68 protein-coding genes, 2 tRNA genes, 1 other RNA gene and 1 riboswitch (2 of these 72 only partly in view) are annotated in these 115,343 nt (G+C 43.1%); of the genes, 7 read left to right on the top strand and 64 right to left on the bottom strand.

The annotated features are described in order from the left end of the window. The 6 genes from HXT47_RS05260 to HXT47_RS05285 form a co-directional block, all read right to left on the bottom strand. On the bottom strand, positions 1–337 hold the start of the coding sequence (locus HXT47_RS05260; protein ID WP_004107423.1) for an MraY family glycosyltransferase. The gene continues 767 nt to the left of window position 1, outside the view; the window shows 337 of its 1,104 coding nt (coding positions 1–337); the start codon lies at positions 335–337; its stop codon lies beyond the left edge, outside the window. A 128-nt stretch (positions 338–465) separates the two neighbouring features. Further along, positions 466–1,152, bottom strand: a complete 687-nt coding sequence (locus tag HXT47_RS05265; RefSeq protein ID WP_004118801.1) for an L-threonylcarbamoyladenylate synthase — start codon at positions 1,150–1,152, stop codon at positions 466–468. Next, positions 1,149–2,147 (bottom strand): peptide chain release factor N(5)-glutamine methyltransferase, encoded by a 999-nt coding sequence (gene prmC / locus HXT47_RS05270; protein WP_064340156.1) that lies wholly within the window; start codon positions 2,145–2,147, stop codon positions 1,149–1,151. Before prmC ends, HXT47_RS05265 begins: the two co-directional genes overlap by 4 nt. 33 nt (positions 2,148–2,180) lie before the next feature. After that, positions 2,181–3,278, bottom strand: a complete 1,098-nt coding sequence (gene prfA / locus HXT47_RS05275) for a peptide chain release factor 1 (RefSeq protein WP_004118799.1) — start codon at positions 3,276–3,278, stop codon at positions 2,181–2,183. A 146-nt stretch (positions 3,279–3,424) separates the two neighbouring features. Next, positions 3,425–3,637 carry a 50S ribosomal protein L31 gene (gene rpmE / locus HXT47_RS05280; RefSeq protein ID WP_004118797.1) on the bottom strand — a complete coding sequence of 71 codons (213 nt, stop codon included), beginning with the start codon at positions 3,635–3,637 and terminating at the stop codon, positions 3,425–3,427. Between the two features lie 157 nt (positions 3,638–3,794). Next, positions 3,795–13,253 (bottom strand): InlB B-repeat-containing protein, encoded by a 9,459-nt coding sequence (locus HXT47_RS05285; protein WP_421788970.1) that lies wholly within the window; start codon positions 13,251–13,253, stop codon positions 3,795–3,797. Positions 13,254–13,575: 322 nt separating this feature from the next. Here HXT47_RS05285 and ssrA point away from each other — a divergent pair. Beyond that, positions 13,576–13,972, top strand: a transfer-messenger RNA (tmRNA) gene (gene ssrA / locus HXT47_RS05290). A 68-nt stretch (positions 13,973–14,040) separates the two neighbouring features. Here the strand turns inward: ssrA and miaA are convergent. Further along, positions 14,041–15,054 (bottom strand): tRNA (adenosine(37)-N6)-dimethylallyltransferase MiaA, encoded by a 1,014-nt coding sequence (gene miaA, locus HXT47_RS05295; protein WP_032842568.1) that lies wholly within the window; start codon positions 15,052–15,054, stop codon positions 14,041–14,043. Between the two features lie 142 nt (positions 15,055–15,196). On the opposite strand from miaA, the gene HXT47_RS05300 reads away from it, so the two are divergent. Together HXT47_RS05300 and HXT47_RS05305 are read left to right on the top strand one after the other, a co-directional pair. Further along, positions 15,197–16,006: a GTP pyrophosphokinase gene (locus tag HXT47_RS05300; RefSeq protein WP_004107417.1), complete on the top strand. Its 810-nt coding sequence runs from the start codon at positions 15,197–15,199 to the stop codon at positions 16,004–16,006. Positions 16,007–16,168: 162 nt separating this feature from the next. Further along, a complete protein-coding gene (locus HXT47_RS05305; protein ID WP_004118787.1) occupies positions 16,169–16,915 on the top strand; it encodes a Bax inhibitor-1/YccA family protein in 747 nt (248 codons plus the stop codon). 448 nt (positions 16,916–17,363) lie between these two features. Here HXT47_RS05305 and tuf read toward each other — a convergent pair whose 3' ends face one another. The 23 genes from tuf to HXT47_RS05420 form a co-directional block, all read right to left on the bottom strand. After that, on the bottom strand, positions 17,364–18,563 hold the full coding sequence (tuf, locus tag HXT47_RS05310; protein ID WP_004118785.1) for an elongation factor Tu: 1,200 nt from the start codon (positions 18,561–18,563) through the stop codon (positions 17,364–17,366). Positions 18,564–18,731: 168 nt separating this feature from the next. Next, positions 18,732–20,861, bottom strand: a complete 2,130-nt coding sequence (gene fusA, locus HXT47_RS05315; protein ID WP_004107409.1) for an elongation factor G — start codon at positions 20,859–20,861, stop codon at positions 18,732–18,734. Between the two features lie 42 nt (positions 20,862–20,903). Further along, on the bottom strand, positions 20,904–21,374 hold the full coding sequence (gene rpsG, locus HXT47_RS05320; RefSeq protein WP_004107405.1) for a 30S ribosomal protein S7: 471 nt from the start codon (positions 21,372–21,374) through the stop codon (positions 20,904–20,906). 3 nt (positions 21,375–21,377) lie between these two features. Next, the gene (gene rpsL / locus HXT47_RS05325) at positions 21,378–21,749 is read right to left on the bottom strand and encodes a 30S ribosomal protein S12 (RefSeq protein ID WP_003813881.1); all 372 of its coding nucleotides are present in this window, start codon (positions 21,747–21,749) and stop codon (positions 21,378–21,380) included. A gap of 267 nt (positions 21,750–22,016) precedes the next feature. Continuing rightward, positions 22,017–23,267 carry a cell division protein FtsQ/DivIB gene (locus HXT47_RS05330; protein WP_421788972.1) on the bottom strand — a complete coding sequence of 417 codons (1,251 nt, stop codon included), beginning with the start codon at positions 23,265–23,267 and terminating at the stop codon, positions 22,017–22,019. Positions 23,268–23,319: 52 nt separating this feature from the next. After that, entirely contained in the window at positions 23,320–24,882 is a 1,563-nt protein-coding gene (murC, locus tag HXT47_RS05335) for a UDP-N-acetylmuramate--L-alanine ligase (RefSeq protein WP_174163721.1), read from the bottom strand. Then, entirely contained in the window at positions 24,882–26,081 is a 1,200-nt protein-coding gene (locus HXT47_RS05340) for a UDP-N-acetylglucosamine--N-acetylmuramyl-(pentapeptide) pyrophosphoryl-undecaprenol N-acetylglucosamine transferase (RefSeq protein WP_116442801.1), read from the bottom strand. The genes murC and HXT47_RS05340 overlap by 1 nt, the downstream gene beginning before the upstream one ends. Positions 26,082–26,132: 51 nt before the next feature. Then, positions 26,133–27,344 carry a peptidoglycan glycosyltransferase FtsW gene (locus HXT47_RS05345; protein WP_407645751.1) on the bottom strand — a complete coding sequence of 404 codons (1,212 nt, stop codon included), beginning with the start codon at positions 27,342–27,344 and terminating at the stop codon, positions 26,133–26,135. Between the two features lie 526 nt (positions 27,345–27,870). Continuing rightward, positions 27,871–29,472: a UDP-N-acetylmuramoyl-L-alanine--D-glutamate ligase gene (murD, locus tag HXT47_RS05350; protein WP_410299578.1), complete on the bottom strand. Its 1,602-nt coding sequence runs from the start codon at positions 29,470–29,472 to the stop codon at positions 27,871–27,873. A gap of 24 nt (positions 29,473–29,496) precedes the next feature. Next, on the bottom strand, positions 29,497–30,600 hold the full coding sequence (mraY, locus tag HXT47_RS05355; RefSeq protein ID WP_004107386.1) for a phospho-N-acetylmuramoyl-pentapeptide-transferase: 1,104 nt from the start codon (positions 30,598–30,600) through the stop codon (positions 29,497–29,499). A 78-nt stretch (positions 30,601–30,678) separates the two neighbouring features. Further along, entirely contained in the window at positions 30,679–32,268 is a 1,590-nt protein-coding gene (locus HXT47_RS05360) for a UDP-N-acetylmuramoyl-tripeptide--D-alanyl-D-alanine ligase (RefSeq protein WP_421788976.1), read from the bottom strand. Positions 32,269–32,367: 99 nt separating this feature from the next. Beyond that, positions 32,368–33,411: a UDP-N-acetylmuramyl peptide synthase gene (locus HXT47_RS05365; RefSeq protein WP_421788978.1), complete on the bottom strand. Its 1,044-nt coding sequence runs from the start codon at positions 33,409–33,411 to the stop codon at positions 32,368–32,370. 42 nt (positions 33,412–33,453) lie between these two features. Next, on the bottom strand, positions 33,454–35,295 hold the full coding sequence (locus tag HXT47_RS05370) for a peptidoglycan D,D-transpeptidase FtsI family protein (protein ID WP_004107378.1): 1,842 nt from the start codon (positions 35,293–35,295) through the stop codon (positions 33,454–33,456). Continuing rightward, on the bottom strand, positions 35,295–35,882 hold the full coding sequence (locus HXT47_RS05375) for a hypothetical protein (protein WP_004107375.1): 588 nt from the start codon (positions 35,880–35,882) through the stop codon (positions 35,295–35,297). The genes HXT47_RS05370 and HXT47_RS05375 overlap by 1 nt, the downstream gene beginning before the upstream one ends. A gap of 1 nt (position 35,883) precedes the next feature. After that, on the bottom strand, positions 35,884–36,909 hold the full coding sequence (gene rsmH / locus HXT47_RS05380) for a 16S rRNA (cytosine(1402)-N(4))-methyltransferase RsmH (protein WP_162861607.1): 1,026 nt from the start codon (positions 36,907–36,909) through the stop codon (positions 35,884–35,886). Positions 36,910–36,920: 11 nt separating this feature from the next. Then, the gene (gene mraZ, locus HXT47_RS05385) at positions 36,921–37,733 is read right to left on the bottom strand and encodes a division/cell wall cluster transcriptional repressor MraZ (RefSeq protein WP_410295803.1); all 813 of its coding nucleotides are present in this window, start codon (positions 37,731–37,733) and stop codon (positions 36,921–36,923) included. A 1,100-nt stretch (positions 37,734–38,833) separates the two neighbouring features. Beyond that, positions 38,834–40,171 (bottom strand): type I glutamate--ammonia ligase, encoded by a 1,338-nt coding sequence (gene glnA, locus HXT47_RS05390; protein ID WP_004107357.1) that lies wholly within the window; start codon positions 40,169–40,171, stop codon positions 38,834–38,836. 199 nt (positions 40,172–40,370) lie between these two features. Continuing rightward, complete coding sequence (locus HXT47_RS05395) at positions 40,371–41,075, bottom strand: hypothetical protein (protein WP_004107354.1); 705 nt, start codon at positions 41,073–41,075, stop codon at positions 40,371–40,373. A gap of 81 nt (positions 41,076–41,156) precedes the next feature. Then, positions 41,157–44,723 (bottom strand): DNA polymerase III subunit alpha, encoded by a 3,567-nt coding sequence (gene dnaE / locus HXT47_RS05400; RefSeq protein WP_004107352.1) that lies wholly within the window; start codon positions 44,721–44,723, stop codon positions 41,157–41,159. Positions 44,724–44,769: 46 nt separating this feature from the next. Further along, positions 44,770–45,708, bottom strand: coding sequence for an RluA family pseudouridine synthase (locus HXT47_RS05405; protein WP_032842548.1), 939 nt, complete (start codon positions 45,706–45,708; stop codon positions 44,770–44,772). Then, positions 45,701–46,195, bottom strand: a complete 495-nt coding sequence (locus tag HXT47_RS05410) for a signal peptidase II (RefSeq protein WP_004107349.1) — start codon at positions 46,193–46,195, stop codon at positions 45,701–45,703. Before HXT47_RS05410 ends, HXT47_RS05405 begins: the two co-directional genes overlap by 8 nt. Positions 46,196–46,291: 96 nt before the next feature. Further along, positions 46,292–47,620, bottom strand: coding sequence for a DivIVA domain-containing protein (locus HXT47_RS05415; protein ID WP_421788981.1), 1,329 nt, complete (start codon positions 47,618–47,620; stop codon positions 46,292–46,294). A gap of 152 nt (positions 47,621–47,772) precedes the next feature. After that, positions 47,773–48,051: a YggT family protein gene (locus tag HXT47_RS05420; RefSeq protein WP_004107345.1), complete on the bottom strand. Its 279-nt coding sequence runs from the start codon at positions 48,049–48,051 to the stop codon at positions 47,773–47,775. A gap of 173 nt (positions 48,052–48,224) precedes the next feature. Here HXT47_RS05420 and galE point away from each other — a divergent pair, with 173 nt between their 5' ends. Continuing rightward, positions 48,225–49,235: a UDP-glucose 4-epimerase GalE gene (gene galE / locus HXT47_RS05425; RefSeq protein WP_004107342.1), complete on the top strand. Its 1,011-nt coding sequence runs from the start codon at positions 48,225–48,227 to the stop codon at positions 49,233–49,235. 49 nt (positions 49,236–49,284) lie between these two features. Here galE and HXT47_RS05430 read toward each other — a convergent pair. From HXT47_RS05430 to nrdD, 6 genes are all read right to left on the bottom strand, one after another. Beyond that, positions 49,285–49,357, bottom strand: a tRNA-Phe gene (locus HXT47_RS05430). A gap of 43 nt (positions 49,358–49,400) precedes the next feature. Beyond that, a tRNA-Asp gene (locus HXT47_RS05435) sits at positions 49,401–49,474 on the bottom strand. A 102-nt stretch (positions 49,475–49,576) separates the two neighbouring features. Then, a complete protein-coding gene (locus HXT47_RS05440) occupies positions 49,577–51,628 on the bottom strand; it encodes an ABC transporter ATP-binding protein (protein ID WP_004107341.1) in 2,052 nt (683 codons plus the stop codon). Between the two features lie 2 nt (positions 51,629–51,630). Beyond that, entirely contained in the window at positions 51,631–53,481 is a 1,851-nt protein-coding gene (locus tag HXT47_RS05445) for an ABC transporter ATP-binding protein (RefSeq protein ID WP_004107339.1), read from the bottom strand. A gap of 859 nt (positions 53,482–54,340) precedes the next feature. Then, entirely contained in the window at positions 54,341–55,048 is a 708-nt protein-coding gene (gene nrdG / locus HXT47_RS05450) for an anaerobic ribonucleoside-triphosphate reductase activating protein (RefSeq protein WP_004107335.1), read from the bottom strand. A gap of 220 nt (positions 55,049–55,268) precedes the next feature. Then, positions 55,269–57,686, bottom strand: a complete 2,418-nt coding sequence (gene nrdD / locus HXT47_RS05455; RefSeq protein WP_004118729.1) for an anaerobic ribonucleoside-triphosphate reductase — start codon at positions 57,684–57,686, stop codon at positions 55,269–55,271. Positions 57,687–57,955: 269 nt separating this feature from the next. Between nrdD and HXT47_RS05460 the strand changes: the two genes are divergently transcribed. Further along, positions 57,956–58,378: a DUF3052 domain-containing protein gene (locus HXT47_RS05460; RefSeq protein ID WP_004107331.1), complete on the top strand. Its 423-nt coding sequence runs from the start codon at positions 57,956–57,958 to the stop codon at positions 58,376–58,378. 430 nt (positions 58,379–58,808) lie between these two features. Here the strand turns inward: HXT47_RS05460 and HXT47_RS05465 are convergent, their stop codons facing one another. From HXT47_RS05465 to HXT47_RS05520, 12 genes are all read right to left on the bottom strand, one after another. Then, positions 58,809–60,725, bottom strand: coding sequence for a DEAD/DEAH box helicase (locus HXT47_RS05465; RefSeq protein ID WP_421789411.1), 1,917 nt, complete (start codon positions 60,723–60,725; stop codon positions 58,809–58,811). 293 nt (positions 60,726–61,018) lie between these two features. Then, positions 61,019–62,695, bottom strand: a complete 1,677-nt coding sequence (gene ettA / locus HXT47_RS05470; RefSeq protein WP_004118724.1) for an energy-dependent translational throttle protein EttA — start codon at positions 62,693–62,695, stop codon at positions 61,019–61,021. A gap of 153 nt (positions 62,696–62,848) precedes the next feature. Then, a complete protein-coding gene (locus HXT47_RS05475; RefSeq protein WP_032835493.1) occupies positions 62,849–63,352 on the bottom strand; it encodes a DUF3180 domain-containing protein in 504 nt (167 codons plus the stop codon). Then, complete coding sequence (locus tag HXT47_RS05480; RefSeq protein ID WP_032842550.1) at positions 63,352–64,587, bottom strand: hypothetical protein; 1,236 nt, start codon at positions 64,585–64,587, stop codon at positions 63,352–63,354. The genes HXT47_RS05475 and HXT47_RS05480 overlap by 1 nt, the downstream gene beginning before the upstream one ends. 274 nt (positions 64,588–64,861) lie before the next feature. Continuing rightward, complete coding sequence (gene ftsH, locus HXT47_RS05485; protein WP_101886118.1) at positions 64,862–67,171, bottom strand: ATP-dependent zinc metalloprotease FtsH; 2,310 nt, start codon at positions 67,169–67,171, stop codon at positions 64,862–64,864. A 61-nt stretch (positions 67,172–67,232) separates the two neighbouring features. After that, positions 67,233–67,787, bottom strand: a complete 555-nt coding sequence (hpt, locus tag HXT47_RS05490) for a hypoxanthine phosphoribosyltransferase (protein ID WP_101886119.1) — start codon at positions 67,785–67,787, stop codon at positions 67,233–67,235. Then, on the bottom strand, positions 67,762–68,880 hold the full coding sequence (tilS, locus tag HXT47_RS05495; RefSeq protein WP_415688407.1) for a tRNA lysidine(34) synthetase TilS: 1,119 nt from the start codon (positions 68,878–68,880) through the stop codon (positions 67,762–67,764). Before tilS ends, hpt begins: the two co-directional genes overlap by 26 nt. A gap of 46 nt (positions 68,881–68,926) precedes the next feature. Then, on the bottom strand, positions 68,927–70,681 hold the full coding sequence (locus HXT47_RS05500; RefSeq protein ID WP_421788984.1) for a D-alanyl-D-alanine carboxypeptidase: 1,755 nt from the start codon (positions 70,679–70,681) through the stop codon (positions 68,927–68,929). Between the two features lie 74 nt (positions 70,682–70,755). Further along, positions 70,756–72,408: a hypothetical protein gene (locus HXT47_RS05505; protein ID WP_162861590.1), complete on the bottom strand. Its 1,653-nt coding sequence runs from the start codon at positions 72,406–72,408 to the stop codon at positions 70,756–70,758. 14 nt (positions 72,409–72,422) lie between these two features. Further along, positions 72,423–73,337 (bottom strand): ABC transporter ATP-binding protein, encoded by a 915-nt coding sequence (locus HXT47_RS05510; RefSeq protein ID WP_004107305.1) that lies wholly within the window; start codon positions 73,335–73,337, stop codon positions 72,423–72,425. 508 nt (positions 73,338–73,845) lie between these two features. Beyond that, positions 73,846–75,072 carry a glycosyltransferase family 2 protein gene (locus tag HXT47_RS05515; protein ID WP_112928790.1) on the bottom strand — a complete coding sequence of 409 codons (1,227 nt, stop codon included), beginning with the start codon at positions 75,070–75,072 and terminating at the stop codon, positions 73,846–73,848. Continuing rightward, positions 75,069–76,649, bottom strand: a complete 1,581-nt coding sequence (locus HXT47_RS05520; RefSeq protein ID WP_421788986.1) for an AI-2E family transporter — start codon at positions 76,647–76,649, stop codon at positions 75,069–75,071. The genes HXT47_RS05515 and HXT47_RS05520 overlap by 4 nt, the downstream gene beginning before the upstream one ends. 191 nt (positions 76,650–76,840) lie before the next feature. Between HXT47_RS05520 and glnA (HXT47_RS05525) the strand changes: the two genes are divergently transcribed. Continuing rightward, the gene (gene glnA / locus HXT47_RS05525) at positions 76,841–78,277 is read left to right on the top strand and encodes a type I glutamate--ammonia ligase (RefSeq protein WP_004107300.1); all 1,437 of its coding nucleotides are present in this window, start codon (positions 76,841–76,843) and stop codon (positions 78,275–78,277) included. Between the two features lie 229 nt (positions 78,278–78,506). On the opposite strand, the gene HXT47_RS05530 is transcribed toward glnA (HXT47_RS05525), so the two are convergent. From HXT47_RS05530 to HXT47_RS05595, 14 genes are all read right to left on the bottom strand, one after another. Further along, positions 78,507–79,148, bottom strand: coding sequence for an ABC transporter ATP-binding protein (locus HXT47_RS05530; protein WP_004107298.1), 642 nt, complete (start codon positions 79,146–79,148; stop codon positions 78,507–78,509). Between the two features lie 105 nt (positions 79,149–79,253). Continuing rightward, positions 79,254–80,576 carry an ABC transporter permease gene (locus HXT47_RS05535; protein ID WP_421788988.1) on the bottom strand — a complete coding sequence of 441 codons (1,323 nt, stop codon included), beginning with the start codon at positions 80,574–80,576 and terminating at the stop codon, positions 79,254–79,256. Between the two features lie 74 nt (positions 80,577–80,650). Further along, complete coding sequence (locus tag HXT47_RS05540; protein WP_004118695.1) at positions 80,651–82,021, bottom strand: ABC transporter permease; 1,371 nt, start codon at positions 82,019–82,021, stop codon at positions 80,651–80,653. Between the two features lie 229 nt (positions 82,022–82,250). Continuing rightward, on the bottom strand, positions 82,251–83,645 hold the full coding sequence (locus tag HXT47_RS05545) for a zinc ribbon domain-containing protein (RefSeq protein WP_112928791.1): 1,395 nt from the start codon (positions 83,643–83,645) through the stop codon (positions 82,251–82,253). Between the two features lie 75 nt (positions 83,646–83,720). Further along, positions 83,721–84,962 carry a hypothetical protein gene (locus HXT47_RS05550; RefSeq protein WP_421788991.1) on the bottom strand — a complete coding sequence of 414 codons (1,242 nt, stop codon included), beginning with the start codon at positions 84,960–84,962 and terminating at the stop codon, positions 83,721–83,723. Positions 84,963–85,226: 264 nt separating this feature from the next. Then, the gene (locus HXT47_RS05555) at positions 85,227–85,880 is read right to left on the bottom strand and encodes a peptide deformylase (protein WP_004107289.1); all 654 of its coding nucleotides are present in this window, start codon (positions 85,878–85,880) and stop codon (positions 85,227–85,229) included. Between the two features lie 176 nt (positions 85,881–86,056). Further along, on the bottom strand, positions 86,057–87,484 hold the full coding sequence (gene glmM, locus HXT47_RS05560) for a phosphoglucosamine mutase (protein ID WP_421788993.1): 1,428 nt from the start codon (positions 87,482–87,484) through the stop codon (positions 86,057–86,059). A 586-nt stretch (positions 87,485–88,070) separates the two neighbouring features. After that, positions 88,071–90,686 (bottom strand): aminopeptidase N, encoded by a 2,616-nt coding sequence (gene pepN, locus HXT47_RS05565; RefSeq protein ID WP_421788995.1) that lies wholly within the window; start codon positions 90,684–90,686, stop codon positions 88,071–88,073. 106 nt (positions 90,687–90,792) lie between these two features. Beyond that, entirely contained in the window at positions 90,793–92,820 is a 2,028-nt protein-coding gene (locus tag HXT47_RS05570; RefSeq protein ID WP_004118687.1) for a ribonuclease J, read from the bottom strand. A gap of 206 nt (positions 92,821–93,026) precedes the next feature. Further along, entirely contained in the window at positions 93,027–94,421 is a 1,395-nt protein-coding gene (locus HXT47_RS05575) for an MFS transporter (protein WP_421788997.1), read from the bottom strand. A gap of 60 nt (positions 94,422–94,481) precedes the next feature. Beyond that, on the bottom strand, positions 94,482–95,168 hold the full coding sequence (locus HXT47_RS05580; RefSeq protein WP_004107272.1) for a GNAT family N-acetyltransferase: 687 nt from the start codon (positions 95,166–95,168) through the stop codon (positions 94,482–94,484). Positions 95,169–95,349: 181 nt separating this feature from the next. Next, positions 95,350–99,555 (bottom strand): ATP-dependent DNA helicase, encoded by a 4,206-nt coding sequence (locus HXT47_RS05585; RefSeq protein WP_421788999.1) that lies wholly within the window; start codon positions 99,553–99,555, stop codon positions 95,350–95,352. Between the two features lie 2 nt (positions 99,556–99,557). Next, the gene (locus tag HXT47_RS05590) at positions 99,558–104,282 is read right to left on the bottom strand and encodes a PD-(D/E)XK nuclease family protein (protein WP_421789001.1); all 4,725 of its coding nucleotides are present in this window, start codon (positions 104,280–104,282) and stop codon (positions 99,558–99,560) included. Positions 104,283–104,325: 43 nt separating this feature from the next. After that, positions 104,326–105,141: a hypothetical protein gene (locus HXT47_RS05595; RefSeq protein ID WP_064621718.1), complete on the bottom strand. Its 816-nt coding sequence runs from the start codon at positions 105,139–105,141 to the stop codon at positions 104,326–104,328. Positions 105,142–105,336: 195 nt separating this feature from the next. Continuing rightward, a riboswitch (TPP riboswitch) is annotated at positions 105,337–105,447 on the top strand. Between HXT47_RS05595 and thiM the strand changes: the two genes are divergently transcribed. Then, the gene (thiM, locus tag HXT47_RS05600; RefSeq protein ID WP_410299560.1) at positions 105,437–107,014 is read left to right on the top strand and encodes a hydroxyethylthiazole kinase; all 1,578 of its coding nucleotides are present in this window, start codon (positions 105,437–105,439) and stop codon (positions 107,012–107,014) included. Its footprint overlaps the riboswitch before it by 11 nt. A 573-nt stretch (positions 107,015–107,587) precedes the next feature. Here the strand turns inward: thiM and thiD are convergent. Together thiD and HXT47_RS05610 are read right to left on the bottom strand one after the other, a co-directional pair. Then, positions 107,588–108,508, bottom strand: coding sequence for a bifunctional hydroxymethylpyrimidine kinase/phosphomethylpyrimidine kinase (thiD, locus tag HXT47_RS05605; protein ID WP_064621947.1), 921 nt, complete (start codon positions 108,506–108,508; stop codon positions 107,588–107,590). A 436-nt stretch (positions 108,509–108,944) separates the two neighbouring features. After that, on the bottom strand, positions 108,945–115,343 hold the 3' portion of the coding sequence (locus tag HXT47_RS05610; RefSeq protein ID WP_421789003.1) for a hypothetical protein. Its footprint extends 3,222 nt past the window's final position; 6,399 of the gene's 9,621 nt are visible here — the last part of the coding sequence; its start codon lies off the right edge, out of view; it ends in the stop codon at positions 108,945–108,947.

Genomic DNA, 115,343 nt, shown 5'->3' on the forward strand with positions numbered 1-115,343 from the left:
GCAGCTGACCGGCAAGCTTTAGCATCCAATCTAAATCCCAAATGTCGTCGCATACCCCAAGCAGGCATATCATAACGGCTCCTGCTAGTACAACCCACGGCTGGTGCGTTCCTGCAAAAAGCCCGGAAATAAATGGCATAGAACTAGCGAATGCCATCGCAACTGCAAAACCAAAAAGCATACCTACACCACCCATACGTGGCGTTGGAATAGTATGCACGTCGCGAGCGCGAACTTTGCCAACAGCACCCATACGGATCGCAAGGTGACGAACAAGCGGCATAATAAGCCACGTAGCACCGCCTGCAATTGCTGCAATAAACAGGTATACCCTCATAAATGCGTCCTTTGCTATGCGATTACTTCGTTGGTTTTAGCAGCGTTTGCTAAATTTTTCGCTTGCTTATTTTGATTGTAGCGATTTGTTAGTACCAGAAATTTAGTATCAGAAATAAGTTAATAAACTTACTCACTTAACGCATTACGAATTTCGCACTCCGAAATCACACCTTCGCGCAAAATCACAATACCGTCTTTATCGCTTGAATCCGCACCAACTACCGTGCTTGCCACGTGCGAGCGAGTTGGACCTGCGTTCAAATACAGCGGAATTTCGTTGCCGAAAGCCTCAAATGCTTCCTCGACGCTGTCTGCACTTTCGTTACCACTGCGATTCGCGCTAGAAGCAGCCAGCGGGCCCGTAACGCGCAAAATTTGCATTAATTCCGGGCAATCAGGCACGCGCACACCTTGAGTTGATTCGATTGCTTGAGTTGTTTCAGTTTCTTGAGTTTTCTCATCAGTCTCATTCGTTTTGCACAGCGTTGCAAGTTTGGACGCAACCGAGTCCTTCTTAGCGCGCGCAATCGGAGAATATCCACCCGGAAGGAACTTTTTGCCTAAAATATCCAGCGGAGACGGCAAATACAGCCCAAGTTTTTCTAAATCTTCCACTCCGCTCATTAAAATTTGCAACGCCTTCGTGCGCGGCCTGCGCTTAAGCTCGTAAATTTTTGCAACTGCAGCTTCATTAAATGGGTCACAAGCAACGCCATACACAGTGTCAGTTGGCACTACGATTACGCCGCCTTCGTTAATAATTTGCGCTGCCATTTGCAGTGATTCTCCGTTGATATTGCAAATTTTGCTCATTTTTGCCTCTTTTGTTGCTTTTGTTGTTTATTTTGCTTATTTTCTTCTATTTGATTCAAGTCATATATCTGATTCAAGTCATATTTTTGCGCAAAAGTGTATCGCGGTCTGCCTGTTAAGTCGTTTCCAACTCGAGTACACACAAAACCTAGGCTTTCCGCGTACTTTTTAAGCGCATCTCCTTGCGAAATATCATGCTCCATAACCATAGCTCCCCCGGGTTTAAGAAGCGCAAAAGCCGCGCGCATAATCTGCTCCGGAATAAGCAAGCCATCCACAGAGCCGCCGTACAACGCAAGCGGAGGATCATATTCTCGCACTTCAATCTGTTCCGGCACTTGATTTTCCGGCACGTAAGGCGGATTCGTTATTACTAAATCTACTTTGCCGCAAATTGCGTGAAGTTCAGGAGTTAAATCTGAAATATGCGCTTTTGTTGCATCTGCAAGAACAGCATGGTATCGACTGGAAATCTGCATATTTTCGTAATTCTTTGCAGTTTCTTCAGAATTTTTTCGCAAATATTGAAAAGCTTCAGGAGATTTTTCTACAGCCCACACTTGCGCGTCTGCAACTTCCGTTGCAATTGACAATCCGATTGCTCCCGAACCTGCGCATAAATCGACTACCGTAGGCTTGCTAATATGCGATTCGCACAACCAATCTAGGCCAGCATCAACAACAACTTCTGTTTCCGGACGCGGCACAAAAACGCCCTTGCCAACGCGCAAATCCAAGTAGCGGAAAGACGCGCGACCAATAATATGCTGCAACGGCTCGCGAGAAGCACGCCTAGATACAAAATCGCTATATTTGCTAGCATAATCGGGCGAAAAATTCTTGTAATCACCCATAAGCAGAGCTTTGTTTAGCTCAGCTAAGCTCACTCCGCAAGCGTGAGCCAGCAGCAAGCGCGCATCATATTCTGCTGACTCCACACCTGCAAACTCAAGCTTTTTAACAGCATCGCGCAAAACTCGCAAAAGTTCTTGCATTTTAAGAATTGTTTAGAAATTTTAATCGGCTACTTACTTGGCTTGCGCTAAGCGGTCAGCTTCATCCGCCTGAATATCACTGTCGATAACAGGCTGCAAATCGCCGTCAAGAACCTGGTCAAGATTGTAAGCCTTGTAATTCGTGCGATGATCCACAATACGATTTTCTGGGAAATTGTACGTGCGGATTCGCTCAGAGCGGTCGAGCGAACGCACCTGTGAGTGGCGCATATCCGCCGCTTCTGCTGCCTCCTGCTCGTGCTTCATAGCGAGCAAACGAGACTTTAGCACGCGAAGGGCTGCCGCACGGTTTTGAATCTGCGACTTTTCGTCTTGCATGCTAACAACAATTCCGGTTGGAATATGCGTCATGCGAACCGCGGAATAAGTAGTGTTCACGGACTGTCCACCAGGGCCGGAGCTCATGAAAATGTCGATCTTCAAATCTTTTGGATCGATTTCGATTTCGTCGTCATCTTCGTCCGCTTCTGGAAACACGATTACGCCGGCTGCGGAAGTCTGTATGCGCCCCTGCGATTCAGTAACTGGGATTCGTTGCACACGATGCACGCCACCCTCGTACTTCATGCTTGCCCACACGCCGTCTTCTGGAGCAGGAGTACCTTTTGCACGAATCGCAAGCTGCACGTCTTTTACGCCGCCAAGTTCCGTTGAATTTTCGCTTTGGATTACGGTAGTCCAGCCGCGCTTTTCGGCATAACGCATGTACATACGCAATAAATCGCCAGCAAACAGAGCCGCTTCTTCGCCGCCTGTGCCAGCTTTAATTTCCATAATCATATCGCGCGCATCATCCGGATCCCTAGGAATTAATGCCGTGCGAAGCTTTTCTTTTGCTGCTGGAAGCTGCTCTTCTAAGCGCTTAGCTTCTTCAGCAAAATCTGGGTCGTCGCTTGCCATTTCGTTTGCGGCTTCAAAATCGTCGCAAAGCTGCTTGTAATTTAGGTAAGCATTTACGATTGAGCCGAGTTCTGCGTGCCTGCGGCCGAGCTTGCGAATAGCGTCCGGGTTTGACGCAACTTCCGGACTTCCCATGCGACTTTCAATATCGCGATACTCTTCTAACGCGGTAACTGCTGCCGGGAATTGTTCCTCTACTGACTCAGCCATCATATTCCTTTGTAGTCGCGCTTAACGCGGATTGTAAATCAAAAATTTAAATGTTAAATGTAGAACACTAAACACACATGTTTAGCACATAAAACGCCAGCCCCGATTCCGCGAGTTACACGAAAACAGGGCTGGCGTCACAAAAGCTACTTAGTCTTCTTACCGTAGCGCTTCTCGAAGCGAGCCACGCGGCCGCCGGTGTCGAGAATCTTCTGCTTACCAGTATAGAATGGGTGGCACTTTGAGCACACGTCAACCGTCATGTGATCGCCATCAGCGGTGGAACGAGTTACGAAAGTGCTTCCGCAAGAGCAGGTAACCTGCACTGCGTGATAGTCGGGATGAATACCCTGCTTCATAATGTCTCCTATGGAATTCGGGCGACCCGGGTCGCAAAGCCCCAATAGCTAAGCGTGAACCGGAACCTTCGTTATTTTAGTCACCACCCTCGACGCGCTTATAATTCGTATAAAAATGGAGCGCATGAAAAATTCAAACGCTCCAAATTTAAATAAATTATTTATTATTGCGACGCTTGCGATGGTGCTTGCCAGTCTTTACTACCGCAAGACCAATTGCTGCGATTGCTGCCGACAAAATACCAGCAGATGCAGAAGAAACCGTGTCGCTACCAGTTTTAGCTAATTCCAGCTTTGCTTCAACAGTTTCTTTTAGATCCTTTTCTTGCTTCTTTTCATCCTCAATAGTTACGTCATATGAAATAGAAGAATCAGGAGAAGGAATAACTTGCTCAGGCGCTGGAGTTGGCTGCTCAGGCGCTGGTGCTGGACTTGGAATTGGTGCTGGAGTTGGAGAGTTTGGTTTGCTCTCAGAAATCACATCAATTTCAACAGCAATTTCCGCTTCGCGACCATACTTATCGGTAGTAGTAAACGTTAGCTCAACTTTTGGCTTTCCATTCACAATCTTAGGAGTGCCGGAAATCTTGCATACAGTACCAGCGCAGGTTGCGTTAATACCGTTTACAGAATTCGTAACCTCTGAGATTAACTCGTTAATGGTTACTTCCTTACCATCTACCGTAATCTTGTTAGTAGCATCGCCAGATCCTTCAGTCATGTTTTGCAAAGTAAAGTTCGTTAACATACCCTCGCGAGCAGAACCACTAAACTTAAACCTCATAGGAGCCATCTTCTCGAAGTTTGCAGTAATAGTGATTTCGTGTTTTGAGTGAGGCTTTGGCAGCGAAATCTCTGGATTTACTCCAGCATTGCGCAAAACCTGCTTCAAAGCTTCCAAACTAGACTTCTTGGAGCTGCGAATTATCTTTGCAACAAATGGCTTATCTGCTTCATCAGCAAGCTCAGCGAGCACTTCTCGCTGTTCATCAAGAACATAACTATCAATTGCGTTCTCAAGATTAGCAAATGTTAAGTCTATTCCTGCTTCTTGCATCAAATTCTTCAGCGCTTCTATTGAAGAATACATAGAATTGGAAATTTGCTTGGCAAGCCATGGTTTTCCAGCTTCTTTAGCAAGTTTTACAAGCAAAGTCTTTTCATGAACTTGCTCAATGATTTTGTCAACATCAATGCCATTTTGGACAAGCTTATCCTTAATCTTTTGTAAGGAATCATGAGACTGACGAATTTCAGAAGCTAGATCAGTCTTATGATTTCTTTCAGCAACCTGAGCTAATTCTTCACGCTTAGCATTGTAGACTTGCGCAGCATGTTGCTTTTGCGCTTCGTTCAGGAGATTTTGCAAAGCAGCAAGCGTAAATTTATCTGAGTTACGAATCAACTTTGCTACATATGGCATACCATCCATAATTGCCATTCGAGCCAAAGCTTCTCGTTCTTCTTCTGTGGCCTTGCGTTTATCTGCCAGAGCCGCTGGCTTTTCAGTCGTATCAGACGACCAATCCTTGAACATGTAGCCTTTATCGGCAAGCACATCTGGAACTGGCATAAGCAAATTAGTAGCGCCGTTTCGTACCCAATATACTGAAACTATCTTGTCGCCAGCACTCTCAAGAGGCGATTTTTGCAAACTTCCGCCCTTACCAGCTACATACGTCACCTTCGTGTAGTTCTTTTCTATGAACTTAGCCGCAGCAGTGCCCTTAGCCGGCAAATCGTTATCTGCAATCACGTTAGGCAAAACATACACATGCACAGGCAACTTAGTTGTAACAGTTTTTTGCTTTCCTGTAGTCTTATCAATTTCATCAGTAGGCTTAGTTACATTCACCATAATTGTTGAAATTCCAGGCTTTGAAACATCAACCTTAGCATTCTCATCTACAGATGCACTCACTTTAGGGTCAGCACTATGTACGAGCTTATTGACGTTTGGAATCTTATCTCCAACGCCAACAACTGTTTCTGGAATCTTCACACCATCAGCGCCATTTTGTTCAGCAACGAAAATGCGCGGCCTGCTGATATCCCAATTGTCGTGTAAGAGTATGTTTGACTTACGGCTCTTTGCATCATACATTTGCCACTTTGTAAAACCGGAAAGTTCTGCAGCAGTATCGTTTGCAACTTTTTGAGCAAACTTAATGTTATCTTCTTTATCTTTTCCGTGACGAATATACAGAAGTTTTGGCTTATACGAACCGTCAGCCCACGTTCTACCAAATCCTGGAAGGAATATGGTTGCAACGTAGCCATCTGGAATATCGTCTTGTTGAGAAGCGTCAATTACGTTTGGCACAAGCTTATAACGTGCTATAAAAGTGGTGTTCCCACTAAACTTCATACCAGCAATTTCAGCACTAGAATATAGCTTAATTTTTGGTGGATTCGACACAGTAGTAGGTGTTGGAGCCGCAGTAGCAACAAGTGTCACAACAGGGACTACTGATGCAGCAGTATTTGTACCATTCGTAATATTTGGCGTGTTGGTCGAATTTGCTACAGGTGCAGTAGCTGCCTGCATCTCCCAGCCTTGGAACTCGTAATGGTATCCTTTCGCATCGTAATCCTTGCCAATAACCTGCGGTGCACGAACGCCACTAGCAGATTGCTTATATGCGTAGTACAACTCGCGCGAACCTTCAGCAAATTCACCCTTGCCATTTGGTGACTTATTATCACTCTGAGCATTTATAAAGTTGACTGAAACATACTTAGTCTTATCAAAAACTAGTTTGCGTTCAGCATTAGCACCAGTTTGCGTAGTATCCTGCGTATTCTCCTTCGGCAAGCTTTCTGGGTACATCAACTGATAAAGCACTTTTAAGCGTCCTACAAGTCTATAAGTCTTGTAATCCACTGCATCCTTATACTTAACTGTAACTTTCAAAGGAACAGTGTACAAAGCAGGCTTCTTAAGCATTTTTTGTTTTAACTTATTTTGTTCAGCTTCAGTTGGTAAATCGTATTCGACTTTTATGTCTTCTATGCCATTATTCACAGCAGCATCTGCTTTGAGCTGAGACATATTAGTTATAAAATCGGTTAGCTTTGGAAGCGTGTCAGGGTCATCTTGCACAGCAACAAGGTAATCAGTCTGCACTGCTGGCTCTGTCCAAGGGGTTTGATCTGCCACGAACTCTTGGAATGGTTCATTGACTTTCCAGCCATCTTTCCAATCACCGGTCACGTCAGCAACATCTTTAACTTCAGTAACTTTCTTACCGTCATTAAGCATACTGCTTCGTTTCCAAGTGCCAGTAGCTCCAGTGAGACTGCCTTTCAGCATCTCAAGAACATTCACTTGCTTTCCATTAATGATCTTCGTAATTTGGGAAATATCAGTGCCCTTCTTTACGTAGAACACTTTAGGTCCACTCGTGCCGTCACTCCACAATCGTCCTGGAGCAGGCTTGAAGATTGCAACTACAGCATCTTTAGGAACTTCACCGCCGTCAGAGGAACTCGAGAAGTATTCAATCTTCTTGTAAACAGCGTTATAAGTTATGCCGGAATTATCGTTAACCTTAACATCTTTATAACGACCTTCAGAATCGATATCGTACTTCTGCTCTGGATTCGGATTCTCAGCAGTCGGCTTTACAACATTAGTTGCCCAGCCCTTAAACACGTAGTGGTAATTATCGGCACTATGATCCTTACCGAAAGCTTGCGGCACACGGATTCTAACATCCTTACCTTTATAAACGTACGCAGTAAGCGTAGTGTCTCCGTCATCAGGATGATTAGAATTATCTCCATCGTGACCAATAATAGTGCCTTCATCGTTCTTACCGGTAAAGGTAATCGGCACGTACTCGTCTTTATGCTTGCTACCGTAGTCAGTAGCCTTAAACTTCTCCCACTCGCTTCCGTACACCAAATCCGGCAGCGTGCGGTACAGCACTTCAGTTTCAGCAATGTTGCCATCAAGATGCACTTGCACTTTAATCTTGTGCAAGCCTGGAGTGTTGTCAAACTTTTCGTCTTTACCGAATGAGAACGTAGCATCACTTGGATACTCATCAGCATTCGTTATAAGAGCTTTAGCTGCAGTTGGATCAGCCGGATTCAAAGTATCTATTGGCTTCAAAACCTTAGTATCAATTGCAACAGGAGCTTTTATCTTGAAGTTAGCAGTGTAAATTACCTCAGGATTGTTCTGCTCTTCGGAGCGAATCGGCAAGCGATTTACACCATCGGAATACTGAAGCGTATGCGAGCCAACTTCAGACGAACCGACTTTCGAAGTCCAGCCTGCAAACTCAAATCCAGGCTTTGCTTTCACTGTTGGAAGTGGCATTTGATAAGCTTTTGTGCCCTTAATTGCGTCGTACACAAGAGCAGAGCCGTCAGCTACATCCTTGTTCTGCCAGTCAACAACGCTGCCCATAGAGTCTTGACCATCAGCCACTTTAAACACGTAACGCGTGTAGTGATCTGGGCGAGCTTGATAATCGTCCTTACGCTTAAGCACGCGTACGTCATCATATCTAAATGTGATAGTACGAATATCGTCAGCTTTTTGCTTGCCGTAAGGATCAGTAACGTATTCAATACGCTGCTGCGTATTTTCTGGCTTAAAGCCTTCAATAGGCTTGTAGAATACTACGTCATACTTCCTATTTACAGAGCTAACTTCGCTTTCTGGAAGAAGCTCCTTTTCTTTACCGTCCTTACCAATAGTTACATAGCGAACTTTGTACTTGCGCATATTATAAGTTTGGTAAATAAACTCGCCAGTATTCTCAGATTCAGTACTCGAAGCTTCAAAGCTCGTGAAATGCTTATCTGGGAAGTGCGTTTCGTCACTATAGACTGCTTCCGCATTGTAGCGCAAATGCTCGCGCAAGCCGGAAACCGTTTGCTCGGCGGTATGGTCTACCATCGCAGCTTTGGCTTCTTTCGTAGCAGCATCCTTATAGTCAGAAATCGTGTATCCAGGCTTTAAGAATATATGCTTAAAAGTGCCCTTGTAGCGAGTATCCTTCACCCACACTGCGTTAAGCGTTATATCTTCTACTACTTTGTTGCCAAAGGCGTACGGCAAAGTTTTGCCATTCTTGTTGATTTCCCAACCGTAGAAGTCGTAGCCTTTGCGAGTTGGAGTGCCTATTTCATCCTTTTCGTCAATAACATGGTAGCGAGCGAACTCCTTTTTCTTAACTACGTTTGTGCCAGCTACCTCATTACCGTTTCCATCGGTATTTGGCATATTGTAGTTAAACGTTACCGTGTGCTTAATATTAGTTGGCTTACCCCACGCAGCATAAAGCTTAATGCCATTAACTGGCATTGTAACATCTTTAGCTTTACTTTTATCTTTGCTTTCACCTTTAGCATCTTCACTCTCGCCATTTATAAGCTGACTACCAGCTTGATCAACAGCCCAGCCTTTAAACACGTAGTCTTTTGGCAAATTGTTAGGACGAGTGATGGAGTAAGTTTTGCCGTTAAGTGTGAATGTGTACTTGCCATCGAACTGAGTTGCGGTGTTATCACCACCCTCTTTAGTTACAGAATCATCGTAAGACTTAACGTTGCCGTATAGCTCTTTGTCTTCGCCCGTCAAATCTTTTTTGCCGCGCTTAGTCAAGCTATACTCGTACGGCAATCTCTCTTTAGCAGCGACATTGCCATCTGTTATAGCATTGCCATCCGCATTATAAAACTGCACGTCGTACGACTTGCGGTCGTACCTAAATTCAAGTGGTTTGTTATCATTAAATTCATCTTCATCACCTTTATAATTTTCTTGTTCATCTACTGGAACGCCCCTATACTTTCGAAATGCTAAATGATACTTTTTAGCAAAAGCTTTCTGCTCATCCTCACTTAAATCATCCCAATTCCCATGAGCATGAGATTCGTTATACCACACTTCCAGATTATCTTTAAAGTCGTCTGAATCTAACGCATCACCAACTTTTGTCTTATCATAACCATCAGCAGGATTAAAACCAGCAATAGATGGAGCTGGATAATCATAGCCAGTGTTGGGAGTATCATCTTTGCTATAAGAATCGGTAGAAAGCTCATAATCGTCATCGCTTGCTGTACCACCCTTTTTAGCGGATGCAATACTTTGCTTCCTAATAATCACCTGTATAGGCTGACTTTGATCACTGCTATCAGCAGTAAGCAGACGCTGATTATCTTTTAACTCATATTGTTTTGCATCAGGATTCGAAGGGTCATCACTAATTTTAGGCGCTTGGTTCTTACCCACTACACGCCAACTAGGGTCAGCAAATTCTTCTTTAGTAAAACGATACGGAGGAGTGTCACGATACTTTACATCCCCCGCAAATCCAAGCTGCCACCCTAAAGAGCCTTTTCCCTCTTCACTAAAATATAATTCATTTACATCAGGCCAAATATCAGTAAGCTTTTGACCGTAACGAACATTTACGCGGTAGCCTTTATGGTTAATTTTAGCGCCATTATCATCCTCATCTTTACCTTCATACTTCGTTGAGCAACCGCCACCGCCAGCATAGCAATAAATAGTTGTTTTGCCGTTTTCATCTTTTCTTTTTATAGCAACATTGTCACCGCTATTGACGCCAGCAGGCTTAGCAAAAATAAGCTCATAAGTATTGCGGTCGTAAACTAAGTTAAGAGTGTTGTTTAAGTCGTTTGCGCAAAGCTTCGCTTTACTACGTTTGCCTAAATCTGGGCGACCCTGCACAAGATTATGTTCCTCACTGTTAAGCTCTTTAGTCAGCTTCTTATTCACGTGGAAGTAGCGCGTGAATAAGTCCTTGCCCTTGTTGTTAGCATCACCAGGATGCTCAGTATCATACCCGTCTAAGCTTGTTACAGGCGTATCGTTCATCCAGTTGAACTTTGAAATTAAGCCATCTTTATGATTATTCGCATCTGTACCTTGCAACTCTTCTTTTGTTAAGCCAAGCTCCGGGTTCGTTACATAATCAGTTTCGCTTTTACCATTAAGCTCATCAGTATCTTTAGCAACACCAGCATCATCCATCTTATCGAGCACAACGTCGCTATCAGTTTGCACATTCGTGCGCTCAACAAGACCAACAAAGTCGTAGTTTACAAGCGAATCCGGATGCTCTTTGTCTACCAAATCCGCCTTCTGTACCCACACGTTCACGCGGTAGCTGGTAGTATTGTTAGCTTCCCAAACTGCGCGGAATCGCACATTGTGATCCGGCATCTTGTAGTTAGTAGAATTTCCTTTAATTAGTGGACTACCAGAAGTATTTGATTGATTAGTATCCCCTGGTTTTACTACCTGCCACCCAAGGAACTTATGACCACGATATGTAGGTTCTGGAACCGCAGGCACTTCCTGATCATAATACACTTTTTGAGCAGTAACATCCGTGCCGCCAGCAGAATCGTAAGTAACTTCATACGCCTTACGATAGTAACGAAGGTTCAAAACTAGCTTGTCTTTTTCATCTTCAGAATCAGAAAGTGGCGAGCTAATAAGATTATGCTCCGGCTCGTATCCTGGAATATACAGAGCTACAGCACTCACATCTGAACCAACAGTGCCAGTAACTTCAGTGACGTGGATACGTTCTTTTTTGCCATCTTTGTAAGTTACTTCAATAGTCTTGCCAACGCCAAGATTTGGAGCATCGTGAAACTCATCCTTATTATCGAGATCCTGCACCAAGTGACGCACATAGTACTTAGCTGTTTTAGGAGCGTAGTTGATATTCAACTCGCCGTAATACTGAATGCCGTCTTCTACTGCCGGTTGCGCAGATGATGAAGATTGCGAAGTTGTTTGAGATGACGAGGCTTGCGGGGCTTGAGCGCCGTTGTTAGCTCCAACAGCCGGCCTTTTCTTTACAGCATACTCAGTAATCAGCTTCTTACTCAAACGCAAGTAGCGCTTAGCATCCGCATCCGTACCGTCGTCAATAACAAACTTGCCTTCGTCATTTTTAATATAGTACTGATAATCCCCGGAATGGTATACAGATGGACGGTATCCAGCAGCCTTCGGAAGCTCAATGTATTCGTACTTACCATCTTTGTCGAGCTTATCGAAGTCTTCTTGGTCAATTGTAAGCTCATAAGGCTGTACAAGCTGCTTATTCGCAGCACCGCCAATCGTATAGCGAATTTGCAAATTGTACGTAGCTTTTGGCTTAGTGTCGGTTTGTACCTGTTCGTTGGCTTGCTCTGTACTCTTCGCCTCTGGATTATCCGTATTCGGCTTAATTACCTGGCTGTCTGGATCAGTTGCTGCGTTATTAGTTGTTGTGCCAGTGTTCGGTGTGCCAGCGTTCGGTGTGCCAGAGGTCGGTGTGCCAGAGGTCGGTGCAGGAGAAGGTGAAGGAGAAGGTGAAGGCGTTGGCTGATTGTTCGAAGCAGGCGTTGAGTGAGTTGTATCATTGTTCGGCGTAGAAGCAGATTGATTCTGGGAAGCAGAGTTTTGTGCAGTAGTTGAAGGCGTAGCGCTTTTATCTTTGCCTGTGGCACCTGTAGTTGCACCTTCTGCACTGCTTTGCGAACCTTGTGCATTGGTTCGTGCAATTGTATCTGTACCTGTGGTCGCTGCAGTTCCAGTGCCAGTGTTAGATTCTGCATTTGCAGGAGTTACAGGAGTAGACGATGCAGTTGTATTACCTGCAGGAGCCGCATCTGCAGCAGCTGGCTCTACGTTTGCAGGCTGCTGATTTTCAGCTGGATCAACGTCACCAGCATTTGCTTCCGGTTGCTTTGTTTCTGCTGGCTTCGCAGTTGGCGTTGATTCTGGCTTTACTTCTGCTGGCTTTGTAGCTGCAGTATTTGTAGTAGCCGGCTTATTATCAACATTCTGAACCGGTTTCGCAGTATCTGGCTTCGTCGTATCTGGATTAGTAGTATTTTGATGAGCTTGCCTATTAGCAGTCGCACTTTTTACAACAGAATTAGACACTGGCGCACTCACCGTAGCAGATTCAGCAGCACTTACTGTATTTTCAGTAACATTTGACTTTGAGCCTAAAGTTGCATTTTTAATCTCAGAAGTCTTTGTAGGCGTAGCAGACTGAACGTCATGAAGAGCTTTATCAGAATTTACAGACTTCACAGCACCTACAGAAGGCATAATAGGCATGGGAGAAGAAATTGCAACTGGGGTATTTTTCACACTAGTCAGCGGCTCAGAAGGAGACGCAGCCAATGCAGATGGAGATGCATTCGTTTCCAGCACAGATGCACCAGAAGTAGTTTCACTAGGTTTCTTATCTTCTTGCTCTTTGCGAGATCCCTCAGCCTCGCGCAACTGTTGCATTTGTGCATCATGACGCGCAAGCTCTACAAACTTTTGAGTTTGAGCACTCTTATTGAGCACGCCAGCACCCCAACGCTGCATGTTCAATTCGTCTACATCAGGCTTACCTTTGCCCATTTTTTGCGTCATATTAGACGCATCGATAATATCTTTTTGAGTAGGCTGAAGCGCGGAAGCTACAACAGATGGCAGCATCATTGCCAAAGTTGAAGCAACAGCAACTCCAGCAACTCCCTTACGCAAAGCACGAGAACGCTTCACCGCATGAGCCTTACGAAGTGTTCTTCTTGGTACCACATCACCGTGTAAATCTTTACGCTCTGCCATTATTTCTCCTCACTCCAACCAATTTCAAGTAGACCACGCATACTTATAAATCTTCATATGTATCATACATGAATACAATATATGGACATAAAATAAACATTTGTTATAATCTTTTATTCATTACAAATCAACTACAACTCATATTTACGCTTGGCAAATAAAATCACCTAACTAATAGTATACTAATCAATACCCCCCCCCAAAAAAAATCATCCGAACGACTATGCCGTGAGGAATAAGTGCTCAAGCAGTTCGTCGCGTTAAAATATGATACAATGTAGAAATGTGTGCTCTAGAGCAACAATTGTTTGAAAAATCAAAAGGGGTCGATCGGTTTCGACGGCGATCTGTTCGCCGCGGGGAAGCGTGCCGAGAATGCGGAAGTCCACTCGTAAACGTCCTTTCGCAAAAGAATAAGTGCTAAATCTAATCGCACTGAGTTCGCTCTCGCTGCCTGAGCTTCGCGCCAGGATTAACCAGTGAGCAGCTGCTCCGTTCACCCACTCACGTCTTCGGAGTGGTGCTGAACGTCATAAGAAGACTTGCTTGAATTGCCGAGCTGCAGGGCAATTCAGGGACTTTGACTGTAGATATGCTCGCCATGAATTGTCTGCGATAATATGGGGGCAGAAAAACTGCCGCACGGCCAGCAGACTACGCACGTAGAAGACCGAGGGTACGGTCACCGGACCGGGGTTCAATTCCCCGCGACTCCACAAACGCAATAACGCCACTGCTCAAACAGTGGCGTTTTTTGTAGCAAATCCCAATGTTTTCAATGCTTAAATTAAACGTTAAAAGCATCTCCGAGATGGTGCTGAGTAGCGTGCTCAGTAGCGTCAGAACTATTGCAATCAAACTCCCCCGCATCCGCAGCATCAACAATCGCGAGCGCAGCTTCCGCAAGATCCGGTCGCAACGCGTCCAACCAGTAAATGCGTGCATCCCTACCAAACCAACCCATTTGTTTGCGTGCAAGTCGTCGAGTTTTTTGCGCAATATCCGCAAAAGCCTCATCCTCACTCCAAACGCCATCCAAATAATCCATAATCTGCTGGTAGCCAAGAGCACGAGCTGCAGTCACACCCAATCGCCCTCGAATTGCGCGCACCTCATCCACAAAACCCTGCTCACGCATAATTTGCGTACGTAAATCCACGCGCTTATCTAAATCTTCACGACGCAAATCTAAGCCAATTTGCACGCAATCAATCACATACTTATACTTCGGAAGCGTTGCGGAATAAGGCTTTCCTGTAAGCTCAATCACTTCAAGCGCGCGAATTGTACGTCGCGGATTGCGCGCATCCATATGAGCCGCAGCAACCGGATCCTTCTGCTTCAACTCATCAAACAGCGCACTCGCTCCCTCTTTGCGCTCGCGCTCCTCCAAAGCTGCACGAATAGACTCATCCGTGCCTGGGAATGTAATATCATCCACAGCAGCACGAGCATACAATCCCGATCCTCCAACTAAAATCGGCCTCACACCACGCGATTGCAACTCACTAATACACTGCCTTGCCAAAGTTTGAAAGCGCGCAACCGTCATCGTTTCTTCAGGATCAATAATGTCAAGCAAATGGTGTGGTACTTCCGCCTGCTCCTGCGCACTCGCCTTAGCCGTGCCAATATCCATGTAACGATACATTTGATACGCGTCTGCGTTGATGATTTCCGCACGAATCCCACGCTCAGCTAATTTTTGCGCAAGCGCAATACCAAGACTAGTTTTGCCTGAAGCTGTAGGACCAACTATTGAAATTACTTTAGGAATATTATCCTGCTTATTTTCAGACAAAATACACTCCCCGTCAAAATACTTTCCTAGATTTTGCTTGCGCGCAATCACCTAAGATATTTATATCACGCTTTGCAAAGAATATTACATTTACATACGCACTCCCAGACGTTTAGCAGTTTTTATAGTATTATTAAAAGACGTGATACTTGATCGTCATAACCGCGTAAACGCAGCAGAACTCTATGCGCGTCTTCATAGCAACGAAGCAGCTAATGAAAGCAACAATTTAAGTAGCAATGTAAGCAATACAAAAAATCAACAAAATTGCTCCCAATGCGACAAAACTAATTCGCTTATGCTTCCTGAAGACCAAATCGACGAATTTGTAAACATGATGCAAATTTACGAAGGAGCAATGTACGAAATAAGTACAAAGCTCGAGATTCTAGATAGCGAATTTCAGGTGCGATTCTCTCACGACCCAATTCACCACATGGAACGCCGTCTTAAATCAGTGCACTCAATTTTTGAGAAGCTGCAAAGGCGTCATCTAGATATTTCCACACGCTCTATACGTGATAATCTTTTCGACGTAGCTGGAATTCGCGTAATTTGCAACTACTGCGACGATGTGTATTCTGTAGCACAATATCTTTCTAAACAAACAGACATTCAAGTATTGCAAGTTAAGGATTATATTAAGAATCCAAAACCTAATGGATACCGCAGTTTGCACGTAATTTATGCAGTTCCTGTGTTCTTGTCTTCTGGAGCACACTACACGCCAGTTGAAGTGCAATTCCGAACTATTGCGATGGATTATTGGGCTAGCTTGGAGCACGCTTTAAGATACAAAGCCGGTTTGCCAGATGCAAAGTTGGCTGAACACTCTCAAACTTTGCTCGATTGCGCGCATAGCTTGCAAAATATTGAAACACAAATGCAAGGTATTCACCGCGATATTAATGGTGCTCCTCAAGTTGAAGAGGCACCTAATAGTAAGGCATAATATCAATGCGAAGCGCAAGATTACGAAATACTAAAATCAGCTTATTGTACGAACGTATAAATTATGCTGTATTTTTTTAGCATTTTCCCAGATGCTTTAATTATAATTGTGTGAGAACGTTGTCTTGACAGCGTTTTATTTCATAGCTGTTAAGGAGAAATAATGACAAACTTTACTCAAGATTATTACGGAAGCGGTGCTCCTGAGGTTATTGACACTCAGGCAACATATGCTTTTGAAGAAGCAAAAAGAGTTTCAGTAGGACGCACTTATGGTGAAATGACGCTTGGATTGATTGTTACAACTCTTGTGGCACTGTTCACTCAGAGCGGTAATTTCTGGCTTAGATTTATGTTTGCAACCCGCGGATGGGGTTGGATGATGCTGGCAATTGCTCAGGTTGTGATAGCAGTTGTTCTTGGAACGCGTTTAATGAAGATGAGTGAGACAACAGTACGAGTTTTGTTCTATGCTTATGCTGCTTTAACAGGATTCACTTTAAGCTCAGTCTTTCAAGTATTTAGCCTTGGATCCGTGGCATTAGTGTTTGCTTTAACTGCAGGATTCTTCCTGTGCTTGACAATGCTTGCACTTACTACAAAAAAGGATTTGCTTAAAGCTGGTCCAATTTTAATGGTTGCATTACTTGTATTCGTTGTTGCGCAAATTATTATTTCGTTTATTGGGCAAGATACTGGAACCATGCGTCTTATGGCTGGAATTGGCATCGTTATTTTTGCAGGTTTAACAGCTTATGATGCTCAGCAAACTCGCGCATTACTTGCACAATATGAAAATCAGCCTGAAATGGTTAAGAAAGTATCTATTTTCTGCGCATTCCAGCTGTTCTTGGACTTCATTAACATGTTCATCTACTTGCTAGAGTTGCTTGGAGATAATAGAGATTAGTAGTTCTGATTTTCTAAACACAAAAACCCTGCTGAATTCGTTCGGCAGGGTTTTTATTTATGTGTTCTGTGTTCCAAACATGGGCGCGACGACATGCTTGAGCGCAGCATTGCGCGCACGAAAGCAACTCGGAGCGCCGAGCTTGCTCAGGGTTGAAAGCACAGTGTGCTTTCAACGCAAGCGAGCCCTGCCTTCGTCTCGATTGACGAAGGCAGGGCAGGTTCGTGTGGTTGGGTTTTAGAAACTGGGTTGTGTTTTGTGTGCGCTGACGACATGCTTGAGCATTAACCACAACCGTGCTTCGCATGCCAAATCGCGCTTTGAAGGAGCTTGAAATCCATTGGATTTCAAGCTCCTTCAAAGCGCGCACGAACATAATAAAGACCCCGCGAGGAAACTCGTGGGGTCTTTATTAAGCCTTAGCTAATATTTTCAGTTAGAGAAAATACTAGGCAAGAATCTTGGTCACACGACCGGAACCAACGGTACGGCCACCTTCACGAACTGCGAAGGTCAAGCCCTCTTCCATTGCGATAGCCTGGATCAACTCAACAGTGAAGGTTGCGTGATCGCCTGGCTGAACCATCTCAACGCCGTCTGGCAAGGTGATAACACCGGTGACGTCGGTGGTGCGGAAGTAGAACTGTGGACGGTAGTTGGAGAAGAACGGCGAGTGACGGCCACCTTCATCCTTGGTCAAGACGTAAACTTCGCCTTCGAACTTGGTGTGTGGGGTCACAGAACCTGGAGCAGCCACAACCTGACCACGCTCAACGTCGGTACGGTTGATACCACGGAGAAGAAGACCAGTGTTATCGCCAGCCTCGGCCTCATCCATCTGCTTGTGGAAGGTCTCGATGGAGGTAACGGTGGTGGTCTGAGTTGGACGCAAACCAACAATCTCAACTGGGGTGTTGATTGGGAGCTTACCACGCTCAACACGACCGGTGACAACGGTACCACGACCGGAGATGGTGAACACATCTTCGATTGGCATCAAGAATGGCTTGTCAAGATCGTGAGTTGGGGTTGGGATGTACTCATCAACAGCCTTCATGAGCTCCTTGACGGTCTCTACCCACTTCTCGTGATCTGGAGCGTCATCGTGCAAAGCACCGTAAGCAGAGGTGCGGATGACTGGGCAGTCGCGATCGAAGCCGTTTTCTTCGAGGAGGTCACGAACCTCTTCTTCGACGAGGTCGATAAGTTCTGGATCATCAACCATATCGCACTTGTTCAAAGCAACGAGGATCTTCGGGACACCGACCTGCTTAGCGAGCAAAACGTGCTCACGGGTCTGAGCCATAGGACCATCGGTAGCAGCAACCACGAGGATTGCGCCATCCATCTGAGCAGCACCGGTGATCATGTTCTTCACGTAATCAGCGTGGCCTGGAGCGTCCACGTGAGCGTAGTGACGCTCAGCGGTCTGATACTCGATGTGTGCGATGTTAATGGTAATGCCGCGTTCCTTCTCTTCTGGAGCGGCATCAATCTGATCGAAGTCATACTGAGGGTTCAGATCTGGATACTCGCCATGCAGCACCTTAGAAATAGCCGCGGTCAAGGTAGTCTTACCGTGATCAACGTGACCAATGGTACCAATGTTAACATGCGGCTTAGTACGCTCGTACTTTTCCTTTGCCATGTGTTTGTCCTCCTGGACGTCTCGTAGTTTGCCTCACACATTTGTGAGAGGTCTTTCGCTACATATTACTGGGTTTCTGGGTTAGGTGCCACTTCGGTGCCAGAACCCAGTCAACGTAGGAAATTCTAGCGTTGACCGGGGACAGAAAACACCGAAGTAGCGTGCGCTTTATTCGCCGCGCTGAGCCTTAATAATCTCGTCCGAAACGGCCTTCGGGACCTCCGCGTAAGAGTCCATCTGCATGGTGAACATTGCGCGGCCCTGAGTCTTAGAACGAAGATCGCCAATGTAGCCGAACATTTCGCTCAGCGGCACCTTGGCATCGATAACTTTCACGCCAGTAGCATCAGTCATAGACTGGATGTTACCGCGACGAGAGTTCAAATCGCCCATGACATCGCCCATGTACTCTTCTGGAGTACGGACTTCGACAGCCATAATTGGTTCGAGAATTACCGGATTAGCCTTAGGAGCAGCTTCCTTGAAGCACATGGAACCTGCAATCTTGAAGGCCATTTCCGAAGAATCGACATCGTGAGTCTGACCGTCGGTGACGGTTGCCTTTACACCCACAACTGGGAAGCCAGCCAAAACGCCGGATTCCATAGCTTCCTGCACGCCTGCATCGATTGAAGGAATGAATTCCTTGGTGATGTGGCCGCCGGTAACTTCGTTGACAAACTGGTAGGTTTCGCCAGATTCTGTGTCGAGAGGCTCGAAGTTCATCAAAACCTTTGCGAACTGACCAGAACCACCGGTCTGCTTCTTGTGAGTGTATTCCTGGTTCATAACAGCCTTACGAATCGTCTCACGGTAAGCAACTTGTGGCTTACCAACGTTCGCTTCGACCTTGAACTCACGACGCATACGATCAACGATAATGTCAAGCTGAAGCTCGCCCATACCGGAAATCAAAGTCTGACCAGATTCCTCATCGGTCTTAACCTGGAATGTAGGATCCTCGTCAGAAAGCTTAGCCAAAGCCAAGCTCATCTTTTCCTGATCAGCCTTCGTCTTTGGCTCCACAGCAACCTCGATAACAGGATCTGGGAATGTCATGGATTCCAAAGAAATTGGGTTCTTTTCGTCGCACAAAGTATCACCAGTGCTGACGTTCTTCAAACCAACGAAGGTGTAGATGTTACCAGCTTCAGCTGAATCTACAGGATTTTCCTTATCAGCATGCATCTGGAAGATCTTACCAACGCGTTCCTTCTTGGACTTCGTGGAATCGTACACGGAATCGCCTGGCTTTACTTCGCCAGAGTAAACGCGCACGAACACGAGCTTGCCATAGAATGGATGGGTTGAAATCTTGAATACCAATGCTGCGAATGGATCTGTATTAACTGGCTTACGGTCGATTTCAACGGATTCGTCACCTGGCTTGAAGCCCTTAATAGATGGAACATCTTCTGGGCTTGGGAGGAAGTCGACAACAGCATCCAGCATTGGCTGAACACCCTTATCCTTGAATGCAGAACCGCAAGTTACTGGGAATGCCTTACGCTCAATGGTAAGCTTACGGATACCGGCGCGCATTTCTTCTTCAGTAAGTTCGCCAGTTTCAAGATACTTCTCAACCAGCTCATCGTCAGCTTCAGCAACCTGATCCATAAGCTCAGCACGATACTGTTCTGCACGTTCCTGCAAATCTTCAGGAATGTCAACGGTGTCATAGTGAGCACCCATATCGTCCTTAACGTCATTCCAGACGTAAGCCTTCATACGAATCAAGTCAACAACGCCGACGAAGTCGTTTTCAGCACCGATTGGAAGCTGAATAACGAGTGGAGTTGCACCGAGCTTCTCCTTGATGGTCTTGACAGAATAGTAGAAATCAGCGCCAAGCTTATCCATCTTATTGATGAAGCAGATACGTGGGACGCTATACTTATCAGCCTGACGCCACACGGTTTCAGACTGAGGTTCCACACCTTCCTTACCATCGAAGACTGCTACAGCACCATCGAGCACGCGAAGGGAACGTTCCACCTCAGCGGTGAAGTCCACGTGGCCTGGGGTATCGATGATGTTGATCTGATAGCGATCATCAACGTCATGAGTCTGACGCTTCCAGAAGCAGGTAGTTGCAGCAGACTGAATAGTAATACCGCGCTCCTGCTCCTGAGCCATGAAGTCCATGGTAGAAGCACCATCATGAGTTTCACCGATCTTGTAGTTCTTACCAGTGTAGTAAAGAATACGTTCGGTGGTAGTAGTCTTACCAGCATCAATGTGCGCCATGATGCCGATATTACGAACCATATTCAGGTCGTTAAGCACATCTTGTGCCATATTCTTATCCTTAGCTCTTTAAGATACCGATTATCTTGTGGATTACCAGCGATAGTGAGCAAAAGCCTTGTTTGCTTCTGCCATCTTGTGGGTATCCTCGCGGCGCTTCACGGAAGCACCCAAGCCATTGGAGGCATCGAGAATTTCGTTGGCCAAACGCTCAGCCATAGTCTTTTCACGACGAACACGTGAGAAGTCAGTAAGCCAGCGGAGGGAAAGAGTGTTTGCACGAGCAGGCTTAACTTCGACTGGAACCTGGTAAGTTGCGCCACCAACGCGGCGAGAACGAACCTCAAGATTTGGACGAATGTTATCAAGAGCGCGCTTCAATACAGAAACTGGCTCCTGCTCGGTCTTTGCCTTCACCTGCTCAAGAGCGGTGTAGACGATGTTTTCTGCGATGGACTTCTTACCATCGAGAAGGATTTTGTTAATCAACTGAGCCACGACGGTCGAGCCGTAGATTGGATCAGGAAGCAGTTGATGCTTTTTTGCAGGTCCTTTACGTGACATGTTTTACTTCGCCTTCTTTGCTCCATACAGGGAACGACCCTGCTTGCGGTCCTTGACACCCTGGGTATCTAATGCGCCACGCACGATGTGGTAACGCACACCTGGGAGATCCTTCACACGGCCACCACGCACGAGCACGATGGAGTGCTCCTGCAAGTTGTGACCTTCGCCTGGAATATAGGCGGTTACTTCAATACCAGAGCTGAGGCGCACACGAGCAACCTTACGAAGCGCGGAATTTGGCTTCTTAGGAGTGGTGGTGTACACACGGGTGCACACGCCACGACGCAGCGGGCTACCCTTCAAGGCCAAAGTCTTTGACTTTTTCGGCTTGGCCTGACGTCCTTTACGGACAAGTTGTTCAATCGTAGGCAACTTAAGTTCTCCGATTCATTGTTATCTTCTATTTGGTGAAAACCGCCACACTGCAGCACACCATAACCAAAGAATCGGTTAAAGAGTAAAAGCCACAGTCCACCGGCCCGATGGCCCTCGCGCCTCCAGCCACACATTACTGCGCACTATCTTTGGCACTTGGGATATCCCAACACGCACGCCTATAACATAAGGCACGCCGTTGGCACACACGAATTACTATTATACACCTAATCTTGACAATGCAATTAATAAAGTTTTAAAACCCTATTTAAGAATTGGACGCACAGGAGCAGACACATCTAAGCTGCGTTTGTTTCCAATTTTACTAGGATCATCAATAATCTTGGCAACAATAGCTTTCTTTAACTCAATCTGAGACGAATTGCCCCATATAATAGTTTTTTTAACATCCCCTAATTCTGTTTCGACAGAATCTTGAGTTTTTGCACTAACTCTCGTAACTCTAGCTCGCAAAGATTCCGAAAGTGAACTAACAATTTTTACAGCTTCAAGTACCGCTCTATTATTCAAACTTCTTTGCACATTTGAAACTTCAATAACAGGTATTCCTTGTGTTGTAACTTGAGCTACGGCATTTAACACGCGACCTTTAGCGTCAACAGCAGTTAATTTATTGCTATCTCGAGTTTTGAGCATTGCTGCAGGACGTTGCGCATGTACAGAAACATGCAAACCATTAGGAAAATTCTTAGAAACTTTTGCTTCAGTTACGCCAGGAATATCGTTAAGTTGGTTAATTACTTCTTGAGAAGAAACTAAAAATAGTGATTTACCAACCTGAGTTGACGCAATTGAAGCAATTTTTTGCTCACTCACCCACTCGTTAGATCCAGAAATACTTATATCGCTAGACTTAAGAAGAAAAACTGGCGAGAAGAATAAAAACCAAACAATCGCCGAAACAGAGGCAATCACTGCAAGAATTGCAAGAATTCGTTTAACAGTAAATTGCAAATAAGCAGATTTACGTTCTTTCAAACGCTCTCGAAAATTAATTATTCTAGGACGAGTAATCATTCCAAGAGAACCAGAAGTTTGACTTAAAGTTTTTCTTACAAAATCAAGCTTCGGCAAAAGTCTAGCGTCAACAAACTTACCTTGATGATTTTTTTCATTAACATCAGCTACTCGTATTTGCGATGTGTTTTGGCTGATTATATGCCTTTGGAAACGCTGGTCTTTGCGCAACGACGAAGCAGATCTAGGTTTAGAAATATGAATTTTTTCATCACGCGTTTTTTCGATACTAGATTTTTTTATATTAGATTTTCCGATATTAGATTTCGCACCACGCGCTATGCCACGCAATACACCACTACGCAATTCATTATTAAGCAATTCAGCACTACGAGACGCACTACTACGAGACGCACTGCTGCTGGATTTATTACTACGAGACTCTTCAGTACGCGCAATATTAAGACTTGAAACGGTACGACGATGCGAATTATTTGCATCAGCATCGTACGATTTGCTTGACCTCACGCGACCCATAATTGCCTCTCGTAATAATTTATTTATATTTTAATCGCTTAATTTCAAAGCACTACAATGCTTCTAGCATAACAGACGTCATAGCAGTAATACTTCCTGCACCAACTGTAAGCAGCACATCACCAGATTTTGCACGCAAAGCCAGTTTCAACGCAGCTGCGCGCATATCGTCAACCGCTTCAATTTTTACATCAAGATTCTGTGATTTTGCAGCTTTAACAATAGTTTCAGCATTAATATTTGGAAAATCTTCCTGCTTTTCGCGAGCTGGGAAAATTCCTGTAACAATTACATCGTCTGCAAGAGCCAAAGATTTTGCAAACTCATTAGCAAAAGCCTGCGTTCTGGAGAACAAATGAGGCTGAAACAGCACGCGAAGAGTAGAAGAAGTGTACTTTCTTCGAGCAGCGCGCAATAATGCAGCTATTTCAGTTGGATGGTGAGCATAATCGTCCACAACTGTTACACCATCAACACATCCACGAATATCAAAACGACGAGACGCACCTCGGAAGCTTTCTGCACCACGAGCCGCATTTTCTGGATTCATACCGAGCAATACTGCAGCAACAATAGCTGCAGAAGCATTAAGAGCATTATGCAAACCTGGTATTAACAAGCTAACTTGCACCTTGTTCGAACATTTAGTATGCTCATCCAAAATTTTTTCTGGCAATACAAGCGTAAACATTTCGCGACCACTTACAGCTTGCTCATTTTCATGCTCAATACTTGCGAAGATAGCTAATTTTTGTACGCGCGAGCTGAGTTTTAGGCTCCAAGTATCCAAATTACCGTAAGCAATTGTTTTGTTTAAAATATTATCCGGCATAGCTTCAAGTACTTTTCTAGCACCTTCGTCTTCTGCACAAATTATTACGTTATTAACAGCATGACTTACGTGCTCAACAAATGCTTCTCTGTATCGTTCACTAGAGCCATAATGATCCAAGTGATCTGCTTCAGCATTTGTTACGATTGCAATACTTGGGCTGTATTTTTCAAAACTTCCGTCAGATTCGTCAGCTTCAGCAACCATAACAATTCCATTACCAGCATGACCGCCGTCTAAAACTGTTCCGTCTGCGGCTTGAATAGATCCGCCGATTGCGTAGCTTGGATCAGCCAAATCGCCTACTGCAGCCACAGTTAATATATGAGAAAGAAGTGAGCTAGTAGTTGTTTTACCATGCGCTCCAGCAACAGTCACACCAGTTTTTGCAGATAATAATAACGCAAGAATATCGCTGCGATGAACAAGTTTTATGCCGCGCTCATGTGCTGCCATAATCTCCGGATTGCTCGGTTTAATAGCACTTGAATACACGAGTACATCTGCATGCTCAACATGTGAAGCACTTTGTCCAATTTCTACTTCAATACCTAATTCTTCCAAGCGTTGAGTGTGATCATTTGCTTCACGATCGCAACCGCTTACGCTTACTCCCTCTTCATGCAACATTTCTGCCAGAACACTCATTCCAGCTCCGCCAATGCCAATAAAATGCACTCGCCCTAGTTTTGAAATAGTTTGCGAATCATCAAACGCTGATTTTACTGGGTTTAAATCAATGTTGTTATGAGATGAAGTTGTATTGCTATTAAGATTAGTCATTACTTTCTGCCTTCTTTTGCGATTTCAAGAATACGCTTCGCCATAACGTCTGCAGCATCACGAATACCATAATTCCAAGATTTAGTGCGCATAGCTTGTAATTGCTTTTTGTTTTGCAATAAAGCTAATCCTTCATCTATAAACCACTTCGCATTGAAATCAGCATCATTTACCATTAATGCTCCCCCTGTATTTACTACAGGCTCAGCATTGAAACGCTGCTCGCCGTTGCCAATAGGCAATGGCACGTATACAGCAGGTAAGCCAAGTGCAGAAATTTCTGCAACCGTTCCAGCTCCTGCACGACATATAACTAAATCTGCACAAGCAAAAGCCCAATCAATACGCTCTAAATATTCTGCAATATGATAATCGCCACAACCAGCATGCTCTGGTTTAATATCATTTATTTGCGATTCGCCTACTTGCTTTGCAACTATATTTCGTACTTCTTCCGCTTTTGCGCGACCAGTTAAGTGAATTACTTGCGCATGTTTTAAAATATCTCCTGCTGCTGCAGCAACAGCTTGATTTATGCTTTTTGCACCCAAAGATCCGCCGGTAACAAGAATAATTGGACGTTTAGGGTCAACGCCAAGTTTTTGCGCACCTTCAACGCGAGCGGAATCATAATCTTTTTCTAATCTTTCACACAATTTAGAAATAGCAGGTCTAAGAGGTAAACCAACTCTTTCAACTTTGACACCTTTTCGTGTGCGCAAATCAGTATTCCCATAAACTGTTCCAACAGCATCAGCCCAACTTGCACCCAAGCGATTTGCCATTCCAGATTTAGCATTCTGCTCGTGAATCACAATAGGAATATGCTGCGCATGAGCTTGAGAATATACTGGAGCAGAAGCATAGCCACCGAAGCCCACTACTATATCTGCTTTTCTAGCGGCTAGTATATTTCGCACTTTGCGTTTTTCGCGCATCCATCGAATTGGAAACTTAATTGCATCCAAATTTGGCTTACGTGGGAACGGCACTTTTTCTATAGTGTCAAGTTCGTATCCTGCATTCGGCACAAGACTTTTTTCCAAACCAACTTCTGTGCCAATTACACTAATTAACGCTTCAGGATTGAGCTTTTTAATCGCGTTTGCAACAGAAAGCAAAGGATTGACATGACCTGCAGTACCCCCGCCTGCAAGAACAATATGCACTTCCTGCTCAATAGCATTATCAAACTTCATTTCACTACCCTTGTTATAACTTTCATATTATAAAAAAGTTGTAAATACTTACTACTTCGATATAGTAAGTTGCGGATTGGAACGCATAAGACCATCAGCTACGCCAATTGCAACCAAACACATAACAAGCGAAGATCCACCTGCGGACACAAACGGCATAGGCACTCCCATAACCGGAAGTATTTGCACAACAACAAGAATATTAACTAATCCTTGGCCTACAATCCACGTTGCAATACACATTAATACGATTGAAATAAATTGCGATTTCGCTTTTAATGCTGAAGATAGTATGCACCAACCAATAATTACGTATAGCAAAATTACTGCTGCTGCAACCAAAAAGCCCATCTCTTCGCCAATAATAGCGAAAATAAAATCATTGTGAGCGTAAGGCAAATAATTCCATTTTTCACGAGAGTTTCCGATTCCAACGCCTAATAGTCCACCAGAAGCCATTGCATATTGAGCATGAATTGCTTGGAAGCAAACGCCTTTAGCTGCTTTTGCATCGCATCCGTGCAAAGTAGCAAGAATACGTCGCATACGATTTTGGCTTGTCAAAACAAGCATAGCGACCATAGCAATAGCAATAAAAATACTTCCTATCAGCCAGCGCGTAGGGAATCCACCAAGATAAAAAGCTATAAGTGCAATAAGAATAATAATTAAAGCAGTACCAAGATCCTTACCTGCAATAACAAGCAATAACGATACGCCGAGTCCTGCTGCTACAGGAATATATGCGCGCATTTGCACACGCTCATATGCTTGTTTTGCAGCAATCAAAGCTATTGGAAGCCAAATACATAATGCAAGTTTTGTAATTTCTGCAGGCTGCAAAGTAATAGGGCCGAAAGCAATCCAACCAGCATTACCATTAACTTCACGTCGTAAACCTGGAACAAATGTTAAGAACTGTGCAATAACAGAAATAATGTAAATAACAGCAACGTATCGTCTATAAACTGTAACTGGAAGTCGAGAAGCGAAAATATAGCCAATTAAGCCTAAAACGCAATACATTGTTTGGTTTACGCCTTGACCCCAAGGCGCAATTCCGTAGGTAATCATAGTTACTGAAGAACTAGAAAACACCATGAATAAGCCAAAAATCGACAGTATAACCACTGATACCCGCATGCCGTATAAGCACCACAGTGGGTTAGTTAAACTGCGCAAGCCAACATATTTCTTTAACTCTGAATCTTGAGTTTTGCGCTCTAACGAGTTTTTTGAGTAGTCTTTCTTCGAGGAAAATATTCCAGATACAGTATGCGCTAATTTTGCGTATTTAATTGACTTTGTCGGCTTTGCTGTATTTGCTGGTTTCGCTATCTTTGTTAGCTTTGCAGGTTTCGCAGGATTTACAGTATTTACAGGATTTGCTTGCTCTGCAGGCTTTACAAAATTAGCCCGTTTAGTTTGTTTCGCTTGTTTCGCAACTTTCGACTTCTTTACATCTTTTACAAATTTTACAGATTTATTTAAAGAAGAACCTACAGATCTGCCAACTTTAGTAACAGAATTACTTACGGACTTACTTACAGACTTTCCTACAGACTTTCCTACAGATTTGCCTAATTCCTTACCCGCTTTGCTTGCATACGCTCCTACTTTGCTTACGGACTCGCCTACTTTACTTGCTGAAGTCCTAATAGATTTTTTAAAAGATTCAAATTTTTGTTTTTGGGAAGAATGAGAAGAATCTGAATCTGCTTCAATATGATCTTCCATAATAACTTCTGAGACTTTGCGCGCTAATGAACGCAAAAACTTTTTAGGCTTATTACTGTTGAACACCATGATTATGCACCCATCGTTGAGATTCTTTAGCAAAACGATTGCCGCGATCGGCGTACGAAACAAATTGATCCATAGAGGCACAAGCAGGAGCAAGCAGAACAACATCACCAGGCTTAGCATAACGCCCAGCAGCTTCTACAGTTTGACGCATAACAGCCTCACCGAATGAAGAATCAGGATTTACAAGCGAAGTATTCTCAATATTCTCACAAACTAAGTCATCAACGCAATCATATGATTTAGCGCAAGAACCATCCTGTGAAACAATAGTTACTGGAATGTGAGGAGCTGAACTGTGAAGAGCTTCAACAATTGGACGTTGATCTATTCCAATAACAACAACTGCTTTAATCACATGAAGTTGGTTTGCAATTAAATCTTCAAAATGACCACCTTTAGCTAAACCGCCAGCAATCCAAACAACCGAATTATTAGCAAAACTAGCTAAAGATGCACAAGCAGCATGAGCATTAGTTGCTTTAGAATCATCTACAAATCTAATACAATGCGAAGGATTTTCATCTTCAGACATCAAAGTCGCAACTGTTTGAATGCGATGACCTCCAGGAGCAAATTCGCGTAAAGCACGAACTGAAGAATCTACGTCACCAGTTAAACCTAAAGATAAAGCTAAAGCAGTAAGAGCATCAGCCAATAAATGCGGATACACACTGCCATCAGGCTCGCACAGATGTTTTAGCTCACGCAATTCGACAATAGGTTTTAGAGTGCCTTTAGTTCCTTCAGCAACACCGCTGTTATCGACAATCCAACCGTCTTTTACGCCAATTTCACCATCTTTAGGCTCTCCTAACGTAAAACCAATCTTTTTACAACCATCAGCAACTTGTGCACAATCTGCCAATTTGCTTACACGCTCATCTTGAGCATTGTAAACCAAAGCTTTTTGCACATTATTAAATACTTTTGACTTGTCACGAGCGTACGCTTCCATGCCACCATGCCAATCTAAATGATCAGCAGCAATATTAGTAATAGCAGCACAATCAAGAGCTAAAGAATCAGTGAAATGCAATTGGAAAGAGCTTAATTCAACGCATAAAGCATCATGTTCACATTCCAAAGCAGCATGTGACACAGACTTTCCAATATTTCCCACGGCTGGAGCATTTAATCCGCAAGCGGTTAGCATTGCAGAAGTCATTTCTGTAGTAGAAGTCTTACCATTTGTGCCAGTAATGCCAATCCAATAAGCAGGTTTATTCGTGCGCTTAGAAGGTACGCGCAAGCGCCACGCTAATTCAACTTCGCTCATTACTGGAATATTGCGCGATGCAGCTTCTTGCAAAAATGGTGTGCGAGGGTTAAATACTGGAGATGTAACAACAGCATCGATTTTAGACCAGTCTATTGCTGAAAAATCATGTATATCGGCATCAGGCTTATTTTCGTCTGCAGTCACAGGCTCAGATCCAACAGCGCGCAAAACCTCAGCTGCGCCACGACCCGAAACTCCAAGACCTGCAACTAATACACGCTTAAAAGCAAATGCTTTATCGCTTGTGCACGACTTACAAGTAGATTCAGACGAAACAGATACTTCATTGCCATCGACAATATTCATATTGAAGCCTTCCAATTTTTGAAATTAAATAAGCAAGCCAGAATGCCCTGCCCAATCGGCGTAGAACATCATAAGTGCAGAAAGCACAAACATAAGCTCAATCATCCAGAATCGCACAACAACTTTAGTTTCCGTCCAGCCGAGCAATTCAAAATGATGATGAATAGGAGCCATTTTGAACACGCGCTTATGCGTAGCTTTAAAGAATCCAACTTGAATAACGTCACTTGCAGCTTCCATTACAAATAATCCACCCAAAATCACAGCCAAAAACTCTGTGTGAGTTGCAATAGAAAGAGCTGCAAATAATCCGCCTAAAGCCAACGAACCAGTATCTCCCATAAATACTTGAGCAGGATTCGAATTAAACCACAAGAATCCAAAGCAAGCAACAGCAGCGCAAACAGCAATAATAGTTAAATCGAGAGGGTCAGAAACAGCGTAAGAGAATCCAAAATGACCGCCTCCACGCACATGGTAGCTTTCCCAAAAAGCAATCAAAGCGTAACCAGCAAAAGCAATCATAGAAGATCCAGAAGCTAAACCATCAAGTCCGTCAGTCAAGTTTACAGCGTTAGACCAAGCAGCAATAAGGAAATTAACCCAAACAATAAATACTACGATTCCTACACCTTTACCGAGTATAGAAAAATCAAAAAATGGTTTTTCAATAAAACTCATTCCAGGTTGAGCGCTAGCAATACCAGATTGAGTTGGCAATAGCAATGACAAAAGCGCGTAAATACTTGCAAAAATAATTTGACCAGTAAACTTCGCATGTACAGAAAGACCAAGATTCTGCTTTTTACGAACCTTAGCAAAATCATCAATAAAGCCAAGCAAACCCATTGAAAGCATTGCAAACAGCACCAAAACAGCAGACCATGAAGGCGAGCGACCAACAGAAACATATCTATAAAGAGCAGAAGCAGCCCAACCTGCTACTACAGCAAAATTAATAACAACACCGCCCATAGTTGGCGTGCCGCGCTTTACTAAATGAGATTGTGGTCCATCTTGGCGAATGTACTGACCGTAGTGCAAACGATGCACTAAACGAATAAGCAAAGGTGTGCCAACAATCGTAACTACGAGCGACACCACAATTCCTACAATAAGCGCAATCACCGCTTAACCTCCGTTTACTGTTCTGTTTGCTATAATACTTAATTTATTAATTTCACACTTATATTGAGCATCGAGCAGTTAAATATTTGCCCAATGTTCAGCAAGCACGCTCAAGCCTGAAGCATGAGAGCCTTTCAATAACACAACACTACTCGGATGCTCGGCCACAATTTTCCAAACAATATCATCAGCCTCATCCGCACTGTGTACAAAATAGACTGCCTCATGAGAAGAAGGTAGTTTATTATTCCAAGAAGAACGCGCACCTTGAGCAATACAGTGAGCTAATTTATCTAAGTCAGAGTCCGTTTTCGAACCAACAGCAACAACCGCATCGACACTCGAATTTGCCACATATTCTCCAATATTTGTGTGCAATTCATCTTCGTTGCTGCCAAGCTCCAACATAGAACCAAGAACCGCTATACGGAAAGGTTTTGAAGATGCACTACAAGAATCATTTTCATAAGCGCACAAACCATCGATTCCTGCTTTCATAGAATCAGGATTTGCATTAAAGGAATCATCAATAAGTGTAAATTTCTCGTCATTCTTAGAAACTGTACTCAATTGCATGCGATGCGGGCTAATATGCGAAACTTTAGACAGCACAGAAGCAATATCATCTAAAGTCATTCCCAAATATCTGGCAACATTTGCTGCTGCAAGCGCATTCATAACATTATGCTCGCCTTGTATAGCAAGATGCACTTCAATATTATTCACTAAATCAGAAGAATTAATGCGTTCAGTGATAGTAAAAACTGCTTTACCAAAAGAATCTAACTTTATATTGCTAGCTGAAAGTTGGTAGTCATCTTTACTAGCTGATTCCAGCAATCCGTTTTTAGCATTTCTACCAAACCAGCGCACATGCTTATTTTCTACAAGACAAGACATTGCAGAAACTCGCTTATCGTCGGAATTTAATACTGCTATGCCATGTGGCAAAAGCCCACGCACAATCTCACTTTTTGCTTGCGCAATTCGCTCAACTGAGCCAAATTCACCTAAATGAGCAACACCAACTTTAAGCACTATTGCGAGATCCGGAGGAGCAATATGAGTTAAATTGGCAATTTCGCCAACATGGTTAGCACCCATTTCTGCTATTAGAAACCGAGTATTACTGCCAACTTGCAAAGCAGTAAGAGGCAAACCAATATTATTATTAAAAGATCCAACAGGAGCAACTGTTTCGCCTAGCGTGCTCAACAAAGCCTTCAACATATCTTTCGTTGTTGTTTTGCCAACGGAACCAGTGATACCAATAATAGTGAAAGGTTTGTTAAGATTGCGGCGAAGTTCCAAATTATGTTTAGCTAGCAAACCCAGCGCTTCTACAGAATTATTAACAACTATTTGATTGAGATTAGTGCCTTCGACAACATGTTCAACAATAGCTACAACAGCTCCAGATTTTTCAGCATTCTTTACATAATCATGACCGTCAACATGTTCACCAACTATAGCTACGAACACAGAACCTTTACGGATTTGACGAGAATCACTAAAAACGGAATTTGCAACTAAATCTGTGTCACAACTATTAAACTCGTGCATTTCCCCATGAACAACGTTAGCAATTTCGCTTATATTCATAGGCATCATATCAGCATAATCTAAACTCTTAGCATTGCTAGCACACGAAGTTTCAACACAACTCATAACATCCTCCAAATTAGCCACATAATTAAAAGCTCTTAAACAAAACTCACGCAATTAATTTATCTGAAAACTCGAATGAAATCAGCGCTTCAGCACAATTCAGTGCAATTCATGCGAAACTCGCAGCGCACTTTTAATAGTCCCACGACGAACACCAGCAGCTAACACCATTGCAATAGATAATGAAAGATGCCGCTGTACATCATTGCCACCAATTTGATCTGCTAATTCAGCTAATTCGTCAGACTCAGCCGATCTAGTAACACAATAAGCGTGCTCTCTTCCAGAAAAACCATAACGTTGACGCAACGCATAAAAACTCATGCCGGTTGCATATGCCGGGTAAAGCGGTGAAGAAGATATCTTTGCGCTAATTTTCACATTTGAGGCTGCATCTTTAAATTCAGAATTAGGTTCAGATTCAGAATTAGTATCAGAGCTATCTTTAGACTCAGTATCAGATTGAGAATCAGATCCTGCGCTAGAATTGCTTTCATTCTGAATTTGCTCAACGCCAAGAACATCAATACTAACGGATTGCAACGCATTCTTAGCTAAAGTTGCAGAATTAAGTGCAATAACAACAGCTGCGGCACCATCTTCTGCACACACGGATAAAGCATGCTGTACATCGGCAATATTTAAAGGATATTGCAAAGACAATTCACGCTGTAATGAAGTAGATCCAGCATCACTAATAACACCAACAGGATTGCCTAACATATGCAAAAAATCAGCTAATCGCAAAACGTTAGCATGGATCTCATCATCATCGTCACCAGCAATCGCAAATATTGCGACGCATGAAGAAGGATCTGCATTAATATCGCAAGCAAGCTTGCCCAAAGCAACTGGATTAGCAGAAGAAACAAGCAAAGGTAGACCTAAATCTGCAGCCTCACCACGAAATTCTGGTGAAACTAATGCAGCATATGCCCCAGCATCACGTGCAGCCTCAAGCTGACGACGATCAATATGACCAATTGGCACAAATAATCCACCAGGACGTACATGACGCACATCATGAGCAATAGAAGTAATAGTTACCTCTGAAGCAAACGCAGGAACAACTTCAAAACCATAATTTTTTGCAGCAAAACCTAGCGTCACCCTAATTCTAGAGTATTCATCAACCGCACTCATTGCACACCCTACTTTATAGACAACAACATTGTAATGCGTACACTACCAATTCACAGGAACAGGATTTGTGCGTGGAGAAGAAGCTGGAATATCATACTTTTGCATTAAGAATTCTCCAATAGTTTTGAACAGTGGACCTGCAGTCATACCACCATAAATACCTTGTGGATCACGCAAAACAACTGTTATGACGAAGCGAGGATTATCTGCTGGTATAGCACCCGACCAGTCGCTGATTGTAGAGCTAAGTTTACCATCAGCGCCAGCAACTTCAGCTGTACCACTCTTTGCAGCAACACGATAACCATCGACACCAGCAAACCTATGATAATGCTCACCAGAATTTTCCAAAGCATTCATCATTTGTGCAGCAACATTTTCATCCAAAACGCGCGTTCCTGCAGGGCGAGAAGACTTTGTAACCCTACCATTAGGATCTATAACGGATTTAACTATTGACTGACGCAATCTCACGCCTTTATTTGCAATAGTTGCAATCGCATTAGTAAGCTGCAAAGCATTCACTGCATAACCCTGACCAAACAGAACGGTATCTTTTTTACGACCATCCCAAGCTTGAACGCTAGGAAGCAAGCCGCGAGATTCTCCTTGTAAATTCAATCCCGAGTACTGACCAAGACCAAATTTATAAAGATACTCATAGCGTTTATCTATCGGATATTTTTCACCAGCCATAACCATACCGACGTTAGAAGATTCTGAAAGAATACCAGCTAATGTCCAACGCTCAACACCGTGGCTAACAGCATCATGGAATGCTTGACCGTTCTTATTGAGAGTATTAGGAACAGCAAATTTATCAGTAAGCTTATGCGCACCAGTTTGTAACATTCCAGACATTGAGAAAGCTTTACCAATAGAACCAGGCTCAAAGGTTTGGCTTACAGCTCTAGAAACATTCACCTTAGCTTGCGTTGTTCCAGCTTTAATCTCATCAGTATCTTCCAAAGCAAGTATTTCGCCAGTACGAACATCTTGCACTACTGCAATACCCCAAGTTGCATGATATTTTTTCTTGCCATCAAGCAAAACTTTTTTAACATACCAATCGACATCGCTATCGATTGTGAGCTTAACATCGCTTCCGTTGATTGCAGGCTTAGATTCAGTTACAGTACCAGGAATTTTCTCATTTCCTGCATTATTACCTTGATAACGCTGATATCCATCTACGCCGTTCAAAGTTGCATCTTTAGTAAATTCAAGACCTGTAACACCAACCTCGCCTTTACGATCTTTAATATCTTTACGATTAACTTCATCGGCATTAGCAACAGCACCAATCACAGATCCAAGAATAGGACCGCTTGAATATACTCGTTCACTACTGTTCTCTGCATAAATACACCCAGAAAGATTCAAATCGTCAATGGCACGTTTCATTGCAGGAGTCACGTTACGTTTCAATAAAACGTAACGACCAACGCCAGCCAGCTTTCCACCAAGTTCTACAGAACTCATGTGCAAAATCGGAGCAAGCAAACGGGCGACCGCCACAGCGCCCGTGCCTTCTACAGGCTTGCCATTAAGCATATGACAGTTATGCTCGGTTTGTTTTGTGCAAGGAGTCGGCACAAAAGCCTGAGCATTAAGTGGATCTCCAATAATATTAAATCGCTCAACACTTTGAGCCAACACAGCACCATTAGCATCAAGTATGCGACCACGACGTGCAAGAATTGGTCGCACACGACTACGCTCAGCCTGAGCTGCTTGCGCTGTTGAACGAGCATTAATAATCTGTATAAAACTTAGCTTTACTATTGCACTAACACCAATTAACGCAAAAACAATTGCAATTACGGTGCACTTACGCGCAAATATCTGCTGAGAAGCGAAACGTTGTTTGATTAAGTGGCGCATCAATGTTTCTCCTGTTTTGCTTTCTGTTGATATTGACGATTTTGTTGTTCTTGTTTTTGAGTTTTATTTGAGTTATTAGTTTGTTTTTCGTGCTTAGTTTTCTCAGAATGACCATGTTTTCGTTTTGCTGCATAATCACTCAAGTCAATAGAAATAGAACCTTGTTGCGGAACCATTCCCATTCGTTGCGCTCTTGCAGGAAGTTCAGATTCCAAAGTATCTAATTTCGCTTGACGAGCTTCCACATCCTGATGCAAACGAGAAATACGCATCTGTACTGCAGTTTGGTCGAAGGAAATCTCTGCCATTTGCGTACGCAAAAGAAGCGAAGTCAACAACGTAACAACCATAAAAATCACAATAATCATGCAATTTACAAGAGGTACTTTGCGCGTATTGCTCCATGTCATAACCTTGCGGAATCGTTCAAGCACAGCAGAAGATTTACGTTGAGATGGGTTAAACGCCGAAGGAGCAGAATTATGTACGTATTCTTTACGAGTCGAATTATCTTTAGTACGACCAGCTGGAGCTGAAGCAGAAGACGCAGAAGAGCGCAAAACACGATTTTGCATGTTCAATACCATGTCAGCGACCTCCTTTTATAGCTTTACGACCAGCCGCCTCATCTTCAAGCCTTGGAATCCAACGCTCAGGAATAGGTCGGCATAATTCGACAGCGCGCAAACGAACTGAAGAAGATCTAGTGTTATGAACAATTTCTTCTTTAGAAGCCTTCATAGCTCCGCGAGTAAGAGCTTTAAAGAACGGCTGAGCATCGTCAGGAATAACAGGCATGTTTGCAGGAACATCAACGGTTAATCCTTGATTCATAAAACGTTTTACAGCTGTATCTTCCAATGAATGATAAGATTCAACAACTAAGCGACCATGCTCACGAAGATGCAAAGCAATTTTAGGAAGAGTACGGCTCAATTTATCTAATTCACCGTTCACTTCAATACGCAAAGCTTGGAACACTCGTTTTGCTGGATTTCCAGTAGCGCGATGAGCTTTCGGAATTACAGAGTCAACTAAGCTAACCAACTGACCCGAAGTAGCAATAGGCTCCGTAGCGCGAACTTCAACAATACGACGAGCAATAAGAGACGCAAAACGTTCTTCACCATACTCGCGGAAAATTCTAGTTAATTCTCGAGAATCATAAGTAGCTAAAATCGTTGCGGCAGTAGTTGCTTGCGTTGTATCCATACGCATGTCAAGTGCTGTATCGTGAGAATAAGAAAAACCGCGATCAGTTTCGTCAATTTGCAAACTTGAAAGACCCAAATCCATAAAAGCAGCATCAATACCGTCAATGCGGTTTTCTCGTAGTACTTCATCAATCTCATCGAACGCCGCATGTGCAGGAATAAAACGATTCTCAAGGCCTTCACTACGCATTCTTTGCGTTGCTAACGAAAGTGCTTCAGCATCACGATCAATACCAATAAGTGTTGCAAAAGGCGCAGCTTTAAGAAAAGCAGTTGCATGACCAGCAAGACCTAAAGTGCAATCTACTACTATTGCGCCTTTATGTTGCAAAGAAGGAGTAACTAAATCAACACAATCTTGCAATAATACCGGTGCGTGAATAGCTGTAATGTCTTTCATAACATCAGTCATCACATCACCGCCGGAAGTACATCGTCAGCAATATCCGCATAACCTTGCTCACGATCGGCAAGATACTCTTCCCAAGCAGATTTATTCCAAATCTCTGCACGCGTACCAACACCAATAACAACAATTTGATCGCCCAAATTGGCGTAATCTCTTAACATTGGCGGCACAACAATGCGTCCCTGCTTATCTGGCTCTTCATCAACAGCGCCAGAAAGGAACACGCGAAGATAATCGCGAGCTGACTTGTTGCTCATAGATGTGCGCTGAATTTGCGTTGTCATACGCTGGAACTCAACCATAGGCAGCACGTAAACACAATGCTCTTGACCGCGAGCCATAACAAAACCAGTTCCGAGCTGAGAACGGAATTTTGCAGGAAGAGCAACACGACCTTTATCGTCAATTTTTGGAGTATAAGTGCCTAACAAAATAGGTGTTGCTGGATGAGTTGACACAGCTTCTTGATATTGAGAAGCATAAAAAGGTGCAACTGGCATAGCTGCAGCTTGTGCAGACGAATCAGCAGCGCCGGACGGAGTGGAGGTGAAAACCGGTGCTGGCATATATTGCTGCATTGCTGGCATAACAGTTGGAGGCATACCATAATAACCCTGAATTGACTGCTTAGATTGTATAGGTTGAACAGGCTGAACGTATTGTTGCTGAGGCACTTGTGAATCTTGCATTTGCAGTGGCATCTGCGATTGCTGAGAAACATTTGGATCAGCAGCTGATTGAGCCTGATTTATGGAATGCGCAGAGGAAGAATTGGCGTTATTGCGCGGTTGCTTACTAGCAGCACGACGTGCCATACTCCACCTCCTTAACTCAACATGTACTATGCCATTTACACGTTGCTCACCATTTTACCCCATTCCTCCCAAAAATCCCCACTTTTTTACAAAATTTTTGATTTTTTTGAAGCAAATCACCAATAGAAAACAAAAGACCCTCACGCAGCGCTCAAGCAGGTCGTTACGAACGCAGTCGACCATCTGCACCAGTAACAAAAAACGACCAAAACTTTACAGCGGTGTAAAGAAACGGTCGCCTACGCGCGAAAAAACGGCAGAAACTGTACAGCGGTGTAAAGAAAAAGCCGTTTGCGCGCCAGAAAACGACAGAAACTGTACAGCGGTGTAAAGAAACGGTCGGCTACGAGCGAAAATCCGACAGAAACTTTACAATCGCGCTGCTAGCGAATCGATACACGCGTTAAATATTTTTGCAGTCAATAGAAAATGTCGAAAACATCTTGCGATTATGTATTTTCGACAGTTTTGGCTTGCGTTTTGTTTATTTCACCAAACGATTTGGTATTTTCGACATTTTAGTAAGCTGCAAAAATCGTAAAAACGCTTGGAACGCAGCGCGACGTCTGCAGCAGTGTCCCAAAACAAGCTACAAACGCCGGAGAAAAAACTCCAGCAAATGTTCATGAAGCTTTGCAGTAATGCTTCTGCGAACGGTAAGTATTTATTGTCTATAGAACACTAGCATTCGTGCTGCTGCACACACCACACCATACGCACCTACCACATCACAAAACAACGGTGAGTGGATTTACGAGTGGGAGATAGGAATTGCTTGTCGAGCAATATAAAAGCGGAACGATAGTAATAATCTTGTTGATAAATACTATTTCTGCAGAAAAAGTAATTAAAAAACTAAACTTAACTATGCAACCGCTAAGTCCAAATAAGGTATAAGAGCGGAGCGCTGCGAGATAAGTAATTCCTATATCACACAGACACTCCAGAAACCCGCCAGCCAAACGCCAGGCAACGCTCGCGCGGGTAACGCACTCGCTGCTGAGCTTGCACGGAAAGTCCACTGGACTTTCCGTTTGAGCAAGCTCACGCTCCGAGTTGCTTTCGCGCGCTAAATCGCAGCGCTCAAGCAGGTCGTCACGCTACAAACGCGGCAAATACTTCTCAAGTTCAAAAGGCGTAACCTGGCGACGGTACTCTTCCCACTCTTGATGCTTATTGCGCAAGAAGTACTCAAAAGCGTGTTCACCTAATACGCTTGCAACGAAGTCCGAGCGCTCCATAATCTTTAGTGCTTCATCCAAGGATTCTGGCAATGGCTGAATACCCATTGCTTGACGCTCAGCATCAGTAAGCTCCCACACATCGTCGCTAGTTGGATCGCACAAAGTCATTTGCTTTTCAATACCATCCAAACCAGCAGCAAGAAGCACAGAGTAAGCAAGATACGGATTCGCTACAGGATCTAGCGCGCGGAATTCCATTCGGCAAGAATTACCTTTACCAGGCTTGTATTGCGGAACACGCAGAAGTGCAGAACGGTTGCTATGACCCCAGCAAACATAGCTAGGAGCTTCCGCACCACCCCACAAACGCTTGTAAGAGTTCACATACTGATCAGTTACAGCGCAAATTTCTGAAGCATGATGCAAAATACCAGCCGCAAATTGACGCGCAATAAGAGACATATTAAATTCTTGACCAGCCTCATAAAAAGCGTTCGTATCACCTTCGAACAAACTCAAATGCGTATGCATACCAGAACCAGGCTGATCAGTTAAAGGTTTTGGCATAAAGCTTGCGTACATTCCGCGCTCAAGAGAAATTTCCTTAACTACAGTGCGGAAAGTCATAATATTATCCGCGGTAGTAAGAGCATCTGCATAACGCAAGTCAATTTCGTTTTGACCAGGACCACCCTCGTGATGCGAGTATTCTACAGAAATACCCATTTGCTCAAGCATACTGACTGCGCTACGACGGAAATCCATAGCCGAACTTCTAGGAACATGGTCAAAATATCCACCCTCATCAATCGGCACAGGAGCTTTGGACCAATCATCCTGAGCTTCAAACAAATAAAACTCAATCTCCGGATGCACGTAAAAAGTAAATCCTTTTTCTTTCGCTTTTGCGAGCGCAGTCTTTAAAACGTGACGAGGGTCTCCCAGCGAAGGCTCTCCGTCTGGAGTTAGCACATCGCAGAACATGCGCGCTGTGCCTTCCGGACCTCCATGCCATGGAAGAATTTGGAACGTCGACGGATCCGGCTTCACAATCATATCGTCTTCTAGGACGCGAGTCATGCCTTCTATTGCTGAGCCGTCGAACCCTATTCCCTCTTCAAAAGCTGCTTCTAATTCAGCAGGGGCAATAGCAACAGATTTAAGCGTGCCTAAGACGTCCGTAAACCAGAGTCGAATAAAACGCACGTCTCGCTCTTCAACAGTACGTAGAGCAAACTCTTGTTGTCGATCCATAATAAGCCCCTTGAGTATCATCCGGTTGTATGCATAGTCACGCACATATGCATATTCACATGCAATTGTAGTGTATTATTTCGTATTGCGCTTCATATGTTGAGCTTATATGCAATGAATTTACGTAATTGTAATGAAATTTCTACTTTCTAACGCAACTTCTTCAATTTAATATGACAATTAATTGCTCAAATTATTTTTACTTTCTTTTGCCATATTTTTGAAATAGCTCGTACGCGTTTGCATCGCTTAAATCGTCACTATTGAACATTTCTATATTTTGTTTTGAAAGAGTTTGAACTGTTTCCATGCCAATAGCTAAATCTTCTACTGCACGCGACCACACAGCTAACGCCATAGGCGCAACTATTTCTTGCGGTTCGCAATTATATTCGTAAACTTTTGCAGTTAATTTATCAGCTCTATTTGTAATGAGCATAACATCCATTCCACGGAAGAAATCAACAAATTTTTGCACTGCTTCTTCCGGCTCATTGCCGTCCAAATTTTTTAATACCGCAACAGCACCTTGCTCTTCATCGAAGCATCGTGCTGAAACACTAGCCATTTTGCAAAAAGCAGCCAACAACTGCGCAGGCTGCACATACGTAATCATTAACGCAACTTTTGCCTTATTTCCAAGCAGGCCTTGCAAATCTTCTTCAAAATTAGCTTCTTCAATATTGCGCATAGCTTGATCAAGAAAATCATTTTCTTGATTATCGTCGCTTTTTTGGTTATTTTCTAAATTTTCGCTATTTAAATTTTCTTGCGACTCTTCTTTAAATTCACGTTCAAATCCCGCGAGCGCATTATCTAATTCCGCATCAGTAAAAGAAGTGCGCACAGAATCGTCATTATTGCGTTCGTCGTCATTGTTGCGTTCGTCACCATTGTTTAACATATTCGTTATTTCCTCCCCTTTCAATGAACTTCTTAAAACATACCTAGTTTTATATTTTATCAAATTAGTAGTGCATATTTTCTACGCACTAGGCAAACAACTAGATCCAAAAACAATTTTCATTTCAGCAAACAAAGAAGTATCTCGCTTTACACGGAAACGATCCCCAAACGTAAGAACTTGCGCCTTGCCAGTATCATCGACAAGAGCCAAGCGCACTTCACAGCAGCCTGGGTGTCGGCTCAAAATGTCACTTAATTGCGCAACATGACCTTTATCTAGAACTTTACGCGGAATAACAACTGTTAAAGGTCTTTCATCCACTGATTCAAGAGTTGGTATTTCAAACTCTGTAGCACGCATTGAAACAGTTTCATCACGCACTTCAACTTGTCCACGAATACGCACAACTTGATCAATTGCAAGTTCTTGCGCTGAAGCTTCGTACACTTTGCCAAAGAACATGCATTGTATTGAACTTTCCATGTCTTCAACTGTGACAATCGCCCAAGCGTTACCTTTTCGAGACACTCGCCTATCTACGCTTGTAACTAGGCCTGCAATAGTTACTTGCTGACCGTCACTCATAGTTCTCGCTCTGTCGATCAGTTGAGCGATTGACATCTCACGTAAATCTGCCAAAACTGCAGACAATCCGCTTAGTGGATGATCAGAAACGTACAATCCAAGCATTTCTCGCTCAAAATTAAGCTTTGTCTTTTTATCCCACTCTTCAACATCCGGTACAGTAATTTGCATATCTCCCATACCGTTGTCGTCATCCGAGTCAGAAGACGAATCAAGATCAGCAAATAAATCAAACTGACCCTCTGCCTGCTTACGCTTAAGCGCAATCACAGAATCAATTGCAGGATCACAAATTTGAAACAGCGCACGACGATTTGAATCAATAGAATCAAAAGCTCCAGCTTTAATAAGTGATTCTACTAAACGCCGATTAAGTGCACTAATAGGAACACGTTGTACGAAATCCATAAAGTTTACGAAACGTCCGCGCTCACCTTCGCGCTCAGTAATAATATCGTTTACTGCTTTGTCTCCAACGTTACGAATAGCACCCAAACCAAAGCGCACAACATCTCCAACTGCGGAATACTCAAGAACAGACTCGTTTACATCAGGTTGCAAAACTTGAATACCCATGCGCCTTGCCTCGCCCAAGTACAGTGCAGTTTTGTCTTTATTCGTACGTTCGTTTTGAAGCAAAGCTGCCATAAATTCCACAGGATAATGCGTTTTTAGGTATGCAGTCCAGTAAGAAATCAAGCCATAAGCTGCAGAATGAGCTTTATTAAACGCGTAACCAGAGAACGGAACCAAAACATCCCACACAGCTTGTGCAGCTTCTTCAGAATATCCGTGAGCTTTCATACCTTCAAAGAACGGCACTTGCTCTTTTGCCAGCACTTCCGGCTTTTTCTTGCCCATTGCTCGACGTAACACATCTGCTTTACCAAGACTGTATCCTGCTAAAATACGCGCTGCAGACTGCACCTGCTCCTGGTAAACAATCAAACCGTAAGTTTCGTCCAAAACTTCCTTTAACGGCTCAGCAACTTCTGGATGAATAGGGATAATATCTTGCAAACCATTCTTGCGCTTAGCGTAATTCGTATGCGAATCCATATCCATAGGACCAGGCCTGTAAAGTGCAATCAAAGCCGAAATATCGTTGAAATTATCCGGTTTCAAAGTACGTAGAAGCGCACGCATACCGTCGGAATCAAGCTGAAAAACGCCTAAAGTGTCACCCCTAGAAAGCAGTTGATAAGTAGCTTTATCGTCTAACGGAATCTTAGTATAATCAATCGGATCCTTCCCATTATTTTCAATATTTCGCAAAGTATCGCGAATAACCGTTAAGTTAGAAAGCCCCAAAAAGTCCATTTTTACAAGACCGAGCGTTTCACAAGTGTGATACTCAAAAGTTGTAGTAATAGTACCGTCAGTGCGCTCTAAAAGCGGCGAAGTGTTTGTAATTGGCTCCGAACCCATGATTGTTGCACAAGCGTGCACACCTGTTTGACGAATCAAACCTTCAATGCCCTTAGCTTCTTCCGTAATGCGATGAGTATCTGGATCCGTGTCGTACATTTCGCGAAACTCGCGCGCTTCAGCATATCGCTTTGATTTTTCGTCGAAAATATCGTGCAAGCTCATATCTTTGCCGTTTTTAGCAGGAGGAAGAACTTTCGTAATTTTTTCGCCCACTGAAAACTCGTAGCCCATAATACGCGCAGAATCTTTAAGAGCTTGCTTCGTTTTAATAGTTCCGTAAATAACGCACTGAGCAACTTTATCTCTACCGTATTTTTCGCCCACGTATTCAAGAACTTTAGCTCGACCATCCGGGTCAAAATCAACGTCAATATCAGGCAAGGATACTCGCTCTGGGTTTAAGAAGCGTTCGAAAATCAGACCATGCTTCATAGGATCAAGCTCTGTGATGCCCATTGCGTACGCAACCATAGCACCTGCAGCAGAACCACGACCAGGACCTACCATTACACCATGCGCTTTAGCCCAATTAATATAATCTGCAACAACTAAAAAGTATCCACAGAATTGCATTTGGCAAATAACACCGCACTCGTAATCGGCCTGCTTTAAAACTTCCATTGGGATGTTGTTATTGTAACGACGCTCCAAACCTTCCTCAACTTTTTTAAGGAATAGCGAAGTCTCATCCCAACCCTCAGGACAGTCAAATTGCGGCATAAAAGCGCCATCTTCACCGTCGTCGAACATAACATTGCATCGACGAGCAATCTCAAGCGTGTTATCGCAAGCTTCTGGAAATTCTTTAAAAAGCTCACGCATTTGCTCAGCGGACTTCAAATAGTATCCTGAACCGTCAAACTTAAAACGGTCAGGATCGTCAAGCCTAGAACCAGAATTAATGCATAACATAGCATCTTGCGCTTCACGATCTTCTTCATGAACGTAATGCAAATCGTTCGTTGCAAGAAGAGGTGCATTAAGTTTTTTTGCAATTTCAAGCAAGTCTTTAGTTACGCGCGTTTCAATAGAAAGCCCGTGATTCATAAGCTCAATAAAGAAATTGTCACGCCCGAAAATATCTTGAAACTCGCCAGCTGCTCGTAAAGCCTCTTTGAACTGACCTAAACGAAGACGCGTTTGAATAATTCCAGAAGGGCATCCTGAAGACGCAATTACACCTTTTGAGTAAGTTGAAAGCACGTCTTTATCCATACGCGGGTAGCGCATTACACGGCCTTCAAGATTTGCAACAGACGAAGCTTTAAGAAGATTTGTTAAGCCGGTATCGTTTTCCGCCCACAAAGTCATATGCGTAATTAAACCGCCGCCAGAAACGTCATCTGCACGCTGATCTTCCGTGCCCCAATGCACGCGACTTTTGTCTTGTCTTGCTGTTTCCGGAGTAACATACGCTTCTATGCCAATAATTGGCTTAATTCCAGCTTTTACAGCCGTACTCCACATTTCGTACGCGCCGTGCATGTTGCCATGATCCGTAATTGCAACAGCCGGCATACCTAATTCTTTAGCGCGCGCTACTAAATCAGGTATTTTTGACGCACCATCTAGAAGTGAATAATGCGTGTGATTGTGTAAATGCACAAAATTGGTTTCCGGCTGAGTCATAAAAGATATTCTATAAGCGAAAGTTGACTGAAAAAATGCAAAAACGTTACTTTAATAATGCTCGCATAGCTTCTAACGCGTGTTGCAAATCAAGAGGATAATGCGACTTAACAGTCACTGATTTACCCGTGCGCGGATGCGTAAAAGTAAGTTCCATAGAATGCAACCATTGACGTTGCAACCCAAGTTTTTGAGCCAAAACTGGGTTCGCTCCATACATTGAATCCCCAACCAAAGGATGACCTATAGACGAAAAATGAACGCGTATTTGATGCGTACGACCAGTTTCCAAATTAACACTTGCTAACGTTGCTTGACCAAAACGCTCAAGCACATCCCAGTGCGTAACAGCAGGCTTGCCGTCCGAAGTAATAGTAAAACGAAAATCAGATACTTTTGCGCGACCTATAGGAGCATCAATAGTTGCCTTATCTTGCGCTAAATCTCCTTGAACAAGCGCATGATATGTTTTTTTAACGATATGCTTTGCAAACTGATTTTTCATTACTTCATAGGCAAAGTCTGTTTTGCAAATTATCATTAATCCGCTTGTTCCAACGTCTAATCTGCTTACGATTCCTTTGCGCGATTCGTCGCACAGCGTTGTTTTTATATCTATTCCAGCAGCTTCTAGGCATTCTGGAACTGTCGGCCCGCTCCATCCTTTTGCTGCGTGAGACGCCACTCCAACAGGCTTATCTATTACAACAACATCGTCGTCGTCGTAAATGATTGGAATATTACATACAGAAGATTTATTATTTCGCTCTTCTTTTCGTTCTGCACTTTCTTTTTGATCGACAACAATCGTATCTCCATCTTGTAAAATGGAGGATTTTTGTGATTTTCTACCTAAGATTTTCGCTTGGTTACGCTCAATAAGAGATATCGCATTTGCACGCGAAACTCCCATTAGCTTTGATAAGCAAACGTCAAATCTGCAGCCGGAAAATTGGCTTGTAACTTTAAAGCAAATATCACTCATCGGCATGCTCTAAAAGAGGAATCCCAATCAAAATAAGGCATACAACTGCAATTCCTGCAAACATAAGCTCAATATCCGCAACGTTTCCAACAGACCAACCGTAGTTTATAAAATCTACGACTTTGCCATTCAAAAAACCTTGAGCATATTGCGCTCTATCAATGAGGTTTCCAAAAGCTCCAGCAAACGCTAGAGCAAACGCAATAGTCCAATACAAAGATTTTGTGTGCTTAATAGCCGCTATCATAGCACCACAAGCAGCACAAGCTAATACGCTAATAACCCATGTAAAAGAAGAACCTAAGCCAAATGATGCTCCAGGATTTCGTACAAGAGTTAAAGAAAGCAAGTGCGGCACAAGCTCAATGTTTTTCCCGTCACTAAGCGTCGACAAAGCCCAGAGTTTTGTTATGCGATCTAGCACAACACCAATAAAAACAATCAGTGCAAAAACGGCTACGCGAGTACGTAGCCGTTTCACACGCACATCTCTATGCGTCAATATTTATCCGATCTTTAGTAATTCAAATAGTATCGGTGCAGTGCACAACATTTTAAAATATCAGTTACGCACTGCTAAAAACTACTCTTGCTTACCAGATTCCTCACCCTGCTTCTGACCTAATCCAGCATAGGTATTTTCATCAGAAACTTGAGCAACCAATTGACCAAGGAAATCAGTCAAGCGAGTACGATATTCAGTTTCAAACTGCTTGAGGCTCTGAATATTCCCTTCAATAACTTGAGTTTGCTTCTCAAGATTCTCACGTACCTGACGAGCATATGCATCAGCAGCTGTACGAGTTGTAGAATCATAGTCTGCAGCACGATGCTGTACTTCAGCCTCATACTGGTCAGCTTGATCATGCGTCTGCATAGAGTAATCATCAGCAGCTTGACGAACCTTACCAGAGTAAGCATCAGCTTCATTGTGAGCACGAGCAGCATAAGAATCAGCATCGCTGCGAGTACGAGTAGAGTAATCGTCAGCATCAGCATGAGTCTGTTTGCTGTACTCTTCAGCTTCAGAACGAGTACGTGCAGAATATTCATCCGCCTTAGCAACAGTTTCATTATAACGAGCTTGGCTTTCTTCAACAATTTGCTGAGCCTTAGCCTTGCCCTTATCTACATATTGATCATGCAATTGCATAGCAAGAGTCAACATTGCAGTTGCACGTTCTGGTTCAGAACCTTGTGCTTCTGCACCAGCACCAGCAATCTTTTGCAAGCTACCTGTTTCAGTATTTGGCTCCATCTTAGCAACCTGCTTTCGAAGCTGCTCTTCACGCTGACGGGACTCTTCCAATTGCTTGGAAAGTTCCTCAATCTTAGTGTTTTCTTGCTGAGTGACAACAAGCTGCTGACGAACAGTTTCAAGCTCGCGACCCAAGTTTTCGCTGCTTGCACGGAAGTCGTCACGCTCGCGAGTAACAGTTTCAAGCTCTTTTTGAACCTGCTTAGCATTGTCTGCTTGAGCAGTTTGAGCAGTCAACTGATCTACCTGTGCGCCCAAACCATCTAACTGTTCCTTCAACTGCTGGTTTTGAGCAGTCAAAGCACGATTACTTTCTTCAGCTTCACGCAACTTAGTTGCAGTAGCTTCAAGTTGGGAAGCAGCTTCATTTGATTCACCCTGCTTCTTAGAAGCATTACGCAATGCCTCATTTTCTTTAGTTAAGGATTCTACCTTAGAAGTTAACTCAGCAATCTTCGTATTCAAACCCGCAACATCACGGCCAAGAGATTGCGTGGAAGCCCCTAGGCCCTGCACTGCCTGCTGACCGAGTGCTTCTATTGTTTCTGTAACCTGATCGAGAAACTCGTCGACCTCGTCAACGTCATAACCTCCCTTAAAACGTACAATTTGGAAGGTATGCTCTCGAATGTCCTTAGGCGTCAACAGAGTCATATGCTTTACACCTCGCTTTTTGGGCACAGCCCTTTGATATATATCTATTCGATGCTATCACGTCCGCAGAAAATTAGTGCGGTTAATACAAAAATTTATGTAACAAAACGCCGCTTTTATAAAAATTACGCGTTGAAAAAACGTAAACTCATCTATAACCAAATTTGAAGAACGTACAAAGCAAAATATAAAAGCATATAACTTACGTCAATACTAATTTTTCCACAACGAGTTGGCGGAATAAACTTGCGCAATACGCGTAATGGCGGTTCTGTTGTGAAATAAATAATCCGTATTAGAAAATTAAAAACACCTCTAGGACACATACGAGGAACAAGCACAAATAACCAATCTGCAACCATTCGAATAATCATTATTATCAAATAAGCGCGTATAATCACACGCAATATAGATAACGCAACAAATATCATTCGAACATCACCTTACAAAATAATACAACTGACACATTCAAGTTAAGCATACGCTGCAGAATCAAAATGCAAGAATAACAGATGCTATGCAACAGATGCATATCATTAAACTTCAGTTTTACGAGATATAATCTCACTGATTGTATTGATATTATTCAAAAGGAAGGTCGACAATGACTGTTCTCGTTACAGGTGGATGCGGATACATTGGAGCACACGTAGTTCACGCCTTACATGAAACAAATCAAAATGTCGTCGTCGTTGACGATTTAAGCTACGGAAAGCCTACAAGAATTGAAGGCGCACGTCTTTATGGTATGGATATCTCTTCTCCTGATGCAGGAAAACGACTTGCGCAAATCATGAAGGACGAGAATGTTGATGCTGTAATTCACTTTGCTGCTAGAAAGCAAGTTGGAGAGTCCGTAGAAAAGCCACTTTGGTATTATCAACAGAATATTAACGGCATGCTTAATGTGCTTGAAGGCATGAAAGATAGCGGAGTTAAGAAGCTCGTATTTTCTTCTTCTGCAGCAACTTATGGCGTGCCTCCTGTTGAAGTTGTACCAGAAGATGTTGTGCCAATGTTGCCAATTAACCCTTATGGTCAAACCAAGCTTTTTGGCGAGTGGATGGCACGTGCTTGCGAGCACACATACGGAATTCGCTTCTGCGCACTGCGTTACTTCAACGTAGCTGGATGCGGGCCGGTGGAATTGGAAGATCCTGCGATTTTGAACTTAATTCCTATGCTTCTTGACAGACTACAGCGAGGAAAAGCACCTGCTATTTTTGGCGACGACTACCCTACTGCTGATGGTACTTGCATTCGCGACTATATTCACGTCTCTGATTTAGCAGACGCGCATATTGCGGCACTCACGTATTTGGATCGCGACGAGCGCAAGTACGACGCTTTTAACGTAGGAACTGGTAAGGGTACGTCTGTGCGCGAAATTGTTGACGAAGTGCGCAGAGTGACCGGTTTGCCATTTAAAGAAACTGTTCTTGATCGCAGAGCTGGAGATCCTCCACAGCTTATTGGCAGCACGAAGCGAATTAACGAAGAAATGGGATGGCATGCTCGCTACGACGTTAAGGATATCGTAGAATCTGCTTGGGCAGCTTGGCAGGCAAATCCTGAGCATCATATTGATGTTGATTCGTGGAAGCAGCTTGACTAGCGAATAAAACAAAACGCGCGGCACAAATCGTGTCGCGCGTTTTTTGTTGTGGCTCCGAGCGGGATCGATCCGCTGACCTAGCGATTTTCAGTCGCTCGCTCTACCAACTGAGCTACAGAGCCATGATGAATAAAAAACCCGGCGAACCGGGTATTCTACTAATCGCGACCCCGGCCGGACTTGAACCGGTGACCTCCGCCGTGACAGGGCGGCGCTCTAACCAACTGAGCTACGGGGCCGTGGCTTTGTTCTCTCGAACAGCCGAGTCACTATCTTACAGAATCCTTAGCAAAATGCAAGTGCCGCGCGTGTTCGGCGTGTTGCAGCACAAAATCAAGCTATTATTCAAGCTCAACAGCTCCAGTGCAAAGCTGATAATACTCCCCACGTTTTGCCAATAATTCCTCATGTGAACCGCGCTCAATAATGCGACCGTGATCCAGCACCATAATCACATCAGAATTGCGCACTGTAGACAGCCTGTGAGCGATTACAAATACAGTGCGCCCTTCCATCAAAGAATCCATTCCATGTTGAACTAATTCTTCAGTATGCGTGTCAATCGATGAAGTTGCTTCATCAAGAATTAACACAGGCGGATTTTCTACTGCAGCACGAGCAATAGAAATAAGCTGTTTCTGACCTTGAGAAAGCCCTTCACCACCATTGTTAAGCTGCGTATTGTATCCGTCAGGAAGATGAGAAATAAACGCGTCAGCATGAGCCAATTTTGCAGCTTGAATACAATCTTCGTCGCTAGCATCAAGATTTCCATAACGAATATTGTCCATTATTGTGCCTGTAAATAAATTCACATCTTGCAAAACAGTGCCAATAGCGTGGCGCAAATCCGTTTTGCAAATATCGCGCACGTCAATGCCATCATACAAAATTTGTCCATCATCAATGTCGTAAAAACGCGTAAGAAGGTTAGCAATAGTAGTTTTTCCAGCACCCGTAGCTCCAACAAGAGCAACTTTTTGACCAGGTTTTGCAAACCACGTAATATCGTGCAAAACTGGATGATTTTCTTTGTAACCAAACACAACATCCGTAAAACGCACATCGCCTCGAAGCAAAGTATAGCGGCCATCTTTAGAAGTGCGAGCATCTCGCTTTGCATGGCACACAATCTCTTGAGCCATTTCGCTTAAGTTTTGAGCGCGCTTTTTAGCTTTAGTGCCATTATCTTGCTTTGATCTTTTCCAAGCCCAATAAATATTGCTTCCTTCAGATTGTTCGTCTACTTCTTCAAGCACATCAAATGCTGATTTTTCTTCAAGATCTTCATCAGACTGAAGTACACGCACTTTAACTAATTGCACACTGCCAGAATCAAGTTCTGGCTTTTCATCAAGTAACTCAAAAATACGAGAAGCTCCTGCAAGAGCCATCATAAGTGCGTTAGCTTGCATTGTAATTTCGCCAATAGGGTTAATAAATGCGCGCGAAAGTGCCAGCAAAGATATAAGCGTACCCAATGTAAGAGTACTAGATCCAGATAATCCCAGCGTTGGCAGACCCACTGAAGCAGCCCACGCACCAAGTAAAGCAATTAATACATAAAGCAAATAGCTTGCATTACTAATAACAGGCATTACGTTATTTGCATAAGAATTCGCACTTGCAGAAATTTTTTGCACTTTTTCTATGCAATTATCTAATTTTTCAATAGAATCTGCTTCATGATTGAAAATTTTAATTACTTTGCTTCCAGTTGCAGATTCTTCAACAAACTCATTTAACTCGCCTAATGCATGCTGGAATTGTTCAAATAAACTGCCAGATTTCTTTAGCATAAAACGCACTAAATAAAGCAATATTGCAGTGAATATAGCTACAAAAACTGCAACCGGAAGCGATAAGCACATAATAGATATAAACGCTGCCAAAATTGACATTAGTGCAGAAAAAGAGTCAGGAAAAGCCCACGAAATTGCTTCACGAAGAACCTCAGTATCGTTTGTGTAACGGCTCATAATATCGCCGTAACCTTGAGAATCTAAGTAACGCAATGAAAGCTTCTGCTGATGCTTAAACATAGAATCTCGCAAATCACGCATAACACTTTCAGATATATTCGCAACAAGCCTGCTCCAAAGCCAAGAACAAAACACGCCAACAACATAAACACTTGCCATCAGAATAATCATGCGAACAAGAGGCGTCCAATCCTGATTATGCTTACCGACAAGCGGAAGAATATACGAGTCGACAAGAGATTGCAAAAACATTGCGCTTGCAGCTTGCACGATTGCGCTAACTATTATTGATGCAATAATTACGCAAATTTTAACTCGATACACAAGCACATAAGAGGCAAGTCTGCTAAGAGTTTTCCAACTAATAGCTGAATCATTTTTAGAAGAGTGAGCCGTTTTATTCTTAGCCATTGTTATTTAGCTCCTTCTTCTTTAGTTGCGCTAGTTATGCGACTTTTTTCTTGAGAAACCGCCATATTTCTGTAAATTTCACAAGATTTAAATAATTCATCATGCGAACCGTTAGCAACAACACGACCATCTTTAAGAACAACAATAATATCCGCATGTTCGATTGAAGATATGCGCTGAGCAACGATAATTTGCGTAGAATCAGGCATAAACTTTTTCAAGCCATCGCGAATTTTACTATCCGTTTTCATATCAACCGCACTCATCGAGTCGTCGAGGATTAAAATTTTCGGCTTCCTCAAAAGTGCGCGCGCAATGCACAAACGCTGTCGCTGACCACCGGAAACATTCTTACCACCCTGGTCAATATGCGTATTGTAGCCGTCTGGTAAATCTTTAATAAACTCATCAGCACAAGCAATTTCGCAAGCTTGACGCAAATCATTATCGCTTGCTTCCGCCCTACCCCAGCGAAGATTTTCTGCAATTGTGCCACTAAACAAAATATTTTTTTGTAGAACAACACCAACTTCTTCACGCAAACTAGAAGAATCATAATCGCGAATATCTTTTCCGCCTACAAAAAGAGTGCCAGAAGTTACGTCATAAAGTCTTGCAATTAATTGCACTAAACTTGATTTTCCAGATCCCGTTGCACCAACAACGCCAACAGTTGCTCCAGAAGGAATAGATATATTTATATCATGTAAAATTTCCTGTTCTGCTGGAGTGGATTCATCTATATTATCTGATTGAGGATAGCGTAACGAAACATTTTCAAAACGCACAGAAGCGTCAGAAAGCTTTGTCAGTGGATGCTTGGAAACAACTTCAGTATTTCGAGATTGCAAAACATGTGAAATACGATGCATCGAAGCTCGAGCTGTTAACGACATTACAAAAACTGCAACTAAATTCGCTAAAGCAAACAAAATTTGCAAAGCATACACTACTAATGCAGCAAGATTTCCCGTTGTTAAACCAAAAGCAGGATTATTTCCTGAAGCCACAATTTCGTGCGAAGCCAACCACGCAATAAGCAGCATGCCAGAATAAAAACATAAGTTAAACAAAGGAATACTGCAATTTAACACATACTCAGCTTTAATAAAATAATCATAGATTTTATGCGAAATACGCGTAAAACGACTTATTTCATAATCAGAACGCACATAAGACTTTACGACGCGAATATTATGCAAATTCTCGCCAACTCTATTATTCATCTCGTCAATCATTCGATAAATTCGAGAAAATGCTGGAGCAACTATACTCGCACCAAAAGCGCCAATTGCACCAACAATAGGCACGAATGAAAGAAAAACCCACGAGATAGCAGGGCTAATTGAAAAAGTAAACCACCAAGCAGTGATGATAATCATAACGCTGCGAACACCAGAGCGAATAATCATTTGGTAAGCAAATTGCACATTTGACACATCGCTAGTCATACGCGTAACAACAGTGCCGCTAGAAAACTTATCTAAATCAGAAAAACTTAAACCTTGCAAGCGTGAAAACATGTTGTGGCGCAAATTTTTACCAAAACCAGCACTAGAATGCGCGCAGCAAATACCAGAAATAATGCCTGTAATCATTGCAATTGCAGCAAAAATGAGCAATTGCAAACCGTAATATTGCACAGCTTCTTGAGAACGTGACATAATGCCAAAATCAATAAGATTTGACATTACTGTAGGGATCTCAATTTGCATAGCAGCTTCAACGAGAATAGTAACAACTGTTAAAACGCCAAGAAAACGGTACTTTTTTAAAGATAACAGAATCGTACGCAATGCGCGAGGAGGATTATTGCTAATTTTTCGTGAATTGTTCTTCGGCTTTTCTGCCATTGCATCCCTTCCCCTACATAACGTCATGTGTAGGTTTAATAATATCACTTCTTCAAATACATATTTGAATTATTGCGCATGGCGCATTTCCGTATTGAGTTACTTCATTACCAAATGCATAAATAGATGAATCTTTGACATAGTAGTATACAGACAAATCACATACGAAAAAGTGCTTCTACACATTCAAATTATAAACAACGATTGATTTCATCTTATAAAAAATTATATAATAAAAAAATGTATATTCGCATGTATAAAGAGGTACTGTCATGAATATAAAAAAGCTATTAATAGAATACTTACTTGCTCAGTAGCATTATCCATGTCTTTTTTACTATCATTGCAAGTTCAAGCCAACACCCAAGAAGAAACTTATGAGTAATACAAAAATAGTTGGCGCTGTAGCACAGCAGAAAGGCATTCGTGTCGACTTGCAGTGAGAATTTCCACATTAATATCAACAATTATGTGAGGAACAATATGAACAGCAAACACATAGTTCTACTGCCAATAACGCTGCTTTGTTATATTTCGTCAGCTATTTATTTCTTTAAACAATTGAAGGACTTAAAAGACGATAACACTTGTATTAATACTGTTAGTCTCACCATTCAAGCATTCGTCCTATTAATATTACTAATCTATCTTTTATATTTATGCAAAGAAAAAACATACCCAACTGTATATCGTTTAGTTACAGTATTTATGAGCATAGTTAGCATAATTCTTTTGACAGTTTGCAATACAGATGTTACTAGGTTAATTATATTTAGCTTAACATGTGTATATGTATGCATTCTTATAATCGTCCACAAACATTGTTAAATATATCGTATGAGTGGCGCATTCAATAGGATTACGAAGCATCACCTTCGCCTTGCGCGCGGTCTTTGCCGTAAATTGACGGAATAAAACGCTCCTGATCGTGAAGCTTTTCCCAGATTACAGGAGGATTTTGCGGATTTTCCAACGACTTTGGCACGTCAATAATTCGCTGATTACTAGAGCCGCGGAATTGCAAAAGCGAATCGTGCAAATCTTTCATATAACGGCCGTCAACAAGAATATCAATGTAACGCAAAAGCTCAAGCTTATCAGGCGTCTCCCCTGGGCGCATAAGCTCTTCCCAAGTGTATCCAGTCCAACTCCAAATGTCTTTTGTATTGCCAAACTCTTTTCTAATACGCTTGCAAAGAGGCAACAAAATGCCCGTATTAAGCAACGGCTCGCCGCCAAGAAGCGTTAAACCTTGCACATAAGGTTGCGACAAATCTTCCATGATTTGATCTTCAAGCTTTTGAGTATAAGGATGGCCTGCGCGAAAATCCCAAATCGACTCGTTATAGCACTCAACGCAATGGAACGGGCAGCCGGAAACGTAAAGCGAGCAACGAATTCCTTCGCCGTCTGTCATCAAAAAACGCTTGTAATCGGCGATCATCCCCTGGCTCATGCGCTCACTAGACCACTGTCCTGCGCGAGGATTATTGGAAAGAGAGGTAGGAATCCACGGTCCACGATTCACATCTGCAGGCGCAAAATCGTGCAAACTCATGCGAGCCATATCCAACCCCCTTCCAAACCGAATAAGCAACTAAAAAATAAACAACCAAATTTGCGAAAATAAAATAAATCCAGCCGTTAGAAAGTGCAATCACAAAATGCAATACATTTCTAACGGCCAGATTATCACCAAACAACAAACACAAGAAAAGCTATTGATTTAGCTAAATTATCTAGTCATACTTATTTTACTAAGTTTCAACATAGTAAATTAGCTAAGTTTATTTTGTTTCCTCATACCATTCACGAGACTCACCGTTGTTAAGAGTCACATGGCCAGTTTCGCCAGACATGTGCTTTACGCGGTGAGCGATTTCTTCGTGACGTCCGTGAACCATTGGGCGCTGAACAGGATTGCCCAAGTAGCCGCAAGTACGCTTAGTCACATTGCACTTATCTGGGTCGCTGTTGCCGCACTCCGGGCAACGGAAGCCTTCTTTAGTCGGCTCAAAATCGCCCTGGAATCCACAAACGAAGCAGTGATCGATTGGCGTATTCGTACCCAAGTATCCAATGCCAATCTTGTAAGCGTAATCCCAAACAGCTTCCAAAGCCTTAGGATTCGCCTGCAAGCATGGGAACTCGCAGTAGTTAATAAAGCCGCCGGAAGCAAGATACGGGAAGTCAACCTCGTAGCGAAGCTTCTCCATAGGAGTTGGCTGCAACCAAACCGGGTAATGGAAGGAATTAGTGTAGAAGTCGTGATCGGTAACGCCTTCAATGCGGCCGAACTTCTGACGATCCATACGGTTAAAGCGGTCAGTCAAAGACTCAGCAGGAGTTGAGTAAACGGAATAGTGGTAGCCTTCCGCCTTTGACCACTGCTGGCAAAGCTTATTCATGCGGCGAACCAAAGAAAGCGCAAACTCCTTGCCTTCCTCATTCCAGCTGTGATCTTGCATCCAATCCTTGCCGAAGAACACTGCAGTAGTTTCATACAAGCCAATGTAACCAAGCGAAACTGTAGCGCGCTCGTTACGGAACAGCTGATCCACACTTTCGTTAGCTTCCAAACGACCAAAAGCACCGTAACGGAATAGCGTTGGAGCGTTTACAGGAGTTGCTTGCTTGCAACGCATAATACGGAATCGCAAAGCCTGGTGAGCTACTTCCATACGCTCGTCGAAAAGCTTCCAGAAGCGAGTCACATCGCCGTGAGATTCAAGAGCAATACGTGGCATGTTAACAGTTACAACGCCAAGATTCATACGGCCATCTTCAACATCTTTGCCGGTCTTTGGATCAATCCAACCCTGAAGGAATGAACGGCAACCCATAGGAGCCTTGAAGGAGCCAGTAATCTTAATAATATTCTCGTAGAACACAACATCCGGATACATGCGCTTAGTAGAGCACTCAAGCGCAAGCTGCTTCAAATCGTAGTTCGGGTCGCCAGCGTCCGCGTTAACACCGTGCTTAATAGTAAACACAAGCTTAGGGAAGATTGCAGTATGACGATCTTTGCCGAGACCACGAATACGGTTAAGCAAAATAGCGCGCTGAATTTCGCGGGCAAACCAAGAAGTACCCAAGCCAAAGCCAACAGTTACGAACGGAGTCTGACCGTTAGAAACACGGTTGGAATTAATTTGATATTCCATCGTTTGCATAGCGTCGTAAATAGCTTTACGCGTCATAATCTTTGCATAAACTTCACGAAGCTGATCAAGCTCACTCAAGTTTTCGTCAAAAGGAGTATCAGCAGGAAGTGGATCTCTGTCCAAGCAATGAAGATTCTTAGGCTCCTGAGCTTTTAGGCCGTCAATCATATCTTTTGCGACTTGAATTGGCGTGGAATCAGGAATCATAGCGTGCGCCATAGCAAGATTTTTGTCGTAATCGCACTTAGCATAAGGCTCAAGCATCTCGTCAGCGCGATTAACAGTCTGACCACCGTATTGCGCACCAGCAATATCCTTAATAATTTGCGTAACCTGAGTTGCAGCAGTGCCAATAGATTTTGGGCTATCCATCATTGCGTTACCAAGAGCAAAGCCCTTAGCAAGCATATCGCCAAAATCAGGAAGCGAGCAGTTGCTCATGCAAGTAAATGGCGAATAATCAGCGTCGTGGAAGTGAATATCACCCTTCATATGAGCGTTAGAAACTGCGTGAGGAAGCATAGAGAACGCAGAAGCCTTGGAAACAGCGCCTGCAAGAAGATCGCGCTGAGTTGCATAAACATTGGAATCCTTATTTGCGTTTTCGCGAACAAGAGACTCATCACGATTTACAAGGCGGTTAACAGCCTCGTTGATATCGGTAGCTTTAGCGCGGTCGATATCTCGGTTCAGTCGGTAGCTCGTGTAGCAGCGAGCAACCTCGTAAAGATGATTCTCAATAAGACTGTGCTCAACCAAAGTCTGAATATCTTCGATTTTTGCTGGACCATTGTAACGATCCTGAATCTCAGCTTCAATATGATCTGAAATATCGCGAATCATCTGCTCTTCTTGCGGACCGACTTCCTTGCCTAAGTCCTTAAAAGCAGCCTTAATTGCCATAATGATATTCAGCGGATCAAAATCAACTACGCGACCATCGCGCTTTTCGACCTGCACACGAGAAACTGGAGCTTCAACTACATCATCCGTACAATTTTCTGCGCTTGTGACAGCAGTTTCTTCCAAAACCTGCATCGGTACAGACCTTTCTTAAACACTGTTCCTTCTAGCAAATTTTCTCGTTGCAAACATGGGAACTATTTCTAACGACTCGCTCTACTATAACCCAACTCATGCACAATATCTAGGGCAAGACGCAAAGATAACCACCTATATATAGTGATTTGTGTCATAATCGCGATTTTTGAGGCGTGTCCTGGTGTGTCGTAATTGATAAACAATAAATTACTTAATACACGCCGTCAAATGTGCGCACTTCGTGACGCTTTGATATATTGAATCACGTGGAACAGATAGCTTTTCAGCATGCACAGGAATTCGGATTCCAACCAGGAGACATTGTGCAACAATGGCTCTGGGATGACGATGTTGACGAAACAATTTGCGAAAGCATCGAGAAACTTACCGGCGAAGAGTTGGTAGATGAAGATTACGACGCTGCTGTTGATGGTGTGATTATTTGGTGGCGCGACGGCGACGATGAAGATGAGCTCGCGGACACCATTATGGATGCCACAAATATGCTTGACGATGACGCGCCTATGTGGGTTCTTACTCCAAAACCAGGTCGCGAAGGTTCCCCAAGTTCTAGCACAGTTCAATCTGCAGCAAAAACAGCTGGCATGAACGCAGCCACTCCGTTAACCGTAAGCGCTGACTGGAACGGCGTGCAACTGCGCGCATTTGGTAAAGGTCAATCTAAGTAGTATTTGCTAGTTGACGTAACTAGCTTAACCGACTATTGACTTGCGTAACTGCCTGGTTAACTGCCTATTTGTTTAATTGCTAGCTTAGCTTCTTGTTAAGTCACTTATCACTTGCTTATTGCTTGTTAGCTTGCTACTTATTTTTGTAGTATTGCTACTGTTTTTGTCAAAAACACCAAATCAGCCGATACTTTCGACAAAAAACAGGACAATTTTGTAAAAAAAAACACATAATCATTTGCGAAATCGACAAAACGCACAAGAATAGCGCAAATAAAAGCGCGAGGAGAGAAATATACAAGCCTCGCGCCACAACAGACAAGAAAACTAAAGCTGAAACAAATACCGGAAAAACACAGCATTTGTTTCTAAAGCTCACGATTGTTATGCAAAGCGAACAAACTTACGACCGTTACGCAATACCGCCAAACTAACGACCGAAGTGATGAACACGACTACCACGCTCGCCACGTTTACCGCGCCCACTGCGTTCGTTGCGTTCACTAAGTTCACCGTGCTCATTACGACTGCTGCGACCGTTACGCTCGTCACGCTCACGCCCGCGCCCACTGCGTTGCCCACGACCGCGACCACGACCCTTACGCTTCTGCTGCTCCGGCTCCGGCATACTCCAGCCTTCTTGAAGCTCAGCAGCTTCACCCACAATCTCATCTAAAACTAGCGAAGCAGGATTCACATCCTCAGCTTTCGCATGAATTCCAGCCTTGCGAAGCATCATATGGGCAGCGCGCTTTTGATTAGGAAGCACAAGCGTTACAACATCGCCTTCTTCACCAGCTCGAGCAGTGCGACCCGAACGATGCAAGAAAGACTTAGGATCCTCAGGAGGCTCAGTTTGCACAACTAATGCAACGTCGCTAATGTCAATACCTCGCGCAGCAACGTCCGTAGCAACCAACACACGTACCAAGCCTTCAGCAAACACAGCCAAATGACGATCTCGCTGATTCTGCGACAAATTACCTTGCAAATCGACTGCAGGAATACCTTGCTGCACAAATTTTTTCGCCATATTCTTCGCTTGATATTTCGTGCGCGTAAAGAATATAGAACGTTTCTTTCCGGAAGCAAGCTTTCGCAAAACTTCGTACTTATCCCCTGCTGACACAGCAAAAATATGATGCGTCATAGTATCAACTTGGCAATCAGCATCATCCACAGCATGGACGACAGCATTTGGAAGGAAACGCTCAACTAATGTAGAAACTTGCCTATCAAGCGTTGCAGAAAACAGCATGCGTTGACCATCTGGCGCAACTTGCTCAAGAAGTCTAGTAACAGCAGGAAGGAATCCCATATCCGCCATTTCGTCTGCTTCGTCGAGCACGCTAACCATTACTTTTTCAAGCGTAAGCGCTCCCTGACGCAGCAAATCTTCCAAACGACCAGGGCAAGCAAGCACAATCTGCGCGCCCTGCTTAAGCTGCGATACTTGGCGTTGGTATCTCACGCCTCCATACACTGTCACAGTGTGCATGCCATAAGCTGCAGCAAGCGGCGCTATTACGTCATCAATTTGATGCACAAGTTCACGAGTTGGAGCAAGAATTATTGCTCTAGGAGCAGGAATATCGCTAGACTCGCGTGACTTACGGTTTTTATCAGAATGAATTAAATCAACAAAATTCTCAGCTAAACGTGCAACAAGTGGAATAGAAAATGCTAATGTTTTACCGCTTCCTGTGCGACCTCGCCCTAGGATATTCGCGCCTTGTAAAGAATCGGGAAGCGTTGCTTGTTGAATTGGGAATGCAGTGGTTTTCCCATCCGCACGCAACACCTCTACTAAAGGCTCTGGAACGCCAAGTTGCGCAAAAGTTACATCGTCACGGTAATTTTCACGAGATTCAATGGCAGAGTCTGGAATAATTGTTGCGTTATGAGAATCTTGCTTTTGCTTTTTCGAAGTAGGGTGCAAAGATATTGCAGAATTTTGTTTTGTATTATGAGATTTTGCACTATTATGCTTAGCAACATTATTTTTATCAATATTATGCTTAGCAAAATCTTGTTCAGCATCCGCAATAGCTACTTCTTCATAACGCAAGGCTTTTTCGCGCGTCTTTTGACGAGCTTTTTCTGCTTTGCGATTGCGCTCCCTGCGTGAATTGAACTCGTGATTAGAACCATAATTTTTATGGCTCCCCTGATACTCAAAAGGATTGCGTTTTTCAGCTGATTTCCTAGTATTTTTGGCGCTTTTAGGCTTTTTTGTTTTATAACTATTTTTATTATTCGTATTGTTTATACTATTCGTATTTTTATCATTCTTGGTATTCTTCGCGCCTCGCTTTTGAGCGAACGCAGCATGATGAGTATGCGGCACAATAGCCTTTCGTAAAATATGTGTGTTCAAAACTTAAATTTCAAAACGTGAACTAATCGAGCCTAGCACACGCCTGGCACAATAACGGCAAATGTTGTCAAAAAGCGCCAAGACGCTCGCACCATAAGTGCTCGCTTCTGAGCTTGCATGGAAAGTCCAGTGGACTTTCCATGCAAGCTCACGCTCCGAGTTGCTTTCGCGCACTACGCTCCAAGCGCGAAAGCAGGTCGTCGCGCAAACGCCGTAAAAATCACCGGCAAATGTTTCTGCCAATAAATGAAAACAAAACTCAACTAGCGAGTGAGCTTACGGTGCAAGCGATGCGGACGAGCAGCTTCCTCACCCAAGCGCGCAATCTTATTTTCTTCGTAAGCTTGGAAGTTACCTTCGAACCAGTACCATTTTGCAGGATTCTCGTCGTCGCCTTCCCAAGCAAGAATATGCGTTGCAACTCTGTCGAGGAACCAACGATCGTGTGAAACCACAACAGCGCAGCCTGGGAAATCAAGTAAAGCGTTTTCCAAGCTTTCCAAAGTCTCAACATCCAAATCGTTAGTAGGCTCATCGAGGAGCAGCAAGTTTCCACCCTGCTTAAGAGTCAAAGCCAAGTTCAAACGGTTACGTTCACCGCCAGAAAGCACTCCCGTAAGTTTCTGCTGATCCGAACCTTTAAATCCAAAGCTTGCAACATATGCGCGAGTAGGAATTTCAACGCCTGCAACCTCAATAAAATCGAGTCCGCCTGAAACAGCTTCCCACAAGTTCTTATTAGGATCCAATCCTGCACGATTCTGATCCACGTAAGAAATCTTCACAGTGTCTCCAACAATCAACTCGCCACCAGAAAGAGGCTCCAAGCCCACAATCGTCTTGAACAGCGTAGATTTACCAACGCCGTTTGGACCAATCACGCCAACAATACCGTTACGAGGCAAAGTAAACGACAAGTCGTCGATTAGCACACGGTCGCCAAAAGCCTTGTGAATATGCTTTGCTTCCAAAACTTGCGAGCCCAAACGTGGACCTGCTGGAATTTGAATTTCAGAGAAATCAAGCTTCTTGGAATTACGTGCCTCTTGCTCCATTTGGTCGTAACGTTCCAAACGAGCCTTGTTCTTAGCCTGACGTGCCTTCGGTGAGCTACGCACCCAATCAAGCTCATTCTTCAAACGCTTAGCAAGCTTAGCATCCTTGGCACCCTGGATTTCCATACGCTTTGCTTTAGTTTCCAAATACGTTGAGTAATTGCCCTTATATGGATAAAGCTGACCACGGTCAACTTCGCAAATCCACTCTGCAACATTATCCATAAAGTAGCGATCGTGCGTAACAGCAATAACAGCACCCTCGTACTTGTGCAAGAACTGTTCAAGCCACAAAATAGATTCCGCATCCAAATGGTTAGTAGGCTCGTCCAAAAGTAGCAAATCTGGAGCTTCAAGAAGAAGCTTACACAATGCCACTCGACGCCTTTCACCACCAGAGCACACAGAAACAGGAGAATCCGGGTCTGGGCATTGCAAAGCGTCCATAGCTTGCTCAAGCTGCGAATCCAAATCCCAACCGTTTGCAGCGTCAATTTCAGTCTGAAGCTTACCCATTTCTTCCATTAACGCATCAAAATCAGCGTCTGGATTAGCCATTTCTTCGCCGATTTGGTTAAAACGCGCCACTTTTTGCGCAATCTCACCAAAAGCCATCTTAATGTTTTCGCCAACCGTCTTAGTGTCATCAAGAGGTGGTTCCTGCTGCAAAATACCTACCGTATAGCCAGGAGTCAAAGAAGCTTCACCGTTGGTCACATTTTCCAAACCGGCCATAATTTTCAGCAGCGTCGACTTACCCATGCCGTTCGGACCCACAACACCAATTTTTGCGCCCGGAAGGAAGCTTAAAGTAACATCGTCGAGAATTACACGATCTCCATACGATTTACGCGCCTTAATCATCTGATAGATAAATTCAGCCAAAGTAATATACCATCCTTACAAACGTTGAAATTCCAGCGTTTGTTGCAACTTGCGTCAAAAGCGTTTAATACTTTTACCTACTTAATTCAAGCAAGATGCAACTTACATAAAACTACGCAAACTAATAGCTAGTAAATACGAGCCTAGCAAATACTAGCATGTTGCTGGCGTACGATTTGACTTATTGACAGACTCAGAATCATCTTCAGGCGGAATCTGGCAGAGCCACTCGCCTAAAATGCCAACAACCATATCAATAAAGCACACCAAGCCAGCAATAGAGCATTCACGCACAACAGAGTTATACAGAATTATCTCACTGTGTGGCAAACTCATTAACAATTGCCCAACATACCAGCCAGACAAAATAGCACCTGCCATTCCCAATGCCTTCGACAGCATAAGAGCCGCAACAGCAAATTGAGAACTTACATGCTTCTTATTCTTATCTTTGTTGTTGGCAACACTTTGATGAGTTTGCAATGCCATAACAAAAGTTATTAAGCCAGCAATCACCATAATTGCAACAACAACCCACGGAGCTCCTGCTAACGACATAGCACTAGACTCTGTTGACGACACTAGAAATGCGCCCAGCACAAAGCCAAACAGTAACCCTAGTACCAGATACCACCAAGGTGTGCGATACGCTTTCATTAACAACCATCCCCTATAAGCCATTGCTCTGAGTATACCCCAACAGTTTGAGCATCAAAAGCAAACGCTAATGAGTACGAAACTGAGTTATCGTCCAAAGCAGCATCCGACTCTATCTGCATCCACGGCATAAGTTCAGGCGCCTTAGGGTCAACCGTCACCATTTCCGCTAGTTGTTGTGGCAATTTTTCTGCATCAACAGTTCTTGTGTCAGCAGCAGAAGCACCATATGAACGCGTACCCAACACTCGCACAGTCACTTTATCTTTATACAAAGTAGCAACAGCGCGAAGCAAGCGAAGCAGCTCATACTCGTCACCACCCGAAGACAGAATAAATACAGCCGCGTAATAATCAGCATCAAGCATATTGGCAACATATAATGCCGATACACCGTCAACGCGAGATTCTCTATCCTGCTCGAGCATTGCAACTATTCTCAGCATAGCAGAACGCGTGTCTTGTTTCGCGACACCCTTCATAGAAATCACTGCAGTTGTTTGTAACGGAGTTGGACATATGCGGAACAAAGGAGACTTAGTTTCTCTTTTAACAAGCTCATTGCCATAATTGACACTTTTAGATTCATCGCCACAAGAGCACTGTGAATCTCCATTATTTTCATAATCATCTGCGAAAGAATTTGCAATATCAACAGCAGCTTTAGCAGCTGCAACAGCGTCTTCATCTTCTTTGCGTTGCTTTTCTTTTCTATCTTCCTCAATAAGAGAACGGTAGTAATCTGCTATTTCGCCTTCCTCAAGATCGTCAACCGATACGCTTCCACTGCGAACAGCAACATGCGCAAGAGACTCAGGAACTACACGCCGTTCCGAATAATTTAACTCTTCTCTAGAAACGCTATTCAAAGTAACACAAACATCGTCAACAGTGCTTTTCATGCCGTAATATTCGCTTCTTAAAGCAGCATGAACAGTAATATCAGCCTCACTAATTTGCCAAGTGTGCATAGCAGAATTTAAAACAGATTTAGCAATAAGTTCTAAAGCTATAGCAGGATGCTCCTCAATCTCGCTATCTTTTTCGCAACGTTTAAGCATAAAAGCAAGACGCTCAGCAATTTGAGGAATATCTATTGCGTTAGTCTCATCTCCGTCTAATGCATTACTCAAATTAACTTTTAAAACAGCATCTATGTAAATAGAAGAATATAATCCAATGACTATTGAGTCACCGCTTGGGCGAATACCCTTCAAACTTATGGTCGTATTCATAATCTCATCTTCTACTCTCTAATAAAAACAATTTAAAGTTTCAGTTATTCTTTTATTTATCTTTTATTACTCTTACCTATAATACGCAAAACTAATATTTTGATATATTGTACTCGATATAAATCAACATGCGTAATTTTTTGCATATAGCACTAATTTTTATTATTAAATTCTTAGAAAAATAAAAATAAACGCTGACAGCAATAAATTATATTGTTATCAGCGTTTATTAATAACTTTATTTTATCTGCTTTTTAGCACTGCATTTACACTATTAAGCACCAAATTGAGTACCGTCATTTTGATTAGTAGGCGGATTAACAGGTGGTTTAACAGTTCCAATAACAGTTCGAGGAGCAGGTGCAGGAGTTTGAATAGACGTATCAACAGGCATCTGATCAGACTGCTGGTTTTGTGAAGTTGCATTATTGGAAGATTCAGAAAGTTCAGAAGCTTCAGTCTGCTCATTCTTACCTTCAACGTTGCGCTTCAAACTTTCTGGAATTTCAACAGGGGGAAGATCAGAATCTGGTCTTCTATCGTCCGAAAGCCAAAGAGTACGCTCAGGAGCCTTACGAATCTTACTGAAGATTTCCTTAAGTTCCTTCTCGTTAAGAGTTTCCTTAGCGAGCAACTGACGAACCAGCTCATCCAATACGTCACGATTATTGTTAATAATCTCCCACGCTTCAGTATGAGCAGTTTCGATAAGCTTATGAACTTCTTCATCGATTACTTCAGCAGTACGATTCGAGAACTTGCGAGGTTGCAAAGAATCGAGTGAACCAGAAGAATCTTCGTCAGTATCCATCCACTTAACAGCTCCAAGCTTTGCTGAGAAACCATATTCAACAACCATCTTACGAGCAATGGCAGTAGCTTTCTCAATGTCGTTAGAAGCACCAGTTGTTGGATCGTGGAACACAACTTCCTCGGCTGTGCGTCCACCCATAGCATATGCCATTTGATCCAGCAATTCGTTGCGAGACTGCGAGTAACGGTCGCTTGTTGGCATCACAGCAGTGTATCCAAGTGCGTGACCTCGCGGCAAAATCGTTACTTTAGTAACAGGATCCGTGTGGTGCAGCGCAGCAGCAACAAGAGCATGACCGCCCTCATGGTAAGCAGTGTTACGCAATTCATCCAAAGCCATGCCCTTAGACTTACGTCGAGGTCCTGCTTGAACACGATCAATTGCCTCATCAATAGCGCGATTATCGATATATTGAGCACCAGATCGAGCGCAAAGCAACGCAGCTTCGTTAAGCACGTTAGCTAAGTCTGCACCAGTAAAACCAGGAGTGCGCACAGCAACCATATGAAGATCAACATCCGGCACAAAAGGCTTACCCTTAGCGTGAACCTTCAAAATTGCCTCGCGACCTTCCAAATCAGGAGCCTCAACAGCCACCTGACGGTCAAAACGACCAGGACGAAGAAGTGCGGAATCAAGCACATCTGGACGGTTTGTTGCAGCAATAATAATCAAATTAGTATCGTTGTCGAAACCATCCATCTCAACAAGCAACTGATTAAGTGTCTGCTCGCGCTCATCATGACCGCCAGTCATGCCACTTCCGCGGCGACGACCAACAGCATCAATCTCATCGATAAAGATGATTGCAGGAGCATTCTTCTTAGCTTCGTCAAAAAGTTCACGAACGCGAGACGCGCCCAAGCCTACGAACATTTCCACGAAGTCAGAGCCAGCCATTGCATAGAACGGCACACCAGCTTCGCCTGCAATAGCACGAGCCAACAAAGTCTTACCAGTTCCTGGAGGACCATAAAGCAGCACACCGCGCGGAATACGAGCACCCAAAGCCTTGTAGCGCGAAGGGTCCTTCAAGAAGTCTTTAATTTCTTCAACTTCTTCAACAGCAGCTTGTTCGCCAGCAACGTCAGCAAACTTAGTTTTAGGAGTCTGACCTTCGAGTAGCTTGCCACGGCCACGTCCGCCGCCCATGCCAAGCATACTTCCGCCGGCACCGCCTATTCTGCTAAACATGAACCAAATCATGCCAAGGAAGAACAATATCGGAACAAGCGAAGTAATCAAATACGAAATAATGCTAGATGACTGTAAGCTAGCAGTCCAGCCGTTAGAAGGCTTCGCCTTTTCGACTTCTTGTACAATTGACCTACCTTGTGCATACGCGTAGTAGAATTGCACATCCTTGCCAAAGTCACGATTTTGCTTACTTCGTTTATCGAACTTCTTAAACGGACTATCAAGCGTAAGCTTAACTAACTGTTTATTGTCAATAATTTCCACATAACTTGCTTTATGAGATCGCACTAACTCAATACCATCCTGAGTATCGATAGTTTGCGATCCGTTATGAACAAACATTTGGAATCCGACAACTGAAAGCAACACAAGAAGCACAATCCACGTCCATGGCGACTGCCAGAAGGAACGACGATTGTTATGGTTGTTCTCGTTATTTTTATTATTCTTGCCCTGCTGACCGTTGTTTCGCTGATTCCTAGGGTTGCGTGGATTTAAAAACGGATTATTTCCGTTATTTCCACGCCCAGGACCGCCCATTGGGCCTTGCGGTGTCATAGGAGAAGCGCCCATGTAATAAGGCTCCTTTCAAACTCCTCAATTTATATAAAAATTCTGAATAGAATCTATAAAATCAAGCACCATACACTGATGGCTTTAATACCGCAATACTATTGAGGTTGCGGTAGCGTTCGTCGTAGTCCATTCCGAAACCAACGACAAATGCATCAGGAATTTCAAAGCCCGAGTAGTCGATTTGTACGTCTACTTCGCGACGTGCAGGCTTACTGAGCAATGCAAAAACTTTTACACTTGCAGCACCACGACCTTTTAGCTCATCTACAAGCCAAGCTAGCGTGCGACCGGAATCAACAATGTCTTCTACAATAAGCACATCTCGACCGCGCACATCAGTACTTAAATCTTCGCGGACAGTAATTTGTCCGCTAGTTTGAGTGCCACTGCCGTAACTAGACAAGCTCATAAAGTCCATTGATGCGTTAATGCTTAATTCTTGCGAAAATACAGCAAGAGTATTTACAGCACCTTTTAGAACTGCAACAAGCAAAACATTACGGTTTTTGTAATCTTCACTTACTTGTTTAGCAACTTCACGAATACGCTTCATAAGGTCTTCGTGGCTAATTAATTCATAGTCGATGTCATCTCGTATATCTGCAATTTGCATGTTCACTATCTTTGCATAAGCGAATGACGATATTGCGCGAGAGCCGAGTCGCTTCATAATAATTTGGCAGCGAAAAAGGCTTCTGGCCATGCCATTTTGTACATAGTTCGTCCACTGCAGATATGTGACTTGACGAGAAACGCAGACCAAGCTCACTTAACGCACGCACTATAATTCGTCTGCGAATTGATGGATGATATTGCGCTAATTTATCAGCTTTTAACCTAACAGTTTTCGCATTTTTATCAAATTCCATCACTTGTGAACTAGCTTCGTCAACTTGAGAATTAATATAGTCAAGATCGTCTCTAGCTATTTCAGCTCCGCGAGAAAGCAAAGTAACCATATTCGCATTAAAAAATCGCGAAATATAAGGCATTAACGTGTGTCTAACTCGAGATCTCAATGGATAATTTTCTGAAAGTTCCTCATTTTGCGAAATATCGTCACCATTTGTAGGATCATCCCACCATGAAATACCTAAATCCTCGCAAATACCAGTAGTATCTTCTCTAGTAAGCTTAATAAGAGGCCTTGCAAAAAGCACGTTTTGACGCAATGTCACTGCTTTCATGCCAGCAACTGCTTCTAAACCTGCAGAATCTTTTAGCCCCATCATTACAGTTTCTGCTTGATCATTTGCAGTGTGAGCTAAAAGCACGGCTGCAGCTTGCTGCTTTTTAGCAACCTCAATAATTGCTTGATACCTAGCCTTTCTAGCAGCAGACTCTTCGCCTTCTCCTAAATCTTCAACGTTCACAGATTGAATATACACGTACTTTTCGTCTATTCCAGATTGCAAACAATGCTTAGCCGCAATATTAGCAATTTCAGTTGAGTGCGGCTGCAAATGGTGATCTACTATTACAACACCGCAACGAATACCTCTACTTGCGCACACAATCACGCTCAATGCTGTAAGTGCAAGAGAATCTCTACCTCCAGAGCACGCAATAAGAACCAGAGGAGCATCAACATCTGTCGCGTGATTGCCGTGTTCGGAAAAACGCGCGTCTTGAGCACACAACGAAAGTTCGTCAAAACAATGCTTGATTGCGCCAATTCCTGCGCGTATACGAGAAGAATACACCATAGCTTCTAGTGTAACGCGCCAATAACGCTAAATTGCAACTCATAAATCATAGTTTTGGCAATTCTGCCATAAACTTATTAATCGCTACGAATGCTCCCCAAATATCAGCTGGCTGGTTCGCAACAACAGCGAAAGTTAGCACTCCACCACTTTTCCTAGATACATTACCAACCATAGAAGTAACTTCACTTAAAGAACCAGTCTTTACGCGAAGCATACCGGCAGAAGATTCATCCGCTAAACGCTTTCTTGCTGTTCCAACTAAACCAGGAAGAGACAATCCTTCAGCAGCTGCAGCACCTCCAGAATCGGCTTTAATATTAAGCACTTGTACTTGAGCTAGCGTTGTTGCGCGCAACCTTGATTTTGGAGACAAGCCTGAGCAATCAGACATATGCAAACCACGTATATCGATATTGAGCTTGCGTAATCCTTCTTTTACTGCCTGAACTGCACCCTCCGGAGAGTTGGATTTGTGAGTTGCAAGCGCAGTCAAACGACCAAACTCTTCCGCCAATGTATTGTCTGAAATACGAAGCGTATATGCCATTATTTCGTTTAAAGGTGCAGAAGAAACTTGTGCAATTAAACGCGAATTAGATGATATTAACGATTTAGTTTCGCTTACTGGTATTACAAAATTTTCAGATTGTGCAGATTTATTTTCATTTTCAGAATCTTTGTTATTTTCAGAAGAATCATCTGCAGACGAGTCTGAACCGGAATTTTTTTCGTCAGAAGTGGTTTTATTAGAATAATTACTTATAACTATTCCCTGTTTGCTTAATAATTTAGCAAAAACACGACCGACACTTAAAGCAGGATGAGGATCAGAAAGCGGAAAATCTGTCATAGCATCAGCGTCAACACCTTGCACTGAAAGGTCACGCTGACGAGCATCATCTATAGCCAAAGATGACGTTTGAGCATAAAAGCGTCGTTCAACATCTGTTTCATAAATCAAATCAGGAGCACGTTTTGCGCCAAACAATGAGTCATCAACAGCTAAAGAAACTGTGCGAATATTTTCAAGTTTCAAAGCGTTGGCTGTTCTTCTCGCTAATGTCGTTAAGCCTGCTCTGCCATTAACATGGTTCCAATCGTTTTCTCCAACGCCAAGAAGCATGTCACCATTGCCGCGAAGCACAAGCTTTCTAGCATTCGCACTAGAAGCTCGTTCTGGTTCACCGCCTGTTTTAGGCAACAAAAATACTTGAGTATCAAGAGTTGAACCCATGTCAAGAGTGCGAGAAGCCACGCTAGCAGTTAAAGTTTTAAGCGTTGATGCTGGCTCTCTTAAAGCATTTGGCTCATGTGAAGCAACTACTCGCCCATTCGCATCCATAATTACTGCTGAAGTGCTGCTACTCATAGAAGCATCGGAAACCAACTCGTCAATAAGTTTTTGAGCTTGCGAATGATTTATTTCTTTACCATAAGTCACGCCTTTAGCTAGTGAATTAACTCGCAAAAGTGATTTAGGAGAAGAAACAGTTACAGCATAATGTTGGCTTCGCAACGTCAAAGGACCAGGAAGAATATCGTATACGTCAAGCAAAAAATAAGTAAAAATAATTGCTGCACTAACTATAACTGCTATAAATGCAATAAGTAATCGCCAACGAGAAGGATATTGGCTTCTTAAAACCATAGCAGCGTATTTACTTTTCTTCTGTGTGCTACTTGGTTTAGATTCACTACTTGCTTTAGGCTCGATACTTTTGTTGGATTCGCCGCTTTGCGTTGGCGTGCTCGCATTAGGAGTATTTAAGGCATCGTTTGAGCCTTTACTACTTTCCATGCGAGCACACCTTTAAATCGATTGCAAATACCGCGCTTAACTATACATTGCGCTTGCAACAAAGCGTGCGTAAGTTACGCAGTAATCGAGGCAAATCTGCGCAAGTTTTCTACAATACGAATCATGCGCTTATCCATCACTTTGCCGCCAAGAATTACGCCAACAACCAACACAACAAATCCGTTTACTACGAACAGAATGCATGCAATCCACAAAAGATTCGTGTTAATAGCCAAAAACGTCATAGCTGCAGCAATAGACGGAATCATGCATACTGCAGAAAGAAGCGAAAAACCTATTGGAGCAAAAGATCTAGCGCCTGCAGAACCTTGCGGCCTAGAAAATGGCTTTTCGATTGACGCTACAGGGTACATTGCTATGCACGAAGAAATTAAGCCAATGCCTATGGTCGCAAAAGCTACTCCAATTGGAGAAAGAGTTTGGAACATAACTGCATTCATATTTTGCTTAACATTTGCTACAAAGAAAAGGAAAGCGTAAACCCCTATTCCAAGAATTGCAAAGTACACAGCGCAAATCACGGACCAAACTATTGCGTGCGCTAAACGATCGTGCAAACCTTTTACTCCAATAATCGCGTGCATAGTAAAAGCTGTGCCATCGTATGCAATATTGTTTCCAACAACCATGCCCATAAGCAAAGCAGCATACATAAGCCAGCTAGAAACGCCTATATCCTGTGCTATAGAACCAAATCCTTTAGCATTAAAACTAGTTCCTCCTGCAACTATCAGAATAAAAAGCGGCGTAAGAAGCAAAAATAGTTGACGCATATCTCTTCTCATAACGCTAATAATTCGCGCAATAATCGCACCGACTGTGTTGTCTGGAACTGCTGCAAAGAAGCCGATTCCCTTAGTTTTAACAACTGTTTTTTGCTCACCGCGCAGTAGCTTTGGCTCTAATTTTGCGCAAAATACAGAGATTGCAAAGCAAGCAGCAATCGTTAGTACGCAAATAAAGAAGCGAATAACAAGCGCAAGCCAATTGCCATTAATGGCGTCAAGAGGCAAAGCCATAGCAGCACTTAATGGAGTAAAAGCGGACGCAGAGCAAAAACCTAAGCCAAACACAATTCCTCTTGGACTTTTGTTACCAATATTCATAGTGGAAACAAAAATCATATACGCTACAAAAATAGCAAAGTAAAAAATGTTTCTTGAACGCTTGTTTATTAAAATAGTATCCAAAAGCTCAATAAGCATTTTGCTTAAAGACACGATTGTTGCAACGTAAAGCGGAGCTGCAATTACGCTTACTAAAACCGGCACAATCCCAAAGTTTCTGTACGCTAAAGACCACAAAGCAAGCGCGATTGTGCAGCTTATTGAAAGCGCTCCAAAAAGGGAGCCAAGAAGCATACCAGCTTGCTGCTTTACGTAGGGAATGCCGTAAAGCGCAAAACTACGCGACTTTAGTGTTGTGTCACTGCCGAACATAAACAGGTTTATAAACAGCGTAAAAATTGACACAATCGACGCAACCATTATTGGAGCGAACTGAAATTCCTGCCAATTTTTAGTATCTGCAAGCATTCCTGGATTAAGATACTTTCCTGCTTGCCAGCCCGCAAAACCAAGAGCACATATAATTGCAAGTCCAAAAACAATGACTATACCAAAGCCGATTTTTTGCCAAATCGACTTTCGCATAACAGAAAAAGTAAGCGCCCAGCGAAGGCGAACCATGGTAAAAATCATAGACATTACGGCCATCCTTATTAGGCGTTGAGATTAGCAGACTTGGTAGAAGCAACAGCAGCGTTATCAGACTTGCCGCCGTTAAGCCAATCAATGCGCGCAGCCGCGTGACGTCCGCCAACAAGCTCCATAAAGCGATCTTCAAGATCTTTGCCCTGAGCCACCTCTTCAAGAGTGCCAGAAGCTGCAACATGACCTTCGTTAATAATCGCAACATGCGAGCACATTTTTTCAACCAATTCCATAACGTGCGAAGAAATAATCACCGTACCGCCAGTAGAAACATACTCGGCGAGAATATCCTTCAAATTTGCGCTAGAAACAGGGTCCACCGCCTCAAAAGGCTCGTCCAATACAAGTACGCGAGGGCTGTGAATCATAGCTGTTGCAAGGCAAATCTTCTTAGTCATACCAGTTGAATAGTCAGAAACCATAGTATTTGCAGCTTCTGTTAAATCGAAAGCAGAAAGCAAGTCGTTCGCGCGCTTTACGGATTCCGCGCGACTCATATCGCGAAGCATGCCAGCGTATGTTAAAAGTTGAAGGCCGGTAATCGTCTTAAAAATCTCATCGGCTTGAGGCATTAAACCGATTGCGCGCTTAGCACTATTTACATCGCTCCAAACGTCATTGCCAAAGATCGAAGCTGAGCCAGCATCCGGCATAAGCAAGCCCGTAAGCATTTTAATCGTAGTGGTTTTGCCGGCACCGTTCGGACCTACCAATCCGTAGAAAGAGCCTGCTGGAATGCTCAACGAAAGATTATCTACAGCAACTTTCTTGCCAAAAGTCTTAACAAATCCGCGAATAGAAACCGCTGGAACATCTGCATTGCTATCGCTAGCATCACTCGAATAAGTGTTTGCGCCAAAAACCGGAACGCTGCTAGCAAAAGCATTTCCGGACGGATATTCAGACGGAATAGAATCTACCATAAGAACCTCGCAGTATACAGATAAACGCACGCATCGCGCCACAATGCTACGCAAGCAAGCGTTTACATAGAGGTTTCTATTATCTCATACTCGCAATCTTTGCGCAATCACAACGCCATCAGCCGCCGCACTCACCACCCCAAATCCTCCTACCATCACACCAGATCACTGTTCCGTACGCTACCTTCACTGTACTAATATTCGTGTGGTAGAGATTTGAGATTTTTCGCACTGAGCGCGGCGAACGTCAGAGCCGCAGGCTGCTGATTCGCCAAGCGAAGAAGAAAAATCGAAAAATCTCTGCGATAAGATGAGGTTATTAATGGTTAGCACGCAGAGTTTGGGGGATTTCTCTACGAGCGCTAAAAGAGGACTGATGGAGCAACATTCTTTAAAGAAAGGCGAACACAATAAACGCCTTTAACAGTCAAAGCGACTGAAGGACGGGACGCGCGAGGAGAAAAATCCCCCAAAACTCGCTCCACACTATAGAATTTCATTCTTTCACTCAGCGACCGGTATGCTGAATCGGCTTCCACTCGCTCTTTGAGAAAATAGCTTGGAACGCAATAGGCACGTACGAAAGCATAAAAATCGGGAAGCTAAGAGCGTACGCAAACAGCTCCTTATTCGTGGCCCCAAGCTTATCGTGTTCAACCAAAATAGTGAGTGACACAAATATCATCATACCTAAAACGCTTGTAACAGTAGTGGTAATGAAATTAATCATTGAAGAGATTTGACTCATCCATGTTACAAATCCAAATGCAGCAAAAATAAAACCAAGTATTATTCTTGCAACAGCTAAAACCATAAACGGGAAAAGCATAAGCGTAAAATCAACCGACGAAAAATCTCTTTCGCGAATACCATGTCGAATAAGAGCTGCTCCATAGTAACGAAATACCTGCAAGAATCCCTTGCTCCAACGAAGGCGCTGCCTCCAGCTCTGCCTAAACGACACAGGCTGTTCGTCATATAATACTGCAGAACCGCAATATCCAACTTTGTCTCCATGAAGAATAGCGTCCATAGTGAATTCAAGATCCTCAGTAAGAAGATGGAATTTCCATCCGCTATTTCTGTGCATAATCTCACGCGAGAACATGAATCCAGTTCCACCAGCATGGCAACTTGAACCGAATAGCATTCGCGAGTTGTTAGTAAATCGCGATTCTCGAATAAACCAAAGTGCAGAGCCAGAAGAAACCCAATTATCTGAAAGATTCACGGAATTACGGTAGCTAGTTAAAATTTGATATCCTGCGTGGAAACCTTTATTCATTTCCTCAAAATAATGCGGATCAAGTTTATTGTCTGCATCGAAAACAAAGTACGCGTCATAAACTTTATCCGCACCAATTTTCATAATATGATCGAGGAGATAGCTGAGCGCATAACCTTTACCAACATGCTCTTTATCAAAACGTTCAATTACGTTGCATCCGCAATTGCGACCAACTTGCGCAGTAGAATCAGTGCAATTATCTGCAACAAGCCAAATATCAATAAAATCTTGTCTATATGTTTGAGTTTGAATGCAATGAATAAGATTACCTATAACAGCTTCCTCATTGCGCGCAGAAATAAGCACAGCATAATGCTTATCCATTGGCGCTTCAGGAAAAACAATAGGCTTAGCGAATAAAGATGCAACGGCACAAACACCTTGATACACAACACCGCTTATGCCAATAAGTATTACTAGTACATCAAATATTGATAGAAGAATCATCGCTTCCATCCGCTCCGTGGATTATTTTTTACGTTACTTTTACTATTTTTTGTATTGTTTACTATTTTAGACTCGCCTACTTGCAATTTTGCTTTAGGAGAATCCTTATTTTCAGAATCTACTTTACGCTTTGCAATATCTTTATTTACGGCATCTAATATTTCGCGCGAAATTGGCATTGTTGCCAATACATCAGTTTGATCAGAATCGTTAGAGGAAACTTTGCTACTATTCGCATCGTCAGAATCTGACACATAAGCTTGCTTATACCAATATAAAATATCCTCGTTCAGAGAAATGCGAGAGCTTGTGCCTTTCATTACACGATGAACACTTTCACTCATTGGATTCATGAACTTACGGCCAATCGCCTCAACGCAACGAACAATAATAGAAGTGTGATCAGGGTGAGGATCGTTCATAAGCGGAGAAGAAACTAAACTATATTGCTTCGTGCATACTCTAAAAATTGCTTGCAAACTTGCAGTCACAGGCAAAGCCAAAAATGCTCCAAGAGCACCAAATACAGCGCCCATTACAAGAACTGAAATAAAAGCTACTGCAGGATTCAGATCCATAGTCTTTTCGGAAATCTTCGGCGAAATAACCATGTTCTCAATTTGCTGATAAATCGTAATAAAAATTAATGTTGCAACAGCCGCACCAAAACCATTGGAACCCCACGCAACCAAGATAGGCAAAGCTCCACCCAAATAGCCACCAATTGTAGGCACAAACTGCGAAACAATTCCGCAGAATAAGGATAGCGGAAGCCAATACGGTATATTCATCACAATAAGGAAAATTGCGGTACCCACTGCGTTAATCGCTGCCAAAATAATTCGCGAAAATAAGAAGCTCGAAATCTGCTCTTGAACAACTGACCAAATAAATAGGAAACGACGCTGAGCTTGCGGATTCATCCAACGGCACATGCTACGACGCATAGCCGGACCTGCTGCAGAAATGTAATACGTAACCATAATAATGGTAAGCAAATCAAGCAGAACAGTCATCAATCCCCATGTTGTGTTAAGTGCTTGGCCAGCAAAATCAACAACCCAAGATGTTTGCACATGCTTCAAAATTTCCATGCCAAGCTGCTCAATATTAGGCATTTTAAAACCGGTATAGTGAAGCACAAAATTTGCAAATTGATTGTATAAATCAGGCAAGCCCATAACCATTGAAACAACCTGCTGAGCAAATAAATTACCAAACAAAGCAAGTAGCAAGCTAATTACAACAAGCAAGCCCGTTAGCGTAAAGCCAGAAGCAACTCCTCGCCTCCAACCATGCTTAATTAACCGGACAACAAGCGGTTCCATTGCGAGCGCAATAAAAATAGAAATCACAACATCGAAAACAATGAATGAAATGCTATTCCAAGCGAACCATAGGAAGATGGACACAAAAGTAACAATTGCAACGTAAATAAGTGCACGACCTAGCCAATCTGGCGGCCTTCTATCATCGCCTTTGGCTGGGAAAAGTGAAGCTAAATCTAGCTTATTTTCACTTTCCTTAATATGCTCATGCATCTTATATTCATGCATTTCTTGCTCTTGGTAATTCATAGGTACTATTGTAACTGCGCGAACTGATGAATGCGAATTAGCGGCATGTAGTATTGATTTATTCGCATCTACGCAACTACACGTAACATTATGTAACACAAACGTAACGAGATATTCGAGTCGCTGAAATCCAAAATGGCATTCATAGTCATAAACTCATTACTGGGTTTTTTAAGAAAGGAATGGTGGCCATGACCACTTTGCAAACTAAAGAAGATGCCGCAGCCCTTATTGAAAAGGAAGGCATTGAATACGTATCCGTACGATTTACTGATTTAATTGGCGTTCAGCAGCACTTTACTGTTCCTGCTGACGAGTTCTTGCACAGTGCTTTCACTGATGGAATGGCGTTCGATGGTTCTTCAATGCAAGGCTTCCAGGCTATTAACGAATCAGATATGAAGCTTATTCCAGATGTTGACACTGCTTATATTGACCCATTCCGTAAGCATAAGACTCTGAATGTTGCTTTCTCTATTGTTGACCCTGTAACAGATGAGCCATATTCTAGGGATCCTCGTCAGGTCGCTATTAAAGCAGAGTCCTATTTGAAGTCAACTGGCATTGCTGACACTGCAAGCTTTGCCCCTGAAGCTGAGTTCTTCATCTTTGATAAGGTGCGTTTTGCTAACGACATGCAACGCTCCTTCTATGAGGTTGATTCTAACGAAGCTCCTTGGAATTCCGGAATTGACACTGAGGATGACGGCAGCAACAATATTGGTTTTAAGAACCGCGTAAAGCACGGCTACTTCCCTGTGCCACCAGTAGATCACAATCAGGATTTACGCGATGACATGGTTTGCAATTTACAAAAGGTCGGCTTGATTCTTGAGCGTTCTCACCACGAAGTCGGCGGTGCAGGTCAGCAGGAAATCAACTACCGTTACAATACGCTTGTTCATGCTGGCGACGATTTGATGAAGTACAAGTATGTGGTTCATGAAACTGCTGCTTTAGCTGGTAAGGCTGCAACATTTATGCCAAAGCCAATTGCTGGAGATAACGGCACCGGCATGCACTGCCATCAGTCGCTTTGGAAGGATGGCAAGCCATTGTTCTATGCGGAAACTGGCTACGCTCAACTTTCTGATATTGCACGTTGGTACATTGGCGGCTTGATTAAGCACGCTTCTTCTGTGCTTGCATTTACGAATCCTTCGCTTAACTCTTACCATCGCTTGGTTCCAGGATACGAAGCTCCAGTCAACTTGGTTTACTCTGCTCGTAACCGTTCTGCAGCTATTCGTATTCCTCTTGCTGGTACGGAACCTGCTGCTAAGCGAATTGAGTTCCGTGCACCGGATCCTTCATGCAACCCATTCTTAGCATTCTCCGCTCAGCTTATGGCAGGTTTGGATGGTGTTGTTAACCATATTGAGCCTCCTGCCCCTGTTGATAAAGATTTGTACGAGCTTCCTCCAGAGGAGCATGACGGCATTAAGCAAGTTCCTTCTTCACTTGGTGAGGCTTTGCAAGCTTTGGAAGAGGATCACGACTTCCTTATGCAAGGCGACGTATTTACTAGCGACTTGATTGAAACTTGGCTGAATTTGAAGCATGAGGAAATGGATATGGCGCGCTTGGCTCCAACTCCACTCGAGTATGAGCTTTACTTCCACATCTGATTTGTAGTTAAGTTCTTCTAGCCAATAAGCCGGCTCTACGATTTCGCAGAGTCGGCTTTTTGTTTTGCGCGACGACCTGCTTGAGCGCAGCACAGCGCGCGCGAAAGCAACTCGGAGCGGAAACTCGCTCAGGTTGGAAGTCCAGTGGACTTCCAACGCGAGTTTCGTAAGCGAGCGCTTATAGCGCGAGCGCCATCTGCACGAATGTCGCGCTACGCCGGCTTTGGCATCAAGCAGATTGTCGCGTTAGCTGTTTATTTTTTAGCACGTATTTTACATCAGCTTGAGATGCGACCTTCGAATCATGAGTAACAACAATCACACATTTGCCATGCTCTCTAGCAGCTTTTTTTAATATTGCAATAACTTCTTTAGTTGTTGCAGGGTCAAGACTTCCAGTAGGCTCATCAGCTAAAATTACCGGCGCAGAAGATACTAAAGCTCGTCCAATTGCAACACGCTGCTGTTGGCCACCAGAAAGTTTAGTGACGTTACGATTTGCTTCTTCTTCAGTTAACCCAAGATCTATTAGCACTTGAACATCAGCATGTGAATTTACTAATCGCAAATTTTCTAATGGCGTCAAATAGTCAATAAGATTAAAATTCTGGAAAACAAGTGAAATATGTTTTTTGCGATGCTCAACATATCCTGTTTTTGCAATATCCTCACCATTGAACAATACTTCACCTTTATAAGGAGTATCTAATCCAGCTAAAAGTGAGAGCATAGTAGACTTTCCTGCTCCAGAAGCTCCCATGATACTGTACATTTTGCCAATTTCGAAATCTGCATTCACGTCATTTAATACCGCAATATTTGCAGGTCCGTAAGTGTACTTCACATTTTTTAATTGCAATAAAGCCGACATAATAAGCTCCTTATTTTTACATAATTTAAATATGATTTATACGATTTGTTCCATTTATGCGATTGCGCTTTTAGTAGAAAATTCGCATACGCAACTACATTTCTGCTAACTCATGGCACTTAGTATTTGCCGAGGCTTCTTTATTAATATTGGCAGCACTGCAACAAGTAATGCGACTATTGAAATAAGCAAACCAATAACAAAAGCAGCAAGAGTTTGCAGCAATGGCAATACTGGCATACCATCCGCAATAAATGACGAATCAGCACTATGCAAAATCACAGAACCAATAACGCCAGAAAAAGCAGCACCGAAGCCTAGCGAAATGACGAATGACACAATGTTGAGTATCACTATTTCAACAAGCAATTGACTAACTATTATTGCTCTAGATAATCCAATAGACATAAGTACGCCAATCTCGTGCATACGTCCTCTAACCCAGAACACTAATACAAGTCCAAGCACTAAAATACCAACAAAACTTAGTGCCACAAAAATCATTCGCACAAGTTGTTGCACAGAGTTAACCGAGCTTATTACATCAGACAATTGCGAAGCATTCTGCTCTACATCTGCCCACTTGCCAGCAATACTTTTAGCCTCCCGTATTGCACTAGCTAATAAATCAGAATGCTCAACAACACAACGCAAAACACTTCGATTAGAAGAACCCGCCAAAGACAACGCAGAACTTAAGTCAGTAAATATGCGGTTTTCTGACGTATCCGAAGGAAGCGCTCCTTTAGTTTGCAATTTGCCGGCAAAAATGCCAACAACGCGAACTTTTACATTAAACCCTTGCTTAAGAATTATAGTAGAACCAATCTTAAGATTATTCTTCTTAGCAAAATCACGATGCACTATTGCTCTACCAGAAGAACGATTAGTAATATGCTCACCCTGTTCTAAACGGTACAATCCTTCTTGAAAACCTTGAGATAATCGAGAATCTGTTGTGCCAGTAATTCCGGCAGCATGAGCCAAAACATCATCGTCTAGTCTTGGACCCTGCGCAGGAAGCACAAGTTGCTTTCCAACAGGCACAGCTAAAACATCGCGCTCTTCCACTACAGTTTTTACGCTCGAAATCGCAGCAAATTTACGAATTTGACTAGAGTCAATTCCTTCATTTGCGCCCAAATCTTGAGGAATTGAGGAACTAGATGTAGCAGTAGCAGAATTAGAATTTGCATTACTTTGCTCTGGAAGAGTTTCACCTCGAGTTTTTGCTCGTACAGTAAAACCTAAGCCAATACTGGATTGAATACGATCCCTAGCACCCTCAACAGAAGCACTGATACCAGCTTGTGAAACTAGCGCACTTAAAACAAGAGTCATAATCAGCACAATTATTGCGTTACGTCGAGGTTTGCGCAATATTGCAAGTTTCGCTCGAGCACATAAAGAAATTACTTCACCATTCATAATGTTACTCACTAACTTTTCAAATAACTTTCATACGACGAATTATGAAAACTATGCCGCCAAACAGCATAGTTCTACTTTTGCAATCCGAGGAGCTCACGAGGAGATTTGCATATAATTGGCAAATAAGACAACACAACTGCAATAACGATTACTGCACCAACAATTGTAGAAACTCCGACAAAACACTGAGCGTCTACTTGTACGCTAAGTGTTTCCAAAGTTTTTGTTGCCAAAGTTGATTCAAGATTTCCACCAGCTTGACCCATATTACTCAATTCACGGGCGGCTGATGATTGCACAGAGCCAAGAGCAACATTAGCCATCAACGGAGCTATAACTTTTGCAAAAAGGTAACCCACAATCAACGAAGGTATTGAAATAAGCACAATCTCAGCAAGATATTGACCAACTATAGATAATTTGCCAGTGCCAATTGCAACAAACACACCAATTTCATTACGTCGCTCATTCATCCACAGCAAAAGCACTAATGCCAAAGCAATAATAGCGAATGATACAACAGCAATTGTTGTAACAGTCATTATTGAGCGCACTCCCTTTGCTGCTTTCAACAAACCAGAAACGAACTGATCGTCACGAGTTAGTTGATAGTTTTGCAAATCAATAGGCAATTTCGCAGCTTGAGACATAATATTATCCGCATCCTCGCCGCGCTTTATTCTAAAACTTGCATCCTGATATATTTCTTTTCCAGGCTTATATTTATATAATTCGCGAGTAGTTTGCAAATCCGTATACACGGTATTAGCTGTCAATTCCGCCCTAGTTGCGACTTGACGCTTATTTGCTCCGGCATAAATTCCAACAATACGAGTTTTTACTGTTGCTGTTGATTGTTGAATATTGTCAGCATCGTAAGGATTAGCGCGAAGTGTAAGAGTATCTCCTACATGTAATCCGTTAGCTTTAGCGAGATCTTCATGAATTAGTGATGCATGAACGTTGTTAGCAATAAGATGCTTGCCTTTAGACATAGTTATTGCTTTTGTTTTAAAAGTATTTAAACCAGTAGAGTCATTCGTTCCTTCAATATTAACGGCATTCCCAAACTGCTGTTCACGCTTATTGTCATACTCTTGTACGCCTGGAATTCTTGCCGCTTTAGCATTAACTAAATCCGCTGTTACATTTTGTCGAACAACGTAGGAAGCAATTCCATTTAACTTTGCAATTGCCTGTACATCTTTAGGTTTTACAGTTCCAGCTCCTCTAGGAGTTCCAGGGTTTATTTGAGGGTTATTTGCGAGCACAAAACTAGACTCTGCTTGCGCTTCAACTTTTTCTCCTTCTCTACCTGCAGCATTTGAAACTGCAGAAGTAGAAAATAACAATGTCGAAATAAGAAATACAATAATGAAAACTATTGCTGTTTTTATTCGTTTCCTCAGAATGTAGCGTATTGCACGAGAGATAAACGTCATCGACTACCTTTCTTCATTGAAAATTGCTTGTATATCAACCTTTAAATATACGGACTACCAGTATAACATATCCATACTGAAAAATGCGTTTAGTGTCATACTTTACAATGCGCAAATCTACCAGTGCGCAAATCTACGCTATAAAAAAATTCCCCTCTGCAAAACAAATTGTAGAGGGAAACTTTTATTCGTATTTAATGCGCCTTTAAATTTTGCACATTCGTTAGGTTTAGTCTTGGTTAAAATCTATTACTAGCTTATTATCTTTAATACTAAACTTTCCATAAACATAACCACTATTTCTAGTGTGCGAGTCTCTCCAATCACTATCATCATCATCGTCCTTATAGCGATAAGTAATGTCTACACCAACCTCATCGCTCTGAAAAGTTCCTGACGACATGTTAACTTGATCCAACATAGGAGTGCTATTAACACTACGCTTAATATTGTCATATTTATAGCTGGTATAGTAACTAAAGCTTGCAAATCTACAACTCTCTGGAACATCAGTTTCAGTTGACGCTACACATTTATCGACATGCTTTTGAATAGCCTTAGTAAGCTCATCCTTTAATGTTTCTGTAGCTTCTAACTCTAAACTTGCAGATTCCGAACTATCTTTTTCGCTAATTGACGCGTCAGCAGAATTTGTGGTCCACAGTTGCGAACTTTTTGCAGATTCAATATGGTAAGCACCAGGATACACTGGAAGTCTATATTCTGTAGCTGATGTATATACTGAATAACCGTATTCTGAACTGTAGCTTTCACCGTCATATTTCGGCGATTTTTTGAGAGTAGACAAATTTATTTCAGAATCATTAACTTTTATTTTATCAACTTCATTTGGCACAGTTATGGTAATGTGACCAAATGGTGGATATTGAACTTTATAAGAGTCAAAGAATAGCCACTGTTTGCCAGCTGGTACAAGGCTTATTACCGCCGAAGCATCACTATCGCCAATTTTGTAAGAAAGCTTAAATGAATTGTATGGGCCACTATCAACACTCATGTAAGACATATGATTCTTGGAAGCTCTGCCTATTGCGCTTGTAAGTAAGGCACGATAATTTTCTGGAACTTTAGAAGAAGACCAATCTGTCATATTGTTAGCTTCATCAAAATTGCCTTCTTGCAAAGACTTCACATAACGTTGAATTGTTGCTTGTGGAGAATACACATTCTGTTGAATAACTGTATAACCTATACCAAGAACCACAATAACAATGCCAATTACAATAAGCATAATTTTTGTGCTGTGTTTCATAGGCGTGCTTCTCACAACATTACCTGCTACGAAATTAGGATTAAACGAATCAGGAGCATAATATTCTGTAGGCTGATTTTGCGAATAATCCTGCTGATTATAGTACTGTTGATTTGAATAATCCTGCTGTCCATAAGTATTTTGACTGCTATAAACAGGTTGAGGATAAGCTTGCGTATTCTGCTGAATGAACTGCGTTTGTTGTACATCGTTCATTTGATTTTGCTGATATTGAGCACTTTGCATTGGCTGATAACTTGAATTAGCTTGCTGCGGCACAAGACTAGCTCCACAAGATGAGCATACTATAGCTCCATAAGCATTTTGACTGTTGCAATATGGACAATTCATATATTTCTCTCCGTATATTTTTACAAAATAAGCCTAGCAGACAAGACTGCTAGGCTTATGACTTATTAGATATATTTACTTAAATAAATTAGCTAGGTCTTGTGCTTTATTCATAAGATTATTCGAAGGAACCAAGGAATTAACCATAGCAGTATTGATTGCAGCAACGATAAATATTGCAACAATTCCAATCAAGATAAAGATAACCCACATCCACTCACGATCAAGCTTACCCTTGTAGTGTGCAGTTGCCATAAACGATACAGGAATGAGCATCAATAATACCAAGTAAAGTGTGTGCAAAGACATAGATGGAACTTGCAAAACAGCACTAGGATTATTCATTAACAATGAGATGTCTGAATTGCTGTAGATTATAGATGCAACTAAAGAATCACTGCCTTCTACTTTTCCTTTAAAGTAATTCATAACAGGAATAGATGGAGCAATGAAAGTCAAAATCACTGAAACAATTTGCAAGCCTAAAAGCGGTACGAGTTTCTGAGCAAAAAGAACGTGAAGCTGAGCTGGCGAAACCTCTTCACCAAACATCTTCATGCCAAGCAAAGCTACACCGTATACAGCGTATACGGTAATCATTCCAATAACAAACTTATAGAAGAATAGTGTAAAAGGCACACCAGGAGTTTGCTGTCCAGCGAACTTAGATACAAGTTCCAAAGCAGTGCTATTAGAAGCATTGTAGAAAGAAAGCGAAGAGAAATATGCTTGGAAACCAAACAGCAAACCAGAAATCACAGAAATTAAAACTGCGTAAATATTAGATACGCGATACCTCTGAGAAGGATTCTTAAGAGCAGTTACTAACCAACGGAAGAAGTTCATCATCTGTTCAGCATTAAGCTGGTTTGAAATTTGGCTATAGTGCGAAACGCCTGGAGTATTTGGGCGATTCTGCATACCCGGCATTCCTGGCTGAGCTGGCATACCCTGCTGAGCATATGGATAGCCTGGACGTTGCATATTTGGCATACCCTGCTGAGGCATTCCTGGCTGAGCTGGCATACCCTGCTGAGGCATACTAGAACGCGCAAACTGAGGAGCATGCTGCGCAATAGGCTGAGCAGGCGCCGGCTGAGCTGGTGTAGGCTGAACATGCACTTGCTGAACAGGCACTGGCTGAGCTGGAGCATGTTGAACAGGTACTGACTGAACAGGTGCCGGCTGAGCAGGTGTTGGCTGAACAGGTGCCGGCTGAACGGGTGCCGGCTGAGCAGCCTCAAACTTGTTACCACAACCCTTGCAGAATTTTGCAGTATCAATATTCTGGGTACCGCATTGAGCGCAAACTTTCACTCGTCTCTCCTTTGTTAATGGAACAGATCCCATAAATTTGCTAACCGAAAAATGTTTAACAAACCACTTGCGCTCAATTCTATTACTAAAAGCACACAAAACAAACCAGACGTAACAAAAAAGTGCTTGTTTGAAACAAAAAATTCTATAAACACGACATAAATCAGTAAAAAATACGACGCAAAAATAGAAAAACAGAAAAATATAGTCAGTATCTATTAATCAAAAACAAAATCAAATTAATAAATAAATTGACAATAAAACCTAGATAGCAAATCCCAAAGTGCGAGCCGCCGCCACTGGAACTGCTTCATCTGCCCAATAATCCTCAAGGTTCTCATCAGTGGAAAGTGAACGCATTTCTGCACGATCAATATAAAGTTCACCACGAAGATGATCTGTTTCGTGCTGGAAAATACGCGCAGGCCAACCATGCAAACGCTCGGAATGTTGTTTGCCGTCCTCATCCTGCCAAGTAGCCTGAATATCAAGCCAACGTTGACGTACAGCCTGATAGCCGGAAACGCTTAAACAACCTTCATAAAAACTACGAGTTTGCGTACCAATAGGCTCATAATGAGGGTTAATAATAGCTCTAAACGGAAGCTCTGCGATGTCACGAGGATCGTCCTCATCATCACGAACATGATCTTCAATAACAGCAATAGCAAGACCAAGACCAATTTGAGGAGCAGCTAAACCAACTCCCGGAGCTTCCAACATTGTGCTATGCATTAACGAAATTAGCTTAGTAAGAGTTGCACGTGTAAGCTGACCATCATACGCAACAGTACGCTGGCGAAGAACAGGCTCACCTGCCTGCACAATCGGCAAAATGCCGTCTTCTGTAGCGGAATCAAGCAAGCGCTCAACAGCGCGACTGAGCTTAGTATCAACACTTGCGTGATGCGTAAACATAGGACTCCTTTTCACCGTTTTAAATAACGCGCATAATAACGCGAAAATATACAAAATTTACATGCCGCGAGCAGAATTTGAAAGCAGCACTAAAGATATAAGTGTATCAAAATTATTTGCGCACTGCTAGAGCCGACTGAGATGTAAGCAAACAGAGAACGCAAAAGTAAGCAAACTTATAACTTCAGATTATCAACCACAACTTGAGCAAGACGAGCGCAAACCTCATCCGCCTGAGTTTGAGTTGCAGCCTCGCACATAACGCGCACAAGAGGCTCGGTGCCGCTAGGACGCAAAAGCACGCGACCTGTATTTCCAAGAAGTTTCGATTCTTTCTCAACAGCTGCAAGCACAGCTGCGTTAGTTTTCGAAGCCATTTTATCTACATTTGGCACATTTACAAGAGCTTGCGGAAGCTGTGGGAAGTCTGCAGCCATTTGCGAAAGTTTCTTGCCTGAACGCACAACTTCACGGCACAAAGTCAAAGCAGTAAGCGTACCGTCGCCGGTGGTTGCAAATTCGCGATTAATAACGTGACCAGACTGCTCGCCGCCGAGCGAATAATCGTGCTTGAGCATTTCTTCAAGAACGTAGCGATCGCCAACGTTTGTTTGCACTGTTGCAATATCCATATCTTTAAGAGCAAGTTTTAAGCCAAGATTGCTCATAACTGTAACTACAAGAGTGTCATGATTAAGCTTGCCTTCAGCCTTTTTAGCGCGAGCAAGAATACCCATAATTTGATCGCCATTAACCATATTGCCGTTTTCATCGACAGCCAAGCAGCGGTCTGCGTCGCCATCAAACGCAACACCTAAATCAGCCTTAGAAGCTTTAACCATAGCTTGTAACTGCTCAGGATGAGTCGAGCCCGCATGATCGTTAATGTTGTAGCCGTCAGGAGATGCGTTAATAACTACAACTTCTGCACCAGCGCGGCGCAAAGCCTCAGGAGCAACAACAGAAGTAGCACCATTCGCGCAATCTGCTACAACACGCAAACCTGCAAGCGGCTTTGGGCGCGTAGTAGAAGCGTTACTTAAAGGCGCAACAGCAGAAACTAAATGATCAATATACAAGTTAGTAGCTGTAGTAGTATCATGGCTGACTCGACCTACACCAGCACCAGTTGGACGCTCCCAATCTTGACCAAGCACAGCCTCAATCTCATCTTCCTTGCTATCTGGAAGCTTAAAGCCTCCGCGCGCAAAGAATTTAATGCCGTTATCTGGCATAGGATTATGCGACGCAGAAATAACAGCACCCATTTCAACGTTAAGCACGGAAGTGAGGAAAGCAACGCCAGGAGTTGGGATAATTCCAGCATCGATAACATCAAAACCGCCAGCACTCATGCCAGCAGCGAGAGCAGAAGCTAGAAAATCGCCAGAAACGCGAGTATCTCTACCAATAAGCGCGCGGCGACGAGCGTGAGCGGAGCGAGAAGAAGTATCTGATGACGCTTCTTCTTCTGCAGCAGACGCAAACGCGCTTTTATCTCCCAAAACGCGCACTGCAGCGTCACCTAAATCTAACGCAAGTTGCGCTGTTAAATCGCGATTTGCTAATCCACGCACACCGTCTGTACCAAACATTCTTGGCATAATAAAGCCTCTTTCGCAAAAATCACTTCATCCTGCGCGCAAGCAAACAACATCGCATACTAGCGCGTCACACACTATCCGCAATTCTACTCACTGTTTCGCATAACGCGCTAGCGCAGCAAAGAAGCTTTGCAGTAATGCTTCTGCGAACATCGATTACTTGTTGATTAGTGAACTTTAACATTCATGCTCTGCAGATATTGAATACTTATCCCCTAGTGGACACTAGCATTCGCGCTGCTGCACAAACTGCACCAGACTCTCCTACCACACCACAAAACACTAGCGTTTTTATCAGTAGTGAGGGGTGGGTGTTGCTTGGTCGAGCAATATAAAAGCGGAGCGATAGTAATAATCGTGATGATGAATAACTATTTCCGCAGAAAAAGTAAGCAAAAAACTAAACTTAACTACCTATCCACTAGTCCAAATGAGGTATAGGAGCGTAGCGCTGCGAGACAAGTAACCCCACCCCTCACAGCCACTCCAGAAAACTGCCAGCCAAGCACCACATTAAACAAAAAAACTCGCGCCACATTAAACAAGAACTTACTTGCTCAATGCAGCGCGAAAGCAGGACATCGCACTAGCGCAAGGAAGCGTTGTAATGCTGCACTTTAAGCGTGCGACGCGAAGAATCAAGGCTACCAAGCACCATGCGTCGCAAAGCCTGATCCGCATCAGCATGAGCCTCAAGCCACTTTTCACCGTGCTTAACCAGCTCCTCAACCGGCGCATACACAGGATACAAGCCCTCAATCAGAGCCTCAGCCATATGGAATGTGCGGTTCTTCCAAATCCACTCAACTTCAGCAAAGTAGCGCTCAACATAAGGCTTAACCAAATCGCCTTTAGCTGTGCTTGCAAAGCCGGCAACCACAGCACCCATTTGCATATTAGTTAAATCGAGATTACGCAAAGCCTGTTCGAAAGCCCAATCCTTAGCTTCTGCAGTTGAGCGAGCTGCACGAGCTTGGTAAGCATATTCGCGATTCTCGGTAGTATCGCGCTTAGCGAGTTCCGCGTCAATTCCAGCTTCGTCCAAAGCATTCACGCCTGCGAGCGCAATCAAAATGCTCCAGCGCAAGTCGTTGTCGATTTCCAAGCCTTCCAAGCGCACGGAACCGTCGAGCAAGCCGTTAGCTACGCGCAAGAACTCAGCATCTCCAACTTCGCCGTATCCAAGATAAGCCTTAACGAGCTGGAATTGCTCGTCGGAACCTGCAGAAGCTGCCAAAGCCAACTGCCACAATTCGTGAGCAACATGCTTTGCGACTTCTGCTTGACGCTCTGAGACAACGTAGTGGCTTGCAGTTACTTTCACTTGACCAAGAGCATAGCGGAAAGTAGTTGATTCGCGCTCAGTTGCCAAAGCTTTAAGGCTGAGTTCCACGAAGCGTTCTGCTGGGAATTCTGCGTCGCGAGTCATGTCCCACAACGCGAGCCAAATAAGTGAGCGAGTCAAAGAATCCTTGAAACGATACAAGTTTTCGGCAGCAAATTCAAGCGACTTTTCGTCAAAACGTAGCTTCGTGTAAGTCAAGTCGTCATCGTTTACAAGGATAAGTGCTGGCATTTTTTCGCCGCGCGCCTCAACAACTTCCGTCACTTCGCCGTCTACGTCAAGTTCGATTCGCTTTGTGCGCTTAATTTCGCCAGTTGCTTCGTCTACATTGTAGAATCCAACAGCCAAACGGTGTGCGCGAAGAACAGGATGCTCAGCTGGCGCGCTCTGACGCAAACGCAAGGAAGCAATAGTGCCGTCACCTGCTTCTTCGACTTCGGTAGAAATCGTGTTAATTCCAGCCTTTTCAAGCCATTGAGCACTCCAAGCTTTAAGATCGCGGCCGCTTGTAAGCTCTAACTCGTGCAACAAATCGGCCAAAGTTGCGTTGCTGTATGCGTGCTTGCTCAAGTAGTTGTGAATTCCTTCAAAGAACTTTTCGCGACCAACATACGCTACGAGTTGCTTCAATACGGAAGCACCCTTTGCATAAGTGATGCCGTCGAAGTTGACGGAAGTGTCATTCAAATCGTTGATTGGAGCCACGATTGGGTGCGTTGTTGGAAGCTGATCTTGATTAAGTGCCCAGCTTTTTTCGCCGGAATTGAAAGTGCTCCAAGCGTCATGCCATTCGGTTGCTTCAGCAGTTGCAAGAGTAGAAGTGAATTCTGCGAAGGATTCGTTAAGCCACAAATCATTCCACCACTTCATGGTCACGTAGTCGCCGAACCACATGTGTGCAAGCTCATGCAAAACTGTTACAACGCGGCGCTCAGCATAAGCGTCCGTGACTTTGGATTCAAACACGTATTGATCGCGAATCGTAACCATACCAATGTTTTCCATAGCTCCAGCGTTATATTCTGGCACGTAAATCTGATCGTACTTTGCGTACGGATACGGCACTCCCCAAGTCTTAGCGTAGAAAGCAAAACCTTTCTTCGTAATATCGAACAAGTAGTCAACGTCTTTTGCAAAAGCGTCTTTAAGTGCCTGACGGCAGTACATTGCCATTGGCACTACGCGACCGTCTTCGTTGTCGTAAGTTGTGTGCCATTGCGCGTAAGGTCCTGCGCAAATAGCAGTTAAATAAGAGCTCATCTTTGGAGTTGACTCGAATACCCAGTGCTTCATGCCTTCTACAGCACCATTTTCCAAAGTGCCTGCTTCAGTTTCGCGGCCCTCTAACGCTGTTTCGCTTTTAATTGGCATGTTTGAAGTAACGATCCAGCTTTCTGGAGCATCAACCGTAAAATCAAAAACAGCTTTCAAATCTGGCTGATCAAATACAGCATAAACACGGCGAGCATCCGGCACTTCGAACTGAGTATATAAATACACGTTTCCGTCAGAAGGATCGACACTTCTGTGCAAACCCTCGCCCGTGTTGGAATACTGGCAGTTTGCTACAACTTCTACGGTATTATGCTCAAGCAAATTTGCAAGCTCAATTCGGCTGTCTGCAAAAACTTTAGAAACGTCAAGATCGGTACCGTTTAACACCACGGATTCTACGCTGTTTGCAATTAAATCGAGGAAGCTTGCGCTACCAGCCTTAGCATCGAACTCAATCTTTGTGCGCGAAGTAAAATCGCGTCCGCCTTTTCCTAAATCGAGCGCAACATCGTAGTGAATTGGCATTTGGATAGCGTCGAAACGCTCTTGAGCTTCTACGCGAGTAAGATTTGCTCCTGGCATATTTTGTACCTTTCTTATTTTTTCTTATTTTTAATTATATTTACGATTATTTTCAGCTATTTACGAATAATCGCGAATATTTTTCTTTATTTTTGATTATTTTTCATTATTCTTGACTATTTTTTGCAATATCCGCAACTACCGGAACGAGCATAGGCTTCCTGCGTAAAGCGCGAGCCACCCAACTGCCCAATGTGCGTCGCATAATTTGCTGCAATTTATAAGTATCGTGCTCGCCGCGCATCATAGCATCTTGCAACTGTTCAACAATTTGATGACGAACCTTCTCAAAATCAGCCTCGTCTTCAGCAACAGCATTCAAGAAAATCTTTGGACCAGAAACCACGTCAGCGTGCTCTGTATCAACTACAACAAAGCTCGAAACGAAACCTTCCGTGCCCAAAATTCTGCGCTTTTCAAGCTCTTCATCTGTAAGCTCACCGACAGAATCACCATCAACATACACGTAACCGCATGGCACAGAACCAACAACTGCAGCATTGCCATGATACAAATCCACAACATCGCCGTCTTCAGCAAGCACAACGTTATTTGGATCAACGCCAGTTTTTACTGCAATCAATCCGTTTGCAACCAAGTGACGATGCTCACCATGAATTGGCATGGCGCACTTTGGCTTCACAATGTTGTACAAGTACAGCAACTCGCCTTCATTGCAATGACCAGACACGTGGATAGCAGCATTATCTTTGTTAATTACGCGCGCACCCAACTGCACAAGCTTATTAATAACTTTGTAAACCTCATGCTCGTTGCCTGGAATAAGCGAACTTGCAAGAATAACAGTATCGAATTCGTTAACAGTAATATCTCGGTGACTGCCATCTGCAATACGCCCAAGCGCAGCCATAGGCTCACCTTGTGAACCAGTGCACATGTATACGAGCTTGTCATCCTGAATATCCTTCGCCTGTTTTAAGTCAACAACAGTATTTTCAGGAATATGCAAGTAGCCTAAATCCGCAGCAATTGACATATTGCGAACCATCGAGCGACCAACGAACACAACTTTGCGCCCAAACTTATGCGCAGCGTCAACCACTTGTTGCACGCGATGAACGTGACTTGAGAAGCTAGCAACAATAATTTTGCGCGTAGCTTCAGCAAAAGCGCGATCCAAAGCCGGACCAATCGAAGTTTCAGGCTTCACAAATCCTGGTACTTCAGCATTAGTGGAATCAGCCATAAGCAAATCTATGCCTTGCTCACCTAAACGCCCGAACTCAACTAAATCAGTAATGCGATGGTCAAGAGGAAGCTGGTCAAGTTTAATATCTCCAGTATCAATAAGCGTTCCGGCCGGAGTTTTTACGCACACAGCGAGCGCATCTGGAATAGAATGCGTAACAGTAATAAATTCAAGGTTAAACGGACCGACTTTCATCTTATCGCGACCTTCTACGCGAATAAGCTCCGGATCAATATGATGCTCTTTGCACTTAGCTTCCACAAAAGCAAGAGTTAGCTTTGAACCAATTAACGGAATGTCGGGACGCATTTTAAGAAGGTAAGGCACACCACCGATATGATCTTCGTGACCATGCGTTAAAACCAATGCCTCAACTTTGTCTAAGCGATCTTGAATGTAGTGAAAATCTGGGAGAATCAAATCAACGCCTGGCTGCTCTTCTTCTGGGAATAGCACACCACAATCGATAAGCAGAATATGACCGTTATATTCAATTACGTTCATATTGCGGCCGATTTCACCCAAACCACCAAGCGGTACGATTCGCATTGAGCCTTTACGATACTTTGGCGGCGCAATAAGCGCACCTTCTCTTTGATCGTTAACTACAGGAGGAAGAACATTTCCTGTTCTACGAGTTGATGACTTTGCGTTTTCTGTTTTAGTTTCTTTGTTGAATTTAGCTTTTTTAGTTGATTTAGTTTTAGCAGATTTTACATCTTTAGTAGATACTGATTTAGTTGAAGTATCAGAAGACATTTTTTTATTCACTTTTTTCACCGACTGTCGAATTTGCTTAGACGACGCAGAAGATTCTTGGTTATTAAGAGAACGCATATTATCAGCGTCAGATTGCAACGCATCGCGTACTACTTCAGCAAGAATTTCCTCAGTACGTTCATCATATTCTATTTTCATATTCATCTCACTACATCTTGCGATATTGCGCACTTCTTTCTAGTGTACCGTTAGGACTCAACTCAGCTTTTGTAACTGAAACGGCAGAAACTTTACAGCGGCGTAAAGAAACTGCCGTTCCCTAGCCAAAAAGCGGCAGAAACTTTACACAGCTGTAAAATTTCGGTCGGATTAAAGCGAAAAAACGGCAGAAACTTTACACGCGTGCGCAGTTAATGTCGCTTTTTAAGCACCATTACAATAAACCAGCCGAACGTTGCGATAGGTATAGCTGCCATTGTTGAAATCCACGGAACCATCATTCCGGCATGCGAATTCCACGAGTCTATTGCAGCTCCAGCAGCCATCGAACCTAAAGAACAGCCGACAGCAGACGCAGTTGGTAGCCATGAAAGACCTTCCGTAAGCGATTCTTCAGGGACAGTTGCTTTAACGATAAGATTTCCAGTAGCAAAAATTGGCGAAACGCATAAGCCGGAAAGCACTTCAAAAACGCTCATAAGCATAAGTCTGTCAATATTAAGACTCATAAGCACAAATCCAACAGTTAAACCAGTCAAAAATACAATCAAATGCGACCAATTAGAACCGCGGAATTTATGCGATCCAAAAATAATCGCTCCCACAAGCGAACCGCATGCAAACAATGCCAGCTGCATACCAATAAAATGATCAAGTCCTTGAGCTTTCATTGCAGCTGTTACAGACACGTCAAATGCACTAAAACTCATATTAAACACAACAAACATGAGCACTAGCGGGATAATACCGCGGTAAAGCAGCACGTTTTTGCCACGCTTTTTTGAGTGATGATTGTGCAATTGCTTAAGACTAAATTTGTCTGCAAATGAGCGTTTCGGTTCTTGCTTTTGAGATTCCGCATAATCTTTAGAAATTTCATCTTCTTTTTGAGAAGCGATTAATACATCAACGTCTTCAGCTGCAGCAGTTGGAACTTCCACTACTTTAAGCACAGCAGGTTGAGTATTTTTTAGAGAAAAGAACCAAGCTCCGCCCAATCCACTTGCAAATACTGGCACGAATAATTGCGAAACAGGATGCACAGAAGTTGCTAACCACGCAGCTAAAATAGGTCCTAATATAAACACAATTTCATCGATACCAGATTCCAACGCATAAGCAACGTTTAATAAAGAATCGTCATTTTCTGCACGCAATGTATAAGCCCAACGAGTACGCACCAACGCGCCAAAAGCAAACTGAGTTACGCCCATCACAATTGCTAGCACAAAAAGCAAAACAAGAGGAACCTTAAATAACGCTGCACATGCAAAAGAAATCATAGCGATTACTTGTGCACTTAGCGCAATAACTCCAACTTTACGCTGACCAAAACGGTCGAAAAGCTTAGCATACACAGGAGTTACCGCAGCTTGTGCAAGCACATACGACGCAGACATTGCTCCAGCAATAGTCCAGTTGTTATACAAATGGTTTAATGCAAGAACAATCCCCAACGCAATCATAGACATTGGCAAACGCGCAATTGCGCCTGCTACGCAAAACGCTTTAGCTCCATTAAATGAAAATAATCTAGAATATTGAGAAAATACCGATGCTTTCTTAGTTGCCGTTTGCGACGACATATATTTCTTTGCTCCTTTTGTCAAGCAAGTCACGCACGTTATACATTTGCATATTTTTTATTAGCACGTTTTAGAACGAGCATTCGCTTGCTTTGAACGAACTCTCGGCTCACCTGAGTAAATATACAAGTCATCCACCAAAGATTTCACGTTCTTAGCTTCATAAGGATGATCCGAACGCATAAAAGAAGCATCTCTTCTAAGCCCGTGATAATCATAAAAGCTTACGTCGCACGCTGAATCAGTATGCAAATAGTAACGATTTACGCCATTATTTCTTAGCATATGCATTGTTCGCTTCCACAAGCCTCCACCGACACCATGCCCACGAGCATCCGGAGATACAAGGAAAAGCTCCAATTCCGCTTGAGTTAAATTATTAATATGAGATTTTGCTTCAAGTTTAGTTTCCAACGCGCGCATGCCATACGCTTCTTCTAAAGCGAGAGCATAGTTTTTGTCACAATTTTCTTTCATTGCGGCTTCTTGCTCGCGAAGCATTCTCCCTACTTCTGGAAATAAAACAGGTGCGCCAAAAACTCGCGCCAAAAGCAGACCCATAAACTTACCGTCTACTTCAGCAATAGTACCATGCGTTGAAGGTTCCAAGTAATGCAACACACATCTTCGAGAAAGACTTAACGAAGCATCTTTCCCAACTTCTTGCGCAATACCCCAAGTACGTTCATATTCTTTAACCATTGCATCAATATCGCTGAGTTTTACAGAACGAAATTCAACAGTCATGATTCTTCCTTACTTCATACTCAAATCGATGTTGTGCGTATGCCCGCCCACACACACTGCACGAGGAATCTGCACGTTTTCGAAGTGATGCACGATGCGTTTCAATCGCGGCGCAAAATACGTTACAGCAAACAAAAATTGCAGCAAATAAATTGCGGCAAAATGATTGCAATAGCAACATTTATGCGTCATCATCATCGAAGGAGATTAACGTGTCAGAGTGTAACTCGGCAAGGATCTCATCTTTCGTTTTTTGCTCGGCATGAATTTCCCGTTCACATTCATCCGATATGTTCACATAATAAAGGGTGGCATCGATAGCATCAAGCGGAACCTTAGTCATAAGAGACAGAAGCAGACGATACCAGTCAAGCTGACCAAGTTTAAGCGCAATATCTTGTGGCTTGGTTGGTTTTCTACCGGTTTTCCAATCGACTATCGTGTACAATTTGCTTGGATCTTCTGGATTTAAACCACCTGCGAATATTGCGTCGATTTTGCCATTAATAATTTGATCGCCTAATTCTGGAACATGAGCTACAATCGACTGCTCTGCTGCTATAGGACGGCGATGCGCCCATTTTGATGTTATTAAACGCTGCTTCCATATCAACAATTTGCGCTCAGAAGATTTTGCATTTTGCGAAATCTTCTCGCAAGTTCCAGCAACGTTCTCATCAATATTCTCGCCAACGTTCTCATCAACGTCATACTGAATAGAATTTTTATTCACACAACCAGTTTTTATAAACTGTTCAGCCCAGGCATGAAAACGAGTTCCCAAATCAGAAGCAGGCGAAGAAACACTAGGAATAGGGCGAATAATTGCCATCCATTCCTTTCGCAAACGCTTAGCATCCGCATCATCAAAATCTTCATTCGCGCGCGAATAATTATTACGAAACATAGCGCGCCTTTGCACAGCAGTCACATTGACATTTTCAACATTAGAAAGCTGCTCTGCTCTGTTTTTTAACTCTTGAATGTTGCAATACCAATCAATTTTCGGCATTAAATCCGCATCTTGTAGCAAAGCTTGAGCTTTGTAAAGCAAAGAATTATCTTTTGAAATACCAGAAACTTGATTACTAATTTTTGAATTTACAACGTCTTGCGCAGATTTTTGCAATACACTACGTATAGCTTCACTAGATGCACTCGGCCAAGATAATTGCTTCTTATTATCTTCAGTTGGAATAGAGCTTTCCTCGCTAAATAATTGCGCAAGTTGCGAAGCTGACTCCCCTACAACATAACCTACTTGATTTGAAGAATCTGAAACCTTAGCTGTGACCTGAACCGGAGATTCTTCAGATCCGCGCATTGAATCATACATTTCCTGCCAAAAAACAGAAGGTTTTTTAACTCTAGAAGTTGAAATATTTGAAGATTCATCTACAGAAGAAGCTGCACCATTGGCAGAATTTTCTTTATTCTCAACAATGCTCATAGCATTAGACTGGCTGCAAGTGAGCAATGCTGCGAATTTAGCACGCGTCAAAGCAACATACATAAGGTGACGCTCGTCAATGTGCAAAGCGCGCCCACGCTCCTCGACTTGCGAAAGAGGCAATGTGCCAGTTTTCATTACAGCGTCATACACTTTGCTAGCTTCTGAAGGAATCGCTTCTACTGGAGCCTGCTCATGCTCATGGAACTTTTCTGCCAAATCAAACATTTCTCTAGCTCTTGAACCATAAACTTCTGCGTCGATATCGTCTACAGTTAACATATTTTTCAAAGATTTTTGAGGTTCCATGCTAGTTTCAAGATCAACATCGTGAGGGAATCTTGGCAATATATTTGCATCCACTCTCATAGAAACAGGCACTTTTGCAGCAACTTCGAGCGTTGCGTATGCCCTTTCCCTGTACACGCCACTTTGTTGCGTTGCTATTACGCGCAAATTATCGCCTTGATTACTTGGGAACACGCCTTCATTAAGCCCAACTATCGCTACAGCAGGCCATTCCAAACCTTTCGATTGGTGAATAGTCATTAATACGACATCCGCAGGTTCATCCACTGAAGAAGGTTGATCGTTAATTTTGTCTATATTGAAAATCCAAGACATAAACCCATGCAAAGTAGGAGTTGTAAAATCGCTCATTTCTTGCAAATACGCGTCTGCTAGTAGACAAATAGAATCGACAGTAGAGTGCATATCGTCAAGAAGCGTTGCATTAGAGGAAGTATCATTCATAAGCGCACGAGATAGCGCAACGTCAATATCAACGTTAAGCGTTTCTACAGCAACGCGCATAATATCTTGCAAAGAGCCAGATTGAGCACGTTGTATTGCATGAATCATTTGCCCTATTCTTAACACTGCTACATAAGCTTTAGAGCTTAAATTATTTTTTAGCTCAGAAAGCAAATTATTGTCGTTTTTGTCGTTATTTTTTGCTTCTTCGCTTAGTTGCGTTTCGTATGCTTCAAGCAAAACATCCGCCACAAAAACTCCACCATGAATACTATTGGTTTGCGAAGCTTGAGATTGCTGTTCTCGAACAACTTGAGACCACTTAGAGCGAGGAGTTTCAGCGTCTACTAAACCTGCTTGCACTAAAGCACGAAAAACATATTCGATATTCTTTGATGTTGCAATATTAGCTATAGCAGCCAAATCGTCAGTATTAAGCGCAAAACGAGGAGTTGCAAGCAATCTCATCAAAGCTTGAGTATTTGTGTGATCTGCAACAACAGAAAGAAGAGCTAAAACATCTCGAATTTCTGGTTTTTCAAGCAATGCAGAATACCCAACAGTAAGAGTGCGCAAACCTGCTTTTTGTAATGCTTCTTCATATAACGGAATATTATTTTTGCTACGGAAAAGAACTGCAACTCTAGCAGATGCAGAATTAGTATCGTCGTTTTCAGATAGCGCATTATGTTTTACATATTTTACAAAACGCACAACGGCTTCTACTTCTTGATATTGCGTAGGCATATTTAACACACCAAAAGTACCTTTTGGCGCATTATCTAAGTATTGCAAGTTTTTCACTTCTACTTCTGTAGCAAGTGAACTACTATGACGAAGCGGAGGCACTCGCAAAGGTTTCGTAATAGAATTTGCAGCTTTTAATATAAGCTGCGAATTGCGTCGCGTTCTTGTAAGAGAAAACTCACTTGACTGGTCGATATTTAGTGCTTGCTCAAGCTTTCTGAAAGCTCCGGAACTAGCTCCTCTAAACGAGTAAATAGCTTGGAAGGGATCACCTACTGCAGCAATATGCGTTTGTTGAGTAGTCAAAAAGTCTTGATTTTCACTAGTTTTCGCAACAACGCTAGCTTCTTCAACACCGCTAGTTTTTTTATGAAACAGCGTTGCAATCAGCATTGCTTGAGTGGTAGAAGTATCTTGATATTCGTCAAGCAAAACTTGGCTGTATTGGCGGCGATACTGCTCTGCAATAGAAGGAAAATGCGTCACCAAACGGTATGCAGCAATAGTAAAGTCGCTAAATTGCGCCATATTTGCGCGCTGCTTTGCTGCGTCAAAAGCCAAAACTAATTCAAGTAATGCATTGCGCTTCTTAGCAGCTTCAAGCAAGTTATTACAAGATTCATAACACTTATTTTTTAATGTAATATTCAGGTATTCTACGTATTCTTTTCCGTAATTTTCGCACTTTTCGAAATATTTTTCATCCGAATCGTTTTTTCCGCGACGCAATTTAATAGAGCTAGGCTTTTTTGCAATTATTTCAGTAGTTTCAGCACAATCAATTGCTTTTTGCAAATGTTCAATCCAAGCGTTATTCCACTTTTGAATTTCTAGAACAGCTTTAGACGTGCTATCTATAGACTCTCCCCTGCTATTTATGCCAATCATCGAGCATGAAATATCTGCTGCGAGCGCAAGCACGTCGTCAATAAGCGCATCAAAACTATACCAAGACAGTATTTCCGCATGATTAGTAACATAATCGTTTACTAGCGGTTTTATTAATTCGCGCGCACCTGCATCGCTTAAAGGTTGCGTATTTTGATCAAATCCAACGAGCAAACCATATTGGCGCACAATTGACTGGAAAAAAGCATCGTATGTCATTACTTCTGGCTTCAAAAAGCCACTTGAAGATGCAGAATTTCCGTTATTAATGAGCTTATTTATTTCGCTACTATGCTGACTTACAGCTTGAGCAACTCTTGCAAGCAGCTCAGAAGCTGCTTTATTAGTAAAAGTCAACCCCAAAATACTTTCAGGAGCAACTCCGCGCTCAATAAGGTCGATAACGCGACGAGTCATCGTATACGTTTTGCCACTTCCAGCTCCTGCAACAATAATCATGTTCTTATTTGTTGGCGCTTGAATTGCTGCAGCTTGTTCCACGCTATCGGTGTTCTTGCGAGTAAATTGCTTATTTGTTTTATCAATCATAACTACAGCACCTCATATACAGTATCTATGCAACCTGCGCATGCTGGGCATACTTGTTTTCCATTGCAATACTTCAAGTGTTCAGAAGTTGGGTGCGCAATAATCTTATGCGAACGAACTGCCGCAGCAGCATAGCAAACGCGCGAAATCATAGTAAGAGACCATTTTGCGCTTTGATTTAATGATGTAAACGACTGCCAAGCGTTTTCGCTTACATTTTCTGGACAATTCTTCGCAATATCGTCAAGCTGCGGACAATCTAACAATCTTGCCATATTTTTGAATCCAACTCGTAACTCAAGCGGATTATTATTTAAAGTATTTTTTACGCAAAGCGGCGGCTGATACACGTTTTCAGCAACGTTATGATCTTGAGCAGGATAATCGTTCTTAGCAACGTGAAATAGAACACTTCGTGAAATAATCGGCGCATTCGAAGCATCAATAAGCGGATTCTCATCAGAAAAAAGTAAAGCAAGCTGATAGCAAACTAGCTGCAAATCGTTAAAAACTCCGCTTGCTGTTAAAGGTTTTCCTGTTTTGTAGTCCAGTAAACGAATATGCTCAGAACCATCTGAATTGATGCGCTTTTCCATGCGATCAATTCGACCGTGAATATGTACTTGCATATCTTCACTTGCGCCATCCGGCCACCCTCCAACTAAAGCACCCATCAATTCGTAGCAGTCATGCGTAGTAACGGTTTGCAAATTTGCATTCTTAAAAGTATTGTTCAATACGCGAGTAATATCATTAAATCCAAAATGCGCGCTTGTTTGCAATTCGCAATACGCTTGTTGCAATCTGCCTATGCTGCTTTCTAAAGATTTTTCGCTTTTTGTAAGAGATTCTAATATGCCGTTTTCTGACTTTTTTGAGTTAAGCGCATATGTTGATTGATCGTAAGAAGTAACAAAATATTGCGCAATTGCATGTAACGCACGTTTAATATTCTTCTCACGCGCAAGAGCCGAATAATGCTCCTTACTATCTCGAATATCTGCAAGTTCAGGCGCAATACTTAAGTAATAGTTTTCCATAAGATTTGCGATTGCGTTACTGCGGCGCACAAGCGGAGAGTAAGGCGAATAGTCGGCTGAATTATTCGTCGCTTCAGCCGCATTATTCGTCGCTTCAGTTTCATCAACTTCAGTTTCCGGCATATCGTAATGCTGATTTTCGCTTGCCCACCTTGCAGTTTCGTGAATTAGCGTGCCAAAATACGTTGCTGCGCTGCCGGGTTGAGGGCCTAAAAGCTGACGATTGACCAATCCACACACAGGGCATGCCCACAAACTATCTACAGCTGAAGGAGACAAGCTTACAACAGAGTTAGTTTTTTTAGCAGAGCTAGCTTTTTCATTATATTTTTCATTATTTTTTTCATTGTCTTTTTCAACAGAAGATTTCTCATCAACATAGTCATCGACATCGCTCATAAAATCCCACTCAGAAGGATCAGCGCAAAATACTCCATTTTCTTTAAGTAATTGCAACGTTTGAGCAGCGTCAATAATCGCATTTCTAGACTTACTATTCTCACTATCGGAGCTATTCGCACTACCTGCATTACCTGCATTACCTACACTATTTCCAAACTCTTCTTTCATAGAAGAAGCACGCAAAATTTGCGAACGAGCAGCACACACTAATCCACGAACATCCATATCTAAACCGGCAAAAGGTGTAGTAAATTCCGTAAAAGGCGTGCGCGAATTTTCATTATTGTAGTATCTTTCAGGCAAATAATAATAAAGAAAGTCGCTTGGCACAGCACTATCGCTATATTGCGCGCTTATATACAAACGCTCTGTTGCGCGCGTAATAGCTAACAAAAAACTGCGCTGCTCCGAGGCAAAAACTGCAGATTTATCATTATTTGAAAGAAGTGACGCATTCACAGTCAATTTAGAAGCAGAAATCTTAGAATGCAAAATAATATTCGCTAAACTTTCTGCGCCAAACATAGTGCTACGAGAAGCAAGATTTGGCCACACACGTTGTTGCAAAGTAGGCATCCACACAAGATTCCAATGTTTTCCAACAGAACCAGCAGGAGTAGTAAGCGTTACAGCATCTGGAACAGGCGCTACTTTAGCAAGAGAATCAGCTTCAATTTCCATGCCACGAACTTGAGCTATAAAATCTGCAATACTTACAATATTTTCTTGTTTAAAAGTATCGTCAAACGTATTCATTGACGAGATATCAGAAGAAGCATATGAAGAAACATAATCAAAAAGACGCATTGCAGCATCCAAGCGATCGTTAGCTCGATAACCTTCCGAATTATGCTGTAAAGACATACGCTGCCAACGCTCAGCAACATGACAAATATTCCAAGCCTCACCAAGAGCGTATTGAGCACTACTCAAATCAGGATTATTGTGCATACGAGAAGCGAGAATTTGCACGTTTTTCCACAGTTTTACAAAAGATGCAACGTGCGGATTCCGAGGTGCCATATTCTGCAATATTTGCAACACTGTAGAATCATTAAAGTATGAATCTTCAGAAAGTGCATCCTTAGAAAGTTTTTCCTTAGAAAGCGCAGCACTATTTGAAGAATAATCAAAACGAACTAAAGAATCTTTACGAACATTAGAATCATCATCTATAAAACGTGCAACATCTGCTACACAAAGCAAATAGCATGCATCAAGAGACAATGGCATAAGATCATTTGAACTGCCATCAATACGACTATTATCAACCAAAATTTGAGATTCAAAGTACGCTTTGCTTTGCGCATTATGAAGCGAATTTTGCAACAAATCCCAGTTATGAACAAGATTTCGCAAAGGCGCATTAGATTCAAAGCTCTTGTTATTTTCACAATTTTTCTCAATTAAAACAGCCGAAAGAGAAGAAAGAGAACGCATAAGCGAATCTACAGAATATAACTTCGCAGGTATTTCAACGTCTAAATCACCGTAAAATCCAGAATCGCTCTTAGTAATCGAGGAAAGTGGACTATCCATAATATTCTGAACTCGCAAACGCACCCACGAAGCCAAATTTTGCAAACTTCTACCATGTTTTACTTGCTCAACAATTCCAGAAAAACCGTGCTGCGCAAATTGAGCAAGTTCAATAAGCGCAAATAAACCTTGCACAAACGGCTCATCTTTTAATGGGCGAGCTACTAACGAGTATCGCACAGGAACTCCAGAAGCGCGAAGCTGCTCGCCAAAAAGACGAACAGTGGAATTGTCGTGCGCAATTAACGCCATATCGCTCCACTTGCGCTTATTATTTACGTGAGATTGCTTCATTTGCCAAATAACAGCATCTAATTCCTCGCGCTGTGAACGATATAACGCTGTAAAAACAGTGTCATCTGAGTTTAGATGAGAATTTTGTGGGGTTTCTATAGGCTCAATCGGTAAGGACCCTACAAATTTTGGCATTTTCCAAGGGCGATTTGGGAGCGCAACATCTGTTTTATATTGCGAAGTAAGCGAAAGAGAAACGCGCGAAGCGAGTAATTCACGCATCGAAGGTGCTTGGGTATAATTTGCAAAAGTTGGATCTGCAGAATAATTTTTAGAAGAATCAGCAGAATCGTCGGAAGAATTTTCGCAAGAATCAGTAAAACCCGTATATTCTAAAGTTTGTTCAGCAGCATTCAACTCATCCAAAGCTGCAGAAATTGCATAATCCGGGTACGCTCCTCTAAACGATTGCACAGATTCATCCGGATTCGCAAGCAAAACTAAACGCGTGCCAATCTTCGACAAAGTCTCAATAAAACTCAAACCAGCCAAAGTAATATCTTGATAATCATCGACTACAAGAAGAGCCGGAATTTCAGAAGAGTTTACTAAACCATGCTCGCCTAATTCGCGCGCAGATTTTGCGCCCTCAACCAACAGTTGCGAAGCGTCAAGTCGGAAAGAAGATTTATAAGTGTCGGCAATTATTTTTCGATATTCAGCTCGCAAAGCAAACGCCAAACGCCATTGAGTTAATCTACGTTTAATAAGCACAGACGTTTGTAAAATATCACTATTATTGGCGTAAGATTGCTCGTCACTAAGAGCGCAAAGAACTGAATTTTCGCTTTCAAAATCGCTAATACCAAGCTCATCTAAACGAGCGAGCATATCGCGCAATTGATGCATAAAAGCGTTGTTAATATCGAAACTATCTGCCAAAAATTCTGGAGACGAAGAAGCTGCTTGAGCAGCCTGAGTTGTTGAAGGCGCGGAAGTGTTAGAAGTGGCGGAAGTATTAGAAACTGCGCAAGTTAATGGAATAACCCATTGAGACGTTTCAAAATAATCCTTAAAAAGCGCGCATATATTGCAATCACCATTATCTCCACGCATAACATGCTCAATGTGTGCGCGCAAAACTTTACGAAGCAAAGAATCCTGCTCAGCACCATTTAGCAGCTTAGGCGAAGGCTCATTCTTTAACTTACAGCAAGCAGAAATGATATTAAAAGCTAAAGAAGCCAAAGTGCCAACTGGACGAGACTGCTTACTCACACCAATTTGACGAATAATAATATTGTCAATTTTTGAAGCAAGAACACGATTTTGCACAGCCATCGCAGTAACATTATGCGACCAACGCTTATAGCCGGAAATTGCTGCGCGCACAGCAAACTGCGTTTTACCAGTATTCGGCGCACCATACACAAGCAACGCATTAGTCACATTGCCAGAAGAATTGCGTAACGTACCGTCAAATAATGCTTGTAATGCAGTATCCTCACTCATACGCTTAATTCTAGCAATTAGGCAATAGTGGCGCGCAACAATACTATTCTTTTAATATTGCACGAGCGCGAGCATCCTTAAGCGCAAGAAATACACTGCCGACACCAATAAAAATAAGAGTAAACACAATTAACAAATACGCAACACCAACGCCCAAAGTAGTGGCATTAAAAGTTTGCGGTGCAAAGCCGAACCAGCCGGCAGGAGCGCCATAATTGAGGAAATTATAAGGCGCGCGCATTGCATGAACACCCCAACGAACACCAGCAAACTCGCTAAGCATAGCAGCATAAGCAACATAAGCAAGAGGCGGAACAGTAGAAACATACAAATGTGCGCGAGTAGAGCGGAAACGATAATCAAAAAGCACAAAATCAGCGATTGCAAGAAGCGGCGCAACTGCGTGAACGCAAAGGCTGCTGCATCCGTTATTCATGTAAGCGCCGACAAAACCAAGCTTATTGGTAGGTGCTAAGAAACACAGGTACAAAGTGAATGTGACAGCAATTGAGATGGTCATCATGAATTTGAAAATGTACCAAGCGTTGGATTTTGAGTCGAACCATGCGCAAGATGCTGCGAAATCTTGCTGGGAGGCGGAAACTGGCTGCGCTGCTAAATCTACAGAATTACGAGCACGCATAAACGCAGCTGTATCAAGCAAAAGCGATCCAGCAAGAGCTACGCAAATCATAAGGTTAGAAAGATTCGTAAAATAAGTGAAGGTCATTAAGCCTTCCCACGAAGCAGCCATACCATAAACAGATGCGATGATTGCAATCGCGCGTATTGCTGTGCGTGTCGCGTATTCGCGCGCTGTGAGCGGAGTCTTTTGTTCTAGCATGGAATCGTTTGCCATGTTATCTCGCTTTCGTAACTTCTATAATCTACTTTTTATTTACTATATTTATGTTTACACAGTTGAAAGCAAAAATATGTAGAAGAAGTTGCAAAAATGCGGCGCGATTTTTGTAGATTCCTGCAAGTGCTGCAAAACAAGCAAAATGAGACACTAACGCAAAAGAGCGTAAGTCATGAACAAAAGATATAGTCGAAGGATGGTTCGGAGTGCGCAATTGCAACAATTGTGAAGTCAAGCGCTGAGATTACATCCGTAAAACCTGATCTAGATAGTGCTAGCGAAGGGAAACATTATGACAACATGCAACACTGAAAAAACAAATACCTGCAACGAAGCAAACGAATACTGCACAAGCTCAACAACGCAAGTCGACACATGCTTCTCTGTACGCGCACGCCGACGTATGTTCCTTAACGACGTGCGTCAATGCATCGAACGTGTGCGCACACAGCAGCCACTCACCCATTGCATCACGAACGTAATCGTGCAAGACATTACAGCCAACGCACTGCTCGCTGCAGGAGCATCGCCAATTATGGTAACCGATCCAGAAGAAGCGCATGCACTTGCGCAAATTGCCACAGGCGTGCTCATAAACGTTGGCACATTCCATCAGCCAGAAACTTCCGAATACATGCGCGCAGCTGTTGAAGGATGCGAAAAAGCTGATACTCCGTGGGTGCTTGACCCGGTTGGAATCGGCGTTCCAGCACTTGCACCTCGCGCGCGCTTTGTACACGAAATTATTAAGCACCACCCTACTGTAATTCGTGCAAACGCTTCCGAAATAATGGCACTTGCAGGCAAAGAAAGCAACGGAAAAGGCGTAGATTCTCACGATAATGTAAACGACGCGCTTCAAGCTGCTCGCGAATTAGCTAAAAAATACGGATCCGTAGTGGCAATTTCCGGAGAAAAAGACGCGATTTACGCTCACGGATGTTTAGCTCGCGTAACAGGTGGCCACAAAGCTATGACTAAGGTAGTTGGAACAGGTTGCGCTTTGGGAGCGTTAGTTGCAGCATACGTTGGCGCAAACCCGGAACGTCCGCTCGCAGCAACTGTTGCAGCGCACGTGCACGCAGCAGCGGCTGGAACTTGGGCAGCTCGCCAAACCACAGCTCCAGGCACTTTCCGCACACTGTGGATGGATGCGCTTTCAACTCTTAGCGTAAATGATATGTTTAGTTTGACAAATATTGAGTTTACGGTGGAGCCTGTTGATTGGACACTGTATTTGGTAACGGATCCGCGCATGGGAAATCGCCCGGAAGAAGAAGTTGCAGTAGAGTCAATTGAAGGCGGAGTTACAGTTGTGCAATTGCGCGATAAGTATTCCAATGACGCTGAAATTTCGGCCAAGGCGAAGAAGTTGCGTCACGCGCTTATTGATTCCGGACACGGTGATGTACCTGTGTTTATTGACGATCATGTTGATTGCGCGGCTCATCTTGGTTTCAACTTGCACGTTGGGCAAAAGGATACGCCGTTTGTTGAGGCGCGAAAGGCGATGCCGGCCGAGTGGATGGTTGGGCTTTCTTGCGCTCGACCGGATTTGATGGAGAAAGCTTACCGCGAGTGCAAAGAAAACGACGTTCCGCTGCCGGATGTGATTGGCATTGGTGCAGCTTTTGAAACGCATACGAAAGCGCACGACGTGCCTCCACTGGGAGTTGAAGGCGTAAACGAAGTTGCGAAAGTTGCGCACTCTATGGGCGTAAAAACGTTGGCAATTGGCGGAATTCACGAGAACACGGTGTTCCCTATTCGCGGTCTTGAGCTTGACGGAGTTTGCACAGTGTCGGCGCTTATGTGCGCTGAGGATGCTGGGAAAGTTGCGCGCGAGCTTAAAAGCGTGATTACTGAGTAAAGCTGACGTTCCGAGTTGCCTTCGCGCGCTACCCTCCAAACACGGGCGCGATGATCTGCTTGAGCGCAGCATTGCGCGCGCGAAAGCAACTCATAGCGCCGAGCTTGCTCAAGGTTGAAAGCACAGTGTGCTTTCAACGCAAGCGAGGTAGTGAACGCGTTTTTCACGTGAACGTTCCTTCAGTCGCTCTATTCTTAAGCGTTATTAACAATACGCTCGCGTTTTATTACGCTCGCTCGCGAAACTCGCGTTGGAAGTCCACTGGACTTCCAACTTAAGCGAGTTTCCGCATTGAAGTGCCTTCGCGCGCGCTTTGACCGAGCTTGAAATCAATGGGATTTCAAGCTCGGTCAAAGCGTGATTTGGCTCAAGTGTGAAGCACAGTGTGCTTCACATGCCAAATCAGCCGAACGGCTACCAAATAGCCGTGAGGAACAAGCGCTCCGGCAAGTCAATGCGCACGTTTGGAGCAAAACACAGCTAAAAACCCCCCAAACGCGAGGGAGTTTACTCGCAATTGGAGTAGATGTTGACGTTAAATCCTCCAAACACGAGACAAATGCTCGCGCGCACTCACGCAGTTTGCTGAAGGATACGCACGGAGTGGTTTACCGGCCCGTAACCGCGCTCGCCTCCGCACCCAACATGCAACACACTTCCGGCAGCAATCGCCTCTCGAAGCCACGCTGTTGACCATTCAAGCGCGCGAAGTACAGTATCATGATTGCTCAAATTCTTTCCCTCGCGCAAAGCAAGCCCAATTTTCGTAGCAAGCGCAGAAGAAAGCGAGCATCCAGTTCCGTGAGTTGTGCTTGTTTCAACTCGTTCGCTTGGTACGTGTCTTGCGTCACCGTCCGGAAAAACCGCAGTATTTCCAACGTCTTCGCCAGTTAAGTGCCCGCCTTTTACGATTACAACAACGCTATTTTTTGCAGCCAACTCGCGCGCCTGATTGCAAGCTTCCTCAAAATTTTCCGCAACGCTCGACTCGCTCAAAGCAGCCAACTCCGGCACGTTTGGCGTCACGACATCAACGCAACTTATAAAGTTCCGCATCGCATTTTCAGCACTCGCCTCAAGCAAGCGTTTTCCGGAAGTCGATATCATCACCGGGTCAAGCACACTTATAGGAACCGGATTATCACACATCCAGTCTCGCATTGCTTCAATGTATTCTGCACAGCCAAGCATACCGATTTTTAGCGCGTCAACTGTAACGTCGTCGTACACGCATGAAAGTTGAGTGCGGAAAAAGCTGACCGGCGGCGTAAACACTTCGCGCACTTCGCACGTGTTTTGCGCAACCAAATTAGTCGGTATACACATACCATAGCCGCCTGCAGCCATGATTGATTTGAGATCTGCCTGTATTCCGGCTCCACCTGTTGGGTCTGTGCCAGCCACGCTTAAAACGCGCGGAATGACTGGTTCTGATTGATTCGAAAGCAATTGCGTATATTGCGAGTCGTGTTGCCTACGTGATACTTGCGTCATACTTTTATTATATGCGCGCATTGACTTGCCGGAGCGCTTGTTCCTCACGGCTATTTGGTAGCCGTTCGGCTGATTTGGCATGTGAAGCACAGTGTGCTTCACATTTGAGCCAAATCACGCTTTGACCGAGCTTGAAATCCCATTGATTTCAAGCTCGGTCAAAGCGAGCGCGAAAACAGGTCGTCGCGCAAACGCCGTGCAATCTTCCGGCGTTTTTCGTTACTGGCGCAGTCGTCGCGCTGCGCCAGTAACGGATAGACGCGCTTTTTCGTTACTCGCGCAGTTGACGTACTGCATTAGTAACGTATAATGTCGCTTTTTTGTTACTGGCGCAGTTGACGTACTGCGCGCGTAACGCTCGCGCTTTGATGGAGCTTGAAATCAATGGGATTTCAAGCTCAGTAAAAGCGCCTGCTTACGCATCACAACCTACGCATCACAACCGAAGCCACTTGAGCTTTAGCTTGAGCTTGAACAGCTTTCCGCTTCGAAGCGCCTCAACCGAAGCATCGCAGTGCTTGCTGTCGGTAAGAGCGCCGAATCCGTTGCCGCTAAGCACCGAGCTGAGCCATCCGCGCCTTCCGAACGCACCGGATGCCAAGAACAGCGCCAACAGTACGCCGAACATGAAGCTGAACCATATTGCAGCCTGACCGCCGCTATAAGGCAGTGCAACCGGACGCACCAAGTATCCGAAGCTAAAGTATCCGACTAAGTGACCTACGTTATTGTTGTCACCAAAGCCGTCGCTCTCATTGCTGGACTTATCTTTTGCACGTCCGTACAAAGCGTATTCAACTCCGTTGCCGTCAGTTTTTAGCCGCTTGAACGCATTAGCATCTACGGAACCATCTTTGCCCATTATTGACTTGCAAGTGCCAAAATCAGTTGCGCCGCCAGCCTTATTGACTTTGCATGCAACTAGGCTAAGGTTGCTGAGATCACCGAAACGATCGTAGTCGTCGTGAACATCCGCAAACAGAGTCTTTCCGCTCTCCTTGCTTTGCGACTTCGAAACTTTTCCGTCCGCGTATTCCACAGGATTACCCTTAACTGTGAGCTTAGAGTAGTCCTCTTCTTTCATTGTTACAACGTAAGGATTATTAGCATTCGTGTGCCCACTTAGAAGCGATCCTCTAGTTGCTGCAACGGTCGGCTTCTCATTATCTACAGGAATCAGATACACAGGCATTACGAATTCGTGATTGGCATCGTTATCCCAGCCGCCAGCTTTACCTCGCGTTGTATGAGTATCGCCAACCCAGCTATCGCCATATGTCATAATAACCGACAAACGATTATCTGGCTTTTCGAAAATCTTATGACTAATTAAGCTCTTATCAATCGCACCAGACCTACCCCATGCGCCAACACCATCAAAGTCGGTAAGCGAAAGACCAGTATTACTACTCTCAGACGTTACGCCAGAGCTATTAGGAATACGATATCCACCGCCGGCACCGCCCTTTGAAATCATATCTATGACGTTTACATACCAAGTTTCTTTAGCAGCAGCACCATTGTCGTTATCAGAACCATTATCAGCGCCATTAGCACCAGACCTATGGTCTTCAGACGGATTATACGTATAGAAGTGTGTACCCCCATTAAAGCTGAAGCCGTTTCGACCATGCTCGCCATCAACCTTATCGCTACCTCTTACTTCTGGCAGCAAGGATGGCTGGCAATCATCAAACGCCCATTCGCTTCCATCAACATACGTTCCACACTCGTTTGCTGGGTGCAAACTACTGTTACGCTTAAGTTTCAACGCAGATTGCAAATCATTAAGCGTAAAGTTGCGCTTAGTTGAAGCATTATACAGATACAGAAGAGACTTCTTATCTTTCGAAAGAACAAATCCTGGATCATACGGACGCCCAGCTACGCGCAGAGCCTTACTATTATCCTTAGTCTCTTCGAAGCTAGTAGGCGCATCAGCTAAGTAGTCTGCAGCATAATCGTTACCGCCAGTTGTGTTATCATGACCACTCTCTGCGCGCAATCGCACAAATCGCGTAATCTTATTTTCTCGAGGATTTGGCACAAGCACGCGGCTTCTCCAGCCTCGAGTCATAACAGCCACGTCTTGTATATTTCCTACTTTGCGGTCACCATAATTAGGCGGATTCAAAGGCTTATGGTCATCGTCCATAGCACTATAGTCATACTTCCTAAAAGTCACCATCGTTCTACCAGGCTCCAGCCTTGGATCCTCATCCGTAACGATTTCACTATCGTTTGGAAGCCAAATTCCCTTCTCTGGTTTTCCAGCAAAGTTGTTTTCGCTGTGCAAATCCATTCGTATTGCGCGCTCTTCGTGACCACTTAGAAGCATTGGGTGTATTTGCACTATTTGACGCTTCATAGTAACACCGAAGTACACGCAGTCGGACGGCTTCTTCAAACCAGACCAGTTGTCTGCGCTCCAGTAATCCGGACGGCATACTTCACTAGGCTTTTCTTTTGCGTAAGCCATTGGCAGCACGTCAAGAGTATCTTCTGAACTAGCGTCGTCTCTGTTAGAGTTTTTACCTTTTGCAGCGCGGCTTTTTGCGTTTCTACCTTTTGCAGAACGCGTATTTCCGCCGCCTCTTGCAGTCTTATCTCTGTCTCTATTAAGCGATTCATCGGAAAGATCTTCAGGGCTTCTAACACCAGGCATATACGTCCATGGTCCAACTTCAAGACGGCTGCGTGCTCGAACCACGCTTCCTGGAGCTAAGAAACCGCTAGGGAATGTTATAACAGCATTACCCTTATCGTCGTGAGTAAGCGTTACTTCATTCGGCTTAGAAGTGCCAGCGCATACACTCCACGATTTATTCCAACACACGGAAATTGTTTTACCAATACTGGTTTCCAAGTTAGTCTCATTTGAGTTTGCAGCAGAGCCAGCAAAACCATTAATAGCAACAGGTTTCTCAAGCTCTGAAGCAGGATGATAGTAAACTACCATTCTTTTAGCTCCATAGCCTGATTTAACTACAACTTTATAATCGCGGTTTTGTGAAGAACCATCTTTGCTAAGCCAGCTATCGTACTTTGCAAATTCACCGCTATTACCATCGTACGCAACAACAGATGGTTTCACCATGTCTGTCCACGTTGTCTTAAAGCATCCAACAATAGTTTTGTCACTTTGCTTTCCAGCACTATCCGTAGTTTCAGCATACATTGTAAATACAGTTTGCTTATCCGTACTTGGATTTTCCAAATCTGTGCTCCTGTATTTTTCAACAAACCTTCTAAGCAAATGTTTATTTGTAACGCCGTTACTAACAAATTTCACCATCGGACTAGAAGTTTTACCACTAGAATCCTGAATATTATTCGCTTGAATATACACATTCAGATTATTAACCAGCACTTTACTGTTCACACTATTCGGATACAAAGTAACGTATTTCTTATTAAATGCACTGCCTTGCACCCACTGGCGATCGCCTTTGCCTGGTTCGTACTCATTGAAATCATCGTCTAGCTTTAATGACGAAGGCAAATTAATCGTAGCATTATCGGCTTCATACCAAGCTTTCGTACCTTTTTCATAAATTTTCTTATCAAGAGTAATAACATCATCATCAACCAGATTACAACTATTGGTATTGCCACTAATCATGCATTTTCCGTGAATATCCCACGGCTTACCGTCCCACTCCTGATAACTCTTCGCACTAATCGTCGGTTTCTCATTATCAACCGGCATAAACCACACGTTTATTACGTTCGTTGTGTTATCTGGCGTCTTACCAGGCTCACGAAGCAGAAGATCGTTCGTAACATTACCATTATTCACATAAAGTTGCGCATGCATGAACGGCCTGTTATTTGCGTATCCAACAGCCTTTGAAGTACCTTCACCGTACGCGTCGTAGTCGTTTATAGTGTCAACATCAATATTCTTAGTTATAATGTCACCAATATTTTCGCCATCTGCTTGACCGTTCAGATCTTCACCGCCAGGCATAAGGAAGTCTTTGTGAATAGCATATTCACTAACATACTTATCTTCACCAGCATGTTGACTACTCTTATTTTCAATAAGCCTATCTGTAATATGTACTTCACTTCCGTTCTTCATATTTACAGAAGCATCGTAAGAGAATGAAGAACGATCCATAATAAATTCATTAGGCGTATACTTAACTAAATTAAGCTTATTTCGCCACTGGCACTTACCTTTTTGCGCAACACCTTTATTAGCCTTAAGAGACGCGGCACATGTACTGTCTTTCACAGCGTAACTTAAGCCACCTTTGACAACCATAGGGTATTCGCCACCCCATGCGTCAAATTGCTTATTATCCGCCGCGCTCATAGGAGTTAGCGAAGGCTGCGGCTTACTTTCCTCTTGCGCATTGATGTTCGGCGTACCTTTTACAAGCTTTAGCACATCCTGAAGGTTTAACGCCTTAGCATTGCCCTTGCGGTATGAGTTTATGTTCCACTTGTAAACAAAGTATTGCGTGCCAAACTTTTGATTTCCATGCAAGCCGTTTTGCGGGTCGTCAAATCCAGGGTCATCTCGCCCGTCAACACTTTTCTTGTTGTTATTTACTAATCCCCACGTATAGTCCTTACGCATATCAACGAAGCGCGTCACCTTATGCTCAACCGGGTTAAGCGTAGTCTCGTCATCAGCTTCCAACTTTTTGAAAGAAAGCTTCTTTATAGCGTACAGCATTTCGCTAAGTTTATGATTATCGTCTAGCTCGCCAATACCAGTAACGCCATCTAAGCACAGCTTCCACTGCTGGTCCTTCGTACTCTCGCATGAGTATTGAGGCTTATTTTCACCATAAGCATACTTTGCTTGAGTAGTTTTCGGATTAAAGCCATTATCGTATTGGTCATAAGTATCGTACTTATTTTCACCTTTAACGCCAATTTCTTCCTTACGGTAGCCGAAAATTCGCTCGTTTCGCTTATCGTGCCTCATCCAAGAAAGCATTGCAACGATTTCGTTATTATTAAGCTCAAACGGGTTCACTTGTACTAAGCCGTTTGGCCACACAATATCGAGCGGAAGCGGGTCTGACTCTTCGCGATCCTGAGGATTGCCTGGATCCATAAGCTTCCAAAGTTTATCCTGACGCCAATCTGGATTATTTTCCGGCACAGAGTAAGTGTCTACGTAAATTCTTGAACCAATTTCCGCAAAGTATTCCGGAATCGTAATATTTCCAGTTACAGGATCAAAAGTTATTTCACACCTGTCGTCGCCGTTAGCAGTGCAGCCCTTGATATGGTCTCCAAGATTTGCTGTAATAATGCGCTTACTAAATTCTTCACGCCATTGATCGTTAGATTTCGTAGTAGAACGATCTTCTCCTTCAGCACTGCGATCCTGACCATTAGAATCTTTCGACTCAGCGTCTTTGGAGTCTTTAGCGTCTTTGCTTGCGTTACCATTTTCTTCGGTATTAGCAGCATCACTCTGATTACTACCGTTACTTACTTCAGTATTATTTACTTCAGACTTTTGCGTATTTTCTTTATTAGAAGAATCACCTTCGTTTAGCACTGCAAGCTTTACGCTTCCGCGCTTTCCAGGAACATTACGCTTCTTAGCATTCTTCTTAGAACTCTTTTTAGCAAATTTCTTAGCATTCTTCTTAGCATTCTTCTTAGCAGATTTAGTAATCTTCAAAGAAGCAGGCTTGTTGTTAGTTTGAGGCTTATTAGCCTGCTGCTGCTTATTCTGCTGCTCCTGCTGCTTATTTTCTGACTTCTGCGATTTCTGCGACTGCTCCTGCTGACCCTGCTGATTTTGGGTAGAGTTCTCCCCAGGTTTGGCATTATCAGTTTTTTCGTTATCAGCTTTAGCCTTGTTGTCAGCATTCTTGTTATCGGCAGATTTTCCGTCAGCATTCTTGCCGTTAGCTTTAGCCTTTTCGTCAGCCGCATCTCTGTCCTCTGAAGAAGACCTGTCCTCTGAAGCAGACCTATCTTCAGCAGACCTATACCCATTCGGGCTAGCAGCATCATTATTGTGGTTATACGTATTAACCTGATGCCAATAATCAGTCTTCCTATTACCATCTCGCTGAATAACAATGCCGTAACAACTGCCATCCGAAGGGCACATACTATCATAATTATGATCCTTCTTAGGAGCTTCCTTACCGCGCGCCCAAATGCGTACCATAATCGAACGCACGCGCTTATCTTCATCCCAAGGATTTACGCGCCCAACATAATGTCCATTCGGCTTCTTATCCCACCAAACGTTTGGCAAACCATAGCCAGGAGATACAATAATCAGCTTAATTTTCTTTATTACGGAATTACCTGCAGCATCCCAACCGTGGAATATCAAATCATGCACACCGCGATTTCTATTTTGATCGCCAACTTGTACTGTAGGAGAACCATCATCTTTAGAATTACCGCTGTTAATAACCCATCCAACTTGATCCGTCGGACTATCAGATTCACCACTTTTATGAATGAATTGATCGTAGCTTATAGTAGTAAAATCACCGCAACCGCGATTATCGCAATCATTCTTCTTTTCACGAGTAGTCGTAATCATATCGAAATCATTGCGCACAACGACTTTTTTACCATCAAAGAATCTCTTATTTTTATCGTTAGTAAAGTAGTCGGTAGCTTCCTTCGGCTTTACGCCAAGCAAAATCCTCTTGTCGTCATGACCTTTAACCCAGAACTTAATTTTGCTATTAACAGGAATCTTCAAACCATCAGCTGGAACATCAACAGGAGTTGCGTTATTCACACTCACTTTTACATCCAACGTTGGCTTCTCGTAATCAACATACGGGAATACAACAGGTATAACAGTAGTCGAATTATCCCAGAAAGTAATCTT

Source organism: Gardnerella sp. DNF01205, from assembly GCF_049244135.1.
Lineage (GTDB): Bacteria > Actinomycetota > Actinomycetes > Actinomycetales > Bifidobacteriaceae > Bifidobacterium > Bifidobacterium leopoldii.

Coding starts and splice junctions, on each gene's coding strand:
- glmM (WP_421788993.1), bottom strand. CDS start 87,484: ATGCCAAGAATGTTTGGTACAGACGGTGTGCGTGGATTAGCAAATCGC.
- HXT47_RS05285 (WP_421788970.1), bottom strand. CDS start 13,253: ATGGCAGAGCGTAAAGATTTACACGGTGATGTGGTACCAAGAAGAACA.
- rpsG (WP_004107405.1), bottom strand. CDS start 21,374: ATGTCACGTAAAGGACCTGCAAAAAAGCATCAACTGCTTCCTGATCCA.
- HXT47_RS05545 (WP_112928791.1), bottom strand. CDS start 83,645: ATGAATTGTCCATATTGCAACAGTCAAAATGCTTATGGAGCTATAGTA.
- HXT47_RS05590 (WP_421789001.1), bottom strand. CDS start 104,282: ATGAGTGAGGATACTGCATTACAAGCATTATTTGACGGTACGTTACGC.
- HXT47_RS05500 (WP_421788984.1), bottom strand. CDS start 70,681: ATGGAAAGTAGTAAAGGCTCAAACGATGCCTTAAATACTCCTAATGCG.
- mraZ (WP_410295803.1), bottom strand. CDS start 37,733: ATGGCACGTCGTGCTGCTAGTAAGCAACCGCGCAATAACGCCAATTCT.
- HXT47_RS05265 (WP_004118801.1), bottom strand. CDS start 1,152: ATGAGCAAAATTTGCAATATCAACGGAGAATCACTGCAAATGGCAGCG.
- hpt (WP_101886119.1), bottom strand. CDS start 67,787: ATGCAAATTGCAGATATACGAGATGACATCGACTATGAATTAATTAGC.
- HXT47_RS05445 (WP_004107339.1), bottom strand. CDS start 53,481: ATGGCAGAAAAGCCGAAGAACAATTCACGAAAAATTAGCAATAATCCT.
- thiD (WP_064621947.1), bottom strand. CDS start 108,508: ATGACGCAAGTATCACGTAGGCAACACGACTCGCAATATACGCAATTG.
- murD (WP_410299578.1), bottom strand. CDS start 29,472: ATGAATATTGTCGATGGCAATGAAGTATCTGTTTCGTCTGAATCTACT.
- HXT47_RS05305 (WP_004118787.1), top strand. CDS start 16,169: ATGACAAACTTTACTCAAGATTATTACGGAAGCGGTGCTCCTGAGGTT.
- nrdG (WP_004107335.1), bottom strand. CDS start 55,048: ATGGCTCGCATGAGTTTGCACGATTTTGCGCCTGCAGATGTGAATCGT.
- HXT47_RS05510 (WP_004107305.1), bottom strand. CDS start 73,337: ATGGTAGATTCTATTCCGTCTGAATATCCGTCCGGAAATGCTTTTGCT.
- tuf (WP_004118785.1), bottom strand. CDS start 18,563: ATGGCAAAGGAAAAGTACGAGCGTACTAAGCCGCATGTTAACATTGGT.
- HXT47_RS05530 (WP_004107298.1), bottom strand. CDS start 79,148: ATGTCGGCTTTATTGCAATTAAAAAATGTGAAGTACACTTACGGACCT.
- HXT47_RS05330 (WP_421788972.1), bottom strand. CDS start 23,267: ATGGGTCGCGTGAGGTCAAGCAAATCGTACGATGCTGATGCAAATAAT.
- HXT47_RS05535 (WP_421788988.1), bottom strand. CDS start 80,576: ATGAATGGTGAAGTAATTTCTTTATGTGCTCGAGCGAAACTTGCAATA.
- HXT47_RS05395 (WP_004107354.1), bottom strand. CDS start 41,075: ATGTTAAACAATGGTGACGAACGCAACAATGACGACGAACGCAATAAT.
- HXT47_RS05555 (WP_004107289.1), bottom strand. CDS start 85,880: ATGTTTACGCATCACGCAAGTGTTGATACTAAGCTCAGTCGCGCTGTT.
- HXT47_RS05575 (WP_421788997.1), bottom strand. CDS start 94,421: ATGTCGTCGCAAACGGCAACTAAGAAAGCATCGGTATTTTCTCAATAT.
- HXT47_RS05570 (WP_004118687.1), bottom strand. CDS start 92,820: ATGAATATGAAAATAGAATATGATGAACGTACTGAGGAAATTCTTGCT.
- HXT47_RS05365 (WP_421788978.1), bottom strand. CDS start 33,411: ATGAGTGCGGTTGATGAATACTCTAGAATTAGGGTGACGCTAGGTTTT.
- HXT47_RS05440 (WP_004107341.1), bottom strand. CDS start 51,628: ATGGCTAAGAATAAAACGGCTCACTCTTCTAAAAATGATTCAGCTATT.
- glnA (WP_004107300.1), top strand. CDS start 76,841: ATGACCACTTTGCAAACTAAAGAAGATGCCGCAGCCCTTATTGAAAAG.
- rsmH (WP_162861607.1), bottom strand. CDS start 36,909: ATGAAAGACATTACAGCTATTCACGCACCGGTATTATTGCAAGATTGT.
- prmC (WP_064340156.1), bottom strand. CDS start 2,147: ATGCAAGAACTTTTGCGAGTTTTGCGCGATGCTGTTAAAAAGCTTGAG.
- galE (WP_004107342.1), top strand. CDS start 48,225: ATGACTGTTCTCGTTACAGGTGGATGCGGATACATTGGAGCACACGTA.
- ftsH (WP_101886118.1), bottom strand. CDS start 67,171: ATGGGCGCTTCTCCTATGACACCGCAAGGCCCAATGGGCGGTCCTGGG.
- HXT47_RS05375 (WP_004107375.1), bottom strand. CDS start 35,882: ATGGTATTGAACATGCAAAATCGTGTTTTGCGCTCTTCTGCGTCTTCT.
- pepN (WP_421788995.1), bottom strand. CDS start 90,686: ATGCCAGGAGCAAATCTTACTCGCGTAGAAGCTCAAGAGCGTTTCGAC.
- HXT47_RS05480 (WP_032842550.1), bottom strand. CDS start 64,587: ATGAATACGACCATAAGTTTGAAGGGTATTCGCCCAAGCGGTGACTCA.
- glnA (WP_004107357.1), bottom strand. CDS start 40,171: ATGGATCGACAACAAGAGTTTGCTCTACGTACTGTTGAAGAGCGAGAC.
- HXT47_RS05340 (WP_116442801.1), bottom strand. CDS start 26,081: ATGAAGTTTGATAATGCTATTGAGCAGGAAGTGCATATTGTTCTTGCA.
- tilS (WP_415688407.1), bottom strand. CDS start 68,880: ATGGTGTATTCTTCTCGTATACGCGCAGGAATTGGCGCAATCAAGCAT.
- HXT47_RS05370 (WP_004107378.1), bottom strand. CDS start 35,295: ATGCGCCACTTAATCAAACAACGTTTCGCTTCTCAGCAGATATTTGCG.
- dnaE (WP_004107352.1), bottom strand. CDS start 44,723: ATGACTCAGCCGGAAACCAATTTTGTGCATTTACACAATCACACGCAT.
- HXT47_RS05415 (WP_421788981.1), bottom strand. CDS start 47,620: ATGACTCTGTTGACGCCTAAGGACATTCGAGAGCATACCTTCCAAATT.
- thiM (WP_410299560.1), top strand. CDS start 105,437: ATGACAACATGCAACACTGAAAAAACAAATACCTGCAACGAAGCAAAC.
- HXT47_RS05475 (WP_032835493.1), bottom strand. CDS start 63,352: ATGAAAGCGTATCGCACACCTTGGTGGTATCTGGTACTAGGGTTACTG.
- murC (WP_174163721.1), bottom strand. CDS start 24,882: ATGACTAATCTTAATAGCAATACAACTTCATCTCATAACAACATTGAT.
- nrdD (WP_004118729.1), bottom strand. CDS start 57,686: ATGCAGGTTTTGGAAGAAACTGCTGTCACAAGCGCAGAAAATTGTACG.
- HXT47_RS05420 (WP_004107345.1), bottom strand. CDS start 48,051: ATGATATTTGTTGCGTTATCTATATTGCGTGTGATTATACGCGCTTAT.
- HXT47_RS05515 (WP_112928790.1), bottom strand. CDS start 75,072: ATGATTCTTCTATCAATATTTGATGTACTAGTAATACTTATTGGCATA.
- HXT47_RS05360 (WP_421788976.1), bottom strand. CDS start 32,268: ATGAGTTGTGTTGAAACTTCGTGTGCTAGCAATGCTAAGAGTTTAGAT.
- fusA (WP_004107409.1), bottom strand. CDS start 20,861: ATGGCACAAGATGTGCTTAACGACCTGAATATGGTTCGTAATATCGGC.
- HXT47_RS05505 (WP_162861590.1), bottom strand. CDS start 72,408: ATGTCTATGATTTTTACCATGGTTCGCCTTCGCTGGGCGCTTACTTTT.
- rpmE (WP_004118797.1), bottom strand. CDS start 3,637: ATGAAGCAGGGTATTCATCCCGACTATCACGCAGTGCAGGTTACCTGC.
- HXT47_RS05585 (WP_421788999.1), bottom strand. CDS start 99,555: ATGATTGATAAAACAAATAAGCAATTTACTCGCAAGAACACCGATAGC.
- HXT47_RS05405 (WP_032842548.1), bottom strand. CDS start 45,708: ATGAGTGATATTTGCTTTAAAGTTACAAGCCAATTTTCCGGCTGCAGA.
- prfA (WP_004118799.1), bottom strand. CDS start 3,278: ATGGCTGAGTCAGTAGAGGAACAATTCCCGGCAGCAGTTACCGCGTTA.
- HXT47_RS05595 (WP_064621718.1), bottom strand. CDS start 105,141: ATGGCAAACGATTCCATGCTAGAACAAAAGACTCCGCTCACAGCGCGC.
- HXT47_RS05580 (WP_004107272.1), bottom strand. CDS start 95,168: ATGACTGTTGAATTTCGTTCTGTAAAACTCAGCGATATTGATGCAATG.
- HXT47_RS05540 (WP_004118695.1), bottom strand. CDS start 82,021: ATGACGTTTATCTCTCGTGCAATACGCTACATTCTGAGGAAACGAATA.
- HXT47_RS05520 (WP_421788986.1), bottom strand. CDS start 76,649: ATGAATTACCAAGAGCAAGAAATGCATGAATATAAGATGCATGAGCAT.